131 protein-coding genes and 3 tRNA genes (1 of these 134 cut by a window edge) are annotated in these 108,142 nt (G+C 62.9%); 85 read left to right on the forward strand and 49 right to left on the reverse strand.

What is annotated here, in order from left to right; translation table 11 throughout:
* The 3 genes from C444_RS05245 to C444_RS05255 form a co-directional block, all read right to left on the reverse strand.
* Positions 1-1,394, reverse strand: a 1,394-nt coding sequence (locus C444_RS05245) for a sodium:solute symporter family protein (RefSeq protein WP_049909226.1), incomplete at its 3' end; no start/stop codon positions are given.
* A gap of 22 nt (positions 1,395-1,416) precedes the next feature.
* Positions 1,417-1,626 carry a DUF3311 domain-containing protein gene (locus C444_RS05250; protein ID WP_004591441.1) on the reverse strand — a complete coding sequence of 70 codons (210 nt, stop codon included), beginning with the start codon at positions 1,624-1,626 and terminating at the stop codon, positions 1,417-1,419.
* A gap of 75 nt (positions 1,627-1,701) precedes the next feature.
* The gene (locus C444_RS05255) at positions 1,702-2,046 is read right to left on the reverse strand and encodes a tRNA-binding protein (RefSeq protein WP_004591442.1); all 345 of its coding nucleotides are present in this window, start codon (positions 2,044-2,046) and stop codon (positions 1,702-1,704) included.
* 51 nt (positions 2,047-2,097) lie between these two features.
* Here C444_RS05255 and C444_RS05260 point away from each other — a divergent pair, with 51 nt between their 5' ends.
* On the forward strand, positions 2,098-2,808 hold the full coding sequence (locus tag C444_RS05260; protein ID WP_004591443.1) for a sugar phosphate isomerase/epimerase family protein: 711 nt from the start codon (positions 2,098-2,100) through the stop codon (positions 2,806-2,808).
* 180 nt (positions 2,809-2,988) lie between these two features.
* Positions 2,989-4,311: a DNA primase DnaG gene (dnaG, locus tag C444_RS05265; RefSeq protein WP_004591444.1), complete on the forward strand. Its 1,323-nt coding sequence runs from the start codon at positions 2,989-2,991 to the stop codon at positions 4,309-4,311.
* Here the strand turns inward: dnaG and C444_RS05270 are convergent.
* Positions 4,308-4,724 carry a GNAT family N-acetyltransferase gene (locus C444_RS05270; RefSeq protein WP_004591445.1) on the reverse strand — a complete coding sequence of 139 codons (417 nt, stop codon included), beginning with the start codon at positions 4,722-4,724 and terminating at the stop codon, positions 4,308-4,310. The two genes, dnaG and C444_RS05270, sit on opposite strands and share 4 nt — an antisense overlap.
* Complete coding sequence (locus C444_RS05275) at positions 4,721-6,079, reverse strand: DUF92 domain-containing protein (RefSeq protein ID WP_049909149.1); 1,359 nt, start codon at positions 6,077-6,079, stop codon at positions 4,721-4,723. Before C444_RS05275 ends, C444_RS05270 begins: the two co-directional genes overlap by 4 nt.
* A gap of 95 nt (positions 6,080-6,174) precedes the next feature.
* On the opposite strand from C444_RS05275, the gene C444_RS05280 reads away from it, so the two are divergent.
* Positions 6,175-6,783, forward strand: coding sequence for an undecaprenyl diphosphate synthase family protein (locus C444_RS05280; protein ID WP_049909151.1), 609 nt, complete (start codon positions 6,175-6,177; stop codon positions 6,781-6,783).
* Here the strand turns inward: C444_RS05280 and uppS are convergent, their stop codons facing one another.
* Positions 6,784-7,710, reverse strand: coding sequence for a polyprenyl diphosphate synthase (gene uppS / locus C444_RS05285; RefSeq protein ID WP_049909152.1), 927 nt, complete (start codon positions 7,708-7,710; stop codon positions 6,784-6,786).
* A gap of 115 nt (positions 7,711-7,825) precedes the next feature.
* On the opposite strand from uppS, the gene C444_RS05290 reads away from it, so the two are divergent.
* The 3 genes from C444_RS05290 to C444_RS05300 all read left to right on the forward strand — a co-directional run bounded on the left by C444_RS05290 (position 7,826) and on the right by C444_RS05300 (position 8,803).
* Positions 7,826-8,020, forward strand: a complete 195-nt coding sequence (locus tag C444_RS05290; protein WP_004517065.1) for a cold-shock protein — start codon at positions 7,826-7,828, stop codon at positions 8,018-8,020.
* A gap of 2 nt (positions 8,021-8,022) precedes the next feature.
* Positions 8,023-8,217 (forward strand): cold-shock protein, encoded by a 195-nt coding sequence (locus tag C444_RS05295; RefSeq protein WP_004591449.1) that lies wholly within the window; start codon positions 8,023-8,025, stop codon positions 8,215-8,217.
* A gap of 175 nt (positions 8,218-8,392) precedes the next feature.
* Positions 8,393-8,803 carry a DUF5778 family protein gene (locus C444_RS05300; protein ID WP_004591450.1) on the forward strand — a complete coding sequence of 137 codons (411 nt, stop codon included), beginning with the start codon at positions 8,393-8,395 and terminating at the stop codon, positions 8,801-8,803.
* 5 nt (positions 8,804-8,808) lie between these two features.
* On the opposite strand, the gene C444_RS05305 is transcribed toward C444_RS05300, so the two are convergent.
* A complete protein-coding gene (locus C444_RS05305; protein ID WP_004591451.1) occupies positions 8,809-9,099 on the reverse strand; it encodes a DUF7577 domain-containing protein in 291 nt (96 codons plus the stop codon).
* Between the two features lie 101 nt (positions 9,100-9,200).
* Here C444_RS05305 and ahbB point away from each other — a divergent pair, with 101 nt between their 5' ends.
* The 6 genes from ahbB (at position 9,201) to C444_RS05335 (ending at position 13,796) form a co-directional block, all read left to right on the forward strand.
* Complete coding sequence (ahbB, locus tag C444_RS05310; RefSeq protein WP_004591452.1) at positions 9,201-10,256, forward strand: siroheme decarboxylase subunit beta; 1,056 nt, start codon at positions 9,201-9,203, stop codon at positions 10,254-10,256.
* Positions 10,257-10,302: 46 nt separating this feature from the next.
* Positions 10,303-10,950, forward strand: a complete 648-nt coding sequence (locus C444_RS05315) for a precorrin-2 dehydrogenase/sirohydrochlorin ferrochelatase family protein (RefSeq protein ID WP_004591453.1) — start codon at positions 10,303-10,305, stop codon at positions 10,948-10,950.
* Positions 10,947-12,293 carry a glutamyl-tRNA reductase gene (hemA, locus tag C444_RS05320; protein WP_004591454.1) on the forward strand — a complete coding sequence of 449 codons (1,347 nt, stop codon included), beginning with the start codon at positions 10,947-10,949 and terminating at the stop codon, positions 12,291-12,293. Before C444_RS05315 ends, hemA begins: the two co-directional genes overlap by 4 nt.
* A gap of 41 nt (positions 12,294-12,334) precedes the next feature.
* On the forward strand, positions 12,335-12,613 hold the full coding sequence (locus C444_RS05325; RefSeq protein WP_004591455.1) for a 4a-hydroxytetrahydrobiopterin dehydratase: 279 nt from the start codon (positions 12,335-12,337) through the stop codon (positions 12,611-12,613).
* 7 nt (positions 12,614-12,620) lie between these two features.
* Entirely contained in the window at positions 12,621-13,040 is a 420-nt protein-coding gene (lwrS, locus tag C444_RS05330; protein ID WP_004591456.1) for an LWR-salt protein, read from the forward strand.
* Between the two features lie 108 nt (positions 13,041-13,148).
* Positions 13,149-13,796: an HAD family hydrolase gene (locus C444_RS05335; RefSeq protein ID WP_004591457.1), complete on the forward strand. Its 648-nt coding sequence runs from the start codon at positions 13,149-13,151 to the stop codon at positions 13,794-13,796.
* On the opposite strand, the gene C444_RS05340 is transcribed toward C444_RS05335, so the two are convergent.
* The gene (locus C444_RS05340) at positions 13,784-14,710 is read right to left on the reverse strand and encodes a molybdopterin-binding protein (RefSeq protein ID WP_004591460.1); all 927 of its coding nucleotides are present in this window, start codon (positions 14,708-14,710) and stop codon (positions 13,784-13,786) included. The two genes, C444_RS05335 and C444_RS05340, sit on opposite strands and share 13 nt — an antisense overlap.
* A 110-nt stretch (positions 14,711-14,820) precedes the next feature.
* Here C444_RS05340 and C444_RS05345 point away from each other — a divergent pair, with 110 nt between their 5' ends.
* From C444_RS05345 to C444_RS05355, 3 genes are read left to right on the forward strand one after another with little or no spacing between them, the layout of a single operon-like run.
* Complete coding sequence (locus C444_RS05345) at positions 14,821-15,597, forward strand: GIDE domain-containing protein (protein WP_004591462.1); 777 nt, start codon at positions 14,821-14,823, stop codon at positions 15,595-15,597.
* Between the two features lie 47 nt (positions 15,598-15,644).
* Positions 15,645-16,001, forward strand: a complete 357-nt coding sequence (locus C444_RS05350; RefSeq protein WP_004957670.1) for an Hsp20/alpha crystallin family protein — start codon at positions 15,645-15,647, stop codon at positions 15,999-16,001.
* Positions 16,002-16,019: 18 nt separating this feature from the next.
* Complete coding sequence (locus tag C444_RS05355; protein WP_004591465.1) at positions 16,020-17,738, forward strand: ABC1 kinase family protein; 1,719 nt, start codon at positions 16,020-16,022, stop codon at positions 17,736-17,738.
* Between the two features lie 18 nt (positions 17,739-17,756).
* Here the strand turns inward: C444_RS05355 and C444_RS05360 are convergent, their stop codons facing one another.
* Positions 17,757-18,284, reverse strand: a complete 528-nt coding sequence (locus C444_RS05360) for a GNAT family N-acetyltransferase (RefSeq protein ID WP_004591466.1) — start codon at positions 18,282-18,284, stop codon at positions 17,757-17,759.
* 220 nt (positions 18,285-18,504) lie between these two features.
* Here C444_RS05360 and C444_RS05365 point away from each other — a divergent pair, with 220 nt between their 5' ends.
* Together C444_RS05365 and C444_RS05370 are read left to right on the forward strand one after the other, a co-directional pair.
* Positions 18,505-19,923 (forward strand): sulfatase-like hydrolase/transferase, encoded by a 1,419-nt coding sequence (locus C444_RS05365; RefSeq protein WP_004591467.1) that lies wholly within the window; start codon positions 18,505-18,507, stop codon positions 19,921-19,923.
* A gap of 6 nt (positions 19,924-19,929) precedes the next feature.
* Complete coding sequence (locus tag C444_RS05370) at positions 19,930-20,340, forward strand: GtrA family protein (RefSeq protein WP_004591468.1); 411 nt, start codon at positions 19,930-19,932, stop codon at positions 20,338-20,340.
* Here the strand turns inward: C444_RS05370 and C444_RS05375 are convergent.
* Positions 20,337-21,284: an AAA family ATPase gene (locus C444_RS05375; protein ID WP_004591469.1), complete on the reverse strand. Its 948-nt coding sequence runs from the start codon at positions 21,282-21,284 to the stop codon at positions 20,337-20,339. The genes C444_RS05370 and C444_RS05375 overlap by 4 nt on opposite strands.
* Positions 21,285-21,369: 85 nt before the next feature.
* Between C444_RS05375 and C444_RS05380 the strand changes: the two genes are divergently transcribed.
* Positions 21,370-21,454, forward strand: a tRNA-Ser gene (locus C444_RS05380).
* 69 nt (positions 21,455-21,523) lie between these two features.
* Here C444_RS05380 and C444_RS05385 read toward each other — a convergent pair.
* The 4 genes from C444_RS05385 to C444_RS05400 form a co-directional block, all read right to left on the reverse strand.
* The gene (locus tag C444_RS05385) at positions 21,524-23,380 is read right to left on the reverse strand and encodes a DUF2070 family protein (RefSeq protein ID WP_004591470.1); all 1,857 of its coding nucleotides are present in this window, start codon (positions 23,378-23,380) and stop codon (positions 21,524-21,526) included.
* Positions 23,381-23,435: 55 nt separating this feature from the next.
* The gene (locus tag C444_RS05390) at positions 23,436-24,005 is read right to left on the reverse strand and encodes a GMP synthase subunit A (RefSeq protein ID WP_004591471.1); all 570 of its coding nucleotides are present in this window, start codon (positions 24,003-24,005) and stop codon (positions 23,436-23,438) included.
* Between the two features lie 70 nt (positions 24,006-24,075).
* Positions 24,076-25,173: an ATP-binding protein gene (locus C444_RS05395; protein ID WP_004591472.1), complete on the reverse strand. Its 1,098-nt coding sequence runs from the start codon at positions 25,171-25,173 to the stop codon at positions 24,076-24,078.
* A gap of 70 nt (positions 25,174-25,243) precedes the next feature.
* Positions 25,244-25,792, reverse strand: coding sequence for a DUF7097 family protein (locus C444_RS05400; RefSeq protein ID WP_004591473.1), 549 nt, complete (start codon positions 25,790-25,792; stop codon positions 25,244-25,246).
* An 81-nt stretch (positions 25,793-25,873) separates the two neighbouring features.
* Between C444_RS05400 and C444_RS05405 the strand changes: the two genes are divergently transcribed.
* Together C444_RS05405 and C444_RS05410 are read left to right on the forward strand one after the other, a co-directional pair.
* A complete protein-coding gene (locus C444_RS05405; RefSeq protein ID WP_004591474.1) occupies positions 25,874-26,221 on the forward strand; it encodes a DUF192 domain-containing protein in 348 nt (115 codons plus the stop codon).
* A 193-nt stretch (positions 26,222-26,414) separates the two neighbouring features.
* Entirely contained in the window at positions 26,415-27,923 is a 1,509-nt protein-coding gene (locus tag C444_RS05410; RefSeq protein ID WP_004591475.1) for a (R)-citramalate synthase, read from the forward strand.
* Between the two features lie 75 nt (positions 27,924-27,998).
* Here the strand turns inward: C444_RS05410 and C444_RS05415 are convergent, their stop codons facing one another.
* The 5 genes from C444_RS05415 to C444_RS05435 all read right to left on the reverse strand — a co-directional run bounded on the left by C444_RS05415 (position 27,999) and on the right by C444_RS05435 (position 33,520).
* The gene (locus C444_RS05415) at positions 27,999-28,967 is read right to left on the reverse strand and encodes a terpene synthase family protein (RefSeq protein ID WP_004591476.1); all 969 of its coding nucleotides are present in this window, start codon (positions 28,965-28,967) and stop codon (positions 27,999-28,001) included.
* Between the two features lie 430 nt (positions 28,968-29,397).
* A complete protein-coding gene (locus tag C444_RS05420; protein WP_004591477.1) occupies positions 29,398-29,697 on the reverse strand; it encodes a HalOD1 output domain-containing protein in 300 nt (99 codons plus the stop codon).
* Between the two features lie 99 nt (positions 29,698-29,796).
* A complete protein-coding gene (locus tag C444_RS05425) occupies positions 29,797-32,250 on the reverse strand; it encodes a bacterio-opsin activator domain-containing protein (protein ID WP_004591478.1) in 2,454 nt (817 codons plus the stop codon).
* A 90-nt stretch (positions 32,251-32,340) separates the two neighbouring features.
* Positions 32,341-33,015 (reverse strand): HAD family hydrolase, encoded by a 675-nt coding sequence (locus C444_RS05430; RefSeq protein ID WP_004591479.1) that lies wholly within the window; start codon positions 33,013-33,015, stop codon positions 32,341-32,343.
* A 43-nt stretch (positions 33,016-33,058) separates the two neighbouring features.
* Positions 33,059-33,520, reverse strand: coding sequence for a bifunctional nuclease family protein (locus C444_RS05435; protein WP_004591480.1), 462 nt, complete (start codon positions 33,518-33,520; stop codon positions 33,059-33,061).
* A 316-nt stretch (positions 33,521-33,836) separates the two neighbouring features.
* On the opposite strand from C444_RS05435, the gene C444_RS05440 reads away from it, so the two are divergent.
* Together C444_RS05440 and C444_RS05445 are read left to right on the forward strand one after the other, a co-directional pair.
* Entirely contained in the window at positions 33,837-34,385 is a 549-nt protein-coding gene (locus C444_RS05440; RefSeq protein ID WP_004591481.1) for a hypothetical protein, read from the forward strand.
* A gap of 77 nt (positions 34,386-34,462) precedes the next feature.
* Entirely contained in the window at positions 34,463-34,798 is a 336-nt protein-coding gene (locus tag C444_RS05445; RefSeq protein WP_004591482.1) for a hypothetical protein, read from the forward strand.
* A gap of 34 nt (positions 34,799-34,832) precedes the next feature.
* Here the strand turns inward: C444_RS05445 and C444_RS05450 are convergent, their stop codons facing one another.
* The 4 genes from C444_RS05450 to C444_RS05465 all read right to left on the reverse strand — a co-directional run bounded on the left by C444_RS05450 (position 34,833) and on the right by C444_RS05465 (position 36,406).
* On the reverse strand, positions 34,833-35,069 hold the full coding sequence (locus C444_RS05450; protein WP_004591483.1) for a hypothetical protein: 237 nt from the start codon (positions 35,067-35,069) through the stop codon (positions 34,833-34,835).
* Positions 35,070-35,073: 4 nt separating this feature from the next.
* Positions 35,074-35,463 carry a prefoldin subunit beta gene (locus C444_RS05455; RefSeq protein ID WP_004591484.1) on the reverse strand — a complete coding sequence of 130 codons (390 nt, stop codon included), beginning with the start codon at positions 35,461-35,463 and terminating at the stop codon, positions 35,074-35,076.
* Positions 35,464-35,597: 134 nt separating this feature from the next.
* Entirely contained in the window at positions 35,598-36,107 is a 510-nt protein-coding gene (locus tag C444_RS05460) for a hypothetical protein (protein ID WP_004591485.1), read from the reverse strand.
* Complete coding sequence (locus tag C444_RS05465) at positions 36,104-36,406, reverse strand: UPF0175 family protein (RefSeq protein ID WP_004517029.1); 303 nt, start codon at positions 36,404-36,406, stop codon at positions 36,104-36,106. The genes C444_RS05460 and C444_RS05465 overlap by 4 nt, the downstream gene beginning before the upstream one ends.
* A gap of 158 nt (positions 36,407-36,564) precedes the next feature.
* Between C444_RS05465 and C444_RS05470 the strand changes: the two genes are divergently transcribed.
* Both C444_RS05470 and C444_RS05475 read left to right on the forward strand, forming a co-directional pair.
* Positions 36,565-37,401, forward strand: a complete 837-nt coding sequence (locus C444_RS05470) for a pantoate kinase (protein ID WP_004591486.1) — start codon at positions 36,565-36,567, stop codon at positions 37,399-37,401.
* A gap of 61 nt (positions 37,402-37,462) precedes the next feature.
* The gene (locus C444_RS05475; protein WP_004591487.1) at positions 37,463-38,191 is read left to right on the forward strand and encodes a DUF2103 domain-containing protein; all 729 of its coding nucleotides are present in this window, start codon (positions 37,463-37,465) and stop codon (positions 38,189-38,191) included.
* 40 nt (positions 38,192-38,231) lie between these two features.
* Here the strand turns inward: C444_RS05475 and C444_RS21985 are convergent, their stop codons facing one another.
* Positions 38,232-38,405 carry a hypothetical protein gene (locus C444_RS21985; protein ID WP_161607592.1) on the reverse strand — a complete coding sequence of 58 codons (174 nt, stop codon included), beginning with the start codon at positions 38,403-38,405 and terminating at the stop codon, positions 38,232-38,234.
* A gap of 45 nt (positions 38,406-38,450) precedes the next feature.
* Positions 38,451-39,095, reverse strand: a complete 645-nt coding sequence (locus C444_RS05480) for a hypothetical protein (protein WP_004591488.1) — start codon at positions 39,093-39,095, stop codon at positions 38,451-38,453.
* A gap of 75 nt (positions 39,096-39,170) precedes the next feature.
* Between C444_RS05480 and C444_RS05485 the strand changes: the two genes are divergently transcribed.
* The 3 genes from C444_RS05485 (at position 39,171) to C444_RS05495 (ending at position 39,993) form a co-directional block, all read left to right on the forward strand.
* Positions 39,171-39,479 carry a 50S ribosomal protein L37ae gene (locus C444_RS05485; RefSeq protein ID WP_004591489.1) on the forward strand — a complete coding sequence of 103 codons (309 nt, stop codon included), beginning with the start codon at positions 39,171-39,173 and terminating at the stop codon, positions 39,477-39,479.
* 26 nt (positions 39,480-39,505) lie between these two features.
* Positions 39,506-39,640, forward strand: coding sequence for a DNA-directed RNA polymerase subunit P (locus C444_RS05490; protein ID WP_004517024.1), 135 nt, complete (start codon positions 39,506-39,508; stop codon positions 39,638-39,640).
* A gap of 101 nt (positions 39,641-39,741) precedes the next feature.
* Positions 39,742-39,993 (forward strand): KEOPS complex subunit Pcc1, encoded by a 252-nt coding sequence (locus C444_RS05495; protein ID WP_049909228.1) that lies wholly within the window; start codon positions 39,742-39,744, stop codon positions 39,991-39,993.
* A gap of 45 nt (positions 39,994-40,038) precedes the next feature.
* On the opposite strand, the gene C444_RS05500 is transcribed toward C444_RS05495, so the two are convergent.
* Entirely contained in the window at positions 40,039-40,641 is a 603-nt protein-coding gene (locus C444_RS05500; RefSeq protein ID WP_004591491.1) for a metal-dependent hydrolase, read from the reverse strand.
* Positions 40,642-40,716: 75 nt separating this feature from the next.
* On the opposite strand from C444_RS05500, the gene C444_RS05505 reads away from it, so the two are divergent.
* From C444_RS05505 to C444_RS05535, 7 genes are all read left to right on the forward strand, one after another.
* The gene (locus C444_RS05505) at positions 40,717-41,358 is read left to right on the forward strand and encodes a hypothetical protein (RefSeq protein WP_004591492.1); all 642 of its coding nucleotides are present in this window, start codon (positions 40,717-40,719) and stop codon (positions 41,356-41,358) included.
* Between the two features lie 17 nt (positions 41,359-41,375).
* Complete coding sequence (locus tag C444_RS05510; RefSeq protein ID WP_004591493.1) at positions 41,376-41,981, forward strand: hypothetical protein; 606 nt, start codon at positions 41,376-41,378, stop codon at positions 41,979-41,981.
* Positions 41,982-42,216: 235 nt separating this feature from the next.
* A complete protein-coding gene (locus C444_RS05515; RefSeq protein ID WP_004591494.1) occupies positions 42,217-44,985 on the forward strand; it encodes a PAS domain S-box protein in 2,769 nt (922 codons plus the stop codon).
* A 156-nt stretch (positions 44,986-45,141) separates the two neighbouring features.
* Positions 45,142-45,501 carry a DUF7344 domain-containing protein gene (locus C444_RS23225; RefSeq protein ID WP_004591495.1) on the forward strand — a complete coding sequence of 120 codons (360 nt, stop codon included), beginning with the start codon at positions 45,142-45,144 and terminating at the stop codon, positions 45,499-45,501.
* Between the two features lie 80 nt (positions 45,502-45,581).
* Positions 45,582-46,343, forward strand: coding sequence for an aldo/keto reductase (locus C444_RS05525; RefSeq protein WP_004591496.1), 762 nt, complete (start codon positions 45,582-45,584; stop codon positions 46,341-46,343).
* 169 nt (positions 46,344-46,512) lie between these two features.
* Positions 46,513-47,343: a halorhodopsin gene (gene hop, locus C444_RS05530; protein ID WP_004591497.1), complete on the forward strand. Its 831-nt coding sequence runs from the start codon at positions 46,513-46,515 to the stop codon at positions 47,341-47,343.
* A 133-nt stretch (positions 47,344-47,476) separates the two neighbouring features.
* Positions 47,477-47,659 (forward strand): hypothetical protein, encoded by a 183-nt coding sequence (locus C444_RS05535; RefSeq protein WP_004591498.1) that lies wholly within the window; start codon positions 47,477-47,479, stop codon positions 47,657-47,659.
* Between the two features lie 335 nt (positions 47,660-47,994).
* On the opposite strand, the gene aspS is transcribed toward C444_RS05535, so the two are convergent.
* A complete protein-coding gene (aspS, locus tag C444_RS05540) occupies positions 47,995-49,299 on the reverse strand; it encodes an aspartate--tRNA(Asn) ligase (RefSeq protein WP_004591499.1) in 1,305 nt (434 codons plus the stop codon).
* A gap of 191 nt (positions 49,300-49,490) precedes the next feature.
* On the opposite strand from aspS, the gene C444_RS05545 reads away from it, so the two are divergent.
* The 6 genes from C444_RS05545 to C444_RS05570 all read left to right on the forward strand — a co-directional run bounded on the left by C444_RS05545 (position 49,491) and on the right by C444_RS05570 (position 55,141).
* Complete coding sequence (locus C444_RS05545; protein WP_004591500.1) at positions 49,491-50,390, forward strand: ABC transporter permease; 900 nt, start codon at positions 49,491-49,493, stop codon at positions 50,388-50,390.
* The gene (locus C444_RS05550; protein WP_004591501.1) at positions 50,387-51,136 is read left to right on the forward strand and encodes an ABC transporter ATP-binding protein; all 750 of its coding nucleotides are present in this window, start codon (positions 50,387-50,389) and stop codon (positions 51,134-51,136) included. Before C444_RS05545 ends, C444_RS05550 begins: the two co-directional genes overlap by 4 nt.
* Positions 51,133-51,705, forward strand: coding sequence for a hypothetical protein (locus C444_RS05555; RefSeq protein WP_004591502.1), 573 nt, complete (start codon positions 51,133-51,135; stop codon positions 51,703-51,705). Before C444_RS05550 ends, C444_RS05555 begins: the two co-directional genes overlap by 4 nt.
* 146 nt (positions 51,706-51,851) lie before the next feature.
* Complete coding sequence (locus tag C444_RS05560; RefSeq protein ID WP_004591503.1) at positions 51,852-52,343, forward strand: Lrp/AsnC family transcriptional regulator; 492 nt, start codon at positions 51,852-51,854, stop codon at positions 52,341-52,343.
* Positions 52,344-52,469: 126 nt separating this feature from the next.
* Positions 52,470-52,934, forward strand: a complete 465-nt coding sequence (locus C444_RS05565) for an NAD-binding protein (protein ID WP_004591504.1) — start codon at positions 52,470-52,472, stop codon at positions 52,932-52,934.
* Between the two features lie 2 nt (positions 52,935-52,936).
* On the forward strand, positions 52,937-55,141 hold the full coding sequence (locus C444_RS05570) for an APC family permease (RefSeq protein WP_004591505.1): 2,205 nt from the start codon (positions 52,937-52,939) through the stop codon (positions 55,139-55,141).
* Here C444_RS05570 and C444_RS05575 read toward each other — a convergent pair whose 3' ends face one another.
* On the reverse strand, positions 55,142-55,855 hold the full coding sequence (locus C444_RS05575; RefSeq protein WP_004591506.1) for a phosphoglycerol geranylgeranyltransferase: 714 nt from the start codon (positions 55,853-55,855) through the stop codon (positions 55,142-55,144).
* Positions 55,856-56,016: 161 nt separating this feature from the next.
* Here C444_RS05575 and C444_RS05580 point away from each other — a divergent pair, with 161 nt between their 5' ends.
* The 3 genes from C444_RS05580 to C444_RS05590 are packed head-to-tail and all read left to right on the forward strand — an operon-like array spanning position 56,017 to position 57,142.
* Positions 56,017-56,493 carry a hypothetical protein gene (locus C444_RS05580; RefSeq protein WP_049909156.1) on the forward strand — a complete coding sequence of 159 codons (477 nt, stop codon included), beginning with the start codon at positions 56,017-56,019 and terminating at the stop codon, positions 56,491-56,493.
* A 59-nt stretch (positions 56,494-56,552) separates the two neighbouring features.
* On the forward strand, positions 56,553-56,954 hold the full coding sequence (locus C444_RS05585; RefSeq protein WP_004591508.1) for a Rieske (2Fe-2S) protein: 402 nt from the start codon (positions 56,553-56,555) through the stop codon (positions 56,952-56,954).
* Positions 56,951-57,142: a hypothetical protein gene (locus C444_RS05590; protein ID WP_004591509.1), complete on the forward strand. Its 192-nt coding sequence runs from the start codon at positions 56,951-56,953 to the stop codon at positions 57,140-57,142. The genes C444_RS05585 and C444_RS05590 overlap by 4 nt, the downstream gene beginning before the upstream one ends.
* Positions 57,143-57,156: 14 nt before the next feature.
* Here the strand turns inward: C444_RS05590 and C444_RS05595 are convergent, their stop codons facing one another.
* On the reverse strand, positions 57,157-57,555 hold the full coding sequence (locus tag C444_RS05595) for a PPOX class F420-dependent oxidoreductase (protein WP_004591510.1): 399 nt from the start codon (positions 57,553-57,555) through the stop codon (positions 57,157-57,159).
* Between the two features lie 43 nt (positions 57,556-57,598).
* Entirely contained in the window at positions 57,599-60,082 is a 2,484-nt protein-coding gene (locus C444_RS05600; RefSeq protein ID WP_004591511.1) for a DNA topoisomerase I, read from the reverse strand.
* Between the two features lie 223 nt (positions 60,083-60,305).
* Between C444_RS05600 and C444_RS05605 the strand changes: the two genes are divergently transcribed.
* Positions 60,306-60,851: a hypothetical protein gene (locus C444_RS05605; protein ID WP_004591512.1), complete on the forward strand. Its 546-nt coding sequence runs from the start codon at positions 60,306-60,308 to the stop codon at positions 60,849-60,851.
* Between the two features lie 169 nt (positions 60,852-61,020).
* Complete coding sequence (locus C444_RS05610) at positions 61,021-61,317, forward strand: hypothetical protein (RefSeq protein WP_004591513.1); 297 nt, start codon at positions 61,021-61,023, stop codon at positions 61,315-61,317.
* A gap of 53 nt (positions 61,318-61,370) precedes the next feature.
* Here C444_RS05610 and gatB read toward each other — a convergent pair whose 3' ends face one another.
* Entirely contained in the window at positions 61,371-62,888 is a 1,518-nt protein-coding gene (gatB, locus tag C444_RS05615; RefSeq protein ID WP_004591514.1) for an Asp-tRNA(Asn)/Glu-tRNA(Gln) amidotransferase subunit GatB, read from the reverse strand.
* A 143-nt stretch (positions 62,889-63,031) separates the two neighbouring features.
* Between gatB and C444_RS05620 the strand changes: the two genes are divergently transcribed.
* The 4 genes from C444_RS05620 to C444_RS05635 all read left to right on the forward strand — a co-directional run bounded on the left by C444_RS05620 (position 63,032) and on the right by C444_RS05635 (position 69,153).
* Positions 63,032-63,334: a DUF7518 family protein gene (locus tag C444_RS05620; protein WP_004591515.1), complete on the forward strand. Its 303-nt coding sequence runs from the start codon at positions 63,032-63,034 to the stop codon at positions 63,332-63,334.
* A 21-nt stretch (positions 63,335-63,355) separates the two neighbouring features.
* Positions 63,356-66,949, forward strand: a complete 3,594-nt coding sequence (gene smc / locus C444_RS05625; RefSeq protein WP_004591516.1) for a chromosome segregation protein SMC — start codon at positions 63,356-63,358, stop codon at positions 66,947-66,949.
* Positions 66,942-67,955 (forward strand): segregation/condensation protein A, encoded by a 1,014-nt coding sequence (locus tag C444_RS05630; protein ID WP_004591517.1) that lies wholly within the window; start codon positions 66,942-66,944, stop codon positions 67,953-67,955. The genes smc and C444_RS05630 overlap by 8 nt, the downstream gene beginning before the upstream one ends.
* Positions 67,956-68,049: 94 nt before the next feature.
* Complete coding sequence (locus C444_RS05635) at positions 68,050-69,153, forward strand: site-2 protease family protein (protein WP_004591518.1); 1,104 nt, start codon at positions 68,050-68,052, stop codon at positions 69,151-69,153.
* 21 nt (positions 69,154-69,174) lie between these two features.
* On the opposite strand, the gene C444_RS05640 is transcribed toward C444_RS05635, so the two are convergent.
* Both C444_RS05640 and C444_RS05645 read right to left on the reverse strand, forming a co-directional pair.
* A complete protein-coding gene (locus C444_RS05640; protein ID WP_004591519.1) occupies positions 69,175-69,825 on the reverse strand; it encodes a hypothetical protein in 651 nt (216 codons plus the stop codon).
* A 48-nt stretch (positions 69,826-69,873) separates the two neighbouring features.
* The gene (locus C444_RS05645) at positions 69,874-70,110 is read right to left on the reverse strand and encodes a DUF7576 family protein (protein ID WP_004591520.1); all 237 of its coding nucleotides are present in this window, start codon (positions 70,108-70,110) and stop codon (positions 69,874-69,876) included.
* Positions 70,111-70,204: 94 nt separating this feature from the next.
* Here C444_RS05645 and C444_RS05650 point away from each other — a divergent pair, with 94 nt between their 5' ends.
* A complete protein-coding gene (locus C444_RS05650; protein WP_004591521.1) occupies positions 70,205-70,456 on the forward strand; it encodes a hypothetical protein in 252 nt (83 codons plus the stop codon).
* A 25-nt stretch (positions 70,457-70,481) separates the two neighbouring features.
* Here the strand turns inward: C444_RS05650 and C444_RS05655 are convergent, their stop codons facing one another.
* The 4 genes from C444_RS05655 to C444_RS05670 form a co-directional block, all read right to left on the reverse strand.
* Positions 70,482-71,180: an SDR family NAD(P)-dependent oxidoreductase gene (locus tag C444_RS05655; protein ID WP_004591522.1), complete on the reverse strand. Its 699-nt coding sequence runs from the start codon at positions 71,178-71,180 to the stop codon at positions 70,482-70,484.
* A gap of 105 nt (positions 71,181-71,285) precedes the next feature.
* Positions 71,286-71,531 carry a hypothetical protein gene (locus tag C444_RS05660; RefSeq protein WP_004591524.1) on the reverse strand — a complete coding sequence of 82 codons (246 nt, stop codon included), beginning with the start codon at positions 71,529-71,531 and terminating at the stop codon, positions 71,286-71,288.
* A 213-nt stretch (positions 71,532-71,744) separates the two neighbouring features.
* A complete protein-coding gene (locus tag C444_RS05665; protein ID WP_049909230.1) occupies positions 71,745-72,155 on the reverse strand; it encodes a hypothetical protein in 411 nt (136 codons plus the stop codon).
* Between the two features lie 33 nt (positions 72,156-72,188).
* Positions 72,189-72,626: a pyridoxamine 5'-phosphate oxidase family protein gene (locus C444_RS05670; RefSeq protein WP_004591528.1), complete on the reverse strand. Its 438-nt coding sequence runs from the start codon at positions 72,624-72,626 to the stop codon at positions 72,189-72,191.
* A gap of 190 nt (positions 72,627-72,816) precedes the next feature.
* Here C444_RS05670 and C444_RS05675 point away from each other — a divergent pair, with 190 nt between their 5' ends.
* Positions 72,817-73,407: a HalX domain-containing protein gene (locus tag C444_RS05675; RefSeq protein ID WP_004591530.1), complete on the forward strand. Its 591-nt coding sequence runs from the start codon at positions 72,817-72,819 to the stop codon at positions 73,405-73,407.
* 195 nt (positions 73,408-73,602) lie between these two features.
* On the opposite strand, the gene C444_RS05680 is transcribed toward C444_RS05675, so the two are convergent.
* Positions 73,603-73,747: transfer RNA gene (locus C444_RS05680), tRNA-Met, on the reverse strand.
* A gap of 145 nt (positions 73,748-73,892) precedes the next feature.
* Here C444_RS05680 and C444_RS05685 point away from each other — a divergent pair.
* Positions 73,893-74,903 carry a DUF7115 domain-containing protein gene (locus C444_RS05685; protein WP_004591532.1) on the forward strand — a complete coding sequence of 337 codons (1,011 nt, stop codon included), beginning with the start codon at positions 73,893-73,895 and terminating at the stop codon, positions 74,901-74,903.
* A 166-nt stretch (positions 74,904-75,069) separates the two neighbouring features.
* Here the strand turns inward: C444_RS05685 and C444_RS05690 are convergent, their stop codons facing one another.
* Positions 75,070-75,435 carry a DUF5830 family protein gene (locus tag C444_RS05690; protein ID WP_004591534.1) on the reverse strand — a complete coding sequence of 122 codons (366 nt, stop codon included), beginning with the start codon at positions 75,433-75,435 and terminating at the stop codon, positions 75,070-75,072.
* Positions 75,436-75,510: 75 nt separating this feature from the next.
* Here C444_RS05690 and C444_RS05695 point away from each other — a divergent pair, with 75 nt between their 5' ends.
* Positions 75,511-76,170: a TVP38/TMEM64 family protein gene (locus C444_RS05695; RefSeq protein ID WP_004591536.1), complete on the forward strand. Its 660-nt coding sequence runs from the start codon at positions 75,511-75,513 to the stop codon at positions 76,168-76,170.
* Here the strand turns inward: C444_RS05695 and C444_RS05700 are convergent.
* A complete protein-coding gene (locus tag C444_RS05700; RefSeq protein WP_004591538.1) occupies positions 76,148-78,682 on the reverse strand; it encodes a PAS domain S-box protein in 2,535 nt (844 codons plus the stop codon). The genes C444_RS05695 and C444_RS05700 overlap by 23 nt on opposite strands.
* 46 nt (positions 78,683-78,728) lie before the next feature.
* Positions 78,729-78,851: an HVO_2523 family zinc finger protein gene (locus tag C444_RS22910; protein ID WP_004591539.1), complete on the reverse strand. Its 123-nt coding sequence runs from the start codon at positions 78,849-78,851 to the stop codon at positions 78,729-78,731.
* A 105-nt stretch (positions 78,852-78,956) separates the two neighbouring features.
* On the opposite strand from C444_RS22910, the gene C444_RS05705 reads away from it, so the two are divergent.
* Positions 78,957-80,477, forward strand: coding sequence for a sulfite oxidase (locus C444_RS05705; protein ID WP_004591540.1), 1,521 nt, complete (start codon positions 78,957-78,959; stop codon positions 80,475-80,477).
* Positions 80,478-80,520: 43 nt separating this feature from the next.
* Positions 80,521-80,811, forward strand: coding sequence for a DUF7526 family protein (locus tag C444_RS05710; RefSeq protein WP_004591541.1), 291 nt, complete (start codon positions 80,521-80,523; stop codon positions 80,809-80,811).
* 61 nt (positions 80,812-80,872) lie between these two features.
* Here the strand turns inward: C444_RS05710 and C444_RS21680 are convergent, their stop codons facing one another.
* Positions 80,873-81,241 (reverse strand): hypothetical protein, encoded by a 369-nt coding sequence (locus C444_RS21680; RefSeq protein WP_152420767.1) that lies wholly within the window; start codon positions 81,239-81,241, stop codon positions 80,873-80,875.
* A gap of 331 nt (positions 81,242-81,572) precedes the next feature.
* A complete protein-coding gene (locus tag C444_RS05715; protein ID WP_004591542.1) occupies positions 81,573-84,686 on the reverse strand; it encodes an adenosylcobalamin-dependent ribonucleoside-diphosphate reductase in 3,114 nt (1,037 codons plus the stop codon).
* A gap of 575 nt (positions 84,687-85,261) precedes the next feature.
* Here C444_RS05715 and C444_RS05720 point away from each other — a divergent pair.
* The 3 genes from C444_RS05720 (at position 85,262) to C444_RS05730 (ending at position 88,447) form a co-directional block, all read left to right on the forward strand.
* A complete protein-coding gene (locus C444_RS05720; protein ID WP_004591543.1) occupies positions 85,262-85,831 on the forward strand; it encodes a J domain-containing protein in 570 nt (189 codons plus the stop codon).
* A gap of 37 nt (positions 85,832-85,868) precedes the next feature.
* The gene (locus C444_RS05725; RefSeq protein WP_004591544.1) at positions 85,869-86,552 is read left to right on the forward strand and encodes a phosphoglycolate phosphatase; all 684 of its coding nucleotides are present in this window, start codon (positions 85,869-85,871) and stop codon (positions 86,550-86,552) included.
* A 263-nt stretch (positions 86,553-86,815) separates the two neighbouring features.
* A complete protein-coding gene (locus C444_RS05730) occupies positions 86,816-88,447 on the forward strand; it encodes a GTPBP1 family GTP-binding protein (RefSeq protein ID WP_004591545.1) in 1,632 nt (543 codons plus the stop codon).
* A 12-nt stretch (positions 88,448-88,459) separates the two neighbouring features.
* Here the strand turns inward: C444_RS05730 and C444_RS05735 are convergent, their stop codons facing one another.
* The 5 genes from C444_RS05735 to C444_RS05755 all read right to left on the reverse strand — a co-directional run bounded on the left by C444_RS05735 (position 88,460) and on the right by C444_RS05755 (position 91,415).
* Positions 88,460-88,957, reverse strand: a complete 498-nt coding sequence (locus C444_RS05735) for a hypothetical protein (RefSeq protein ID WP_004591546.1) — start codon at positions 88,955-88,957, stop codon at positions 88,460-88,462.
* Positions 88,958-88,962: 5 nt separating this feature from the next.
* Entirely contained in the window at positions 88,963-89,895 is a 933-nt protein-coding gene (mch, locus tag C444_RS05740; protein ID WP_004591547.1) for a methenyltetrahydromethanopterin cyclohydrolase, read from the reverse strand.
* Positions 89,896-89,919: 24 nt separating this feature from the next.
* Positions 89,920-90,252: an MTH1187 family thiamine-binding protein gene (locus tag C444_RS05745; protein ID WP_049909161.1), complete on the reverse strand. Its 333-nt coding sequence runs from the start codon at positions 90,250-90,252 to the stop codon at positions 89,920-89,922.
* Positions 90,253-90,353: 101 nt separating this feature from the next.
* Positions 90,354-91,004 carry an HVO_2922 family protein gene (locus C444_RS05750; protein WP_004591549.1) on the reverse strand — a complete coding sequence of 217 codons (651 nt, stop codon included), beginning with the start codon at positions 91,002-91,004 and terminating at the stop codon, positions 90,354-90,356.
* A gap of 339 nt (positions 91,005-91,343) precedes the next feature.
* Positions 91,344-91,415: transfer RNA gene (locus C444_RS05755), tRNA-Gly, on the reverse strand.
* Positions 91,416-91,763: 348 nt separating this feature from the next.
* Between C444_RS05755 and C444_RS05760 the strand changes: the two genes are divergently transcribed.
* The 26 genes from C444_RS05760 (at position 91,764) to C444_RS05885 (ending at position 106,565) form a co-directional block, all read left to right on the forward strand.
* Positions 91,764-92,609, forward strand: a complete 846-nt coding sequence (locus tag C444_RS05760) for a putative RNA uridine N3 methyltransferase (protein WP_004591550.1) — start codon at positions 91,764-91,766, stop codon at positions 92,607-92,609.
* A 4-nt stretch (positions 92,610-92,613) separates the two neighbouring features.
* Positions 92,614-93,630 (forward strand): 50S ribosomal protein L3, encoded by a 1,017-nt coding sequence (gene rpl3p, locus C444_RS05765; RefSeq protein ID WP_004591551.1) that lies wholly within the window; start codon positions 92,614-92,616, stop codon positions 93,628-93,630.
* Between the two features lie 3 nt (positions 93,631-93,633).
* A complete protein-coding gene (gene rpl4p / locus C444_RS05770) occupies positions 93,634-94,374 on the forward strand; it encodes a 50S ribosomal protein L4 (RefSeq protein WP_004591552.1) in 741 nt (246 codons plus the stop codon).
* The gene (locus C444_RS05775) at positions 94,371-94,628 is read left to right on the forward strand and encodes a 50S ribosomal protein L23 (RefSeq protein ID WP_004591553.1); all 258 of its coding nucleotides are present in this window, start codon (positions 94,371-94,373) and stop codon (positions 94,626-94,628) included. Before rpl4p ends, C444_RS05775 begins: the two co-directional genes overlap by 4 nt.
* A 2-nt stretch (positions 94,629-94,630) precedes the next feature.
* Positions 94,631-95,353, forward strand: a complete 723-nt coding sequence (locus tag C444_RS05780; protein WP_004591554.1) for a 50S ribosomal protein L2 — start codon at positions 94,631-94,633, stop codon at positions 95,351-95,353.
* Positions 95,350-95,772, forward strand: a complete 423-nt coding sequence (locus tag C444_RS05785) for a 30S ribosomal protein S19 (protein WP_004591555.1) — start codon at positions 95,350-95,352, stop codon at positions 95,770-95,772. The genes C444_RS05780 and C444_RS05785 overlap by 4 nt, the downstream gene beginning before the upstream one ends.
* 2 nt (positions 95,773-95,774) lie before the next feature.
* The gene (locus C444_RS05790; protein ID WP_004591556.1) at positions 95,775-96,242 is read left to right on the forward strand and encodes a 50S ribosomal protein L22; all 468 of its coding nucleotides are present in this window, start codon (positions 95,775-95,777) and stop codon (positions 96,240-96,242) included.
* The gene (locus C444_RS05795; protein ID WP_004591557.1) at positions 96,242-97,174 is read left to right on the forward strand and encodes a 30S ribosomal protein S3; all 933 of its coding nucleotides are present in this window, start codon (positions 96,242-96,244) and stop codon (positions 97,172-97,174) included. Before C444_RS05790 ends, C444_RS05795 begins: the two co-directional genes overlap by 1 nt.
* A complete protein-coding gene (rpmC, locus tag C444_RS05800) occupies positions 97,171-97,386 on the forward strand; it encodes a 50S ribosomal protein L29 (protein WP_004516964.1) in 216 nt (71 codons plus the stop codon). Before C444_RS05795 ends, rpmC begins: the two co-directional genes overlap by 4 nt.
* Positions 97,386-97,670 (forward strand): ribonuclease P protein component 1, encoded by a 285-nt coding sequence (locus tag C444_RS05805; RefSeq protein ID WP_004591558.1) that lies wholly within the window; start codon positions 97,386-97,388, stop codon positions 97,668-97,670. The genes rpmC and C444_RS05805 overlap by 1 nt, the downstream gene beginning before the upstream one ends.
* On the forward strand, positions 97,661-97,999 hold the full coding sequence (locus C444_RS05810; RefSeq protein ID WP_004591559.1) for a 30S ribosomal protein S17: 339 nt from the start codon (positions 97,661-97,663) through the stop codon (positions 97,997-97,999). Before C444_RS05805 ends, C444_RS05810 begins: the two co-directional genes overlap by 10 nt.
* Positions 97,999-98,397 (forward strand): 50S ribosomal protein L14, encoded by a 399-nt coding sequence (locus tag C444_RS05815; protein ID WP_004516961.1) that lies wholly within the window; start codon positions 97,999-98,001, stop codon positions 98,395-98,397. Before C444_RS05810 ends, C444_RS05815 begins: the two co-directional genes overlap by 1 nt.
* A gap of 4 nt (positions 98,398-98,401) precedes the next feature.
* Positions 98,402-98,764 (forward strand): 50S ribosomal protein L24, encoded by a 363-nt coding sequence (gene rplX / locus C444_RS05820; RefSeq protein WP_004591560.1) that lies wholly within the window; start codon positions 98,402-98,404, stop codon positions 98,762-98,764.
* On the forward strand, positions 98,761-99,465 hold the full coding sequence (locus C444_RS05825) for a 30S ribosomal protein S4e (RefSeq protein ID WP_004591561.1): 705 nt from the start codon (positions 98,761-98,763) through the stop codon (positions 99,463-99,465). The genes rplX and C444_RS05825 overlap by 4 nt, the downstream gene beginning before the upstream one ends.
* Positions 99,462-99,995, forward strand: a complete 534-nt coding sequence (locus C444_RS05830) for a 50S ribosomal protein L5 (RefSeq protein WP_004591562.1) — start codon at positions 99,462-99,464, stop codon at positions 99,993-99,995. Before C444_RS05825 ends, C444_RS05830 begins: the two co-directional genes overlap by 4 nt.
* Entirely contained in the window at positions 99,992-100,177 is a 186-nt protein-coding gene (locus C444_RS05835) for a 30S ribosomal protein S14 (protein WP_004591563.1), read from the forward strand. Before C444_RS05830 ends, C444_RS05835 begins: the two co-directional genes overlap by 4 nt.
* 2 nt (positions 100,178-100,179) lie before the next feature.
* Positions 100,180-100,572 (forward strand): 30S ribosomal protein S8, encoded by a 393-nt coding sequence (locus C444_RS05840; RefSeq protein ID WP_004516956.1) that lies wholly within the window; start codon positions 100,180-100,182, stop codon positions 100,570-100,572.
* Positions 100,573-100,574: 2 nt separating this feature from the next.
* On the forward strand, positions 100,575-101,111 hold the full coding sequence (locus C444_RS05845) for a 50S ribosomal protein L6 (protein ID WP_004591564.1): 537 nt from the start codon (positions 100,575-100,577) through the stop codon (positions 101,109-101,111).
* Positions 101,111-101,836 (forward strand): 50S ribosomal protein L32e, encoded by a 726-nt coding sequence (locus tag C444_RS05850; RefSeq protein ID WP_004591565.1) that lies wholly within the window; start codon positions 101,111-101,113, stop codon positions 101,834-101,836. The genes C444_RS05845 and C444_RS05850 overlap by 1 nt, the downstream gene beginning before the upstream one ends.
* A complete protein-coding gene (locus tag C444_RS05855) occupies positions 101,836-102,285 on the forward strand; it encodes a 50S ribosomal protein L19e (RefSeq protein ID WP_004516953.1) in 450 nt (149 codons plus the stop codon). Before C444_RS05850 ends, C444_RS05855 begins: the two co-directional genes overlap by 1 nt.
* Positions 102,285-102,848, forward strand: coding sequence for a 50S ribosomal protein L18 (locus C444_RS05860; protein ID WP_049909163.1), 564 nt, complete (start codon positions 102,285-102,287; stop codon positions 102,846-102,848). Before C444_RS05855 ends, C444_RS05860 begins: the two co-directional genes overlap by 1 nt.
* A complete protein-coding gene (locus tag C444_RS05865) occupies positions 102,845-103,483 on the forward strand; it encodes a 30S ribosomal protein S5 (RefSeq protein ID WP_004591567.1) in 639 nt (212 codons plus the stop codon). Before C444_RS05860 ends, C444_RS05865 begins: the two co-directional genes overlap by 4 nt.
* Positions 103,483-103,947 (forward strand): 50S ribosomal protein L30, encoded by a 465-nt coding sequence (gene rpmD / locus C444_RS05870; RefSeq protein WP_004591568.1) that lies wholly within the window; start codon positions 103,483-103,485, stop codon positions 103,945-103,947. Before C444_RS05865 ends, rpmD begins: the two co-directional genes overlap by 1 nt.
* On the forward strand, positions 103,947-104,444 hold the full coding sequence (locus C444_RS05875) for an uL15m family ribosomal protein (protein ID WP_004591569.1): 498 nt from the start codon (positions 103,947-103,949) through the stop codon (positions 104,442-104,444). The genes rpmD and C444_RS05875 overlap by 1 nt, the downstream gene beginning before the upstream one ends.
* 6 nt (positions 104,445-104,450) lie before the next feature.
* Complete coding sequence (secY, locus tag C444_RS05880; RefSeq protein ID WP_004591570.1) at positions 104,451-105,914, forward strand: preprotein translocase subunit SecY; 1,464 nt, start codon at positions 104,451-104,453, stop codon at positions 105,912-105,914.
* Between the two features lie 192 nt (positions 105,915-106,106).
* The gene (locus C444_RS05885) at positions 106,107-106,565 is read left to right on the forward strand and encodes a hypothetical protein (protein ID WP_004591571.1); all 459 of its coding nucleotides are present in this window, start codon (positions 106,107-106,109) and stop codon (positions 106,563-106,565) included.
* A 48-nt stretch (positions 106,566-106,613) separates the two neighbouring features.
* Here the strand turns inward: C444_RS05885 and C444_RS05890 are convergent, their stop codons facing one another.
* Positions 106,614-107,264, reverse strand: a complete 651-nt coding sequence (locus tag C444_RS05890) for a class I SAM-dependent methyltransferase (RefSeq protein ID WP_004591572.1) — start codon at positions 107,262-107,264, stop codon at positions 106,614-106,616.
* 583 nt (positions 107,265-107,847) lie between these two features.
* On the opposite strand from C444_RS05890, the gene C444_RS05895 reads away from it, so the two are divergent.
* Positions 107,848-108,142: the start of a flippase gene (locus tag C444_RS05895; RefSeq protein WP_049909165.1), read on the forward strand. The gene runs 1,205 nt beyond the window's last position; the window shows 295 of its 1,500 coding nt (coding positions 1-295); the start codon lies at positions 107,848-107,850; its stop codon lies off the right edge, out of view.

The following is a 108,142-nucleotide window of genomic DNA, read 5'->3' on the forward strand; positions in this document are numbered from 1 at the left end:
GAGATGTGTATAAGAGACAGGTATGCCGTCGGCAGGGCGACATCGAGACCGAGCAATCCCGCTACCGTCGCGATCACCGGGAAGACATGCAGGCCGTAGAACACTTGGCTACCAATTACGCCGGCGTACATTCCCGAGCGTGTCGTTCCCTGCCAGTACAGCGCAAGTGCGACGGGAACGGTAAGCTGTGCGAAGCCGCTGAAGGCTGTGTCGCCGATCTGGACCAGCGTCCCTGGTGTGTAGAGGCTCGCAATGAACGAGAGGGTGGCAAAGAGGACTACACCGACACGGGCGACGAGCGCCTCGCGGCGGTCGGTCGCTTCGTCGCTGGCATCGCTGCGGCCGGTCAACGGCCGGTAGAGGTCACGGGTCAGATACGACGAGCCCGACAGCAACATCGAATCGCTGGAGGACATCATCGCGGCCATCGCGCCGGCGATGACCAGCGCGGTGAACCACGTCGGCGTGTACTCGCCAAGCAGCGCCGGGATGACGTTGCCACCCTCTGGGACGGTGACACCGAGTCCCGCAGCCCACGCGCCCAGCATGAACGCCGGGACGAACAGGAGCAGGACCAGCACCGGCCAGAGTGCAAAGGTACGCTTGAGCACTTTCTTCGACCCGGCAGCGAAGAAGCGCTGATTGATCTGTGGGAACATCGTCACGCCGAAGGCGATGCTGACCGCGGTAGAGATGATGTACTGCGGCGTGTAGAGACCGCCACCGAGGCCGACGAAGGCGGGCTCTTCGGACGCCAACAGGGCCGTCGCTTCACCTGCGCCGCCGACGGCAGAGAGGACCCAGGCGACGGCGACCCAGATCAACGAGAGCATGAATAGCCCCTGCAGTGTGTCGGTCCAGGCGACGCCGCGCATCCCCGAGAGCGCGACGTAGAGAATCATGAACAGCGTGATGCCGCCGGCCCCGACCCAGAACGGGACCGCGCCGTTCGTGAGGCCGACGATGGCCTGGCCGGCCCCCTTCTGCTGGAGCATCACGTACGGGAACAGCCAGAACAGGCTCACGGCGGCGACAACGACGCGGAGCGCCGTCGACCCGAACCGGTCGCCAAGCATCTCGCCAAGCGTCACGTAGCCGTGGCGCTTGCCGACCAGCCACTGCTTGTAGCCCAGCACGTACCAGAGGACAGCAAAGATGATGCCGTCCATCAGTCCCATCACGAGAATCCATTCGGGGCCGGCGCTGAACGCGAGGTTCGGGCCGCCGAAGAACGTAAACGCCGACAACAGCGTCGCGAAGGTCGTAAACAGCAGGACGACCGTTCCGAGCGTCCGGCTCGCGAGGTAGTAGTCTTCGGCGGTCCGGTCAGTCAGGCGATAGGCGACTGCACCCACCGCGAGTGCGACGACCATGTACACGCCGACGATACCCATCTGGAGCGCGGTGTCGGCCACGTCAGTTCACCTCCTCGATGCCGAGGCCCCAGTCGGTGCGCGCGAAGATGGCGAAGACGACGCTCGCAAGCGCCATCCATCCAATATGCCACCATAACCACACAGGCAGTCCGGCCGCGATGGCGCTAGTGTCCCAAAGGAACCACGGCACTGCCAATGCCATCAGCACGAGCGCGACCACTGTCCACCCGACCGCCCTGACCGTACTCATATTACGACAGGCTAGCCACTGGCGGTACTAATGGGTAACGAACCTTCACCCACACTTGTTGAAGAACAATCGTCTTCAATACACCCGCGTCCCGGGTTCGACCTCCCTCTCGGGCGTCAGGTGGACGACGCCCTCGTCGCTATCGACGCCGGTAACCAGGCACTCGCTCTCGAAGCCGGCGATAGAAACCGTCCCGAGGTTGACGACGGCAACGACCTGCGATCCAAGCAGGTCCTCAGGATCGTACACGTCTGTCAGCCCCGCGGCGGACTGGCGTGTCTCGTCGCCGAAATCTACGTCGAGTTTGTACACGTCTTTGCGCGCTTCAGGGAACGGCTCGACGTCAACGATTTCACCGATACGCATCTCTACGTCTTCGAGGAACCGTGCGGGGTCGATCTCGGTTTCAGTGAATCCCATGCCCTCCGGTAGTAGGTCCAGTTATTTTATGACAGCGTTCGCAGCAACGGTATGCAGACAGCGATCCAGCTCTGGACGCTCCGTGAACTCCGGGAACCGCTATCGGACGTACTCGACCGTATCGCGGCTGCCGGCTACGACGGTGTGGAGTTCGCCGGCATCGGAGACCCAGGCGCGTCACGACACGCACTTGACGAAACGGGACTCGGTATCGCCGGCGTCCACGTGCAACTGGAAGACCTACAGTCCGACCCCAGAACGGTCCGCAACCAGATCCGGACGCTCGACGCGCCGTACGTCGTCCTCCCGTATCTCGACGACGACCATTTCGCAAGTGAGAACGCAATCGAATCGACGGCAACCCTGCTCGGGATGCTTGCGGCGGACTTTGACCGACCGTTGCTGTACCACAATCACGACCACGAGTTCGTCCCGCTCGGCGACGGGACCGCCTTTGACGCGCTCGTCGACCAGACGACCATCGGCTTCGAGTTTGATGTCGGGTGGGCGCACGCAGCGGGGCAGGACCCCGTCGAACTGATCCGGCGACTCGACGGGCGTGTCCCCGTTGTGCACCTCAAGGACATGACAGCGGACGGGGAGCCGACCGCCCTCGGTGACGGCGTCGTACCGCTCCAAGCAGTGGTCGATGCAGCCCACCAGGCCGGGACTGACTGGCTCGTCTTCGAGCACGACGACCCCGAGGACCCGGTCGACGCCATCCAAGCCGGTATCGACGGCATGACGCCGTTACTGGAATGAGTGGCAACCTGTCGGAGATAGAACCTTCCACAGCGGCAGCGTTGGATCGACGCGTAGCTGCGAGAGTGGTTCTGTTTGTCGGCTCGCGTGCGCAAGGTTATTCCGCTGTACTTCCCAACATCAGTATAGTGACAGCAGTCCGTCGGAACACCGGGTGACGGGCTGGAAAACAGGACAATCATGCAAGATACGGCGAAATATCTGATACATGCCGACATCACGGCGGCGGGAGTCGTCGAGCGCAGCGACGTCGTCGGCGCGGTGTTCGGCCAGACGGAGGGATTACTCGGCGACGAACTGGACCTGCGGGACCTGCAGGACTCGAAGAAGGTCGGCCGTATCGACGTAGAGATACGCTCAGAAGGTGGTCAGTCTTTCGGAGAGATTACCGTCGCGAGCGGCCTCGACAGGGTCGAAACAGCGATTCTCGCCGCGGCACTGGAGACCATCGAACAGGTGGGGCCGTGTCGCGCCGAAATCGAGGTCGCCGAAATAGAGGACGTGCGCAGCGCCAAGCGGCGCGAGGTCGTCGAGCGCGCGACGGAACTGCTGAACGACTTCGAGGAGAAGTCCATTCAGACTGAGGATATCGTCGAAACGGTCAGACAGCAGGTCCGGGTCGCCGACGTGACCGACTACGAGGGGCTCCCGGCCGGACCGCGGGTGGCCGACTCCGACGCGATTGTGGTCGTCGAGGGGCGCTCTGACGTGATGCAACTGCTGAAATACGGCATCAAGAACGCCGTAGCCGTCGAGGGAACAGATGTCCCGGACGCTATCGCAGACCTGACGGCTGGCCGGACGGTGACGTCGTTCCTCGACGGCGACCGGGGCGGGGACCTCATCCTGAAGGAACTCGCGCAGGTCGGCGACGTGGATTACGTCGCCGTCACGCCAAGCGGCAAGTCCGTCGAGGACCTCTCACGGAGTGAAGTGATGTCGGCGCTCCGTGATAAGGTGCCCTACGAGACGGTCGCAAGCGCCAAGAGCCTCGACAGCATTCGCGAGGAGATGTCCCACGCTGGGGAGTCGACGACCGCCGACGGCGGTGCTGTGACCGCCACGATATCGGACGACGCCGCTGACCGCCAGCCTGCGCCCGAGGCACAGACAGAGACAGCCGATGGAGCGACGAACGGCACGGACAGTCCGAACGCGGCTGCCGCGACGGATACCACGACTGACACGGAGGCGACCGAAAGCGACGACGGACCGACCATCCCGTCGCTCTCGGACCACATCGAAGCCGTCATTCAGAACCACAGCGGGACCGCTAGACTGGTCGACGAGGACGCAACGTTGCTTGCAGAAGGTGACGCCGATGACGTCGTCTCGTTGCTTGAATCTGCCGAGGATGTTCCCAAAACCGTTGTCATCGATGCCGACTGTACGCAGAAGCTCCTCGACGTCGCCGCCCAGCGCGGCGTCGATGTCGTCGTCGCGGCCGGCCACGGCGAGTACGTCAAACAGCCGACGGCCGTGCAGGTTCGTATCGAGGGCTAGAGGTCTCGAACGAGCAACACCCCGTCGCCGTCGTCATAGTGTCCTGGAAGCTCGTCCGCAACAGAGAAGCCGAATCCAGCATAGAACGAGCGCGCTCGCTCGTCGTCTGCGCGCGCCGTAAGTCTGATAGTCTCGAACTCATTAGTCCGGAGTCTATCGAGTAGCCCGTCCATCAGTGCCGTCCCGAGGCCCTGTTCCTGTTTGCCAGGCGCGATGGCGAACTCCGCCAGATACGCGACCGGATGGTCCGGCACGACCAGCGCGTAACCGAGTGGTTCGCCGATATCCAGCACCAGCACGAGCGGCGGGCCGTCGATGCCGACGCCGAGGAGTTCCGGCCACGGCTCGTCAAGCGTGTTCGCCTGAATGGCCCGGAGACGGCCCTCGTCTTCACGGCGGGCCTCGCGGATCATAGGAGACCGACGACCAGCACGACGCCGACCCCGGCCAGTGCGGCCGCCAGGGTCGCGAGCATATTGACGCCCTGATTACCGACGACTGAGCCCTCGACGGTCGCGCCAAGCAGGCTGTCGACGATCATCCCGACCAGTCCACAGAGGAGGATGACGCTACTGCCTACTGTGCTGATGTCCTGGGTAAGCGCGGCGATACCGGCGATGATGCCCGCGCCGACGGCCCCGGCAGCGACGCCCTGCCATGTGACACCGCCGTCAGTGCCCGGTTCGACGGGTTTGAGCGTCGTAATGAGCCGCGGGTTGTCGTAGAGCCCGCCGAACTCACTGGAGAACGTGTCGGTCATCGCGGCGGCGACAGCCCCGGCGAAGGCATAGAAGAACAGCAGCGGGTCGACAGCGGTGTGGCTCGGGCTCGCCGCTGCGGCAACGACGGCGAACAGCGCGACGATGGAGTTCGCGAGCACGTTCCCGCTCCCGCGCGCGCCTTCGTTCTCCTCTGCGATGCCGCGGTCCAGTTTCTCCTCATAGCGGAACTTCGTCGAGAGGCCACCGAGCGCGAAAAAGGAAATCAGCATGGCGAACCAGCCGAAGCCGCCGAGCACGATGGTCAAAAACGAGAGGAGAACGCCGGTGAGCATCCCCGGAAGGGATGCGGTGTCGAGCGCGTAGGAGAGATAGCCAAGCAGTACTGTCACAGCGAGCGCGATGACAACGCGCTGTGCCGTCACCGATGGGTCGAGTTCGAAAAACAGCCACAGTAGCAGTCCCACAGTGAGCATCACCAGCGGGTCGTCCCGTTCGAACAGTACCGACCGAAGCAGTGCAGCGACGAACGCGCCGCTGGCGGCGAGAAACAGCACGAGTGGAATATCGACGGCGGCCGCTCCCTCGCCGACAGCGGCCTGAATCTGCGTTCCGAGCACTTGTCCCGCGACGCCGGCGACGAAGCCGACGAGGACGAAGCCCGCGGTTGCGACCACTTCGTCTGAGCGGATGGTGTATGCGAGTCGCTGGCCGAGGTTACCGTAGGCGACGATGACAACGACGCCGACGAACACCGGCACCGGCAGACTGAAGCGGACGGCAAGCAGTGCGAGCCCGGCGGCGGCAAGCGAGAAGGCCGCTAGCCCGTACAGTTTCCCGTCCTCGTAGTCACCGGGGCGGGCGAACAGGTCGAACAACCGTGATTCCTGTCCGATGACCGTCACGCCGAGCGCGGCGACGAGGACGAAGGGTGCGATAGCGGCGACAGTCGCGAGTTCGAGCGAGCGAAAGCCCGTTGCGGCCGGAACGGCGACCGCGAGGGTCCCCACGGCGGCAAACGCACCTGCCCGACGGACTGTCCCAGTCACGTGCCACCGGTATCCCCGAGAGGCACTTACCCTTTCCGAACTGTGGAGGCGACGGTACCGTGAGATTTACTGGGGCCGTCAGCATACCGGCGGACGTGGGACTATACGACCGATATCTCGCGATGCGCGTTCGGCGCAGCGACGCCGACCTTCCCGAGACGGTCGCGCTGGTGATTACGGAGCGGGATCTGCTCGGAGACGGTGCATACCGGACCTTGGAGCGCTTTTTCGACTGGGCCGTCCAGTACGGCACCGACACCGTTGTCGTCTACGTGAGCGTTCTCGACGAGGAGGCGATCCCGACACTGCAGCGCGAACTCGAAAGTATCACCGCACCACGGGAGATAGCGGTCAGAGTACCGGACGACGAGACGACCGCTGACGCCCCGATTCAGGTTTCAATCGGCCTCGGCGGGCAGTCGGAGTTCGCAACGGCCGTCCAGAAGCTCGCGGAAGATGTCGACGAGGGGTCACTCGATCCGGATGACATCGACGAGGCCGCGGTCGAGGAGCATCTCGTCTTCCCGACCGACCCGGATCTGGTGATCAAGACCGGGGCCGAACGGCTCTCTGATTTCATGATCTGGCAGTCCGTGTATTCGGAACTGTACTTCACGGACGTGAACTGGCAGAACTTCAGACTGCGGGATTATCTGCGGGCGTTACGGGATTATCAGGAACGCCAGCGGCGGTTCGGGCGGTAATCAGTCCGCGAGATCGTACTCCTCGTCGAGTTGCTCGCGTTCGGTACTCGGGAGCGCGTCGCGGAACCGTCCGAGCATCCGTTTGGCCGTCGGGAGTTCCGACTGCTCAATAGCACGAACCAGTGCCAGCGAGCGCTCAGCACGGGTCGTCCGCCAAGACTGCTCGCGGTTCTGGTACGTCCGGATCGCCCGCAGGAAGTCGACCTTCCGGAACTCGGGCCAGTAGGGGGTACAGAAGAACGTGGCGGCCTCGTTGCCGTTGGCATGCCACGGCAGGAAGTTCGAGGTCCGCTCGTCGCCGCCGGGTCGAACGATGAGGTCGACGTCGCGGGTCGGCCCCTCGTAGAGCCGCTCTTCGATGGTTTCCTCAGAGACGTCCGTCGGATCGAGGGTCCCGTTCTCGACAGCAGTGGCAACGTCGCGGGCCGCACCAAGCAGCTCGGCCCGGCCGCCGTAGGCCAGTGCGACGTTGAGGTTGAGCTGGTCGTACTGGGCGGTTCGTCCCTCGGCGTAGTCGATGGCATCACGGACCCGCTCGGGTAGCATCTCCATCTCGCCGATAGCGCGGATACACACGCCGGCATCGTGGACCCGGTCAGCGTCGGCAAACGTCCGGAGCTTCTGTTCGACGAGGTCGAAGATGTGCTCGCGCTCCTCGGGGTCGCGGTCGAAGTTCTCCGTTGAAAAGGTGTAGAGTGTCACTTCGCGGACATCGAGCTCGTCACACCAGTTCAACAGCGCCTCCGTCGTTTCGGCACCTTCTCTGTGGCCCTCCTGCTTCTCGGCCCCTTGTTTTTCGGCGTAGCGCCGGTTCCCGTCCTGAATTACGGCGACGTGGTCGGGCGTCCCTGACAGTTCCCACTTGAGCAATCGCTCGTAGGCCGCATATCCCAGTCGCTTCCCCCTCGATAGCATCGTTGTAATCATTTCAACCACTCAATAAGGGCTTTGTGGAAAGGATCGGATACAGTTATTTCCCACCTAATCTATCGAAATATATGCGCATAGTTTTAATATACCCCGGCTTAACGTTCAAACTGCAATGGCGACCGGTACGGTAGACTTCTTCAACGACACAGGCGGTTACGGTTTCATCGATACCGAAGACTCCGACGAGGACGTCTTCTTCCACATGGAGGACATCGACGGTCCTGACCTCGAAGAGGGGCAAGAAGTGGAATTCGAGATCGAGCAGGCCGACAAAGGCCCGCGCGCGAAAAACCTCACGCGGCTGTAACCATGGCGACAGGCACTGTAGACTTCTTCAACGATACGGGTGGCTACGGTTTCATCGAAACCGACGATGCCGACGAAGACGTGTTCTTCCACATGGAAGACGTCGGCGGCCCGGACTTAGAAGAAGGGCAAGAAGTCGAATTCGACATCGAACAGGCAGACAAAGGCCCGCGAGCGAAGAACCTCACGCGACTGTAAGCGGGGACGGCTCGCTTTTCAAGGGTTCGCTGCTCGGACCGAGCGGCGCTACTCGGCACCGTGTGGGTTCCCACCGCTGTCGCCGCGCCGTCCCTCGAACCGAATATCTTCGGGTAGAGCCGACCAGCGCTCCGAATCCGAAGTGTCTTAGGGACAGCGACGCCGACCGCATGGTATGAGCGAGGCCGACGCACTCGACGATGACCTTTACCGCCGGACCAAGCAACTGCTCGAACCGGGCGAGATTCAGCTCAACGGCGCTGTCGTCCACACGGAGTACGACGGTAGCGACGAGATCGAAATGATGCAGGCCACCATCGAGGTCGGCGAACTCATCGCCGAGGGTGCGGGCTTGGACCCGAAGGACACGTACGTCTACTCCGGCAGCGACGATCCGGAATTCGCGTCGAACCAGCACCAGGGCCTCACGCTGGACGGCGAGGAGTTCGTCTGGGAATGCCAGCAGCTCCTCCGCAACGGTTCCTTCGATCTGGTGTTCTACTACGAGGCGAGCGCCGACCACGACGGGATTCTCGAAGCTATCGAGGACGCTGGCTACGCAGTCACTGGCGTCGAAGGCGAGTAAACGCGTCAGTCGCCAGCCGACAGCCGTTCCTGACAGTTGTGGCAGTAGGTGTAGTCGGGACCGTTCGCCGCGCCACAGATACGGCAGTTCGTTGCGTCAACCGCAGCCTGTTCGAAGTAGGCGTTGAGCTGGCCGGTGTCGCGACCGTTGCGCTGGCCACTGAACTGTTCGACGAGCGTGTCGTGTGCGGCGTAGTCCATGAGCCGAAACATCAGCACGAACCACAGCGGCACCCCTACCAGGACGAACAGGTAGACCAGCAGCCGGACCGCCAGTTCGGCTGTCGAGATTGCCACGCGCGGGTTTGGGGCGCAAGGGGGTAAAACGCTCCGGCGGCCCGGACACTGGTACCGGCTGTCCCGGACTGTTTTTATTCGCAGGCCTCCCAGATTTGGACATGAGCGAAGACCTCGGGACGGTAGACCGGGCGGTGTTGAACGCCTTCCAGGGCGGCTTCCCGGTCGTCGAACGGCCGTTCGAACCGGCCGCGGCGGCCCTCGCCGACCACGGCGTCGACATCGACGCGGACGAGCTGTTAGCGCGCGTACAGGACCTCGACGACGCGGGCGTGCTCACGCGGTTCGGGGCACTCATCAACGCCGAAGCGATCGGCGGCACTGCCACGCTCGTCGCAACTCACGCCCCTGAAGACAGCTACGACGAGCATGCTGAGCTGATAAACGCCCACCCGGAGGTCGCGCACAATTACGAGCGCGAACATCCGCATCTGAACATGTGGTTCGTCCTCTCGGTGGCCGAGGAAGGACGAGTCGAAGACGTGTTGGCCGAAATCGAGGCCGAAACCGGCGAGGAGACGTACAACCTCCCGAAACAGCAGGAGTTCCACGTCGGCGCGAAGTTCCCCGTCGAGGGGCCACAGACCCAGGACATCGACTGTTCGGACCTGGGACCGGACGTGACGCCGACCGACAGCCAGTCCCTGACCGCCGACGAACTGGACTTGGTGTTGGAGATACAGGACGGCCTCCCGGTCAACGCCACGCCGTACGCTGACGTGGCCGACGAAATCGACGCCGATGTCGAGTGGGTGCTGGAGACGATACAGCGGTTCAACAGGGAGGGGAAAGTCCGCCGCGTCGGGGTCATCCCGAACCACTACGCGCTCGGCTACAGCGAGAACGGGATGACCGTCTGGGACGTGCCCGACGAAGTCATCGACGAAGTCGGTCCGGCTATCGCCGAGTTTGACTTCGTGACCCACTGCTACGAGCGGCCCCGCCACGACGGCGTCTGGCCGTACAACTTCTTCGCGATGACCCACGGGCGAAGCGAAGCAGAGAGTCAGGAGCGCATCCAGCAAGTCCGCGACCGGATGGCCGACCACTGGGACGTGACCGAGGGCGACTGGGACACGCTGTTCTCGACGCGCATCCTGAAGAAGACGGGCATCAGGCTGGACGAACGAGCGCGGCAGAACACAGAGACGGCGTGAACGTACGCATTCCGGACTGGCGTACCGAATCAGGGTACTCTGACCAATGATTCCGCTCATGCACGATTTCGAGGGCGAGACGGTACTCATCGTCGGTGGCGGCCCGGTCGGTGCGCGCAAGGCCCGAGCGTTCGCCGCGGAGGCGAGCGTCGTCGTCCTCAGCCCCGAGTTCGGCGACCGGACGTTCGCTGACGCTGCAAAGGTCCGGGCCGCACCGACCCCCGAAGATGCCACCGACTGGGTTGAGCGGACCGATCCGGCGCTGGTCGTCGCCGCGACGGACGACTCTGACCTGAATGATGCTTTCAGCACGGCCGCCGAGGAGCACGGCGCACTCGTTAACCGCGCAGACGACCACGGCGACCAGTCGTTCGGCAATGTCGTCGTACCGGCCACGGTACGGGACGACCCGGTGACACTGGCTATCGCCACCGGCGGGCGCGCGCCGGCGCTGTCGAAGCACCTCCGCGAGCGGTTCGAAGACGAGTTCGGGAACGCCGGTCTGATGGCCGAGATCGTCGGCGACCTCCGTGAGGACCTGCGCGACCGGGGCGTCCCGCCGGCAGAACGTCGTGACGCGGTCAGGCTCGTTGTCAGATCACAGGAAGTTTGGAAGGCTTTAGATAGTGGCAGGTCCAAAGGGGAGCAAGTAGCTAGAGACGTGATCGGAGAGTTACCTGGTGATCAAACGTGAGAGGGGATACTGGTGCAATCGTTGGGGTCTGTATTTCCCACGAACGCGCGAGCGTCGACCAATTAGAGACCGCTGCGGCGGACAGCGAGCGCCACGCCGTCGAATCCCTGCTCGCAAACCCCGAGGTCGAAGAGGCGATTGCACTGCAGACGTGTAACCGTACCGAAGGGTACGTCGTCGTCTCTGATCACGAGGACGGGCTCGACGCGCTCGAACTGTTCACCCGTGCCGTGCCCGATGACGTCGTCGTCGAGATGGGTCACGAGGAGAGTCTCCGTCACTTGCTCCGAGTAGCCGCCGGACTCGAATCGATTGTGCTGGGCGAGGACCAGATCCTCGGCCAGCTCCGGACCGCCTACGAGACCGCCCGCGGCGTCGGCGGCATCGGACCGATGCTGGAAGACGGTGTCACGAAAGCGATTCACGTCGGCGAGCGCGCCCGCACGGAGACGAAGATCAACGAAGGAGTCGTCTCGATTGCCTCCGCCGCGGTTCGCCTTCTCAAACAGGAGAGTTCGCTGGCGGACGGGACAGCGCTCGTCGTCGGGGCTGGCGAGATGGGCCAACTCGCTGCGGAGGCGCTCAGTGAGGAAGTAAACCGGCTACTCGTGGCCAACCGGACGGTCCCACACGCGGAGCATATCGCCGAATCAGTCGACATCGACGCCAGTGCGGTTGCGCTCGACGGCATCGAAGCGGCTGTTTCCGAGGCCAGTGCCGTCATTTCGGCGACGGGAAGCGGCGATCAGGTGTTCGATATCGGGACCTTCAGCGATGCCGGTGACGTATCTATTGTCGACATTGCCCAGCCGCGTGACGTCCCGGCCGGTGCGGACCGGCTCCCCTCGGTGACGGTGTACGACCTCGATGCGCTGGAATCGGTGACCGCCGAAACGCGGAACAAGCGACAGCGAGCCGCCGAAGCGGTCGAGCGCATCGTCGACGAGGAGTTCGACCGCCTGCTCACGCAGTACAAGCGCAAACGCGCCGACAGAGTTATTTCGACGATGTACGAGAGCGCCGAACAGGTCAAGGCGGCAGAGATAAACAGCGCGCTTTCGGCGGCTGACTTCGACGATGATCAGGCGGAAGTCGTCGAAGCGATGGCCGACGCCATCGTCTCGCAGATCCTCGCCGCACCGACCAAGAGCCTGCGCGACGCCGCGGAAGAGGACGATTGGTCGACGATTCATACGGCGTTGCAACTTTTCGACCCGGACTTTGGCGGCCCCGATCAGGCCACCCCGCCCGAGTTCACCCAGGGTATGTCGGTCGAGGACATCCCCGACGGCATGCGCGACGAGATCCCGAACGCGATGCTCGACCGGCTCTCCGACGACTGACCACGCCCACCTTTTTGCCCACGCCGCCCGACGTAGCCGATATGGCAGACCTGCTCTCTGACGACGAGATTAGCGACCGGCTACCCGAGCAATGGACCCGCGAGGGCGACGAAATCATCCGCGTCTTCGAGTTCGACGGCTATCTGGATGCGTCGGGCTTTCTGAGCGCTGCGGCCGGCCTCGCTGAGGACGCGTGGCATCACCCGGAGATGACTATCCGCTGGGGCGAGGTCGAAGTCCGGCTCACAACCCACGACGCCGGCGGCATCACCGAGAACGACATCGACCTCGCCGAGCGGCTGAACGGCATCCACGACTGATGTGACTGTGGACACGACTGACGGACTCGCCTCCCTCCAGCCGACTGACCCCGATGGCGCGACCGCACAGTACGTTTTCCGGGTAGCAATTCAGCTGGAGCCGGACGCAGACGGGTTGTTGGCCGACCCCGACCGGTTCGAGACGACGCTGTATCGAGCGGCTGACGATCCGGGGACCAGCGGCTGGCTGTTCTTCCGGGATACGCTCTGGCGGGGTGAACTCGCTGACGAACCGCACTTCCGTCGGCTCGCCGAAGACGAACTCGGCTGTCCGGTCGTTTCGGCGTCGTTCAGTGAGTTCCGGACCGACGAGGCGCATTTCGACGCGCTGAAAACCGAAATCGCCGACAACCTGGCCCTATTCAACGCCGACTCGGTCAGCGAGGCGCTCAACAAGTACCTCGGCAGTTCGATACGTGTGACATAGGCGGAGCCGCTGCTGTGTAGTCAGTGACTACAGAGATGTTATACACATCAAAAATGGTAGTAGGGCCCGAAAGACTTTATCAGAAAATCCCCAATAAATCTACCCCTCATGACCACCAACTACGATTTCTGGCTGTTCGACCTCGACGGGACGCTCGTCGATATCGAGCCAGCGTACCCCCGGAAGGTGATGGGTGCCGTCGGCGACTGCCTCGGCGTCGAGTTCACCGACCGGGAGCGGGATGCACTCTGGTACGGATTCGGTGGGACACGGTCACGGACGCTTGCGGAGCGTGGCGTCGACCAGCAGGAGTTCTGGCGGCTGTTCCACGAGGAGGAAGACCCTGTCGCCCGGGCCGAGGCGACGTATCTCTACGACGACGCCGAGGCGTTTCTCGCCACCCTCGATACACCGGTCGGGCTGGTCACACACTGCCAGCAGTACCTCACCGAGCCGGTGCTCGACCACCTCGACATCGCCGACTGGTTCGAGACGGTCGTCTGCTGTGACGACGACATCGGCTGGAAGCCCGACCCGAAGCCGGTGGAGCTGGCGATGCGAGAGATGGGTGTCTGGCACAACGGCCACAGCGGTGTGCTGGCGGGGGACAATCCATCAGACATCGGTGCGGCGTGGAATGCGGGCCTTGATGGCGTCCACGTCGGTCGGCGGTCCCCGGCAGAGACGGGCCGGTGCGTGCGCGGCGACAGACGCGTCGCTACGTTACTCGACCTGGCGTCGTCTCAGGGCAGGTAGTCCCAGTTTTCCACAGTGACGGTCGTTCCGGCATCGATACCGGCCTCGTCAGCGGGCACGGATACCCAGCCGTCGGCTCGGGTCGCCGTCGCGAGGTCGATACCGGGCAGCGGCGTTGCTGTCCCGTCGCTCACGGCGACTGGCGTAAACGTCTTCACACCGTTCTGACTGTCGATGTCCGCCGCCAGCGTCGCTCGTGTCTCCGGGTGTGCGGACAGCGGTGCATCGGCAAACGCCTTCAGTAGCGGACGGAGGAGCTGTACCGCGCCGACGCGGGCTGCACTCGGCGACTTCGGCAACAGCAGGACCGGGCGGTCCTCGACGACGGCGATACCCGTCCGCTGGCCTGGGTCGATATCGACGTAATCGGTGAACACCTCACCGAGATCCGCAACGACCTCTCGAAGCGTATCCTCCGGTTCGGTCCCTGTGATGACGAGCGCATCTCGGGTGAGGTCGCGCTGGACGGCCATCCGAAGCGCCGGAGTGTCGTCGGCAACGGGGTCCCGGTAGGTCACTTTCCCGCCCCACCGGTCGACGTACTGCGCCAGCGTAAACCCCGCTGTCTCGACCTCGGGGGCTGCGCTGGCATCCGCTCGGAGTTCGTCACCAGTCGGTACGATGCCGACCTGCGGTCGCTGGCGGACGAGCAGCTCGGAGACGCCGGTCGCCCTCAGCAATCCCACGTCGCCGGGCCGTACCTGATGCCCCTGGTCGAAGACGGTGTCATCGACCGACATATCTGCCTCCTCGGCGGGTTTATTCGCCGTTGTGTCTGTCGCCAGCACTCGTCCAACAGCGACGGAGAGCGGAATTCTGTCTGTTCGGTCGACGGGGACAGCGAAGCTACCGAGCTGTCTGCGGGCAGTCTCCAGCGCTAGCGACTCAGCCTCCGACGGCGGGGAGCCAGCCATACCCCTGCTAGTGGGTACTGTGGCAAAAACACCCCGAGTGACCACGCCTCAGCCGCCGCTTGTTCACACTGACTGAGAACGTTTTTGCTCGGTCGGGTCGGCATCGACGTATGGTCCTCCCGCAACTGGTCGGCATCGTGTTCCTGACCATCGGCGGTTTCGTCCTCCTTCGCGGTGGCCGGGAACTCAGAACGGTGTTCCACATTCTTCGAAACGATCCCGTTCCGGTGCGCTCGCTCGACGGCCACACCGGACCGGTCGAAATTACCGGCACAGCCGTCGCCCACGAGGATGCCGGGACCGTCACGTCCCCTTTTACCGGTAGCAAGTGTCTGGCCTACACCTACGAGGTCGAGGAGTATCGGTCGTCGGGCAAACACTCAAGCTGGGAGACACTGGACGAGGGACAGGACGGCGTCGACTTCATCGTCGACGACGGGAACGCACGCGTTCGCGTGAACCCGGACGGCGCGGACGTGCGGTTCGAGTCCCAGTCGGTGACGGTGTCCCCCGGGACTGAACTCCCCGAGCGATTGGCCGACTACGTCGAGCGAACAGAGGGCGTCGAGGCACAGGATGGGTCAGTGAACCTGCTCGTGACGGAAATCAGCTTGGGGAACAAACAGCGCTTTACCGAGCGTCGGCTGGACGTTGGCGAGGACGTGTACGTTTACGGCCAGGCGATGCGCGGCCCCGCAACAGCGTGGGGAAGCAATCTGGTCGACGCTGTTGTCGGGGACGGCGACGGGACGCCGGTGTTCGTCATCTCCGACACCAGCGAGCGTGGCACTGCGCGGCGGATTGTTCGGGATGCTATCGCTGAGACTGTGTTCGGTCTTGTTGCCGTTATCATCGGCAGCGTTGCCCTCCTGTCCGGGCTTCTGTAGTGGCCGAGACCGTCGGGTTTACCACTGCGTACCACTTAGATGGGCGCATGTCTGCCCTGCGTGAAGCGCTTCGGGACCTTCCCGATGCCGTGTTCGCGGACGTGCTCGAATCCGAGGACGAATACCTGCTCGTGCTCGACCTGCCGGGCGTGACCGCGGAGACGATCGACGTGACCGTTGAGGGGGGCCGCCTTCGTATCGACGGGCAACGGACCAAGGACGTGCCCGGGGAGTTCACGTTCGTTCGCGAGGACCGCTCCGTGTTCCTCGACGCCGAGCTCCCGCTCCCGCCGGACACGACCGGACAGGGCGGGGAGGGGACCGTGGAAAACGGCGTCCTCGAACTCCGCCTGCCGAAGGCGACAGCCGCACCGAGCACGACAATCCCGATCGACGGGGACTGACCCAGAGGTGGCAAGCCGGTGAACCTTCGCGCGTACTGGCGGTTCCTCGTCGTCGCTCGCCACTTCCTGCCCCTGTTGGTCGCGTACGCACGAGACCGAAAGCGGTTCTTCGTAGTCGGCTCGTCGCGCCGTGTCACGCCTGAACAGCGTCGCAAACGTGCACAGCAGCTGCTCGACTCACTGTTGACGCTCGGCCCGACGTTCATCAAACTCGGGCAGATCCTCTCGACCCGGCCGGACGTCCTGCCACCGGAGTACATCGAAGAGTTCTCGAAGTTACAGGACCGCGTGCCGCCGGCGGACTGGGACGAGGCGAGGGTCGTCATCGAGGACGAGCTGGGCTCTGTCGACGACCGCTTCGACGAATTCGAGACGGAGGCGATAAGCGGCGCGTCGCTCGGGCAGGTGTATCTGGCGGAGGTCGACGGCGAGAAGGTCGCCGTCAAGATTCGCCGCCCCGGCATCGAAGCGCTCGTCGAGGCCGACCTGCGGGTCGTCCGCTGGTCGCTCCCGCTGTTGATGTATTTCATCGACGACTCCCGGTCGTTCTCGCTGGAGACGCTGGCCGACGAGTTCTCAAAGACCATCCGCGAGGAGATGGACTACCAGCGAGAGGGCCGTATGCTGACCGAAATCCGGGAGAACTTCAGGGACAATGACCGTATCTGCATCCCCAAGGTCAAGGAGTCTCACTCCACGCGGCGCGTCCTGACGATGGAGTACGTTCCTGGCACGAAAATCAACGACATCGATAGCCTCGATGCGGGCGGGATCAATCGAACGGAACTGGCCGAGACGCTCCAGCGGGCGTACCTCCAGATGATTATCGACGACGGCGTGTTCCACGCCGACCCGCATCCCGGAAACCTCGCCGTGCAGGACGACGGGACGCTCGTCTTCTACGACTTCGGGATGTCCGGCCGGGTCGATCCGTTCGTGCAGGACAAGATCATCGACTTCTACGCCGCCGTCGCCGATCAAGACATCGACGCGATTCTCGATGCCCTCATCGAGATGGGGACCCTTTCGCCGGAAGCCGACCGACAAGTGATGGGCGACGTGATGGAACTGGCCATCGCCGACGCTCGTGGCGAGGACATCGAGCAGTACCGCGTCCAGCAGATCATCCAGCAGGTCGAGGACACCATCTACGAGTTCCCGCTTCGCCTGCCGGCGAACTTGGCGCTCGTGTTGCGCGTCGCCACGGTCGTCGAAGGTGTCTGTGTCACGCTCGACGAGGACTTCGACTTCATCGGCGTTGCCACCGACTACCTCCGCGAGGAAGGATATCTCGCAGAGGGCGTGCGGAACTTCGTCGAGGACCGGGCCACCGAAGTGTCCGACGCCGCCCGGTCGGCCGTCCGAATCCCGCCGAAACTGGAGTCTGCCCTCGACAGGGTCGAGCGAGAGGACTTCCGCGTGCAGGCCGACATCGAGGACTCCGATGGCTTGCTCGCAACGATGACTAAGCGGCTTATCCTCGGGATGTTGCTCGCGAGCACGCTGTTCTCGACAGCGTTCCTGTACACGCAGGCGTCACTGCCGGCTACCGGTGTCGGTATCGCCGGAACCGTCGGCCTGTCCCTGGCGCTGTGGTGGTCGTTCCGTTCGAAGAAGGCCGTTCGCGCCAAGCCGCAGTTCACGCGACAGAGTATGCGCGAGCAGGACCGGGAGAGCCCAGGTGGGCTCAACACCTCCTTCGGTGAAGACACCGACGACGCCTACAGCGGCGACTGAACGCCGACCGGGCTGTGGTCAGAGCTGTTTTTCGAAGTGGACGAGTTCGTACTCGCCCTGTGTTGACCGGCCGACCTCCTGATACCCCTCGTCGCGGTAGAACGCGACCGCGGCGGGCTGGCTCTGTGACGTCGTCGCAAGCAGAACCTCGTACCCCCGCTCGGCCACTTGCTGTTCGAGGTTTTGGAGGAGGTGACGACCGTAGCCGTGCCGCTGCCGGGATGGGGCGACCCGCATTCGGTGAAGTTCGGCTGCGCCGGGCACGGTGCGCTCGTCCGCATGGCCGACTTCGTTCGGGAGGAATCCACCCATCGCGGCCAGGCTGCCGTCGAATGTCTGCGGGAGTTCGCCGTTATCGTTGGGAACGATGCCGACGAGAAACGCGCCACCGGTGTCGAAATACCGCGTCTCGATGTTTTTTAGGTCCGACGTTCCGGGGATGTCACTGGGGTCGTTTCCAGTCGCTCGCATCGCCCACTCGTGGAGACGCCAGACAGCGTCGGCGTCTCGGTCGTCGTAGGACCGAAATTGAATCTGGTCGGTCATCGGAGACGCTCTGCACGGCCAATTGTCTGTGAGGGGCTTTAATACCACCCTATAAGGGTATGGTTCTAGTCGGTCCGCCTGAATTTATCCGGAACGTTCAGTATTCAGTGTCCGATATAAGGGGTATGAGAGAATCAGGTGGCACGTTCTTGGGGCAAACCCCCGTTTACGGACGCGATACGTCGGTACCATTAGGGTCAAGGGGGCGTGTGGGTCGATAATGACAGCCCCAGCGACGAACAACGTAGTGCTGGTCACGGTCGACTCGTTGCGGGCGGACGCGCTGGGTGGCGCTGACAGCGCCTCGCCGGTCATGGACTCGCTCGCAGAGTCGGGCGTCGTCTTCGAAAACGCCATGGCACAGGGGAACTGGACGCCGTTCTCGTTCCCCAGCATCCATGGATCACGGCCGGTGTTCGCGGAGAGCGACGACATCGGTCTGGCGTCGACGCCGACGCTGGCCGAGCAGGTATCCGGTGCCGGTATCGAGACGGCGGGGTTCAACGCCGCAAACGGCTTCCTCACTGACCACTGGGGGTACGACCGCGGGTTCGACGAATTCGAGCCGTTCGTCGACAGCGGCGGCTACAGCAAGTACCTGGCGGCCCACCCGACCATTCAGGCATGGGTCCAGTTGGGTACCTCGCCGTTCCGACGCGCCGCGACCGTCCTCAGCGGCGGCTCCGACGAGCGGCCCTTCGCCGACGTCTCGCGGATGGGCGACCTCGAAGACCGCGCCACTGAGTTCTTGGAGACGACCGACGGCCCGTTTTTCCTGTGGGTCCATTACATGGACACGCACACGCCGTACGTCCCGGCCCCGCGGCATATCCGCGAGGTGTCGGACAACCACTTCGGCGTCCTCCGGATGCTCAACTCCCACCTCCGAACCGGACTGGGCTGGGAGGTCGACGACCGGACGCTGGAGACGCTCCGGACGCTGTACGAGGCGACGGTTCGGCAGGTCGACGCCAGCGTTGGTCGGCTTCTCGACACCCTCGAAACCGAGGGCCACCGCGACGATACGGCCATCATCGTCGCCGGCGACCACGGCGAGGAGTTCCTCGAACACGGTCACCTCGCTCACTACCCCAAGCTCTATCGGGAACTCATCGACGTTCCCTACATCGTCTCGACACCGGACGGGGAGGGCCAGTCGGTCGAGACGCCGGTCGGCCTCGACACTATTGCGCCGACGGTGTGCGATCTGCTGTCGCTCACCCCAGCGGCCGAGTGGGACGGGGCGTCCGTCGCTCCGGCGCTCCACGACGAGACCATTGAGGACCGCGGCCCCATCGTCTCCGCGGCGGTCCGGGGCGAGAGCGTGACCAGCCAGCCGATTCCGCGGAGTCGTGCGGACGGCGAACTCCTCCTCAGCGCACGCGACGAGCGCTACACGTACATCGAGTTCACGGAATCGGGGCGTCAGGAACTGTATGACCGGACGAACGACCCAGAAGAACAGGTCGATCTGTGTTCGGACTCGACGGACGCCGATCCGCCTGCGACCGTTCTCGACCGCCTATCGGATGCTGTCACCGAACACCTCGCCGAACTCGATAGCGACGGGACGGGTGCGGAAAACACCGAGGCATCCGACGAGATAACAGCACGGTTAAAGGCACTCGGTTATCAGTAAGGCTGTATGGCGTCCGCTGTCGTCACACCGGCCCGGCGACAGCAACTCATCCGGTTTTTTCTCGTCGGTGTGTTTGCCGCGTCCGTTCAGCAAGCGCTATTATGGCTGTTCAACGATGTCGGTGGCCTGAATTACATTCTCGCGGCCGCCGTCGCTATCGAGTGTACGATACTGCTCCAGTACGTCCTCAACAACGCCTGGACGTTCCACCGGTCACAGCATTCGGATTTCCGGGAGTACGTAGTCGGGTTAGGGAAGACAAATCTCGTTCGTGGGACGGCGATCCCGCTCCAGTTAGGCCTCCTCTACGCCTTTGTCACCTGGGGTGGCGTCGTGCCGCTGGTCGGCAATGGTGGGGCTATCGTCATCACCGGCGTGTACCGATACGCGCTGGATGCCCACTGGACGTGGGGTTAGACGGTCGGGACGGGGACCTCGTCGAGCACGCTCTGGATGACTGTTCCCTTGTCGACTTGCTCGACGCGGGCATCAGGAGTCAATACCAGCCTATGGGCCAGCACCGGCTGTGCGACCCGCTTGATGTCGTCCGGCGCAACGTACTCCCGACCGGCAATCGTCGCCATCGCTCGCGTCGCCTCAAACAGTCGCTGGGTCCCGCGCGGTGAGACCCCGACGTCCACGCGGTAGTCGTCCCTAGTCGCCCGGACGAGGTCAGCCATGTACTGCAGCAGGTCGTCGTCGACGGTGACGGTCTCCGGAACGCTCCGGAGTTCTTTGACTGATTCCGCGTCGAGTATCGGTTTCACGGTCGGACTCTGTGTCGTCCGACCGGCACGCCGCCGGAGGAGTTCGACCTCGCCTTCGTCGTCAGGATAGCCAAGTGAGGTTTTTGCCAGAAACCGGTCGACTTGCGCTTCGGGGAGTTCGAAGGTCCCCTCCATGTCGACGGGGTTCTGGGTAGCGATGACGAAGAACGGTTCGGGCAGGTCGTACGTATCCCCATCGACGGTGACCTGTCCTTCTTCCATCGCTTCGAGCAGCGCGGACTGGGTCTTTGGCGGTGCGCGGTTGATTTCGTCAGCCAACAGGACGTTGGCGAACACCGGCCCTTCGGTGAATTCGAAGCTCCGGGACTCCTCGTTGAAGATGTGCGTTCCCGTGATATCGGCCGGCAGGAGATCCGGCGTGAACTGGATTCGGGAGAAGGACAGTCCCAGCGCGGTCGCGACGCTGCGGGCGGTCAGCGTCTTTCCCGTGCCGGGAACGTCCTCAAGCAGGACGTGGCCCTTCGCGACGACCCCCAGCAGCACCGTCTCGAAGAAGCCGCGGTCAGCAATGACGGCACTCCCGATCTCGTCGAGGATCTGACTCGACACCTCGCTTGCCTCGGTAGCGTCCATATCCTGTCATGTTACGGACCCAATAAAGGGGTGTCGAGTCCGAAATCGAAACCCCTAAAGAGCAAACGGCGGTACTGATGGGTGAGCCGAGGTAGCCTAGCCTGGCCAAGGCGGTTGCTTCGAGAGCAACTGTCCTCACGGACTCAGGAGTTCAAATCTCCTCCTCGGCGCTTTCTGACGGCACAACTCGCCGAGCGACAGTGCTGGGCCTCAGACGAAGCGTATCCGGTCGACCGTCGTCAGGTCAGCAGGAAAATCAATACGCTGATGGTCATTACGACGAGAATAAACGCGCCAGCCAGCGCGCCACCCATCGAGACCATCGCGTTGGCAGTCGAGGCCAGCGTTTCGGTCCGGTCGTTGCCGAACACCGTCACGGTCGCCTGTTCGCTCGCCATCCCGGCCTCAACCGGTTCGAGGTCGGCGACAGCTCTGTCGACGAGGTCGCCGATGAGTGCAACGATCTCCTTCTCGGGGATCGCCTGTCCGACCTGGTTCTCGGCCTCGACAGTGTTGACGATGTGGGTGTCACTGGTCATTACCTCCATCATATCCACGCCTTCGGCGGCGTCGATGATGCGCTGACGGAGGCCCGGCTCCATGTTGTTGCCGTCGATGAGCACGTACGCCGTTCGCTGGTCGTTGACCTCGAAGACACAGACGCGGATCCCGAGCGGGCCGATGCCCTCCTTGGGTTCCCATGGGGTTTCATCCCAGGCGACGCCACAGCGGAGGTGGCCAGTGTCGGCGTCCGTGAGCAGGCTTCCAAGCTGTCCGGCTCCGTGGAGCATATCGAAGGACCGCTGACTGCCGGGAACGACGTGGCCGAGGTCATCACCTTCGAGCCCGTCGTTGCAGTTGTGCGCGTCGACCAGAAGCACGTCGTCGAGCCCGTCGGCCCGCGCTTCCGACATCGCTGAGAGTCCGACGGCGTATTCCACGTCGTCGGCACAGCCCGGCGCGTACGTGTTCACGATGAGCGCGTCGTCGCCGAAGGCCTGGCCGGTCAGTGTGGCCTCGCCTTCGGTGACCTGATGACCCGCCGTCGCTTGGCCGTCGTACTCGATGCGCTGATACGCTGTCTCAGCCGTCGACAGGATCTTGCCGACTTCCCGCTCCGTGACGAGGTTGAAGTCGTGGCCGGCGGTCGCGTGTGGCGGGAAGGCCAGCCCCTCAGCCGACTCGGCGACGCGTCTGGGGAGGTTCCCACCGCCGATTTCGCCCATCGGACCGGGGTGAATCATCGGCAGGACAAATCGGGCTTTCTCCTCGCCGCCCGGCCGGCGGACCGACAATACGGTGACCGGGACGACGGCTTCTTCGCCGATGTCCTCGAAGAACTCCTCGAGTTCGCGCGTGCCTTCGGCGATATGTCCGATGAAGCCCCGGAGGAAATCTAGTGCGGAAACGTCGAGCGAGGAGCGCCACGGTTGGTCGATGACGACCAGGAACAGCCAGACCGCCAGCGCGTAGATGACACAGATAACTGCGAGAATGATGAAGTCCTGTGGGATAAATCCCTGTACCTGCGGCGGGACTTCTTCCGGGCGCGAGAGGTACTCCCGGAGCATCGGATCTTCGAGGATGAACGCGGTCGCCCCGCTGTATATCGCCAGCAACACGGCGGCAGTGACTGTCTGGACGCTCGCTGGAATCGCCGCTTTCAGCAGTGAGTGCCGCGAGACGGCCATCAGTATCAGCAGCCGGAAGGCGAATATCGACGCCAGCGCGACTAACAGCACGTCGAAGACGAAGTTCTGCCCGAGACGGACGGTAAAGATGGCGATAACGCCGGCGACAGTCAGCATCGCGATAGTGATCAGCTCACAGATGACCGCAAGCAGGGTGGCCCGGTTCGGGGTGAGTTGCCCACCCAACTGACGGTCGACCCACGGCGTCACGGCACTGGCGATTGAAGTCGGCAGGCCGATGAGAAACACGCCCTGCCAGGCGTCATCGAGGATGAACCGCGAGTCGAACGCAACAATGCCGGTCATCGCCGCGATGACCAGCGCAAAGGCCAGGCTCGTGTACCAGGTCGGAGCCCTGAAAATAAATCGCGAAAGGCTAGCAAGATTACCCTGTGTCGCCGTCATTTTTGTATCACACCCTACGAGCGAATATAAAACCAGTTACATCACACTTCAGCGACTACTGGCGAGCGACAGACTGCTGGTCACAGACCGACAGGAAGTTCTCGAACACTTCCTCGCCCTCTTCGGTGTGGGCGACCTCCGGATGCCACTGGACGCCGTATATCGCCTCATCCGTGTTGCTCATCGCCTCAACGCCACAGACGTCGGAGGTCGCGGTCCGCTCGAATCCGGGTGGGACTTCCTTCACTTCGTCAGCGTGGCTCGCCCACACACGCGTTTCGGGATGCAGCGAGCCGAGAAGCGGGTCGGCCTCATCGAGAATGTCGACCGTTACATCCGCGTAGCCGCCGTATTCGCCGCCGCCGACCCGGCCACCGAGTTCGTCGGCGATGAGTTGCATTCCCAGACAGATACCGAGTACGGGCACGTCGAGGTCGAGGTACTCGGGGCAGTTCCCGATATCGTCCATATCCGGGCCACCCGACAGGACGATGCCGTCGGCGTCGATTTCCTCCGGGGGTGTCGTGTTGTCCCTGAGCGAGACGTCGACGCCCATGTCCCGGAGCGCGCGCTGCTCCAGGTGGGTGAACTGTCCGTGATTGTCGATGACGTCGATTCGGGTCATTACTGACGCGAAGGCTACGAAGGCGTATATATCTCCTGATGCGGTCGGACGGTTCCGCTCGCGTCCGGCTTCAGGGCCACTCTCGCAGGGTTTGGCGGATATCGTCGAGCACTGTCGGACCGCGAAACTCCAGGGTTACGGTGTTGCCGTCGTCCGTCGCCGTGAGATGTACCGCCCCGCCGTAGCTCTCAACGATCCATGTCGTCAACCACAGTCCGATGCCTTTGGAGTGGCTGAGCTGTGTCTCCGTGCCGCTGTCGAGGACGTCCTGTTCGTGCTGTGGAATCGACGGACAGTTATCGCTGACGTGGACGAACACCGTTCGGTCCTGCTCCTCGACGGTGATGAACAGCGTCGGGGTCTCCTCGCAGTGAATGACCGCGTTCTCGATGACGTTCTGTAACACGGTGTCGAGCATCCAGTCGGCGTACACCCGCGACTCCGCCGGGAGATCGAGTTCCACGGTCACCTCCGGATACGACTGTCTGATCGTCTTCGCCTGTTCCCGGACACACGGTACGAGGTCAATCGGCTCCTGTGCACGGCGGTCCGCGTCGAACGCGAACTCTATCTGTCTCGCCTTCTCCGTAGTGTCGATGATATCGTCGATGGTGTCGTTCAACTGTTCGACGTGTGCACGCGACTTGGGATCACCACGCTCTGCCGTTTCCCGCTGCAGTTCACCGAGGTGGCCGAGCGCGACGTTGAGATCGTTCCGGAGGTCGTGTCGAAGCACCCGAAACAACACCTCGTTGCTCTGGGCGAGGCGGCGTCGGGACCGCCGGAGTTCGAGCAGCCACCCGAACAAAATGCCGCCGAACCCGCCGACCGCAACCCCGCTTGCGAGTATCGACGGGACCATCGAGGACTGCGGTACCGGGGCGAGCAACACGACGATTTTGATGAGCGTAAACAGTGCGATACCGAGCCCACACCACTCCGCGGCGGTCCATATCTGGTCGCCGGACAGCCCACTCACCGGGAGCCAGTAGTTCGCCGCTACCAGGGCTAGCGCCGGTGTCAACCCCACGCTGAGGATGACCACGTCTATCGGGGACGGCCGGACGAGAGACATGCCGTGGGCGAGTAATGCGCCGGAAATCACGACGCCCGTCGCGACGACATATCCCGTCCCCAGCGACTGTTTCGTGAGCGCCGGAGAGGTCACCTTAGTAACTGGTTACGATGTGCCTACTTATCTGTGCGGCAGTAATTATCAAATAAGATATTCGGCGTACCTACAAGTCGTCGTAGCGGTCGGCCGCCGATTCGAAGCCCAGTTCGGATTGCTCCTTAGAGCGGCGCTGTTCCCGCTGTGCGATGGCTTCCGGGTCCGGATTCACGTCGTCGTCGAGCCGTGCCCACGACTGGTGAATCTTGGCGTGACACCACCGGCAGAGAAAGACTGTTATTTCGTGTGATAGCCCGTCACCGCCTTCGCGGTACGAGAGGTGGTGTTCCTCTAGTAGCGGCTGCTCGTCGGAGTGGGCCATCCGCCGCTCTTCGAGTCCGCAGCGCACACACTCCCGGTCGTGGTTCCGGGAACGGAAATGCGGGCAGTCGGCCCAGTCCCACTCCGACTCCGCGTCTGCGTCCGCGTCGTCGGGCGTAATTGCTGCCGGACAACGAAAGTCGTCGGCACTCCGGGCATTAGCGAATTCGGGGTCGTGATGGCCGTGTTCGCGTGCCCAGCGACACTTCCCTTCGCTGGTGACGAAGTCACACCGCTGGACGTGGTCGTATGGGTTGTCGACGCCGACAGACGTTCCCCCGGGAGCCTTCTCCATGCGACATAGTCAGTGGCCGTCACTCTCAAACCCTCCGTTCCGACAGAAGACTTTTTGCCTGCCTACGACTTCCGCGGTGGTATGCGGCTCGTTCACGACCCCGACGGCGCGGCCCACTCCCTCGCGACGGATGTGGAGTATGCTGAGTCGATGCTCGAACAGGGCCGGGGGCTGATGTTCCGGTCATCGATTCCCGACGACTACGCGCTCGTCTTCCCCTTCGACCGCGCGAGCCGACAGTTCATCCATATGCTGTTCGTCCGGTTCCCGCTCGACGTACTCTGGCTCGTCGACGAGGAGGTCCAAGCCGTCGAAACCCTGCAACCCTGGCGCTCGGTCGGCTACGCGAACGCGGACACTGTCATCGAACTGCCCGGGGGCACGGCGTCGGCCGTTTCTGAAGGCGATACGGTCCGTCTGGAATCCTGAACGCGACAGGTATGAGGTGTGGTAGTCAGTTCCGTCACCTTTTAGACCGTGAAGAGTAGAGTAGACACCACTATGTCGGAACACCCGACGGAGGATAGAGGAAGTCGCCGCGAGGCGGCTGGCCGCGAAATTCGTGGCGCGTGATGGAGCATCTTCTGTGAGTCAGAACACACTGTTCGAGGGCCACCCAGCGATGCGTGCGCTCTCAGATGTCGGTGAGGTACAGTTTCTCGACACGACACTGCGCGACGGCGAGCAGGCCCCCGGCGTCTCGCTGACGCCGGACGACAAAGCCGACATCGCCCGCTCGCTTGACGCGGCGCGTATCGACGTCATCGAAGCCGGGAGCGCCTGCACTGGCCCCGGCGAGCGCGAGACGATTTCCCGCGTCGCGGGGCTTGACCTCGACGGCACTGTCACCAGCTTCTGTCGTGGTATCCAGAACGATATCGACCTCGCGCTCGACTGTGGTGTCGACGGCATCAATCTCGTGGTTCCGGCCAGTGACAAGCACGTGGAGCAGAAGGTCGGCACCTCCAAGAGCGAAAACGTCGACAACACCGTCGAGTTGGTGGAGTACGCCACCGACCACGGGCTCTGGGTCGAGGTCATCGGCGAGGACGGGTCGCGGGCTGACCTGGATTACCTCGAAGAGCTGCTCGGAGCCGCCGTCGAGGCTGGCGCAGACCGCATCTGCTGGGCCGACACCGTCGGCCACGCCACACCGGACCGCGCGCTCGAATGCGTCTCCCGGCTCTCGGACCTGGGTCCGGTGAGTACGCACACCCACGATGACCTGGGGCTGGCAGTGACCAACACCTTAGTCTCCATCGCAGCGGGTGCGGACCTCGTCCACGGGACAATAAACGGCATTGGCGAGCGCGCCGGCAACGTTGCCCTCGAAGAGGTCGCCATCGCGCTCGACCACGGCTACGGCGTCGAATCGATGGACCTCACCGAGGTGTACGATCTCGCCCAGCTCATCGCCAACCGGACCGGCATCCCGCTGGCTCCCAACAAGGCGGTTGTCGGCGAGAACGCCTTCACCCACGAGTCCGGCATCCACACCGACGGCACGCTCAAGGACGACTCGATGTACGAGCCGTACCCGCCGGAGAAGGTAGGCCGCGAACGCCGCCTTGCGCTCGGCAAGCACGCGGGCCGGGCCGGTGTTGAGGCCGCACTCGACGAGCACGACGTCGAGGTCACCGATGAGCAGCTCTCGGAGATCGTCAGCCGCGTCAAGGAGATCGGCGACCGCGGCAAGCGGGTCACCGACGCCGACCTGCTGACCATCGCCGACGAGGTGACCGGCGACGCGCGCGATCGCCGGGTCGAACTGCTCGGTCTGACCGCCGTTTCCGGTTCCGATACGCCGACGGCGAGCGTCCGGCTCGCGGTCGACGGCGAGGAGCGCAAGGAAGCGGCAGTCGGGTCCGGGCCGGTCGACGCCGCGATGAACGCCGCCGAGGTGGCGCTGTCTCACACCGACGACGCGACGCTCGAAGACTACCACGTCGACGCGATCACGGGCGGGACGGACGCGCTCGTCACGGTCGAAATCGAGATGTCACGCGGTGATGACCACGTCGTCGTCTCCGCTAGCGACTCGGACATCACACGGGCATCCGTGCGCGCGATGGTCGATGCGATGGACCGCCTCGTCGCCGACGACGAAGAACCGCTCGTCGCCGACGACTGACGGTACGGCCGTTCTCCGCTTCAACTGATATTCCGTAGAATTAGACGTCAGTGTGCCCGTGGACCACGGGGTACGTTACTTGTGTCCGCGGCTGGCTTCGTGGTACTGGAACACGGTTTCCATGCCCTGCACCAGCGCATCCAGGTCGACACTGTCCGTGTCGAACTCGCGGTCACGCACGGATTGGTAGATATCGGCCCATCGGTCTCGGAATCTGCCCTCGAACTGCTCGGCTTTGATTTTGTCGATGAGTTCGGCTTTTCCGTCGGGGTTTTCCAGTTCTTCGGGAGTGACGAACCCTTCTTGGAGGGCCAGCACGACGATTCCCGCGGTGTAGTCCCCTTCCTTGACCTCTCGTTCCCAGGTCGTGAGCCAGTTGCCGATCCGGGCCATCTCTTGCAGGTCCCAGATCAGATCCCGAACCGTGCCGTAATCGGCGAGTTCGAATTCCGGCGAATACATGAGGTCAACGGCCGCGTAGGGGAACATTACCATGTTATGTGCCCCATAGGTTTCGGCCCCGCTGAGGTTCGCAATCCGGGGGTTCTCGTTGACGACCGCGCTGTAATCCATGGCGTTCAGCGTCTGTCGCATATCGTAAGTAAACACGTCGTAGAACTCGTCGACACGCGGCGCGTCAGTCAGTCCCCCCTCGAACTCCCGCCACACGCGCTGGATAAAGGAGAAGTATTCCTCACTTACCGCCGCACGGCTCGGGTCCACGGACGACGGGTCCTGCACGAGTCGGCGGGCCTCTTCGAAGGTGTCTCGGTCCCCATCGTTCTCGACGATGTCGTCCAGAATCGTGACGTACATTGTGAGTATCGTCTTCTGCGTCCGGACGTGGTCTGCGTGGTCCGAGTGGACAGAGGAGAGCGTGAACTCGGGGAACAGCGAGTAGATCCACTGCCAGAGGAACCGGTCACGCTCGCCACAGATCCGCTCGTACTCGTCTGCCAGTTCTGCAACCCGGTCGGGGAGGCTGGTCGTCCGAACCTCTTCGAGAAGGTCCTGTGCATCAACCGAAGGCGACTCAACACTCATTGTGACTGCCCCTCATTGCTTGCACCCTGTATCTCGGCACAGCCAGTGGGATAATGTTCGATTAACTGACGTTTGGGCGTTTCTACTCCTTCAGGTTGAACGGTCACTGCCTCGACGCTCTTGCCCGACTGCGCGCCGGTTTCGATCAGTTGGTGTCCACGGTCCATACATTCGAGAGGCAAAGTTGCACTTATAGTGGTACTGACGTATGAGATGCTAGTAGTGTACTATTAACAGGGAATTTGCTCGACTTTACTCCAAGTTACGTACCAGTTTTTCAATTGCTACCGCGAAAGAAATATCTACTTACTGAAAAATACCGACGGTGTATGAGATAAAAGAGAAAAATAAGGTGACAATAATCGGTCTGTCAGCGGCAGTACTACTCACAACATAGCGCGCCAGCAGAACAGCCGCACGCGGAGCGCAGTTACGCTTCGAGTCCAGTTGCCGCCGAGACGTCACGGGACGGTGTCACCAGCACCGAACGGTTCCCTTCGACTTCGATGCGACAGTCGGCCATGCTGAACACGACCAGCCCATCAGGACTCGGAGTGCCATCCGTATCGGGACGGAACAGTCGGTCCAGCGCATCAGGGTCGATACAGTCACTGATTCGGTCATCGAGATGGACTGGGTCGACACCCAGTGTGTCAGCTACAGCGTGGACGATGGTTTCGCTCAGCGGTTCGTTGGGTGTCGGTCTATAGACCAGTTTTGCCTGGGACATGGTTCGTCGCTGTTTATCCCTTAATGAGTGATTGAAAAGGTGATTGTGGCTATACAGATACAGGCCACCGGACTGGACACTAATAGTATAGCGCAGGTATCAGATGTCGCCGAACACGAGTTCGAGGAGCTTTCGCTCGCTGACGCGAAGGTGGCGGTTGACCGTCGGCTGTGACACGTCCAGGCTGGACGCGATTTCCTGGCCGGTCGTCTCCCGGGGCCAGTCGAAGAAGCCACTCAGATACGCCGTCTGGAGTACTTCGAGCTGTCTATCGGTGAGTTGCTCCTCCAGTGCCGACCGGACTGTACTGTCCCGCTGGCCATTGGACTGTGTGCCGTCACGGCGCGCGATCAGCGTGACATCCGCATAGCGCTCGCCGAGTTGTTCGACGAACTGGCGGACATCGGTTTCGCCCGAGACGACAACTGTCACCGTGAGTCCGCCCGTCGATGTTCGGATCGTTTTCAACCGCCCGCCCTGTTCCAGCAGCGTCCCCGCGACGGTCTGGCCCGTCACACCGACCTCGTAAAGCCCGTCCAACTGGTCGGTCGAGATCGCTCGCGCGGTGTCGACACGGGCCATTGACAGCATCTGTTCCTCGACGACAGCCGGGTCACAGTCCGAGATAGCGAGGAAGAGACGGATAGCACCGTCGCTCCGCTGTACGGCTCCCTCACAGATGACCGGGACGCCGACCCGGTCTGAGAGGTGTGTCAGGAACGACTGCGGGGCCGACAGCGACAGTTCGAGTTCGACAGTCCCGTCGCCGGCCCGCCGCTGTCGGGACTCGACCTCCCGTATCGCGTTCGCAATGGTTTCACCGAGTTCGGTGAACACCTCCTGGAGCATCTCGTCGAACCCGTCTTCCTGTTGGGCGTACACCGTCAGAACGCCGTAGACGAAGTCGTCGTATTCGAGCGGGATGCTGAGCGCCGACTGGAACTCGCGGGAGAGCGCCTCCGTCCGCCAGTGATCTCCACGAAGGTTGTCAGCCACCGATGGGACGATAGTCATCGCTTCGGACTGTGCAGTCTGGACGGCCGGCGGCCCGCCCTCGCGCTCAAGCGACAGTGAGATAGCGTCTAGATAGCTGGCGGTGTCGCCCGCCCACGCTCTGGGGATGAGTTCCGTCGCGTCCTGTCGGCCGATCCAGGCGAAGGAGAACCACTGGGATTCGGCCAACTGGTCACACACCGCCTGCTCGATCTCCTCCGTGGTCTCCGCTTCGACGAGTACCTGATCGATCCGACGAATGATCGCATTGACCTGCTTGAGCCGTCGCAGTTCTCGGTTCTGTTCGCGCCGCTCGGCCTCGCGTTCGCGGAGCGTCGTCTCGCGGTCGACGCGGGCGAGCGCGGCTTCCGCGCTGGCGGCGAGCAGGTCCACCATCTCTCGGGTCCTGGCGTCGCTGTGTTGCTCGCCCAGTTCGATGTAGAACACGCCATGGTCTTCGAGTGGGAGGCAGAGCCGTTTCGCGTCGGCCGTAACCGGTCCCGCACCGAGGTCAATTCGCTCGCCGGGAGCGACCTCGACGGCGCTGTCCTGCACGAACACGTCCCACACCGTGCTCTCGCCCGGTCCGATAGACGCGCTTCGATCCGACTCGGCATCGCCGACGCTACGAAGGGTGTTGTCGCTTCGGTCGAACAGGTAGATCTCCACGTCGGGGAGTTCCAGTACGTCGACGGCCGTCTCGAGTATCTGTTCGGCCACAGCTGTCTTTGTTTCCGTGTGCAGCAGCTTTCTGGTCGACTCGTGCAGCGCCGCGAGCGTCTCCTCGAACCGCTTCCGGTCCGAGATGTCCCGAACGACGCCGACCTGCCGATAGCTTCCGTCTTCGCGGTCGTATGTCGTGAACTTGGTCTCTATCGGGAGCGTGTCTCCGTCAGCCGTTCTGAGGTCCGTCGTCAACGTCCCAACGTCGCGCTCGCCCTGGATGAACTGCCGCGACATCTCCGCTGCCTCCTCGATAACGGATTCGTCCGCCAGCAGCGTCGCGTTTGACCCGACCAGCGTGTCCTTGTCGTAGCCGGTCATCGACTCGACAGCGCTGTTGACCGTCTGCATCGTGAACCCTTCATCAAGCGTGTAAATGCCGTCCTCGATGGTCTCGACGATCCGCTCGTACTGCTTGAGCATCTCCGTCCGCTCGTGGCGTTCGGTGATGTCGTGGACGATACCCAGGTACAGTTCCTCGCCGTCCCACTGCTGGGGCTCGAACGCGATTTCGACCCACCGTTCCGTGTCGCCGACGGAACACGCCGACGTTAGCGGTGTTTCCGGTGACTGACTGCAGTGGGTTCCGAGGTCAACGTCACGTAGATCCGGGAAAAACGCAGCTATCTGGCTGCCAAACACGTCCGACGGGTCCGAGTCGAGGAGGTCACAGAGGTGGTCGTTCCCGGTCCGTATCTCCCCGTCCGTGGCGGTAACGACCACTGGTTCGGGCATTCGCGCGGCGAGAGTCTCCAACAGCACAGGGGGGGACTGCTGTGCCGGTGTGTCACGTGCCGCTTGTTCGTTCTCGTCCGTTCCACCGACCGGCTTCTCCATACCGTTTCACGGCACTTGCCATGGGAAAGGTTGCTTTCAGTATACGTACCAGAACGTGAAGACTGTGTATCCGTTAGGTCCGGATACGGCTCAGTCGCTCCCGCCGCGTCGGCCAACGATCCGAACTACGTCTTCGAGGCCAGACACGTCGTGGTCCGGTGTCACGTCGAGTCGGGTGTCGGTCCGATGCGGACGACGGATGAACGCCGAGTCGATTCCAGCCCGGTGTGCCGCCTCGATGTCGGATTCGTTGTCGCCGACGAACAGGGCGTCACTGACACCGAGGTCCTCCATCGCCCGCTCGAGGTAGTACGGCCGCGGTTTCTTCCGACGGAGGCTCTCGACTGTCGGCTCGCGTGCCCAGACGGTGTCGAAGTAGTGGCCGATATCGAAGTGTTCGAACGCAAACGCCACGGTGTCCCGTTGGTTCGACGAGACCACGCCCAGCGGACAGTCCAGTCGGTCGAGCATGGACACGTCGCCGTAGGGCTGTTTCTCGCCTGCTCGGATAAGCGAACGCTGCACCGCGGTCAGGGCCTCGTCACGAGCTCGGAAGAACTGCTCGGGATCGATATCGTATCTGGTACAGATGGCGGTGAGTTCGGGCACCGTCACGCCGATGCTCATGGCCTCGACGTGGGCCGTCAACGGCGATGGCACACCGAGTTCCTCGAAGGCCTGGCGTGCGCCGACGTAGTGTGCGTCCATGTCAGTCAGCGTCAGCAACACGCCGTCGTTGTCGAAAATGACCGATTCGTACCCCATCAACGGTATCAAGGGCGGACAGACGCAGAAATGTTTCGCGTCCTCACAGCCCGAGATCCTCACTGCCGCCCCCGCCCTGATCGAACTGCTCCGGCGAACGCCCGGCCTCGTCGATAACGTCATCCGTTACCACGACCGGACAATCTACCCGGAGAGCAATCGCGATAGCGTCCGAGGGGCGGGCGTCGAACACCATGTCTTTGCGCCGGTCGTCGGTGTACTGCTCCGCGTCGATCTTCCCGTAGAAGGTCCCGTCGGCCAGGTCGTCGATACGGACCCGGTCGATGGCACCCCCGAACTCCGTCACCATCTCGACCAGCAGATCGTGGGTGAGCGGGCGCTCGAAGGGCTCGCCGGCCATCGCCAGTTGCATCGACTGAGCCTGGTCCTTGCTGACGAAGATGGGGACGATCTCCTCACGCGCACGGAGCAGGACGACCGGCGTGCCGTCCCCCTCCTCGCTGACGCCGACGCCGACCCCTTCGACCGTGGCATCGTGTTCCATGGACCAGTGTTGGGTTCGCGGGTATGAAAAGCTACCCCGACGGCGGTTTCAGTGGCCTATCCCGTAGGCTATCGTGTGACCGATGCCGGTTGTGACCGTGTCGTGTCTCCGCCGCCTCACGCGCACGCCAGCCGTCCCGCCCAGCAGAGACCAGTCCGACACAATACAGTGGTGAGTCCACGCTGAATCGGGATTAAACCGAATTAAAACGGGCGATAGAACGTTCAATTCGAACAAATTCGACTTAATTCGCCTTTTCGGCTTGCCCCCTTCATATGCCATCGGGCCAGAGAGCCAAGCGGAGGCAACGATCACAATGAAACTCACTACGATTGCCGGCGGCCTGCTTGCCGTGCTCGTCATCACGGGCTCGGCGGCGGCACTCCCCGGCGCGGCAGGCGCACAGGCTGATGATCACGCGGACAACGCACAGGCAGGCAACGCTGCCGAGCAGGCGGCGAACGAAACAGCGGACGCAGACAAGAACACGTCGGCCGGCGCTGCCGAGGCGGCTGACCGCCGCGGCCCGCCCGCTGACGCCGGCGAGGCAGGCGACCAGCGCGGCCCGCCGTCGGACCTCCCCGAACAGGTCCCTGACTTCGTCAGTGAAATCCACACGCTCATCGGGCAGAAGCAGGCCGGCGAACTCACGGGCGATCTGGGCGACCAGATCAGCGATCTGACCCCCGGTGACGACAGTGATGCGGCCGAAAACGAGACCGAATCGGCCTCAGAGAGCGTCGACGCGGACGACGCTGATGAGGAGTCGACTGACGAGACGGATGCGGACGAGGAAGCCACTGACGAGACCGACTCGGACGACGAACAGTCCACTGACGACGGAAGCGACGACAGCGACGCGTAATCCCCCTGACCTGCCGGCACTCCACCGACGACCGACCAAGCGCGGTTTTTTTGCTTGCTGACCTCCGAGTGGTGAGTATGGATGACACCGCCGAGTCCAGCGGCCACGACGACGACGGAACTGGTGACCGCACGACGGCAGACCTCCTTGCGGGTGACGAGGACTCGTCGGCGTCGGACTCGTCGGACAAGATGAACCGGAAGCGGGCCCTCCTGTTTGTCTCGCCGTTTCTCGCTATCGGGCTGTTCGACCTCGCGTTGCTCCTTGGCTGGGGACTGGACCCCCTATGGGGGTTCATGATTCTCCCGCCGATACTGTTCGTCTCAGTGCTCGGCTGGATCGCGTTCCGAACCGGGTTCGCGAGCGACCGGACCGGGGACCCAGCCACGACTGACGGTTCGCGGCGTCGGTAGAACACCGAGTGACTGCCCGCTCCGTTGCGGGTCCCTATTCTTCGAACAGGTCATCGACGGCGGCCCGAGCGGCGAGGGCGGCGTCGTCCGCGACCTGTGCCTCGTCCTGCCGACTGTCGGGCGCGTTGACGTACACGTCGACGTCTAGAACGCCGTCTTCGAAGGTGACAGTCACGTCGAGATCCTCAACCGTGCCGACATCGTATCGCGAGAAGACGACGTCTTCGGCTGCGGTCGAGGCTGTCTCGACGACCTCATCGTCTGTCGGCATCGCCTTATGCGCCGCCAGCGCCGGGGCCGCCGGCCGGACCCGCGCCGCCTGCGCCGCCGAGCATCTGCTGGAGCTCGCTCTGGAGCTCTTCGAACTGCTCCTGTACGCGCTCTTCCTGCTTTTCGAGCGTCTCGACGCGGACTTCGAGGCTGTTGACCTTCTCTTCGAGGTCGTCCTGGGCCTCGTCGAACTCGGTCTTCACGAGGAGCTCGCCGACCTCGCGGTACATGGTCGAGTCCTCGTCGATGTCGTCGAGCTCGTCCAGAGCCGTCTGGGACTCCTGGAGCTCCGTCTCGGCCTGCTGTTTCTGTGCGGCGACCTGCTGTGCTGTCTGCTGAAGGTCCTGCAGTTCCTCGAGCTTCTCCTGTGCTTCAGGCGGAAGATTACCCTGCATACCTCCAGAGTTGGGGGCCGCACTGTTAAACCCACGCTTTCAAGTCCAGCAGCGTGACAGCCGGGCGATCCTCCATGGGCCATCATGTACAAAATACGGCGCTGAAAGCCATTACCGTGCCAATTAGCCAAGGCCTACGCGACTTCGCCAACCGCTCGCTCCCGCAGTTCCCCGGTCAGATGCATCCCGTGTTGATCGATCCGCCTGACGATCCGCTTTGCCTGGGTCGGTTTGAGATACTTGTCCTCGATAGCGGCCCGGACCACGACGCCGAAACTGCTCGTCACCTCTGCCCCCAGTCCCTGGCCCATCCGACGGACGGTGCGGTCCTCGGAGACGACGGCCACAGCGGAGCGGTCGTCGCTGTCGCGATGGGCCAGCACGCCCGCAAGCACCGTCACAGCGGCTCCAAGGTCGGCATCGCCAAGCAGAGACTCAGCCTGGTCGACGTGGGCCTCGTCGACACCAGTGTCGACGTCGCCCTCGCGGTACTCAGCCAAGTTTGTCGCGGTCGGTTCGACCTGGACCTCGTCGATGACGGGCTCCGGAATGACGATGTCGCCGTCGAACGCGTCCAACAGCGACAGCTCCCCCACCTGGCCCAGCGAGTACAGCGCCGTCGGCCCGACGTAGATGCGAGTCATAGCTCCGCGGCCGTGTCGGCATCGAGCTCCAGGTCGGACAGTTCGAGCTGCGTCGTCAGGTTGCGCTCGCGGGCCACATCGAGCCACTCGGCGATGGAAAGGTCCGCGAGCTGTGCTGCTTCGGCTGCCGACACATCGCCGGACTGGTACTGCTCGACGGCGACGCGGAGCCGGAGCGTCTCCAGCCCTTCCCGGAGGGCCTTCCGAATCGTGGTCGACCGGTCCTCGGAGAGCAATTCGGCGACATCGTCCAGTTCGTCTTTCTCCTCGCTCGGGAGCCGTGCACTGATTGTTGGCATGTTTTCACAGTCATCTCGTGTAAACACACATCAAACTACGGATCGGAGAATCGCCTGTCGGTCTTCTGAAACTCTGAGCGGAGCGAACGTCCGCCAGCCAACGTGGCCGGAGCGGGCGACCACCAATTCTTAACGCCACCGGGTCCCACGGAGAGGCAATGAGCGACGAAGCACACGCGTTCGTTCCCGGGCACATCACGGGTTTTTTCACCGTTGACCGGGGTGATGACCCCATCGAGACCGGCTCTCGCGGGGGTGGGCTGGCGCTGTCTGACGGTGTTTCTGTCACCGTCAGCCGCGGCGCGGAGACGGAGATAACGCTGAACGATGAGGAAATCGAGGTCGAGGCCGTCGATCGAGTGCTCGACGCGCTGCGAACCACGGCGACTGTCACCGCCGAAACGCCGCTCCCGCTCGGGTCGGGGTTCGGCGTCTCCGGCGGACTGGCGCTGGGCACTGCGTTGGCGGCTAACGCCGTCTTCGGCCATGGACTCTCGTACAACGAACTGGTGACCATCGCCCACGGCGCGGAAGTTCAGGCTGGTTCGGGCCTCGGGGATGTCGTCGCGCAGGCCCGCGGTGGTGTTCCGCTTCGACTCGAACCCGGCGGGCCGCAGTTCAACTACCTCGACGCCATCCCGGCCCGCAGCCGCATCGAGTACGTCACGCTCGGTGAACTATCGACGGCGGACGTGGTCGGCGGCGAGACAGAGGCGCTGACGGCCGCCGGCGAACGCGCGCTCTCTACCGTCGTCAAGGTGCCGAAACTCTCCACGTTCATGCAGGCCGCCCGGCAGTTCTCCCGCGAGGCGGACCTGCTGACGCCGGAAGTCAAGGCGGTCATCGACGACGTGGCCGAAGCCGGCGGGGACGCTGCGATGGCGATGCTCGGTGAGACGGTATTCGCGCTCGGAACCGGGCTCTCCGACGCCGGCTACGACGCTGCTGTCTGTGCCATCTATCCCCCCGGTGCGACCATCGAGGACGACGCCTGAGCGTGTCGCTGCGTGAGGCGGGAACCGTCTTGCTTATCAGCGCGGGCCCGTAGCCTCAGCTATGGACTGTCGGCAGTGTGCCACGCCGCTTGACCGACCGGGCGACTACTGCCTGGTCTGTCACACTGCCAATACGGACGCCGTCGTCCTCGAACTCGACCGTGGGCGGGCGACGGTGACCTCGCTGCTGGACGGATCGGTCGTCGGCCAGCGGACGGTGACGACAACACCGGAGGGCGATGGGAGTGACGAAAGGGTCGTTGTCGAACTCCGGAACTTCGCCGGCCTCGTCGCAGACGAGGTCCGACGCAAACGGCCCGAAGAGGTGTACGTCACTGGCGACCGCGATGTCATCGCCGCCGTCCGCCCGCAACTGCACTACGAGTTCTTCCGCGTCGAGGGCGACGACCCCGTCCAGCGGGTCATCGACCGTCAGGGCGAGCCCGCCTTAGAGGTGGTCGACGCCGCGCCGGCGGAGAAACTCGGCGGGAGCCACTCGACGCTCATCGGCGGCCGGTCGGGCCAGCGCGTCATCCAGACCGTCGCCGGCCACCCCCACGTCAAGAAGGTCATCCCCGGCCCCATCGACGCTGGCGGCGAAAGTTCGCCGACGGGCGTCCGGGCGAAGGCGACCCGCGCCGACGCCAACGGCAACGTCCGGGTGCTCATCCGCGACGGCTCCAGCGTGCAGGAGAACCGCGTCGTCACGACGGCCGGCGACCGCGAACTCGGCGAACACGTCCGGGCTGACCTGAACGAGGCACTCAAGGAAGCCGAACTGCAGGAGTAGCCGGCCAGTGGCTCGGCCGCTATGTCTCGGTCCTGGCGGCTCAGACTTGTACTGGCTGGCCCCGCGTATACCACCAGGCGACGACCGCGATGAAACCGTTCAACACCATCGAAGCGGCGAGCAGCAACCGATTAGAGAAGAAGAACCAGCCGCCACTGAATAACAGAAACAGCGCTGCAAGCCCCCAGAACACGTCTTGGTGCGAAATATCCATACAATGACCTGATGGCGTTAAACTAAGAATTGGTCGGTCCCAGCGTCAGGCAGTTATAACGCCGGCAACGAGCACGGCGGCCACCACGACACCGACGACACCAGTCCGGTGAACAGCCGGTAACGCTGTTCGAACGTCAAGGACCATCGGGAGCGCATGGAGCGCGGCGAGCGCCAGATAGCCAGCCGGGGCGATCAGTGGAAACTCGACGGCCCCGGCGGTCAGTAGACAGAGGCCGACAACGCCCGCACCAAGATAGCCGCGCCCGCGAGCGGGCTGGCCAGCCCCTTCGAGAACGCCACCGGTCCAGCAGTAGCCGACGGTTGTCGATGCCACCCACGCGTGCCAGAACGCCAGTTGCTCGGGGATGACACCGAGGAGGCCAACGACAGTTAACGCCATCGCAGTGGTGTTGACCGCCCCCCAGGCGAGCATCGCATCGGAGAAGCGAACCGAGTCGGGTGCGTGCAGAACCGTCAGGCCGATGAAGCCGCCCATCAGGACGACCCACAGAGCCGTGGCGAGCAGCGCACCGTCAGCACGGCTCGACCACGCAACCACCTGTGTGCCGCCCCAGCCGACCAGTCCGGCCGCCGCGCCCGAGAGGAGGAACTCCGAGGCGGTAAGCCGCCCGCTCGTGGCCGGTGCGACCCGCTGGAGGCGATTGCGAAGGCCATCGAACGCTCCCATCGAGCGATGGTTTGCCCGCCTCCCTCTTGAGTTGTGTCGCTGTGGGGTCTCCGGGAACCGAATCTCGAAGGCCTTATGTGGCCGCTCGGCGGACAACAGACCACTATGGCTAGCAAGAGCGGAAAGACCGGCAGCTCGGGCCGTTTCGGCGCTCGCTACGGTCGCGTGTCCCGACGCCGCGTTGCGGAGATCGAATCGGAGATGAACGAGGACCACGCCTGTCCGAACTGCGGCGAAGACCGCGTCGACCGTCAGGGGACGGGCATCTGGCAGTGCAGCTACTGTGACTACAAGTTCACCGGCGGCAGCTACAAGCCGGAGACGCCCGGCGGCAAGACTGTTCGACGCTCCATTCGGGCCGCACTGTCCGAAGACGAGGAGTAAAGGACCTCCATCCCTATCTCTCAGCTATGAGCTACAAGTGTTCACGCTGTAAGCGCGACGTGACGCTGGACGAGTACGGCGGCGTTCGCTGTCCGTACTGCGGACACCGCGTTCTGCTGAAGGAGCGGTCGCCCGACGTCAAAGAGATCAACGTCAACTGAGGCAGTCGGGACGCGGCTGACAGTCGATGGCCGACTGCGCCACGTTGCGAGCGGTTTTTTCGGGCAGTCCCGCGGCCGACGCGATACCCATCCCGAACAGTATGACCGCGCCACATCAGACCTACCTCACCGCCGAGTATGCCAGCACCGACCTGGCTCGCGCCATCGAGCGGAGCATCCGTCCCGAAATCGATGATATCGAGGGCGACCGAACGACAGCGCGGCTCAGCCGGGACGGACGGCAAGTCGAACTCACGGTCGAGGCGACTGACCTCGTTGCACTGCGGGCGGGTATCAACACGTGGATGACGCTGCGTGGCGTTGCCGAGGACGCTCTGGCGGGACAGAAGTAACGAAAGCGGCACAGAAATGACCGAAAGCGATGCGACAGCGGAGTGTTACTGCCGGTAGCGGTCCGGGACGTGGGCCGCAATCGAGTCAGGGACATTGCCGAACACGACCGGTGCTAGGGCTGCCAGTCGACGACGCAGGAGTCCGTAGGTCGCGCCGGTGAGGAGAGCCGCGGCGACGACCCACCGGAACGGCCCATCTAGAACGACGAACAGCGGCGCGCCGACGAATACCATCAGCCCCACGTCCGCGGGCGAACCGTCGTACAGTATCCATCGCTTCGGCGACCGCCATCGGCCGCGGACGTGGTCGTACACGCCACGCTCGGACGTGGCCTCCCACGGGCGGAGTTCGAGGCCGCCGCCGTACCGGTCCATCCGGCAGTGGAGGGCAGCGCCAATCAGAACGAAGGTGAGCGCAATGAGCAGCGGTGTCTGGAAGATAGCGGCGAAACCGGCACTCGGGAGCGCCGCGAGCGTGTATCCGCTGGGGTAATGCAGGGTGCGCCGATGGCCCGAGTACAGGTCGAGGTCGGGCAGGACACCACCGACGAGGCCGCCCGCGAGCGCGACCGAAGCGTGGTCTGGCGCAAGGACGAGCAGCGGTGTCGCAATAGCGAGCCCCGCTATCGCGTGCGTCGGCAGCATCATATACCTGTATAAGGGCTCGTCGGCGGTATAAACACGTCGCTGGGTTTATTCGCTGTCGTACCACAGTTCGGTGCAATGAGCGATGGTTCCGGCTGTTCCGGGGGTAATCTCGGGAACATCGACCTCGACGACACGTTCGAGAGGCTCTTCCGCGACGGGCGAACAAACGCACTCATCGCGTGGATGCTCGTCGCGATTCTCACGGCCGTGTTCGTCGAAAGCGTCCTCGGAGCCGACTACCAGTGGATTCTGTTCGTTGGTATCGTCGGGTTTGTCGTCCTCGTGCCGCCGGTGGCCTTCCGCGAGTGGCGCGTGATGCTCCCCTGGGAGCTGCTTGTTCTCGCACTGCTCCCGGTCTTGGCCCGTGGGCTTGTCGGCGGCACCGTCGGAACGTTCGCCAGTTACCTCTCACTCGCCGCGCTGGCCTTGCTGGTAATCGTTGAGCTTCACATGTTCACCGAGCTTACGCTCACGCACTGGTTCGCTATTGGCCTCGTCGTTTTGACGACGCTCGCCGCTGTGGCGGCTTGGACCGTGTTCCGGTGGAACGCTGACCGGTTTCTCGGGACGACGTACCTCACGACCAACGAGGCGCTGATGACCGAGTGGCTGTACGTCACACTCGCTGGACTCGCCGCGGGTGTATTGTTCGATGGCTACTTCAGACGGCGTGACCGCCGTCTCTGGCGCGCCATCCGACGGACGGTGAGACGATGAGGCTGCCACGGCCGTCGATGCGGAACCAGCGGCGGATCACCCGCGCGATGCAACTCGTCTTGCTCGGGCTGGTCGGCTACGGCATCATCGCCGGCCAGCCCAAACCGATTACGAACGGTGGTATCGGCCTGCTCGTCACGTTCCTCCCCGCGGTGATGCGGCGAAACTACAATCTGGCCCTGGACCCGTGGCTCGCCCTCTGGATCACTACCGCGGTGTTTCTGCATACGCTCGGTTCAGCCGGGCTCTACGGACAGATCGGCTGGTGGGACCACCTCACCCACGCGATGTCAGCCTCACTCATCGCTGCGTTCGGGTACACGACAGCCCGGACTATCGACCTCCACAACGATTCGATTCACATCCCCCGGCGCGTCTTTTTCGTGTACATCTTCGTCGTCGTGCTCTCCTTCGGGGTAATCTGGGAACTGTTCGAGTTCGCGCTCGATATCGTCGCCACCGAAACGGGTGTCACGATGCCGCTGGCACAACACGGCCTCGACGACACGGTCCGGGATACGATGTTCAATTCGCTCGGGGCCCTTCTGGTTGCGGCGTTCGGACAGGCCCATCTCACCGATGTCGCCGAAACCCTCCGGGAGCGGTTGTTCGTTGTCGACTGACGCCGGGCGTTTCACCGGATATTGGACGAGATGATAGCTAGCGAGGATGTGGCTGAACACAGTGCGTCATCGATCCGAGTGTTTTCTACCCGATAGATTACGACAGGTGTCGTGTACTATCCTCAACATGGAGCCACTGTGGCCGTTGAGTGCGTGATTGCGTTGTCCAGTTATCGCCGTCGCCGCCGAACAGTTATTATGCCTCAGTAAAGTGATTGAACAGCATACCAGGGTGATGATTGGAAACGACCTCGATAACATCGCGTTTGCGGGAGCGAGACAGACCGGCGCTGCCAGCCGAGAAATCGAAGTCGTGTATCTCGATTCCGACCCGATGGCACGAGAGCAGATACACGAGGGGCTGGCGGACCACCATGCTGACATAACAGTGACGAGCGTGGCAACGACAGATGCCGCCTTGGAAGCCGCCGCGTCGACGGATGTCTCCTGTCTCGTCCTCGACCCGACTGGGCTGGGTGATATCCCGGACTCGCTGGTGTCGAACGACCGCTATCCTGTCGTCCTCTACACTGACGCCACTGCGGCGGACAGCGTTGCGACCGTCTTCGACGACGCGGAGACAGTCGTCAAGAAACAGGGGGACGGACAGCTAACGTTTCTGGCGGAGAAGGTCGTTAGCGTCGTGTCGGCGTCGGCAGACCGGACTGAATCCGCGCTCCGAGATGCGCTGTCCGGAATCGAATCGCGCGCTGAAGCGAACGAAATCGCTGTCCTGCTGGCAGATGACGGAACGGTACACTGGTCGAACGACTCGGTGTCGGCGTTCGTTGACCGCCTCGACGATACCCGCCAGGTCGAGGACTTCTACGACGCCATGATGGCGGCACTTCCCGACACGCCCAGCGGCCATCGGCAGTTACAGCGGCTCCGGAACTCGCCGACTGAACCGGTTGCCATCCGGGTTTCGGGTAGCGACCATGACCAGTACCTCCTTCGACGCGGGCACGAGCTACCGGATGCCGCGGGGGGACTCACGCTCGTCCTACTGCGAGACATCACCGAAACTGTCCGACGTGATGCCCACATGGCGCTGTTGGAACTTCTCGTCGAGCAGGCACAGGACGGCCTTTACACACTCGACGAACGTGGCGTCATCGACTTCTGTAACGAGTCGTTTGCGGCGAATCTCGGGTACGAGCCGGACGAGCTGTGCGGCGAACACGCCTCGACAGTGCTTGCTCCCGGTGAACTCTCGAAGGGGCAGGCGACTGTGGAAACGCTGCTCGAAACGCCTGAGAAGGAGAGTATGTCTGCCGATCTGACGTTCTGTCGGAAAGACGGTACCGAACGGGAGGTGTCGATCAACTATACGTTGGTTCACGACGAAGACGGCAACTACAGTGGGTTGACCGGTGTCGCTCGAGACATCACGGAGCGCTGTAACCGCGAGCGGGAGTATCAGGAGATGACTGAGCGGTTGAATTTAGCGCTCGAAGGTGCGGAACTCGGCGTCTGGGACTGGAACCCCAAAACCAACGACGTCACCTTCGACGAGCGCTGGACTGGCATGCTCGGTTACACTACGGACGAACTGGAGCCAGACTACGAGACGTGGGCCGACCTCGTCCATCCCGACGACCTCGACCGAGCGGAACAGGCGCTGGAAGAACTGCAATCCGGGGAGATCGAGACGTACCACAGCGAATTCCGGATGCGGACGAAAGACGGGGACTGGCGGTGGATCCGGGACATCGGCAAGGTGTTCGAGTGGAACGACGATGGCGAAGCGATCAGGGCTGTCGGGATCCATCAGGACATCACCGAAGAGCGGAAACGCCAGAATGCAATCGAACGGCAGCGCGACGAACTGGCGACACTCAACGGGGTCAATATGGTCATACAGGACCTCATTCACGCTCTGGGCGGTGCCGCGACTCGCCACGAGACTGCAGAGACAGTGTGTAAACGCATTGTCGAATCAAACCTCTGTGAGCTAGCGTGGATCGGTGAGCGAGCCGGCGCGGACAATAGACTCGTGCCGAAAACGGTAGCCGGCGACAATGATGCCGTTCTCGACGAACTCATCGTTAGTGACGGGAACGGCCAAGTGCTGTGTGAAACAGCCCTCGCGACAGGTGCGGTCCAGACGATACAGGACTGCGGCAACCCGGCCGAATTCAAGCAGTGTGGGGCCGCTGCTCGCAAACAGGGGTTCAAGTCCGCCGCAGCGATTCCACTGGTTCAAGGGAACACTGTCCACGGCGTTCTCTGCGTGTACGCCGACCAGCCAGCGGCGTTCGGCGGTCGAATAGCTGATAGTTTCGCTGTCCTCGGTAAGATGGTCGGGTACACGCTCGCCGCGGTCCAGAACAGGCAACTCCTGTCTGACGATACCGCACTCGAACTGACATTCGAATCAGATTGCTCCGACATACCCCTTGTCTCGGCAGCGAATGCGTACGGATGCCGGATCGAGGTCATCGAATTTGTCGATACCGAGCCGACGCATCTCCTCTATGTCTCCGTCGACGAAGGGCCGCCCGATGCAGTCTCTGCACATCTCTGTTCGCAGACGGATATTCTCGGTTCGCGGGTCGTCCGTGCAGACGATTCCAGCGGCGTTATCGAGCTACAGGTTACAGAAACCGTCCAATCGCTGCTTCTCGATGTCGGTGCTCGCTGTCGGACCGTGGTTGCCGACGACGGGACGCTCTCTATTACTGTTGAGGCCCCGCCGGATGCCGACTCCCGGGCGATACGGGACGCTGTCTCTGATCGGATGCCTAACAGCACGCTGACGGCAAAACGGGAGTGCGATCAGACAGACAACATACTTGACGCCCAAACGGACCCATGCAACCACCTGACTGATCGCCAGGAAGAAGTCCTCCGTACGGCCTTCTTGGCGGGCTACTACGCTTGGCCCCGGGATACGAACGCCGAGCAACTGGCAGAGAGGCTCGATATCGCGTCACCGACGCTCCATCAGCATCTCCGGCGAGCACAGCGGAATCTCATCGATGCTGTGTTGGATCTGCAGTGATAAGCTATGCTGAGGGTGTTGACACTTATTGTCGGCGCATTCACTAGGTGCCTAGTTATCTAGGTACAGAGCTAATAACATTGAAGGCTATTAATTTAACCCGCGTAAATGAGTAACCAAAGGAATGGAGGATCTCAGAGTGACCAATGGTGTGGGATGACGCCGTCGGAAAGAACGCTGTCTACGGCGGATGTAGACGACGTATTCGAGGTTTTGTCTGATTGGCGGCGCCGTGCCGTCTGTCGTTACTTCGCGAGCAGTGACCAGACGGCCGCTGACGTCGCGGCGCTCGCCTCGGCAATATCGGAGCACGGAGAGACGAGTATGGTCGATACAACAGATACGTCACCCTCGACTATCCGAACACAGCTCGAAGAGGAGCATCTGCCGGTGCTCCATCGGATCGGGCTCATCGACTACGACGAGCGAAGCGGCGCAGTGAAGTACTGGGGGTCACCCACCGTCGAAAAGTGGGCTGACCACGCGGCGGCTGTCACGCAGCAGACCGACTTCTAACTGCTCGGCGGGCCGCATCTGGGGGGATGCGGGCCGGCGGAGGCGCTACTCCTTTTTAACGGGGGTCCAAACGCTGGAGCATGGACCTCCCACCAGTCGGGCTCGGCACGATGGGTATCGAAGACGAAGCTGTCGTTCGGACGGCCATCGACTGTGGCTACCGCCATCTCGACACCGCTCAGATCTACGAAAACGAGCGCACTGTCGGTGCGGGTATCGCCACCGCCGAAACCGACCGGGCCGACCTGACTGTCGCGACGAAGCTCTGGATCGACGCACTCGGGGCGACCGCCGTCCGCCCGGCGACAGAAGCGAGCCTCGACCGACTCGGCCTCGATGCCGTCGACCTACTGTACGTCCACCGTCCGCGTGGCGACTACGACCCAGAAACGACGCTGCCCGCCGTCGAGGCCGTGTGCGAGGCGGGACTGACCGAGCACGTTGGGCTCTCGAACTTCGACCCGGACCAGTTGGCTGTCGCGCGCGACTACCTCGACGGGATCGCTGCACATCAGGTCGAATTCCATCCGCTGTTCTGGCGCGAATCGCTGCTCGCCGACGCCCGAAAACACGGCTACCCGCTGGTCGCCTATGCACCGCTGGCCGGCGGTCGCGTGTTCGAGGAAGCGACCATTGTCGACATCGCTGACCAGCACAACACGTCACCGGCCGCTGTCAGCATCGCTTGGGTGACCAGCTACGAAAACGTCGTCACGATTCCGAAGGCATCCTCCCGATCCCATCTCGAAGCAAACCTCACCGCTATCGACTTGGAACTGACCGACGACGAAATTGCACGCATCGAGGGCATCGAGCGCGAAGAAGAATTGTTCCCGGAGTGAGCCGTCCGTCGCTGGACACGAGCAGGCAGGCCTGTCTGAGACTGTTTAGCGCGGTGGTTCCACCCACGTGACCGGGACTGACCCTGCCCTTCCGAAACCCGAATCTAACAGCGGATACCGATACCGTTTGGCTACGCGTCTTTAAGTGCTCTCTTCGTAGTTAGTGTACATGACAGCTGCCAGTACCACTGCAACGACAGTGCTTCAGGCGACACAGTCAGACGTACTTCAGGAGATACAGTCGAATTTCCTCCTGAACTCATCACTCTGGGTGAACATCGCGCTGGCGGGCGTCGTCATCCTCCTGTTCATCGCGATGGGTCGTGACATCGAGTCGCCGCGTGCGAAACTCATCTGGGTTGCGACGATGCTGGTTCCGCTGGTCTCGATTTCCAGCTACGCCGGCCTGGCCTCCGGGCTGACGGTCGGGTTTCTGCAGATGCCGCCGGGTCACGCTCTCGCCGGGCAGGAAGTCCTGTCGCCGTGGGGCCGCTACCTGACGTGGACGTTCTCGACACCGATGATTCTCCTGGCACTGGGCTTGCTGGCTGACACCGACATCGCGTCGCTGTTCACCGCCATCACGATGGACATCGGAATGTGTGTGACCGGCCTCGCCGCCGCGCTGATCACCTCCTCGCACCTGCTGCGCTGGGTGTTTTACGGCATCAGCTGTGCGTTCTTCCTCGCAGTGCTGTACGTCCTGCTCGTCCAGTGGCCGGCCGACGCAGAGGCTGCCGGGACGAGCGAGATATTCGGGACGCTCAAGATCCTCACCGTGGTGCTGTGGCTCGGCTACCCGATTCTGTGGGCGCTGGGTTCCGAGGGCGTTGCTCTTCTGAGCGTCGGCGTCACCTCGTGGGGCTACTCCGGGCTGGACATCCTCGCGAAGTACGTCTTCGCGTTCCTGCTCCTGCGCTGGGTTGCCGCCAACGAAGGCGCTGTCTCGGGGTCCGGGATGGGCATCGGCTCCAGCGGCGCTGCGCCCGCGGACGACTGAGTCGCGTATTGAGACGAGAGCAGTATTCGCCCTGCTTGCGTATCCCTGACCGTATTCTGGCCGTTCTCTATCCCTGGCCACACAGTAGCAGATGCAGAAAAAATAAGCTATGTCGCCAAAATGACTAGTCTGTATGCCCTCCCCATTCGAAAACCCAGCCCTTCGCTACGGTATCCCACTGGTCAGCGCCACAGTCGTCGCAGCTGTCGCGTTCCTCTTCCTTGAGGGAACAGTACGGTATGTTGCACTCGGTATCGCTGTCCTCGAAGTTGTGGTCGCCCCACAAATTCTGAAACAGGCGGCGTCGAACGCCTAGTTGGGGACAGGTCGGAGTTCTGTCTTCGTATCGGTTTGGTGTGTAGTCCTGCCTGTCTACCTCTGACATTCCAAGCTCGGAGAAGCTGAACCGCTGCGAGACAGCACGCTCGCGGGTCGTTCCTCCCCGCTCGCGTTACCGAGGTTTTTCCCTGCGGTCAAAACCTCGCTTTCTACGGAGAGAGGCGCTGTCGGTCTCGCGGGAACACTGTCACTTCGCTTCGCTCGTGACAAGCTCCCGCTTGGCAGTCGCGTCGTCGCCTACGGCGACAGACNGGGAACACTGTCACTTCGCTTCGCTCGTGACAAGCTCCCGCTTGGCAGTCGCGTCGTCGCCTACGGCGACAGACGCTGTCGGTCTCGCGGGAACAGCACCGCTTCCCGGATGTTCTCCAGCCCGAGCATCGTCATGATGAGGCGCTCGCCGCCGAGGCCCCAGCCGGCGTGTGGCGGCATACCGTACTTGAACATCTTGGTGTAGTACTCGAAGGCTTCCGGGTCCAGCCCTTGCTGTTCGAATCCTTCGACGAGGTGGTCGAAGCGGTGCTCACGCTGGCCGCCAGAGACTAGTTCCATCGACGGGTGCATCATGTCGAAGCCGGTCGAGACCTCTTCGTCGTCGTCGTGGTCCTTGATGTAGAACGGCTTGATCTCGCTGGGCCAGTCCGTGATGAAGTAGTGTTCGCCGACCTCCTGACCGAGAACGTGCTCGGCTTCCGTCGAGAGGTCGTCGCCCCAGACCAGCGGCTCGTCGAGTTCGCCGGTGGCGTTGATCTTGTCGAGCGCTTCCTCGTAGGTGAGCCGCGGGAAGTCGCCCTCAGGAGCCGCGAACTCGTCTTCGAGACCGAGCGCTTCGAGCTGGTCCCCGCAGTTCTCGGCGACGCCCTCGTAGGCGGACTGGACGACGTGCTCGCAGGCGTCCATCGCCTCGGTGTGGTCGTAGAACGCCGACTCGAAGTCGATGGAGGTCGCCTCGTTGAGGTGCCGCGGCGTGTTGTGCTCCTCGGCGCGGAAGATCGGACCGATTTCGAAGACGCGTTCGAGGCCGGAGCCGACCATCAGCTGTTTGAACAGCTGCGGGCTCTGGTTCATGAACGCTTCCTGTCCGAAGTACGTGATCGGGAACAGTTCGGTACCGCCCTCGGTCCCCGTGGCGACGATTTTCGGCGTGTTGATCTCCGTACAGTTGATATCGCGGAACGCCTCGCGGACCGACCGGAGGACCTCAGCGCGGATCTCGAAGATGGCCTTCACCTCGTCTTTACGGAGGTCGAGCGTTCGGTTGTCGAGGCGGGTCGGGAGTTCGGCGTCGACCTTGCCCGACGGGTCGAGCGGCAGTTCGGGGTCGGCCTCCGAAATCACGTCGACGGACTCCGGCGTGACTTCGACACCGGTCGGCGCGCGTGGCTCCTCTTCGACGTCACCGGTCACCGAGATGACCGACTCGCGCTGGACGTTCAGCCCCGTTTCCACGAGGTCGTCGTCCATCTCGTCCTTCTCGAACTTCACCTGTATCTTTCCGGTGGTGTCCCGAAGAATAAGGAAGGCAATACCACCGAGGTCTCGGATCTCGTGGACCCAGCCGGCGACGGTGACCGTGTCACCGGGCGTTGCGTCCGTCGTGTAGGTTCGGTTTTCCATGGCTGTTCGTTCTTGTGGCCGTAACTTAAGAACAGTCTTTCGAGGCGAGGGCAGGGCACTCGCAGAACACGGTTGGTCTTAAAAAGGACACCAGTACCGTTCAGGTCCAACCGAAGCGATAGCTCGTTTTCGTCTAAACATACAAAAAGTTGATAGTGTGTTTTATATGATATACTTTCAAACCCGACCACATGGCCCTCCCCCGATGGTTTCCCGTTGCACGGAAAGAGGCAACCACGTTACTCAGATCGAAAGGCACCTGGATACTTGCACCCCTGCTCGTCGTCTGGGGGTATGGTCCTACTTACATCAGTTGGGATATCCTCGGCCCGGACGTCACGGTCGGGTTCATTCAGGTAGCCGGGTCGACCCTCCTCCCGCTCTGTGTGCTGTTACTGACGTATCGGTCGATTATCCAGGAACGGACATCGGGCAGTCTGAAATTCCTGCTTGGCCTGCCCCTCACGCGGACTGATATCCTCATCGGCAAAGTCCTCGGTCGGAGCGTCGGCGCTGTGCTTCCGTTTGCCCTCGCAACAGTTGTTCTCGGCGTGATTGGCGGTGTCAAGTTCGGGCTGTTCTCACCGGTACGTTTCATCGGCGTGTTTCTGGTGACGGTGCTGTACATCGCTGTGCTCGTGTCGGTCGCAACAGCGGCATCGGCGGTGACGACCAGCACGGTCCGCGTAACTGCCGTGCTCTTCGGCGGTTTCTTTCTGCTGCTGACACTGGGGTGGAAAATCGTTGGTGTCCGTCTCTACTCGGCTGTGACCGGCAACCCAGTCAATCCGTTCGAACCGCCGGCCGACGGCCTGTTGTTCGCTATCCTTCGGATTTCACCGGGCCGAGCGTACCGAACTATTACGAACTGGATACTCGGCGTCGGGAACTCCGGTGGCCAGTACACGTCCGTGATTGAGGTCCTATATCCTGGCATCTCTACCAACGAGTACGTCGTTGACGCGGCCTTCAGTGGACAGCCAGTCCCAGCCTATCTCCACGAATCGATCGCTCTCGTCGTATTGCTTCTCTGGGGAGTCATCCCGCTGGCACTGGCCAGCTATCGATTCAACCGGGGTGACCTCGCATGACGTCACCGGCAATCGAGACTGATGGCCTTTCGAAACAGTACGGCGAGGTTGTCGCGCTTGATGCGCTGAACATGACTGTTGCACAGGGCGAGGTGTACGGCTTCCTCGGCCCGAACGGTGCCGGCAAGTCGACCACAATCAATCTGCTGATGGACTACATCAAACCAACCTCGGGGACAGCGCGCGTTCTCGGCTACGACCCGTGGAACGATGTCGTCGCCTGTCATCAGCGCGTTGGTATTTGTCCCGACCGCTTCGAGACCTACGAGTCGCTGTCCGCGCGGCGGCATCTCGAACTGGTGATTGATACGAAGCGTGCGGACGACGATCCACGGGCACTGCTTGAGCACGTCGGACTGGCCGACGCTATCGAAAGACCCGCTGGTGAGTTCTCACAGGGGATGGAACAGCGGCTGGCACTCGCGATGAGCCTCGTCGGGGAGCCGGATCTCCTGATTCTCGACGAGCCGTTCACCGGGCTTGACCCCCACGGCGTCGCGCTGGTGCGAGATGTTGTCGAAGCTGAGTCCGAACGCGGTGCGACGGTGTTCTTCTCCAGTCACGTCCTCGGGCAGGTCGATCTGGTCTGTGACCGCGTCGGGATTCTCTATGAGGGGGATCTCATTGTGGAAGGAACCCTGCCGGCGCTCCGTGACACCTGTGACCTTTCGTCTGACGCGACAGTCGAGGATATCTTCATGAGACTGACTGACGGCTCCGCACACGCCGGAGAGATGGACACATGAATCGCCGCCAGTATCTGGCCGTGTCGACGGCTGCGCTGTCCGGACTTGCCGGCTGTCTGGGCGATCCCGAGTACACTATTTCCAGCGTGGAAACCGACGATGATTCGCACCCGCTCGCGCTTGACGTGGCGACAGTTGACCGAAATGTAGTGATCGAAAGTCCCGGACGGCTGAATATAACGCTCCGAAACACTGGAACACAGGACGTTATCATCAAGAACACCGGCGTCTGGCCGCTCGGGGTGTTAGGACTGGTTCCAGCAGACGAGTCAGAGACCGCCGGCACCCTACTGGTGACTGACGAGTATGAGCAGTCAAATACTGTCGAGGTACGGCCAAACGGGGCGAGTAAAGATAATGCCCCACTCACCGGAACGCTGGCAGCTGGTGAATCTATTCAGCGGCAGTACGAACTTATCGGGCGGCGGATTCCAAGGGCCGGCACGTACACGCTGCAGGGCTACTTTGACGAAGTTCCGCTCTCCTACCGCACAGGCGAGAACGCAGACTGGGTCGCATATCACCCGTCAGTAACCGTGACACTCACCGAACAGTCGGTGCTTCCCTGAGACACAGCGGCGTCTGTGCCTCGAACCCGCGTAGTCCCCTGTGCTACTGGCGAGGCACAGATGAGTGTCGAGAACAGTCAGACGGTACCACAGCGTCCGGTCCAATATCCTGAACCTTTGTACTGGTAGCCGTCAAAACAGCCGATATGGCCGACGCGGAGTACCCTATCGACGACCTGGACCGGAACATCATCTACGCGCTCCAGCAGGACGCGAGACACACGTCAGCGAGTGAGATAGCCGAATCGCTTGACGTCTCCGCACGAACCGTTCGGAACCGCATCACGAAGCTCGAAGATGCCGGCGTCATCGCCGGCTACGATGTCGATGTCGATTACGAGGCCGCGGGGTATCAACTCCACACGCTCATCGTCTGTACGGCACCGATCCACGAGCGCGAGGAGGTCGCACAGCGGGCACTCGATGTGTCCGGCGTCGTCGCCATCCGAGAGGTCATGACTGGGGCCGACAACGTCCACGTCGAGGTGGTCGGAACCGACGGAAACGACCTGAGCCGCATCGGCAGAGATCTCAACGACATCGGGTTGGAGGTCGTCGACGAGGACCTTATCCGGAACGAGTACACCCGGCCGTTCCACCAGTTCGGGCACGACGACCCCGATCCGGACACTAAGTGATGTGTTTTCCGGTAATTGATTATATACATAAATATATCCGGAATCGGAATACGAACCTAGATATTTATCGGGTGTCGGAAACTATGTGTGCGTATTGGTCGGGTAGCTCCGGCCTCTACGAAACCAATGATCTCGCTTACAGGACTCCGCGAACGAGTGGACGACGACATCGACCCCCCGTCGGTGCTGGTCATCAGCGACCGCCACGTCGGGTCTGAGGTAGTAACGGCGTTAGATCGAGGCACCGATGCCTGTCTCGTCACCGACCACGACGGTGTTGCCGGGCAAACGCCCGACGACACCCGCGTGGTAGTCGGTGACGAGCGGGAGTGTGCTGTTCTCCGGGACGCTGGGGCCCAAACGACCGATATCGCACTGGTCTCGATGCAGACAGACCGCGGGGCGTTCCTCGTGACACAACTGCTTCGGACGCAGTTCGATGTCGAAACCGTGGTCGTCGTGCTCAACGACCCGCAGCATCGACCGGCGTTCGAGTCGGTCGGCTCTGAGGTGGTCTGTGGCTCGCAGATCCTAGCAACCGAACTGGAACGCACTGTGGAAACAACGCTCCAGACGCACGAAACCGCGTAATCATGGCCAAGGATCTGGAACGCGACCTCGGACTGCTGTCAGTGGTAGCGATATCAATCGGTGCAATGGTCGGCAGTGGCATCTTCATTTTGCCGGCACTGGCGGTGAAAGACGCCGGGGCCGGCATCATTGCCGCCTACCTGCTCGCAGGCGTGCTCGTGCTTCCCGCCGCACTCAGCAAGGCCGAGATGGCGACGGCCATGCCCGAGGCCGGCGGCACCTACGTCTACATCGAGCGGTCGATGGGGCCGCTGCTGGGCACAGTTTCGGGACTCGGAACGTGGTTCTCCCTCTCGTTCAAGGGCGCGCTCGCGCTCGTCGGCGGCGTGCCGTACCTCGTCCTTCTGTTCGACCTGCCGATCCGTCCGGTCGCGATCACGCTCGCCGTCGTTCTCGTCCTTGTCAACATCCTCGGGGCGGAACAGACCGGCCGACTCCAGATCGGTATCGTCGCGGTGATGCTCGTGGCGATCGGCTGGTTCGTCGCCGGCGGCGGCCCGGCAGTCAACACCGCGACGTACGGCGGGATGTGGGACTACGGCGTCGAAGGGATCTTCGCCGCGACCGGCCTCGTGTTCGTCTCCTTCGCTGGCGTGACAAAGATCGCCTCCATCGCCGAGGAGGTCGAAGACCCGGACCGCGTTATCCCGCTGGGGATGCTCGGCTCCCTCGGCTTCACCACGCTGCTGTACGTGCTCGTCGTTGCCGTCGTCGTCGGCGTCATCCCACTTGACCAGCTCGCCGGGAGCACGACGCCCATCGCGGACGCGGCCGAAGCAACGTTGGGTACCGCCGGCGTCGCGGCCGTCGTCCTCGCGGCGATTCTGGCGCTGGTCAGTACGGCCAACGCCGGCATCCTCTCCTCATCGCGCTACCCGTTCGCCATGAGCCGCGACGGCCTCGCGCCCGGTCTGTTCAGCACAGTCAGCGACCGCTTTGGCACGCCGGTGACCGCGATCACGCTGACTGGCGGCGTGATGTTGCTCCTCATCCTCTTCGTTCCGATTCTGGAGATCGCGAAGCTCGCGAGCGCGTTCAAGATCCTCGTATTCGCGCTCATCAACGTCGCGCTCATCGGCTTCCGTGAAAGCGACGCACCCGACTACGACCCCTCCTTCGAGGTCCCGCTGTATCCGTGGACGCCGATATTCGGCACCCTGACCGGGTTCGCCCTGCTGACGCAGATGGGTCTCATCGCGATTGTCGGGGCCGTCGGCATTGTCGTCGGCAGTGTCGTCTGGTATCTGGGCTACGTCCGACCGCGAGTCACCAGAGAGGGCGCGATCAAGGAGTCCGTCCGCCGGAGCATCGGCGACCGCGCGCTCGACCGGACGGAAGAGACGCTCGACGAGGCGGCGGAGACCTCCGTGCTTGTCGCACTCCCCGAGGGCGCTTCGCGGCAGAGCGAAGCGACACTGCTTGAAGTCGGGGCCGCGCTCTCGCCCGACGGCAGCGGTCTCTCCGTCGTCCAGTTCGACGAAGTGCCCGACCAGCAGCCACTCGATTACGCCTCCGACGTGCAGTCCCCGGGCGACCTCAAATTCGAGTGTCGGACCGATACGCTGGCGGCTACCCTCGATGTTCCTGTCGAGTACGGCGAACTCGTCAGCCACCACCCCGAGCGGGCTGTCGCCAATGCCGTCAACGAGCGGGATGTCGACGTGCTTCTGGTGGAACGTGGCGCGTCGTTCGAGGATTCGCTGCTGGGCGACAGTATCGACCGCATCCGCAAGCAGACCGACTGTGACACCATCGCCGTGGACGCACAGCCCCTCGAAGCGCTGGAGACTGTCACGCTCGTCACGACCCGCGGCCCGTACGATCCGTTGAAAGTCCGGGTCGGCAACGCCGTTGCGACGGAGACCGGGGCCGACCTCCGGTTCCTCTACCCGCTCGACGAGCGCCAGTCGGCGGAGGAGCGCCAGCAACTCGAAGCGTACCACGACGACCTGCTGGACCTCTGTGATGTGCCGACGGAGCGAAGCTTCGTCGACCGAGGCGACCTTTCAGCGGCGATAGACGCGGCTGACAGTGACAGAACGCTGCTCGTACACGCGAACAACGGTGGGCTTTCAGCCCGCGCGTCAAACGACGGCGGAACCGCGCAGTCAGCAATTCAGGACAGCGATCACGCGTCGATGGAAGTGGATACGAAACGCCACCCCGGCGGCGTCGTCGGTCGACTGCTCGAACGGCTGGCGTTCTAGCTACCGGACTGTCGCCGTCGCGTCCTTCGCGCCTTTCACCGTTTCCTGCACCGCATCGACGCCTTCATCGTGAACGAGGTCGCCGACGACGATGGTATCGGCGTGCTGTGCCATGGTGCGGGCGGACTCGTAGTCGTGGATGCCACCGCCGTAAAACAGCGTGGCGTCGTCGAGGATGTCCGCGGCGGCGGCGACGATATCGGTGTCGCCAAGCATCCCCGAGTACTCCACGTAGATGATCTCTTGCCCGAGGAGGTGCTCTGCGGCTTCGGCGTACGCGGCCACGTCGGCCGCGTCGAGGTCGCAGTTCGCCTGCGTGTATGACGCAACCGACGCCTCCGGGTTCATGACGATGTAGGCCTCAGTGAAGGTCCGCGACCAGTCGATATCGTCGTCAATGCGTATCCACTCCTTGTGCGCACCGGTGATCCAGGCCACGTCGCCGGCGTTCATCACGACCGGGATGAGGTAGCCGTCGTGCCGGTCGCTGTGGACGACAGACGCGGGATTGGATGGCTCGATATACACGGGGATGTCGTGTTTCCCGCAGGCGTCGACGACCCGCTTCATCTTCTCCTCTGTCATTCCGGTGGTCCCGCCGACTTCGATGGCGTCGGTCCCCGTCGCCGCGACGTCTTCGAACGTCTCTCCGTCGACCAGCGTCTTGTCGGGGTCTATCTTCACGATGTGGTCCCAGTCCGCCCAGTCGCTCATACCTGCCAGACTTGCGCGTGGCCGTATAACCGCTTCGGATACACCCATCACAGTGAGGCACGCTGACAGCCCACCCGAACAGCCAGATAGCGACCGAGTGGCGTCGGTGCCATACGTATATCTCCGAAGATTTATGATGGCTATGTTACAATCGTCAGACAATGACCGCGGACAAGCGCCGGTACGTCGTCGCTGCTATCCGAGCTGCGCTCGTTCTCACGGGCGCTGTCGTGACGGTGGCAGTGCTGTACTCGTTTTCGACGATGCCGACAGCGTCACCGTCCGGCAACGGCTTCGTCCGCGGGCTCTCATATCTGTTCGGCAGCGTCCTGTTCGTCCTCGCGCTGGGCGGTGCCGGACTGGGTCTCGCCTTGCCATCGCTGTTGGGGGCTGAGGATGCGCTGGCGTTTGACCGCTGGCAACGCCGCTGTCTCCAGGGCGCTGGCGGCCTTTTCGTCGGTGGGTTCGTCGTCGGACTGGCGGCAGGACTGCTCACCGAGTTGCAGTTCGGTCTCTTTCTCTGGCTCGTTGCTATCGTCCTTGCCGTTCTCGTGGTCAGTTGTGTCCTGGTTTGGCGACTGTTCGAGGTGTTCGTTACCGCATTGGTGCGTCTCATCGCCGCGGAGACCGGCGAGTGACGCGTACAGTTCCCGCACTACGGTAACGCTGATACCGGCGGCAGCCTAACGCGCCAGTCGTGCAGCGACTTACGACAGTCGAGACGGTACACGAGGACGGGTCGTGGCTGTTCACCGCCGAAGACGCCTACGGCGACCTGGAGGAGGTCGTTCTCGTGCCGTGTGACGACGGCGTCGAGGCCTGGGTGAACCGATGTACCCACGAAGCACAGCGGTTCGACACCGGACGGGGCGTCCCGATGCGGGACGACCAGCTCATCTGCCCCCGGCACGGTTCGCTGTTCGATGCTTGCGACGGCGGCTGCGACAACGGCGACGCCGCGGGGACGACGCTCCCCGGCGTCGAAATTTCGGAGACCCACGGCGACGTGTTCCTCACGGACGACGACTATACGTTCGCCCACGAGGGCGGCATCGACGACGACGACGGTCCGAGTTCGACATCCCACCTCCAGCTGTGACCGACGGCAACAGCATCGACCGGGACCGACTGCGAGCGGGCGTCGTCGAATGTCCGCTCTGTGAGCGCCAGATACCCGAGCCACTAACGCACGCCATCGTCTACGGCCCCGTCAACAGGGTGACGGCCGACAACGCCGAGGCCGTCGAGTGTCCGGTCTGTGACGGCGTGACGTTCGTCTCCGACTGACAGCGGAAGACTGCTCAGCCGCCGGTCAGGACCTCATCGGCCCTGATTCGGAGGATGACGCGCTCGGTCTGAATCGGGTTCGGATACTCGTCTTCGCCCATGTATCGCTGTGCCAGCGTGTCGATGTGTTCACGCGCTCCCTCCGTGGTCACTTCCTCGACCTCGCCCGTCACGGAGAGGAACCGATACGGGTTCTCCGGATCAGTCATGCTCACCGCGACAGTCGGGTCGGACTCGACGTTGCGCGCCTTCCGGCGGCCGCGCTCGGTGTTTATCAGCAGCCGGTCGTCGTCGCTGTCGTAATCGACCCAGACCGGCGTGGCGTGTGGCTCCCCGTCCGGCGTCATCGTCGTCACGTGCGCGAACGTCGCCTTCTCGAACAGGTCGTGGAACTCCGTGGGTATAGATGGCACACCTGCCACCAGTCCCGCGAGCGGATTAATGGTACCGCCGGCGTCAGGCTTCGAGTTCGTCCTGCCAGTCCCGGACCTGCGTGGCGCTGACGCCCTGGACTTCTGTGGCGACGCTGTCGGGGTCGGCCTCACGGAGCGCCGCCAGCGAGTCGACGCCGGCGTCGCCGAGCTTCTCCGCGGTCGCCGAGCCGATGCCGCTCAGGTCCTCCAAGTCCTCGACGGCGGTGCGGGCTTGGTACTCCTCGTAGTTGCAGATGGGACAACCCAGCTCCCAGGGGTCGTCGCTGTCGGCGTCGATGACCAGCTCCGGCAGGTCGTGCTCCTCACAGAACGCCTCGGTCACCGAGATGTCGCCGTTGCGGGGCAATGGCAGCGAGTAGTCACAGTCGGGGTAGCGCGTACAGCCGACGAGCCGGGAGCCCGAGCGGAGGTGTTTGATGGCCAATTCACCGTCGTGTTCGGAGCCGCATTCAGGACACGGCCCGATGACCTCGTCCTCGCTTTCATCGGCCTTCTCGGCCTCACAGCGGGGGCAGCCGTGGACGAACGTGTCCCGGCCGGCGAGCATTTTGACGTGGTGCATATCGTGTTCCTCGCAGTGCTCTTCGAGCACTTGCGGCTCGCCCGTCGAGGTCAGCGGGAGCGTGTTGCGACACTCGGGGAAGCCGTCGCAGCCGACGAAGTACGACCCCTGGCGCGAGCGCCGGACCAACATGTCCTCGCCGCACTTCGGACAGGGGCCGAGCGTCTTGTCGGCTTTCAGTGACTCCTGGAGGTGCTCGCCGATTTCCTCGCGGGAATCGCGCAGTTCATCGAACACCCGCTTGAGCATCTCGCGGGACTCGTCGGCCACGTCGTCGAGCGTCGCCTCGCCGTTGGCGATGGCGGTCATGTCAGCCTCTAACTGGGCGGTCATCTCGTCGCTGACGACGTGGTCAGCGAACTCCTCGGCGGCCTCGACGACGGCCATCGCCAGCGTCGTCGGCCGGGGCGGGTCGCCCTCGATGTAGCCGCGGTCGTACAGCTTCTCGATGGAGTTGTGTCGGGTCGACTTCGTCCCCAGGCCTTTGTCCTCCATCGTCTGGATGAGCCGGGACTGGCCGTAGCGACGTGGTGGCTGGGTCTGTTTGTCCTCCATCCGCACCTCGGAGATGGCCAGTTCCTCGCCTTCCTCCACGTCGGGGACGTGGTTCTCGCTGGCGCTGGAGTAGGGGTACACCTCGTGGTAGCCCGGTTCGACCAGGCGCTTGCCGTTGGCCTTCAGCGAGCGGCCGCCGGCGTCGGCGACGACGCGGAGGTGTTCCCACGTCGCGGCCTCGGCGACCGTCGCGAAGAAGCGCCGGACGACCAGTTCGTAGATCTCCCACTCGTCGTCCGAGAGGTCTGCCTTCGGCGGAATCTCGCCAGTCGGGTGAATGGGCGGGTGGTCAGTCGTCTCCTCGTCGCCTTCGGTGGCGGTGATGTCGTCTTGCTCCAGTAGCTTTTCGGCGTCCTCGCCGAAATGTCCGGCTCCCACGAACTCATCGAGCAAGGCGTCTTCTTCGAGGTCGTCCGGGTAGACGGTGTTGTCCGTCCGCGGGTAGGTGATGTAACCGGTGGTGTACAGTTCCTCGGCGATTGACATCGCCTGCTGGGCGGAGTAGCCCAGCGAACTCGCAGCGGAGATAAAGGCGGTGGTGTTGAACGGCGTCGGCGGGCTGTCGGTGCGGGTCCGGCGGCGGACGCTCGTCACCGTCGCTGCATCGACGCTCGTCAGGTCGGCGTAGGCCTCGTCGGCGTCGTCTTCGACCCAGACCCGCTCGGCCTCCTTGCCGTCGTCGTCGTAGAAATACTGGGCCTCGAAGCCCGAGCCGTTCTTCTGGAGGTCAGCGAAAATCTCCCAGTAGTCCTCGGGGTCGAAGGCCTGTATCTCCCGTTCGCGGTCGACGATGAGCTTCAGCGTCGGCGACTGGACCCGGCCCACGGAAATGAAGTCGTCACCCAACTGTCGGGCCGACAGCGAGAGGAAGCGGGTAAGTGCGGCCCCCCATACGAGATCGATGATCTGCCGGGCCTCGCCGGCGGCCGCCAGGTCGAAGTCGATATCGTCGGGGTTGGCGAAGGCGTCCCGGACCTCCCGCTCGGTGATCGAGGAGAAGCGGACGCGGTCGACGGGCGCGTCGGTCTCCTCGCGGATGAGCTCGTAGGCCTCCTTGCCGATGAGCTCTCCTTCGCGGTCGTAGTCTGTCGCAATGGTGGCCTCGTCAGCTTCCCGTGCCAGTTGCTTCAGCGTCGTGACGATGTTCTCCTGAGTCGGTTCCTTTGTCACGTCGGCGTCGATGAGCTCGACCGGCTCCACGTCACGCCAGTCGTTGTACTCCTCGGGGAAGTCGACGCCGACGACGTGGCCGGAGAGGCCGACGACGCGCGTGTTCCCCCACCGATAGACGTTGACGCCGTTTTGCCGGCTCGCGGAGGCGCTCCCCTCGGAGAGGATCTCCGCGATGCGGCGGGCGGCGTTGTCCTTCTCGGTGATAATCAACCGCATCAGACACCACCTGTCTCTGTCATTACTCGTCGCTACGGAGTCAACTGTTCTAAAGGCTTTCGGGAAATCGGGCGACAGCGCGGGTGTGCGGGCGCTTGCGGGGCCGCTCGCGCCCGCGTGGAGGTAGCCCTTTACCAGTCCGGTACTTCCCTTGCGCCACCGTCGGCCCTACCGTCACTCGCCACTTCGACGCACTCTTGGCGCTGACACTCCGACTCTCAGTATGGACCGCCGGACGACCAAATTCCTCCGTGGAACTGCCGCTGCACTCGTCTTCGCGACGGCGGCGTTTCACCTCTGGTGGGGACTCCCGCGCAGCATCATCTACGCGCAAGCCATGAGCGGACTCCTGGGACGGGGGCTCCCACCGGACCCCCGCCCGTTCCTGTTCGTCGCCTTCGCCGCGGTGTTGCTCGCCGGCCCGTATCTCATCACCCGGGGTATCATCGGCCTGCGGAACGCCTATATTGCCGGGACGCTCCTCATGATCGCGTCCATCGCCGGCTGGGTGTTCTGGCACGCTACCGGCCACGGTGCCTTCCTCGTCGAGGGGTTCTCTGCACCGTCGTCCAGTGGCGGCGGACACCACGGCGGGAGTACCGCCTTGCTGATACTAGACCATTTCAACACTGAACCGACCGAATCAGCTATCAAGACTCTCGAAGCGCTCGCCGCTGCGATCTTCGTCACGCTGCTGTGGAAGGACCCCGCAATCATCCCGGGCGAGCGGCGCGAGAGCGTCGAGTCGAACGCGGCGAGCGAACCGTAGCACGAAGCTCAGCATAGCGGCTATCGCACCGCTCTCTCAAATCAGATATACCTGTAAGATTCAGGATCAATTCGGCAAGGAACGGTGGTATCGTGACATTTATCATCAATAGTATGTCTCTTGTTACAGGATGGAAACCTCTATCCCGGACGTGATATGGGACCCAGGGATGGACCGGGTGTTCGAGGCGTTGTTTACCCGCCGTCGTCGAATGATTCTGTTCATGCTGAAACAGCGTAGCCCACGGCAGATCGTCGACTTTCTGCCCAGAAGTGTCGGGGCGCAGAGTACTGAAACTGAACTCCGCCACGATGACTTACCCCGTCTGGCCAGTTTAGCATACATCAACTGGGACCGGGCAGCCGACGAAGTATCACGGGGCCAGCGATTCGACGAAATAGAACCGATGCTCGAACTACTTGAGAACCACGCTGACGAACTGCCAGACGACTGGCCACAGCGATGACTACAGCAATTCAGGCTCGCCACTGCACCACTCAGGCCGAGTAGGACGCTGTCTTAGCTCTCCAACTCCTCGCGAAGCAGCCCGTTCACGTCGCCGGGGTCGGCGCTCCCGCCGGTCTTCTGCATGACTTGTCCCACGAGGAAGTTGATCGCACCGTCCTCGCCGTTGTGGTAGTCCTCGACGGCGTCAGGGTTCTCGTCGATGGCGTCGACGACGGCCTGCTGGACCTCGTCGCCGGAGGTTTTGCCCAGTCCCTCGCGGTCGACGACTGAGTCAGGATCGTCACCCGTGTCGAGCATCTCCCGAAGCACGGTTTCCCGTGCGTTCTTCGCCGTGATCTCGTCCTCGGCGACGAATTCCACGAGCCGGGTCACCTCGTCGAAGCGGTCGTCGATGTCGGTGATAGCCATGTCCCGGTAGTTCAGTTCGCCGAGCAGGTTGTCGGCGACCCACGTCGCGGCCAGGTCGGCGTCGAAGCGCTCGGCCACGTCCTCGAAGAAGTCCGCAACCTGCTTGGTGCTCGTGAGCTTGGAGGCGGCCTCCTCGCTGAGGCCGTACTCGGCGACGAACCGTTCGCGGCGGGCGTCGGGGAGTTCCGGAATCGGGACCTCGTCCTTCCAGTGGCTGACTCGAAGCGGCGGCAGGTCGGCCTCCCGGAAGTAGCGGTAGTCCTTCTCCTCTTCCTTCGAGCGCATTGACACCGTGTTGCCGTGGGTCTCGTTGAAGTGGCGGGTCTCCTGCTCGACGGCGCGGCCGGACTGGATGAGCTTCCGCTGGCGGGAGGCCTCGAAGGACAGCGCCTGCTCCGCGCCCTTGTGGCTGGAGATGTTCTTGACCTCGGTACGGTTGGCGTCTTCGAGGACGGACTCGTCGATGTCACCGTCCTCGCCCACTGCGTCGGCGTCGACCATCGAGAGGTTCGCGTCGATACGGAGGCTGCCGTCCCGCGTCGCATCGAACACCCCCAGATACTCAAGCACTTCTTCGAGCTTTTCGAGGAACGACCGGACCTCGCCCGGCGCGCGGAAGTCCGGTTCCGTGACGATCTCCATTAGCGGCGTCCCGGCACGGTTGTAGTCGATGAGCGTGTAGTCCGCGCGCTCGATGGAACAGGTCCGGGACTCGAGCGGCCCAGTGCCCTCACGGACGTGCTTGATGGAGCCGGGGTCTTCTTCGAGGTGCGCCCGGCGGATGTCGACGCTACGGCGCTCGCTCTCGACGGAGAATTCGAGTTCCCCGTCCTGACAGATCGGCGAGTCGTACTGGGTTATCTGGAAGTTCTTCGGGAGGTCGGGGTAGTAGTAGTTCTTCCGGTGGAAGGTCGTCTCCTCTGGGATGTCGGCGTCGATGGCCTTGCCGACCTTCACGGCGGCCTCGACCGCACCCTCGTTGACCACCGGAAGCGCGCCGGGGAGGCCAAGACACACCGGGCAGGTGTGGGTGTTGGGTTCGGCATCGGCCACGTCGGTCGAACAGCCACAGAAGATCTTCGTCTCCGTCTCAAGCTGGACGTGGACCTCCAGCCCGATGACGGCCGCGAGTTCGCGGGACTCGGACGCTTGCGCAGTCATTGTCCGGGGTTCGGTGGCGCGTGGCTAAAGGCTAACGACCCTGTACAGCGTCGGGACGGACTCGGCCCTCCGGAGCGGACGTATCACTCGAACTTCCAATGTCTGACGTAGGTATAAGTGTCCACAATGGATGGGTTACGGATATGTGCGGCAACCGAGTCGAGGAACTCGAAACGCGCGTCAGAGAACTGGAAGCGTCGGTCGAAGGACTGACCGACGAACTCGTCGAATGCAAGGTCCGTATCCGGGAACTCGAAGCCAGCGTCGACGAAGACAACGGATTCAGCGCCGACGAGTCCGACTCGGAGGAATCGGCCGCCACGCCGGCGGAGGCCGACACACCTAACACTGAGGATACCGACGAGGTTGATAACAGGGAGGAAGCCGAGGCCGCGTCGGAGGCCGAGACCGAGGAGGACTCGGAGTCCGACATCATCGTCGCGTAGGGCTGTCGGCCACTCAACCGCATGCATATCAAAGAGCTCGTCCTCGACAACTTCAAGAGCTTCGGGCGTAAGACCCGAATCCCGTTCTACGAAGATTTCACTACTATCAGCGGCCCGAACGGCTCGGGCAAGTCCAACATTATCGACGCAATTTTGTTCGCGCTCGGACTCGCTCGCACCTCGGGTATCCGTGCCGAGAAACTGACCGACCTCATTTACAACCCCGGTCACGCCGACGAAGACGCCGAGTACGACGGCGAGCGACAGGCCAGCGTCGAGGTGATTCTGGCCAATAACGACCGGACGCTGTCACGCTCGCAGGTCGTCAACGCCGCCGGCACGGAGGACGTGGGCGACGTGGACGAAATCGCCATCAAACGCCGGGTCAAGGAGACCGAGGACAACTACTACTCGTACTACTACATCAACGGCCGCTCGGTCAACCTCTCGGACATTCAGGACCTGCTCGCACAGGCCGGCGTGACCCCGGAAGGGTACAACGTCGTCATGCAGGGCGACGTGACCGAGATCATCAACATGACCGCCGGCTCCCGTCGGGAGATCATCGACGAGATCGCCGGCGTCGCCCAGTTCGACGCGAAGAAGGCCGACGCCTTCGACGAACTGGAGGTCGTGCAGGAGCGCATCGACGAGGCCGAGCTCCGCATCGAGGAGAAACAGGAGCGCCTCGACCAACTGGAAGACGAGCGGGAAACGGCGCTCAAGTACCAGGACCTCCGCGAGGAGAAAGAGGAGTACGAGGGCTACCGCAAAGCCGCCGAGCTCGAAGACAAGCGAGAGGAACTGGCGGCCGTCGAGGAGGCTGTTGACGAGCTCGAAAGCGAACTCACCGAACTCCAGACGGAACTCGACGAGCGTCAGGGTGCAGTCATCCGGCTGGAAGACGAACTGCACGAACTCAACCAGGAAATCGAGCGCAAGGGCGAGGACGAACAGCTCGCCATCAAACGCGAAATCGAGGAGATCAAAGGCGATATCTCCCGGCTGGAGGACAAGATCGAGTCAGCCGAGGAAACGGTCGAAGAAGCCGAAAACGAGCGCCGCCAGGCGTTCGTCCAGATCGACCGCAAGCAGGAGACCATCGACGACTTGGAAAGCGACATCCGCGAGACGAAGGTCGCCAAGTCAAACGTCAAGGCCGACATCGCTGAGAAGGAGTCCGAACTCGCGGAGGTCCAGCAGCGCATCGACGAGGTCGGCGAGGAGTTCCAGGAGGTCAAGGACGAACTGGAGGAGAAACGCTCGCGGCTGGAGACGCTCAAAAGCGAGAAGAACGACCTCCAGCGCGAGCAGGACCGGCTGCTCGACGAAGCCCGGCGGCGCTCGAACGCCGAAGACGAGAAGCGCGAGGCCATCGAGGAAGCCGAATCCGAGATCCCAGACCTCGAAGCGGACATCGAAGACTTAGAGACGGAACTGGAGAAGGCAAAGCAGAACAAGGCGACCATCGGCGAGGTCGTCGACGACCTGCGGTCCGAGAAGCGCGAGCTACAGTCGGACCTGGACGAACTGGAAGACGAGATCAGCGCGAAACAGCAGGAGTACGCCCAGCTAGAGGCGAAAGCCGGCGAGGACGGCGACTCCTCGTACGGCCGCGCGGTGACGGCGATTTTGAATGCCGGCCAGGACGGCGTCCACGGTACCGTCGGTCAACTGGGTGGGGTCGACCCCGAGTACGCCACGGCCTGTGAGACGGCGGCAGGTGGGCGACTTGCCCACGTCGTCGTCGACGACGACAGCGTGGGCCAGCGCTGTATCGAGTACCTCAAATCCCGCAGCGCCGGCCGGGCGACGTTCCTGCCGATCACACAGATGCAGAACCGCTCGCTGGGCTCGCTGCCCAGCGCTGACGGCGTCATCGACTTCGCGTACAACCTCGTGGACTTCGACCGCGAGTACGCGGGCATCTTCTCGTACGTGCTCGGCGACACCGTCGTCGTCGACAGCATGGACACCGCCCGCGACTTGATGGGCGACTATCGGATGGTCACCCTCGACGGCGACCTCGTCGAGAAGTCCGGTGCGATGACTGGGGGCTCCTCCTCGGGCACGCGCTACTCGTTCTCGGGCGGGGCGGGCAAGCTCGAACGGGTTGCCACACGAATCAACGAACTCGAAGACGAGCGCGCTGACGTGCGCGACGACCTCCGTGATGTTGAGGAGCGCCTCGACGATGCCCGCGAACGCGAGTCCGACGCGACCGAGCAGGTCCGGGACATCGAGACGAGCATCGAGCGCAAGCAGAGTGCCCTCGAAGACACCCGCGACCGCATCGAGCAACTGGAAGCCGACCTCGAGGAGATCGCCACCGAGCGCGAGGACGTGGCCGACCAGATGGACGAACTGGAGGCTGACATCGAGGCAAAGACCGAGGAGATCGACGCGCTCCAGGCCGACATCGACGAGCTCGAAGCCGAGGTCGAGGACTCGGAACTGCCGGACCTGACCGACCAGCGGGAGTCCATCAAGGACGACATCGACGCGCTGGAGGACCGGCAGAGCGACCTCGACGCGGAACTCAACGAGTACGAACTGGAAAAGCAGTACGCCGAGGACGCTATCGAGGACCTCCACGACGATATCGAGGCGGCCCAGAACCGCAAGGCAGAACACGAGGAACGCATCGAGGACCTCGAAGCGAAGGTCGCCGAGAAGGAGGAGCTGAAGGCCGAGAAGGAGCAGGCCGTCGCCGATCTCGAAGAGGAACTGGCCGAACTCAAGTCCGAGCGAGAGGCCCTGAAAACCGACCTGCAGGAGGCCAAGGAAGCCCGCGACGAACAACAGGCCGCTGTTTCCGAAATAGAGCGGGACCTCGAATCCGAGCAGGAAACCCAGGAGCGTTTAGAGTGGGAAATAGACGAGCTCGAAGCGCAGGTCGGCGACTACGATCCCGAAGACGTGCCTGACCACGACACGGTCGAACAAGAAATCGACCGGCTCGAGACGGAGATGGAGAAACTGGAGCCGGTCAACATGCGCGCCATCGAGGAGTACGACCGGGTCAACGACGACCTGCAGGAACTCGAAGAGAAGAAGGCGACGCTGGTCGAGGAGGCCGACGGCATCCGCGACCGCATCGACACCTACGAGGCGCGCAAGAAGGAGACGTTCATGGAGTCGTACACGGAGATCAACGACCAGTTCCAGAACATCTTCGAGCGGCTCTCGAACGGTACCGGCCACCTCCACCTCGAAGACGAGGACGACCCCTTCGAGGGCGGACTGACGATGAAGGCCCAGCCGGGCGACAAGCCGATTCAGCGGCTGAACGCGATGTCGGGCGGCGAGAAGTCCCTGACGGCGCTGGCGTTTATCTTCGCTATCCAGCGGCACAACCCCGCGCCGTTCTACGCACTCGATGAAGTCGATGCCTTCCTCGACGCCGCCAACGCCGACCTCGTCGGCGAACTGGTCGACGAACTCGCCGGTGACGCCCAGTTCGTCGTCGTCTCGCACCGCTCGGCCATGCTGGAGCGGTCCGAGCGGGCCATCGGCGTGATGATGCAGGGCGACAACGTGAGCGCGGTTACCGGGATTGACCTCTCAGGTGAGGGGTCGGACGACGGTGATGAGGAGGTGCCAGCGGATGACTAGCGAGCCGCCACGCGGTTCGGAATCGCGAACGGGGAGCGACGCGACCCGTGAGCCAGAAGACGATGCCGAGGATATTCCGCTCGACATCACCGGCCACGAGGACCGCGAGCCACCCGGCGAATCAGGTGATGCGGCGGCGCTGCTGGGGAACGACTCGGACGGGGATGATGACGCGCTGGAGCAGGACCAGCCGACAGACGAGCAGACTGCCAACGACAGCGAGGACGAAGACGTCGAACCGGTCGAGGTGCTGGTCCAGCTCGCGGACGACGGCGAAATCGACCCGTGGGACATCGACGTGGTGCGGGTCACCGACAAGTTCCTCCAGCGAATCGATGACGCGGACCTGCGCACGTCGGGCCGGGCGCTGTTCTACGCGAGCGTCTTGATTCGGATGAAAAGCGACGCCATGCTCGGTGAGGGCGAGGACGAGGAAGAACCGGCCGAGCCGTGGGAGCAAGCGATGCACGAGGATGCCCCCATCGAGGACCCGGACCCCTTCGCCGCGCTGGAGTCCGAGATGGACCGCCGGCTCGAACGCCGCCGGGCCCGCGGGATGCCACAGACGCTCGACGAACTCGTCCGGGACCTCCGCGACGCTGAGCGGGAGTCGTGGTGGAAAGAGTCCCGCGAGTACGACACCAGCGATTCCCCGAGCGGGTACGACCGCGGGACACAGGAGCTTGACTACCGCGGGGCAGACGACATGCGACTGGACGAGGAGCCGTCGGCGGCGGACGTGACCGGGACAGCCCACGCCGAGAACATCGACGACATCATCGCCGACGTACACGACGCCGTCCGCGAGCAGTACGACCAGGGCCGCGAAGAGGTGCTGTACCGCGAGGTCGACACCGCCGGCGGGACCCGCGTCGAGACGTTCCTCGGACTGCTCTTTTTAGCCCATCGTGGCCAGGTCCGCCTTCAGCAGGATGACCTCTTCGGCGACCTCTGGATTCAGGACCCCAGCGCCGCGACCGGGTCGGACGAGGCCGTCGCGGACTGACCGCTTCGCCCGCACGCCTGCTGCGGGGCGACACCGACCGCCCAGCGGTGACACAGCAAACAGGTTCAAACGGGTCGAACCCCAAACGCGAGTAATGGCGACACAGTCCTCGCCGCCGGAGTTGCCGGACCCGGAATCGCTTGCCGACACGTTCTACGTGTACGAGATCGACAGGACCGCCGAGGACGGTGTCCGGTACTACGGCGAGCCGGTGACCGAGTCAGAACAGGTCATCCATCGCATCGCACCGGCCTTCCGGCAGCGCGGGTACCGCGTGGCGCTCAAGCGGGAAATGGGCGAGTGGGTACTGATCGCACGGGAGCGGTCGCTCGGCGTCGACGGGGTTCCGTGGCTGAACGTCGGGCTCGCCGTCCTGACGCTGCTGTCGACGCTGTACGCCGGGACGCGCTGGTACGGGCTGTCTGTGCTCGAAGACCCGACAGCGATGCTCACGGCGTGGCCCTTTGCCGCGGCGGCGCTGGGTATCCTCGCCGTCCACGAGTTCGGCCACTACGTCATGAGTCGCTACCACGAGGTGGAGGCGAGCCTGCCGTACTTCCTGCCGTTCCCGAACGTGCTCGGGACGCTGGGTGCGGTCATCAGCATGAACGACCACATCCCCGACCGCAAGGCGCTGTTCGACATCGGCGTCGCCGGCCCGCTGGCGGGCCTCGTCGCGACTGTCGTCGTGACCGCAATCGGCGTGACGCTCCCGCCAGTAGAGGTGACCCGCGGCATCGTCACGAACATCGAACTCGGCTATCCGCTCCTCCTGCAGGGGATCGCCGCAGTCATGGGTGAGCCGCTGGAGTACGCGAACCCGCAACTCCTTCCGAACCCGGTCGTCATCGGCGGCTGGGTGGGGGCGTTCGTGACCTTCCTGAACCTCCTCCCGGTCGGCCAACTCGACGGCGCACACGTCGCCCGGTCGCTGTTCGGCGACCGTCTATCGCTGGTCCAACTCGCCGTCCCCGTGGCTCTGTTTGGGCTCGCAGGCTACCTCGTGGTCTTCGAGGGGGGCCGCGCGGCCGGACTGTGGGCGTTCTGGGGGATTCTGGCGCTTGTGTTCGGACGGCTCGGCTCCGCGACACCGCTGGACGAGACGCCGCTGGGGCCGGGCCGCTGGGCTGTCGGCCTGCTTACGTTCGTCCTGGGGATGCTCTGTTTCGTCCCGGTGCCGCTCGTCATCACGATGTAGCGGCATTGCTCTCCTGACCCTTCACAGCCCGTACGGGTCGTACTCGGGCCTGCTGTCCGCGTCGGCAGAGAGGTCGTATCGCTCCCGGAATTCCGTGAGTAGTTCGCCAGCGTCAGCGGTGAACAGCACGGCGACACCGTACGGTCGGGCGTACGAGTCAGCATCGGGCGGATCAGGGTCGATAAAAATAGCGTCAGTCGGTGGCTCGCCGATACCGGGGAGTTCGGTCAGCAGTGATTCCATCGGCACGAGGCCAGTGAGTACGCTCGGGACAAAGGTACCGCCGGGCAGCGGTGCGCGCGGCTGAACGAAACACTCCGCGACCGGCTCGCCGTCCTCTTCGAGCATGGTGCTTGCCGGGCGTTCGAGCCCAGGCTCCCAGAGTTCCGCCGCCACTTCCGGGACATCGGCGTCAACGGCGAAGTCCATCGCGACGCCGTCCAGTCGCTCGAACGACAGTAGCGACCAGGCCTCATCCGAATCGTCGGGGTCGCCGCCCAGCGTCGCCTCGACGAGGTCACCTGTCCGGAGGCCGTCGACTGCCGGCTGTCGCTCGCCATAGCCGGACTGGTACACGGTGTAGAGCCGCGTTGCATCGGTGTCGAATAGATTGATGTGCGGGACCGCATCGACGACGCGGTAGACCCTGAACACGCCCGTACGCTCGTCCATATTCCCCCGATGCGCTCCATCGTCAAGACTCCGCGGACTCACCGGCGCTCAGGCAGCCGTCATGAGCTTGAGCCACTCGGTCAGGCAGTCGTCGCTACAGTGGTGGTGACGCTGTCGGTCGCCGTTCGTGTCCAGAACACCGACGACGAGATGCCAGTCGTCGGCGTAGACGTGGCCGCCACAGACCACGCAATCGCGCACCGTCTCGTCGTCCGCCCGTTTCCCGACGGACACCGTTTCGACGTAGTAGGTCCCTCCGAGGGCATACGGCGTTTCCAGTTCCATCAGCGCAGTCTGAGGACTACACACCACTAAATGGCGGGGGCAAACCGACCGGTTCGACACAACACGGAGGTAGCCTCGGCTCCAAGCAACAGGTATGAGCCGATCCACAGACCTCAAGGAGCCGGACCCGGAACAGCTTCGCTTGGCCGTCGAACGACTGCTCGACGAGACGGTCGACCGCGACGAGTCGCTCCACATCGCTGCCGACGACGTGGCGGTCTCCGTGCCGATGAGGTTCGGCTCGGACGCCCCGCAGGCGACGTGGCGGTTCGACGGCGACGTGACGATATCAGTCGACGGTGTTCGGGGGCCGCTCAGGGAGTGGGTCGCCCTCCACGAAGAGTAGTCGCGGACAGCGGAGTCGAACTGAATCAGAACTCCTCGACGTGGGGGCGGAGGTCGAGTTCCAGCGTCCACGCCGAGCGGTCCTGTTCGACGAGGTGCCAGTACGACTGTGCGATCTCGTCGGGATCAAGATACGACTGGGCGTCGCGGTCGGCTGTGTCCGCGGTGTCTGGTGGAAGAATCTGGCCGTCGATGATGACGTGAGCGACGTGGATGCCTTCGGGACCGAGTTCCCGCGCCATCGACTCGGCCATCCCGCGAACGGCGAACTTGGCGGCGCTAAACCCGACTGCGCCGTCGCGGCCCCGAACAGCGGATGTCGCACCGGTGAAGATGATCGTCCCGCCGTCGCCGGCCAGCATGTCGTCGACGGCCTCCTGCGAACAGGCCAGCCCGCCTGCTGGACCGACGGCGAGCGCGCGCTGGAACTCGTCGTGTGTAATCTCTTGCGTGCCTTTCCACGCGCCGCCGCTGGCGTGGTTCACGAGGACGTCGACGGGACCGAATTCGTCTCGGACCTGCTCGAAGCCTGCCGCGACCTGGTCTGGGCTGGTGATATCAGTCTGTACTGCAAGCGCGTCGTCGCCGAGGGTTGCCGACAGTGACTCCAGATACGACGCCGACCGGGCGAACAGGCCGACCTGACAACCTTCGTCGATGAACGTTCTGGCCAGTGACTCCCCGAGGCCCGGACCGACGCCTGCGATGACCGCTGTCCGTGACATATGCACACGAACGACGACCGGATGGATGAAAGTATGGTCACAGCGGCGGTTCGGAGTGGAGGGCCGCAATATCCACGGGTATGCCTGGAGTCACAGGGTTCCGTGTCAGTCATCTCCGCTGTATGCGTGGCCGATACGCAGCGTCACGGCGTTGAAGACGACGAGCGCGGCAAACGCGATCCGCGTCGCCCCGGAGTTCAGGCCGGTAATCAGTAGCGGGAGATATAAAAACGGGAGCGCAATCGCTGTCCAGAACGCGATACCTCGAACGGCGGAGACGAGCGACTCGTCGAACTCCGGTACGGACTCATCAAACTGGGCGAGTAATTCGTATGTGGACGAACTTGACATAGGGGGGACCTATCCACGGCTTCTACTGGAGATAGCTTATAACCGCTAGAGGTTTCCGCCCGTTTCGCTTCGTTTCACGCATAGCGGCCCCTAGTCGTTCATTTTATTACCGGATGAGCGAGTCTTAGACGTTTTATCGGCGGTGTAGTTTTGGTATGATACGGTATAGCACTCCCAGTCGCGATGACACCTCCGGTGGACGTGTACAACCGATTATGCGCCTAGTAGTGACACAGTTACGTCGTGTCCTGTGTCGCTTAGTGTCGTGCTATCGACGACGTGGTCCGGAAGCGACTCCCGCCACTCGGCAAGTCGCTGCTCGTGATAGGTCCGATGGCGCTCCAGCGAGTATGTCGCATCGTCGTCAGCCCGAAGTTCGTCAGCGGTGTCATCGGGCGTCGGATACGGCGGTACATCCGTGGTCAGCAGCGAGCCAGGCTCGATGTGAATCGTGTCATCGTCGTCGTCGGGCTGAACAACGTGGAGACGCGCCCGCATCCGGCCGCTGAACGGTGGTGTGACGCGTAACACGGTCTCTGATCCGTCTGCAGTCGCTTCAATGGCCGCAACGAGGTCAGTGGCGCTTATCGCGATTGATTTGATGTCTGTCGGGTCAGTGTCCATAGCTGAGTCTGTGTGTTCCATTGGTTCAGGCAGTTACATCCGGTTGCTGTAGTCCCAGGTGTGGAGTCGGTCCGGCGTAATCGTGATCTGTATCTCACGGCGGTCAGGTGCAAGCAGTCGTTCGGCCAGCGGTGAGTCAGTGCCGCCGAGATACCGGTGCAACAAGTCGGTGAGTACCGTCTTGTCCTCGTCCGTTGTCATCGTCGCTGTGCCATTGCCTCTGACGCCGCGGTACGGCGGCTCGTTCGTCGAGACTTCGAACGAGACGTGGGCGTCGTAGTCGAGGTAGTCGATAACGGCCGCGTCTGCCCCGGTCGCACACTCGAAGGCACCGTCAACGAATCGGTACCAGAGCGAGAGCATCCAGGGTTTGTCTGCCGGAGTTCGGCACCCGAGACGGAGTGGCACAGTTTCGGTGCTGAGAAACTGTTCCATCTCCTCGTTCGTCCACGGTCCGGAGACGGTCACCATACACGCAACGTACGGTCGCCGCTCTGTTAACATCTCTGGCATGAGTCACTGCTTTGTGACAGTACCCCTCGAAAAAGTCAACAGACCAACTGCAGTGTTCTCAGAATCGATAATATGCTGGGTACCTTTATTTTGCTGTTCGGGAAAGTCACCCTGAGAGCAGTACGTGGGTCGACAGGAGGAACAACAAGTGCAAAAGCGTGTTGAGACGGAGGAGGCAACGGTTCTCGTCGTCGACGATGAGCAAGATATCGCGGATCTGTATTCGACGTGGCTGCTGACCGCACACAACGTTCGGACCGCACACAGCGGGACGGAAGCGCTCCAGGTAGTCGATGCGTCGGTCGACGTCGTCTTTCTGGACCGGCAGATGCCCGATATGAGCGGTGACGAGGTTCTCGATACCATCGCAGAACGGGGTATCGACCCGGCAGTGGTGATGGTGACGGCCGTCGATCCGGACTTCGACATCGTCGAGATGCCCTTCGACGAGTACCTGACTAAGCCGGTCAACCGCGAGGACCTCCTGGACATTGTCTCGGAGATGCTCGTCCGGACCACGTACGACGATCAGGTACAGGAGTACTTCGCCGTGGCCTCGAAGAAAGCGACGCTGGAAACGCAGAAGAACACCGCACAACTGGAAGCCAACGACGAGTACCGGACTGTCAGCGAGCGACTCGAAGAACTCCGCGAGACAGCTGATTCCACGGCCGCAGAGATCGACGACTTCGAAGCCGTGTTTCAGGAGTTCCCTGGCGGCGGCCTCTCGTCTGACTGATCGCTGGCGATGCTTCTCCTGTGAAACTATCGTCTAAGTCTCCAAACAGTCGCGACAAACGCGACGGCGTTCGGGGACGACTCAGCAAGGATGCCGTCTGCTCGCTCGAGGCAACACTGCTCGGGCTAGTCGCGTGCTGTTTGTCCAGTACAGGCCAGTGATACTGCTGGCTGCTGGTCGATGTGATCTGGAAAATGCCCGGGGAGGGCTCCGAACCCTCGATCTCCGCATGGCCCAGGTCTGGGGCGTGACGAGCGCCCCGGGGTCATGACGGGTGCACTGCCGCATGAGTCGAGAGACCCTATGAGTGCGGCGCTATGTCCAGCTAAGCCACCCGGGCGCGGGTGCATTCAGCCGTTGGCCGTTAGCCGTCTTGAAGGTTCTCATCTCTGCCGGGACTGTGGCACAGTCCCACGCTGTGTCTGCCTGATAGGCGCTGATAATCGACCCGCGGATTTAAGCCACCACGCAGGTATGCAGGCAGTATGGAGATACCAGACCTCGTCCAGCAGGAACTCGGGGACGAGGAGATCCGGGGCGGTGTCAACCTCGGCGACGAAGACGCGGCCTGTTTCACACCGACCCGGACGCTCGTCTACCGCGGTGAGGGCCTTCTCAGCGACGAGAAGGTCGCCAGCTATCCGCACGACTTCGAACGGCTCACGGTTTCGGAAGGCCGCCGCAAGACCAAGTTCTCGCTCATCTACACCAGCGAGAAGCTCGAACTGTCTGTTCCCGGGAGCCGTAGCGACGCCGTCCTCGAACGGCTGCTCGAAGGGAAGCTCACTGTCTCGGGCGGTATCGCCCCAGACGAGAGTCTCGCCGGCGTGTTCCGGTTCAGCGAACTCACACTGGTCGTTACCGACCGCCAGTTGCTCAAGCACATCGGTAACGTCACCTGGGACGCCGACTACGAGGCGTTCTCCTTCGACGACGTGACCGGCTTGGAGTTCGAGGAGGGGAGCGTCGCTACAGCTGTCGTCCTCTCGTTTAACGAGCGGCCAGAGCGCATCAAAGCGCCGTCTGAGCAGGCACCGATGGTCCGGAAAACACTCGAAGAGGCCCTCTTCCCGTACCACGAGGTCGGTTCGCTCGCTGAGCTCAATGCCAAGGTTGGGGCCAGTGCCGAGAAGAATGCCGACGAAGCCGGCAACGGTCTCGGCCTCGAATCCGGTATCGACCCGCTTGTGAGCAACGACGAGCAGGGCGGTGACGGTTCCGAAGGTGACTCCGCAAGCGCCGGTACGCAGGCCACGCCCGCAACGACCACTGAGCAGGGAACCACCGCCGAAGCGACAGCGGATTCCCAACCCAGCGATACATCCGGCATTGACACCGACCCGGTCGAGCCGGACACCTCGGCAGACCCCGACATCGCTGAACTCGAAGCACAGGTCGCTGAACTGGCCGCTGCTGTCGAGGCCCAGAACGAACAGCTCCAGAAGCAGGAGCGGACCATCAAACAGCTCATCAAGGAACTCCGCCAGGGCCGCTGAGCCGTCTGGTTTTGACTTCACTCGTGTGTTTGGGGGCGTTTGTCTAACGTCGTGACCGCGGCTACGACCTCGCTGCCACCAGGGCCGCTCTGCTATTGCGCTGCTCACGGCTCCTTCCGTCGCTGTTCGCATCAACGAGGGCCGCTCACTCCGTTCGCTCCCGTCGCTACTCTCGCCCTAACACTTTCCGAATGCACGTCGACCCGAACGGGCCCAGTTCACCGCCGTCGAACTGGACGAAGTGGCCCGTACTGATAGCCGCGCCACAGCGCTGACACGAGAACTCGCCCTCGCGGACGACCACGTCGCTGTCGAAGTTCACGTACGACCCCTGTGACCGCGGACGGACGACGCCGTTCTCGCGTTCGATGAGCCCGCGCATCACTGCGGTGTCGAGTATCTCGCGCTGGACCTGTGGGTTGGTCGTCACCGTCTCGATGCGGTCGAGCGCGTCGGCGACGGACAGCTCCCCGTGTTCCAGATGGGCAAGCAGTTCGACGCCGAGTTCGACCGGGTCTCGCGTCTCGGACACAATCGCCGTTTCAACCCCGAGTACCCTAAAAGATACCACAAAGCGTTTGTCGATTGCTACCGCTCAATTGGGTAGATGGACCGCCTCGCGAAGCGACAGCTGGTCGGGACTGCCGGGCTGGTGGTAGTCGTCGCTATCGCGACAACACTGCTCACCCCCGAACGAGTGGTGGCCCAAACGACGCATCTCGCCGACCACCCTGTCTACCTCGCGGGCGTCATCGTCGGGCTGTATCTCATCCGACCCTTCTTCGCATGGCCGACGATGCCGCTATCCGCGTTCGTCGGGTTCGTCCTCGGCATCAAATACGGCTTCCCGGTCGCGTTGATGGGGGCACTTGTCACCTGCCTCATCCCCTACCGGTTCGCGCTCCGGGCCGGCGAACAGGGCGGGATGTTCGGCTGGCTGGGGGACTCCGGCCGGCGGATTATCGAGGTAACAGGTGAGACGCGGGGTGTCCTCGCGGCGCGGCTCTCACCGGTGCCCGCGGACCCTGTCTCCTATGGGGCCGGGTTCGCCCGCGTCTCGCCACGTTCGTTCGCTGTCGGGACGTTCCTCGGTGAGATTCCGTGGGTCGCGGTCGAGGTCACCGCGGGTGCGTCGCTCCGGTCGTTGACGCTCACTGGCCTCACTATCGATGCGCTCCCGCACGTCCTGCTGTTCTCCGCGGCGCTGGCCGTACTGGTGCTTGCGGGGCCGGCTTACCGTCACGTCAACACTCCGAACTCGTCGTGAACTCGAACCGCGTGCCGCCGCCTTCGCTCTCTGTCACTGACACAGACCAGCCGTGGGCCTGTGCGATCTCAGCGACGATTGCCAGCCCGAACCCGGTTCCGGTGGTACTTGTGGTGTAGCCGCGCTCGAACACGTCGTCTCGCTCTTCCGGCGGGATACCGACGCCGTTGTCGGCGACGTAAAACCCGCTGTCCGTTGTACCGACGGAGACAGTGACCGGGGCTGCGCTGTCCGCACAACGTCCGTGTTCCACACTGTTCCGGAACAGGTTCTCGAACACCGTACGGAGCCGTGCCGCGTCGGCTTCGACCGTCGCAGTCCCGTCCTTTTCGAGCGTGGCCTCGCCGGTTTCGACATCGATCCAGGCCTGGCTTGCGAGGGAAACGAGGTCGATCATCGTCGTCTCGCCGACCGTATCGCCCTGTCTGGCAAGCGTCAACAGATCGTTGATGAGTTCGTCCATCCGGTCGGCTGCGGACTCCGCCGCCTCGAGGTGTGATACGTCACCCGACGTCCGGGCGACCGATATCCGCCCTTTGACCACGTTCAGCGGGTTTCGAAGGTCGTGGCTGACGACAGATGCGAACTCCGCGAGCTGTTGCTCTCTCTCTTTCCGGTCGCTGATATCGCGGATGACGCCCGCTGTACCGTTGAACTCCTCATCGGCGGCCGGAAGCAACGCAATGTGGATCTCGATAGGGGTGTGCTCCCCGTTCTGGTCGACGATATCCGTTTCGAAGGTCACGTTCTGCCGGGTCGGGTCAGACAGCATGGTCCGGATGAGGTCACTGCCGCGGTTGATGTCCTCGCCGGCCATGATTGTGGAGATGTGCTCGCCGACGAGTTCGTCGGGTTCGAACCCCGTCAGTCGCTCTATTGCCTCGTTCACGTAGGTGAACACGCCCTCGTCATCGAGGGTGTACACCGGGTCGCCGACGGCCTCGATGATCGTCTCGTAGCGTTCGAGCTCCCGTTCGCGCTGCTTGCGCTCCGTCGTCTCCCGCATCACGCCGACTGTGCCGTCGAAGTTCCCGTCCTCGTCGAACAGCGGTGCGACCCTGTCCTCGTTGATACGGACTGTCCCGTCAGCGGCTATCGTCCGCATCTCGTAGGCCGCCCACGTCCGATTATCGTCGTCAATCAGGTCACGAATGAGTGCTGTCCCTCTCTCGACGTCTCCCTCGGGCATGAACCGGGACGGCTCCGAGTCAATGATTTCCGAGCGGTCGTACCCCAGATGGACGGCCATCGCCTCGTTCACCATCTCTATCGTCCCGGTCCTATCGAGGACGTACATCGGGTCCCCAACGTTTTCGACCAGCGTCCGATACTCCTTGAGCTCCCGTTCCCGGCGCTTCCGCTCAGTGATGTCTCGGCCGATACCGGCAATCCCGAACATGTCACCGCGCTCGTCCTCGATGAGCGATCCCTTGAATTCATACTGAAGCCGCTCACCGTCAGCCGTCTCAACACCTGCCTCGATAGTACCATACCCGGTTTCTAGCGTCTCCTCGAATATCCGCCATAATTTATCGTGGTCGGAATCCGCGATGAGTGCTTCAATGCCCATCGACGCTAACTCCTCGTTTGTGTAGCCGGTCACCGACTGGACGGTGTCATTCCATCGGACTAAACTGCCGTCGGGGCCGACGACGTAGAACATATCGTCGACGGAGTCGATGAGCTTCTCGGTGAACGCCCGCTGGTTCGCGAGTTCCCGCTCGCGCTCCTCGCGCGCGGTTACGTCCGTGATGAACCCCTCAAGGATTTCGACGCCGTCGTCATCAGTGCCGACGACACGCCCGCGCTCCCACATCCAGCGGGTCTCACCGTCGGCCGTCTCAATCTGGTAGGAGACTTCGAACGGTTCGTCGGCGGCGATACAGGTCTGGACCGTCTCCCAGAGACGCTCCGTCTCGGATTCCTTGATCAGCGTGCCCCAGGAGACCTCGCCGCTCTCGATTGCCGCCGAACTGTAGCCGATTAGCTCCGCTGCACCGTCGCTGACGAACTGCATCGGCCACTCGGGTTCGTTCCGCGCGCGGTACACCATTCCCGGGAGGTTCGAAATGAGCGTCGACAGCATCCGCTCGGACTCTTCGAGCGCTGATTTAGCCCGCCGCTCCCCCACGGCCCGTTCGATACGATTGGCGAGCACCGCGTACTGGTCCGTTCCGACCCCCTTCTGAAGGTATTCCGTGACGCCGGCAGAGATCGCATCGCTTGCGATTTCCTCGTTTCCTTTGCCAGTAAAGAGAATAAACGGGAGTTCCTCGTACTCTTCGCGGACGACCTTCAGAAATTCGAGCCCGTCCATACCCGGCATGTCGTGATCGCTGACGACACAGTCAAACGCCTGTTCGGACAATCGCTCTAACCCGTCGGCCGCACTTCGCTCGGTACAGACAGAGATATCGCCATGCGTTTGCTCCAGATGGACCGCAACGAGGTCGCCGAGGTCGGGGTCGTCGTCGACATGCAACACCGAAATCTCTTCCCCGTGACCACTCATACCACCCAATTCGTGGTTCCACGGTAATAAACCCGTGGGCGTCTCGTCAGTAGAACGTGTCAGCGCAGTCGTACACGACGCCGTGTTCCGGACAGACGTACTTGCAGTGTCGGTGGTACATCGCCCGCTCACAGAGCGGACAGGGCCGACCGCCAGGCTGCTCGTCCATGATTCCGTAGAACAGCCCCGCTCGCTTGTGTCTTCCGGAGTTTCGGAACGGAATCTGGGTGAAATTGGAACAATCCCTTTTGCCGGGTAGACCCTCAGCTTATCCATGACTGACGACCTTCTCGATTCGCCCGGCGGCCGGCTGCTGGTCAGCGCCGTCGCAGCCATCGCCGGCCTGGCCGGCTCCTACGCGGTCACTGGCTACGCACCCACGTTCATCGCCTCACCTATCGAACGGACGCTCGCGCGGTCGATGCCCGGCATCGTCGTCTCGACCGCTATTTCGACGGTCGGCAGCCTCGGTCAGCAACTCAATCTCCTGCTCGCGATTGGCCTCGCGGGGCTGTTCATCGCGCTGGCTGCCAGAGCGGCCATCCTCACCGGCCAACTGGCGAACAACCGTGCCCTCCCGGTCGTCGGAACGGCTGTCGTAACCTGGGCTGTCAGTGTCGTTCTCACCGGCGAGGTCGTCCTCGCCGCCGGACCGGCGGTGTCCGCTGCCGCCGTCGTCGGAGTTGCACAGACCCTTGACGGGCTCAGCGGCTCGGTGTCACCGATATCCTCGAAACGACGGCGGGCGCTCTCGACGGTCGGTGTGGCTGTTGGGGCGGCAACGGTCGGCTACACGGTTGGCAACCGACGATCAGTCGCCGCGACTGGGGACGGTGCGCCGGCACTCGCTGCCCCGGGAGCTGACCTCGCCGACGTCGAGGAAAAACTCGCCGTCGCGACCGACTACTCCCTGCAGCTCGACGACATCGATCCGCTGGTCAGCGAGCGCTTCTACGAGGTCGACATCAACTCCATCGACCCGGAGCTGTCGGCCGACGACTGGTCGCTCTCTATCACCGGTGCTGTCGAGGAAGAGATCACGCTGGACTACGAGGACCTCCAGCAGATGGACGCCGAAAACCGGTTCGTTACGCTCCGCTGCGTCGGCGAGAGTCTGAACGGACACAAGACGGACACCGCGCTGTGGACCGGCGTTCCCGTCGACAGTCTGCTCGAAGAAGCCGGCGTACAGAGCGGCTGTGAGTGCGTGATGCTCCGGGCCGACGACGACTACTACGAGGAGTTCCCCATCGACGCGTTGCGGGGCGGGATGCTCGCCTACGGTATGAACGGGAAGATCCTTCCGCGCGGCCACGGCTACCCCGTCCGGGCGCTGGTCCCCGGCCACTGGGGCGAGGTCAACGTCAAGTGGCTCTCGGAGATCGAAGTCCTCGACGAGGAAGCCGACGGCTACTGGGAGAAACGCGGCTGGCAGGGGACCGGGCCGGTGAATCCGGTCGCCAAGCTCCACCACGAATCGATGCTTTCCGACGGCCGCCGCCGAATCGGTGGCCACGCCTACGCCGGCCTGCACGGCGTCCAGCGCGTCGAAGTCTCTACCGACGACGGCGAGACGTGGGCGGACGCAACGCTCTCGGACCAGCTGCCGGCAGCCGACGGCGACGGCCCCGCCGAGGACGCGTGGCGACAGTGGGAGTACACCTACGACCCGCCCTCGGACGGTCATACGGTCGTCGTCCGGATGGTCGACCAGCGCGGCGAGACGCAGCCCGCGGACGAGACCGACTCGTATCCCAGCGGGGCCTCTGGCTGGGTGTCCAAACAGTACTCATAGTGCAAAGCGAGCGGCACATACCGCTGTAGTCGCTACCGTGCGTATGGACGAGACGATTGCGGGCGAGGTAATCCACGTCGTCCCGCCGGCCGACCACGAGGACTACGACTTCGAGCCCAAGATGGCGTCGCTCGCTGAGTCACGCTACGTCATCGTCTGCCGTAAGGGCGGGAAGCCGTCGTGGCTCGAACGGATAGTGGCATTTCTCCGCCGCCAGCCCATCGAGCCGGTCACGCTCGTCGCAGATTCGGCGGCCGAGGAAGGAACAGAAGTCACCGCGGCCGTCGAGGAAACGACGATTACCGGCGTGTACGACGTGACGGAATTCCGGTAGCGGACGCTGCGGATAGCGATACTAAAGCCCCTATAGAATTATAAAACTGAGTGTCATTTATTCAGCAAGGGGTGATTTCGTCTCCTTTAAGTCTCATTATATTCGGACCATCAATTAGATAGAGAGCCTTTGATTCGTAATCTGCTTCTAATTCTTTAGTTGAGTAGTGATACGGGACGTTTGCCTCAACATATTTTCCACGATTTGTCTCATTTATTATTTTAGCATATTTGGTTCCAGTTTGCCCGCCAGGTGCACCACTTGCACAAGAAGCATTTTGTAGCTGATTAAAAACATAATCCTCTTCAGCGGATAGTGCTCGCTTTTTTGCACTGTCATTTAGCACTACTTGAGGAGTTTGCTCATCGGTTGTTGCATCCTCATGTGAAGGCTCAGTTGATGTTATGATCTCAGAACTATTCGGAGACACACAACCCGCACCAACCAGACATAGGATAAGTGCTGCCAGAAAGACTGATCGTGAGAAGTTCATTACAGTTTAGTTAGTATTATCAAGTGAATACTTTGTGTTCCAACTCATATAGGCCCATATACCGAGTGGACACTCTTGCCGGAACCATTGAGAAAGAGCGGATAATGTTGATCAATAGCCCTTTGATGATTTAATCAGTATATCATCTGTATTGACCATCTATCAATAACCGACACGGGGTTTGCGAATAATTCTATGACACGCTGTTACTAGAAAAGAAACGGCGTCAATCGCGGTGAAAGTCGACTCCGTGTGTCACACGACTACGTCAGCACTCGGACCAGCCACAGGACTCGCAGGTCTTGCAACCCTCTGAGTAGTACAGCGACAGCGAGCCACAGTCAGGACACTCCGGGCTTTCGCCGGCGTCGATGATGTCCTGCTGGTCGCCGCTCGCGTCGGCGGCGGCCGCACCGCCGTCGGTCTGCGTCTGTGTGGCAGCCTCGCTCTCTCTCTCGGCGGTTTCTCCGGCTTTCTCGGCCGTCTCCTCCAGCGTGGTCTGGTCGGGGTAGGCCTTGTCGACGTCGCCGTCGAGGTAGCGACGGAGAGCCGTGCCGATGGCGTCCGGGATGGACTGGATCTGCTCGCCCTTGTCCCAAGCGACCTTCGGCGACCGGATGCCCTGCAGTTCGTCGGCGATTTCCTCTGGGTCGACGCCCGAGCGGAGTGCCGTCGAGATAGTCTTGGCCAGCGCCTCAGTGAAGGAGGCGGTGAAGCCGCCGGAGTTGCCGATGTTGGCGAACAGCTCGAACGGCCGGTCGGCCTCGGGGTCCTCGTTGATATTGACGTAGAGCTTCCCGTAGCCGGTGTCGATGCGCTGTGTGACGCCGTGGAGCACGTCCGGTCGGGTCTGCTTCTCGGCGTAGTCGGCATCCCCGTCGGCGACACCCAGCACCTGCTGGATGGAGTCGTCGATGGCGGCCTGAACGGCCTCGTCTTCGAGGAAGCCCTCGATGCCGCCGAAGACCTCCTCGATCTGGGCGACGATCTCGTCGGCGTCCATGTCCGAGAACTCCGTGTTCTGGGCGCGCGTGGTCAGCACCTGCTTGCTGCGGGTGCCGTCGCGGTAGTAGGTGACGCCCTTGCCGCCGTGGTCGTAGATGTACTCGAACACTTCGGCGGCGTCCTCGGTCGTGGAGTCGTTCGGGGCGTTGACCGTCTTCGAGATGGCGGAGTCGACGCCCTCCTGACAGGCGACCTGGATGCCCGCGTGCTGCTTCGCGGAGAGGTCGCCCGTCGTGACGAACAGTTCGCCGATGGCGTCGGGCACGGTCGTCAGCCCGTCGACGCCGTCGAACTCGTTGTTGGCCATCTGCTCCTGGGCCTCCTGTTTGACGGCCTCGACGTCGATGTCGTTGTCCTCCAGCGCGCGGAGGAAGTAGTCGTCGAACTCCACGAGCATCTCGTCGCCCTGCACGTCGTCGGAGACGTTCTTGTAGTAAGCGACGTTGTAGATCGGTTCGCACCCGCCGGTCGTGTTGCCGATCATCGAGGTTGTCCCGGTCGGGGCGATGGTCGTGGTGTTGTGGTTCCGGATCGGGTAGCCGTCCGCCCAGTCCTCGGCGTCCTCGCCGGTCTGCTTCTCGAACCAGTCGGAGTAATCCGTCGGGTTCGCGTACTTGGAGTTCTCCCACTCGGAGAAGACACCGCGTTCCTCGGCGAGTTCGTGGCTCGTGGCCTTGGACCCGTGGTTGATGTGGCGCATCGTCTGGCGGGCGATTTCGTTGGCTTCCTCGGTCCCATAGGCGACGCCCAGTTGGATGTACAGCTGGGCCAGGCCCATGATACCGAGCCCGATCTTGCGCATCTCCCGGACTTTCTGCTCGATCTTCTCGACCGGGAAGTCGGACATCGTAACGACATTTTCGAGGAAGCGGGTGCCGAGTTCGATGCGTCGGTCGAACTCGTCCCAGTCGATGGCGTCCTCGAGGAACGCGTCGATAGCGGCTTCCGTCGAGTCATACTCGTCGGCGTGGGCCTCCGACCAGACGCGCCAGTCTGGGGCGTTCGTGGCGGCCAGCGTCGAGAGGTTGATGTGTCCGAGGTTGCAGGCCTCGTACTCCTCGAGTGGCTGTTCGCCACACGGGTTCGTCGCGAGAATCTCGTGGTCGGGATGCTCCTCGACGTCGAAGGAGTGCTGCTTGTTCACCCGTTCGAGGTAGATGACGCCGGGCTCGCCGTTTTCGTGAGCGCCCTCGACGATGTCATCCCAGAGTTCCTCGGCCGGAATCGAGAGTTCCTCTCCGACCTCAACGTGTTCGCCGAGGCCGAACATGTCGTACAGTTCCTTCGTCTCCTCGGTGACGATGTGGGCCTCACCCGTTCGCGGGTTCGTGAAGGTGAATTCCTCACCGGCCTTCAGCGCCTCCATGAAGTCGTCGGTGACGCCGACGGAGATGTTAAAGTTCGACAGGTGACCCTCGACGGCGTTCCGGAGGTGCTTTGGCACCTTTCCGTCGTCGTCGATGAGTTCTCGTGCTTCCTCCAGCGCTTCGGCGAAGGAGTTGTGTGTGAAGTCGTCGGGATCGTTCAGGCGCAGCGTCTCGGCCAGCGAGACGTCCTTGTTCTTGGCGTGGATGAATTGGATGACGTCCGGATGGGAGACGCGCATGACGCCCATCTGGGCCCCGCGGCGGGCCCCACCCTGTGCGATGGTCTCGCACATCTGGTCGTAGGTCCGCATGAACGTGATCGGCCCGGAGGCGATGCCGCCGGTCGAGCCGACGGGGTCGCCGTACGGGCGGAGCTTCCAGAACGCGTAGCCCATGCCACCGCCGGACTGGAAGACCTGGGCGGCCTCCTTTGCAGTCTGGTGGATGTCGTCGATGTCGTCGCCCGGCGAGTCGACGAAACAGGCCGAAAGCTGCTGGAGTTCGTCGCCGGCGTTCATCAGCGTCGGCGAGTTCGGCATAAAGGAGAGCTGCTCCATCTGCTCTTGGAAGGCGTCGGCGGTCGATTCGACGTGCTCGCGGACGCCGTCGGGCAGTTCCGGTACGACCGTCTCGTAGGCGAACTTGTTGACGTTGTAGACAGAGAGTTCGGTCTCGACGTCGTCGTCGACAGACGTCCCCTTGCCGAACACCTCGTCGGCGAGCTCGTCACGGCGCGGGTGATCGGGCTTCAGCTGGTCGGGCGAGACGGAGACGTCGACACCCTGCTTGTCGGCCTCGAAGACGGCCTCGGCGAGCGCGATGTTCTTCGCGACACGGTCGAAGAGGTCTTCGGGTTCCTCGATGAGGTCACCGTTGGCGTCCTTCCGGAGGTAGCGAGCCGGGAGGATATTGTGGTAGGCGTTGCCTGTGAGTCGCTCTTCGATAGTGTCACCGTCGGTACGTTTTATCGGCAGCGTGATCTCGTCAGCGGAAAGGTCGCTGTTACTCATCGCCCGCTCCTCCTCCCGACAGCGGCCGTCTGTCGGTCGATACCCCTCGTCGTAGCTACCCGTGATCCTGTCATTTCTGGCGGCGAATACGTATTCATCGATAGCGTTTAATCCTTCTTGTCTGCGATTCCGCGGCGACCGTAGCAATCTCCGGAGTCACAGCTACGGTGCTCGACGAACTGTGCTGGTGACGCGTGAAACGATAGCCGCGTACAACGGGATAGATGCCGTCGATTCTCCTTAATACTGTCCAGACCGGGGTGAAAGTGAAACCCGGACCCTGTGAACCGCCGGACGCGGGTGAGATATCCAGTGGAAACCGGCGGGGGTTTTCGAGTGGAAATATACACTCACTAACAGTGTGTAGGGAGTTAGTACCGCTTCGTCAGACGTATCGCCGTAGTGCGGTTTTGACGGAACTTGACTGTCAGCCCGTGCGGTGTCGGTACAGCGTGCTGTCGTGTCGTTCTGGCCCCGGTGTGACCGGAGCAGTCTCCCCGCAATTGAGTCCGGTCTACAGACCGATTGGTGCGAGAGGCGGGACCCTTACGGGCCTGTAGACCGAAGGGAACCGCGTGCAGTACGATGGGCTCACCAAAGGAATCGCAGTGGTTTTTGGAGGCCTGACAGTCGTCCTGACGGCGGTGGGCCTCGTAATCAATCCTGCGGTGCTCTTTCTGGCGCTCATGTTCGGGGTGTCGACGTATTTCATGTACTACCACGTCAGCGGGAAGATGGCCGCGAACCTCTACGAGCGGGTCGAGCGACAGGCGGCACAGAACACGGGGAACGCCCGTCGCGGTGGGTTTGGCGCTGGCCCACGTGAGGAGTGGGAACCGCCGCGGGACGGCCGCCGAGCGCGTCGTTCACAGGCAACTCAGGGCAGCCAACGCCGCCGGCAGGGACGACAGCGACAGCGACGCCAGACAGCGGCCGGTCGGCAACGTCAACAACCCGTTCAGTCGTCGGGGCCGAGTCCGGCAGAGGCCTACCGGCGGCTGGGTCTGGACCCGGATGCCGACCAGAGTACGATCAAGCGGGCCTATCGGGAGAAAGTCAAGGAAGTCCACCCCGATACCGACAGCGGAAGCGAAGCGGAGTTCAAGCAGGTACAAGCGGCCTACGAGACGCTGACCGACGACTGACCGCAATCCCCATATGTGGTGCTCCGAACCCGGACGTATGGACAACGACACGCCGCCGCTTATCGTCGATATCGACGGGACGCTGACTGACGAGAACCGCGCAATTGACCACCGAGTCATGCCAGTCCTCCGCGAGTGGCCCGCACACGTCGTCATCGCGACTGGGAAGGCGATGCCGTTCCCGATTGCGCTCTGTGAGTTCCTCGGCATCGAGCGGACGGTCGTCGCCGAGAACGGCGGCGTGGTGTTCGTCGAAGCCACTGATGAACTCAGACTGGAAGGTGATCACGAGGCGACGTTGGCGGTCGGCGAGGCCTACCGCGATTTGGGCCACGACCTCGGCTTCGGACAGATCGACCTGGCGAACCGGTGGCGAGAGACAGAGCTCGTCGTGTCGCTCGACCAGCCGCTCGAACCGCTGGAAGAACTGGCCGCCGAGCACGGACTCGTCGTCCTCGACACCGGCTTCGCCTACCACGTGACGGACCCGGTCGTCGACAAAGGCACCGGCCTCGAATCGGTGTGTGCAGAGTTGGACTTGGAGCCGGAAGCCTTCCTGGCAGTCGGCGACTCGGTGAACGACGCGCAGATGTTCGACCTGGCCGGGGAGGCCGTGGCCGTCGCTAATGCCGACGAGACGGCGCTCGAACGGGCCGACCGGGTGACCGATGCGACCTACGGCGACGGCTTTCTCGAAGCGGTCGCGCCGTACCGGGACTGACGGGCGCGTGACCGAGGGGAGACCAGTCGCTACAGGATAGGCGAACAGGTGACGCCATCGAACCGGCCGTCACACGGAGCGGCGTCACGCGACCGCGACCCCCGCGTGGCCGTTCAGTCCACGAATCGTGCTGGTCCCGTCATCGCGTATAAATATCCGTCCGAGCGCTACTGTGAGAGATACACTCAGCCACCGGATTCAGGAGGGCTCTGGAGGGAGAAATCCGGAGAAGGCTTATGTTTGCCCCACGGTAACGGGGGAATATGAGCCCCGACCGGGCTGTCCTCCGGCGCGCGCTTGACCGCGGCGAGCGGGAGGGCGGCAGCGTCGAGTTCAAAGAACGGCTCACCGAGAACCTCCACCTATCCGAGGGGCGGCTCGAATCCCTCGCAGCGCAACTGCGCCACCGCGTTCTCTCCGGGGATGGTGAGGCGACCTACGTCGTCGGCGTCACCGACGACGGCGGTCTCGCCGGCATCTCGCCGGCGGAGTTCTCAGAGTCGATGGACGTACTCAGCCTGCTGGCAGAGGAGGCCGGCGCACACATCGAGGAGGTGAAAACGTGGGGCGTCGACGGCGTCTCGGAGAACGGGTCGGCGGCCACCGACGGCATCGTGGGTGTCGCGACGGTCTCGGAGGGGTCGGTCCTCGCGGACGACGACCACATCGTCGTAGGGACCGCCGGCCACGTCGACCACGGCAAATCCACGCTCGTGGGATCACTGGTCACCGGCGACGCTGACGACGGCGAAGGCGGGACCCGCGGCTTTCTCGACGTGCAGCCTCACGAAGTCGAGCGGGGACTGTCCGCGGACCTCTCCTACGGCGTCTACGGCTTCGACGACGAGGGCGAGCCGATCCGCATGGACAATCCGCATCGGAAGGACGACCGCGCCCGCGTCGTCGAGGAGTCCGACCGGCTGGTCTCTTTCGTCGATACCGTGGGTCACGAGCCGTGGCTCCGGACGACGATCCGCGGCCTCGTCGGCCAGAAGCTCGACTACGGCCTCCTGACCGTCGCTGCCGACGACGGCGTGACCGAGACGACGCGGGAGCACCTCGGCATCCTGCTGGCGACGGACCTCCCGACTATCGTCGCTATCACGAAATGCGACCTCGTCGACGAGGAACGGGTCGCCGAGGTCGAACGCGACGTCGAACAGGCACTGCGGGAGGTCGACAAGACGCCGCTCCGGGTCGAGCGCCACGGCGTCGATACGGCCATCGACGAGATCTCCGAGACCGTCGTTCCCGTCGTCACCACCAGCGCCGTCACGAAGGCGGGCCTGGACGACCTCGACGAGATGTTCGAGGCGCTGCCCAAGACCGCCGGCGAGGTGGGCGACTTCCGCATGTACGTCGACCGGACGTACAACGTCCAGGGCGTCGGCGCGGTCGCCTCGGGCACCATCAAGTCAGGCGAGGTCGAAGCCGGCGACGAACTCCTGCTCGGGCCGATGCAGGACGGGAGCTTCCGCGACGTCGAGGTCCGGTCCATCGAGATGCACTACCACCGGGTCGACGAGGCCAAGGCCGGCCGCATCGTCGGTATCGCGCTGAAGGGCGTCCGCGAAGCGGACATCGAGCGCGGGATGGTCCTGCTGCCGAGCGACGCGGACCCGTCGCCAGTCCGCGAGTTCGAGGCCGAGGTGATGGTGCTGAACCACCCGACCCGCATCGGCGACGGCTACGAACCCGTGGTCCACCTCGAAACAGTCAGCGAGGCCGCGGCCTTCTACCCGGAAGGCGGGCAGTTACTCCCGGGCGACGCCGGCAAGACCCGAGTCCGGTTCAAGTTCCGCTCCTACCTCGTCGAGGAAGGACAGAAGTTCGTCTTCCGCGAGGGGAGTTCGAAGGGCGTGGGCACTGTCACCGACATCGACCCAGTGGAGTAGCGACCCGCCGTCTCACCGGTCCGTTCCGTGTTTAATCGGGTGCCTGTAGCCGCCATCCGTTTTCTCGGCCAGTCCGAATATTTCGGCCCATTCCAGCAGATTCGTGACACGCTCCCGCCAGACGGGCCCCCAGTCGGCGTGCCGCTCGCGCTCCCAGCGGGGGATCTCGTCTCGGACTGCATCGAACGCAGCATCGGTATCTATCGGTTCAGAACCGAGCGCAGCGAGGAGCATGTCGACGCCGAAGACCGACTCCTCGAACGCCGTTGCCAGGTCCGCTCGGTCGACGTCCTCCCTCGTCCTGTAGTACCCCCGGTCGCTCTCGGCGACCAGTCCCAGGGCCTGCAAGAAGACCAGATACTCCTGTACCGTTTCACGGTCGGACACGTCGGTCGCCGTCTGTATCGCCCGGCAACAGTCAGCCTCGCTGTCGGGGACCAGCGGAATCGCCGTTCTGGCAGTCTCTAGAAACGAGCACGAGCGAGCCGGCGGTGCGACCTTGTAGCGCACGGTTCCTACAGGCCGAAGCTCTCGGCTAACACGCCTTCGCTCGTCTCGCCGACTACGTGCGTGTCGCCGCCGACCACGTCGATGGTGACCGCGGCGGGACCGAACAGTTCGACGGGGAGCTCCGCGAAGTCCCAGTCCACGTCCTCGAAGACGCCCTCCAGCGGTTCGCCGTATTCACGGGCTGCGATGGAGGGAACCTCGTCGAAGCGGTCGAAGGACTCGTCGACGGTGAGGTGGACTTCGCTGCCATAGGCCAGCGCGTCAGTGGTCCGGGCCATCGCGGTCGCTTCGTCGCCGGCAACCGGCGCAACCGGCGCGCGGCCGCTGGCCGACAGCACCGACACCGGGTCGAAGCCAAGTTCGGCCAACCGGAAGACGGCCAGTTCGGCGGCACGGGCCGCGGCGACGACGCTCCCGGTGACGCTCGCGGTTGCGAACGACGGCAGGAACACGCCCGTCTCCGGGACGCCAGTGCGCTCGGCGACCTGGCTTGCGACGGCTTCATCCGGCAGTTCGTCAGTCTCCAATGCCAGCACGGCGAAGTCGGCGTCCTCTCGGTAACCGATGCGCTGGAAGGCTTCCTCCTCAGCGACGAGTGCGCGTGCGGGACCGCTTCCCAGCGCCTCGAAGCCGTCGGCGGCCAGCTCCCAGCCGCCCTTCTGTGAGCACAGCAGGGCCAGCGCCGGGTGGTCCGTCGACAGTTCGACGTGGTTCAGCGGCGCGCCGCTGATGGTGTCCATCGTTGACTGGACCGTCGCCAGCCCGGCCGTCTGGATTTCCGCGAGTAGCATGCCGGCTTCCACAGCGCCGGGGACCTCGACGCCGAAGTCCAGCACCGCGGCGTCGCCGTCAAGCGCGTGTACGTCTATTGTGAGTTCGTCGGCGAAGTCGATGGCCTCGTCAACGAGTTCCGTGGCCATCCGATTGAGACTATCCATACGCCGTCTTTGGCACCCTTCCCTTTAATCTCCGCCTTCGGCCGCGTCGCTTCTGGCCGCCCGGCCCAGATGCTCCTCGACGGCGTCGACCTTGTCCCGTGCCTGCTGGTCGACGGTTCGCTTGTCGTCGATCTTCAGGAATGTGCTCACGCGGTCGGTCTGCTCGCCGACGGCCTCGTGGGCGGCGTGGGTGGCCGCGAACAGCTCCTCACTATCCTCCGCCTCGATGATGGTCCCCATCGGCGTCGTCTCGTACTCGACATCGAACGCCTCCAGCGCCGCGACGGCGTCGGCGACGTACGACGACATGCTGCCTTCGATGACCGGTGCGACCGAGAGGAACCCTATACAGGTCATGTCGGCCCGCACGCGTGGCCGCGACTAAACGCTTCCCCAGCGCGCTTGTCGCTCCCGGCACGCGATGTCCGCGAAAAATACTGTCTCGGCTCGAAATGCCGCTACTCGGCCTCTTCGACGGCGGCCCCTCGGGCGTTCGACTTGACGCTTTCCAGCCCTTGCTTGGCCTTCTGCTTGGAGGAGTACCCCTGGCCGCAGTCCGCGATGATCTCCCCGTTGTCGTGGCGGAGCCGCCAGCGGGCCTTGTCCTCGCTGTCTTTGAACAGCTCGAAGGTCGCCTTGCTGCCGCCTTCGTCGGCGGGCGCGTCCTCGTCCTTGGACTCGTCGACGACGTACGCGCCGGGCGCGTTGTTCTTGACGCTTTCCAGCCCCTGTTCGGCCTTCTGCTTGGAGGCGTACCCCTCGCCACTGTCGGCGATGATGTTCCCGTTGTCGTGACGGAGCCGCCAGCGGTACTGCTCGGCGCTGTCCTCGTACACCTCGAAGGTGGCCTTGCTCGCGACGACATCGGTCTCGACCTCGCCCTCCGCTTCGTCCCATTCCATCTCGATTTCGAGGCTGACAGTGCCGTCCTCGCGCTCGACCTCGACCTCGAACTCGGATTCGGCCGGCGGTGTGACCGTCACAGTCTGTTCCTCATCAGCCGGCGCGGGCTCACCGCGGCTGAGCCTGTTTGCCAATCGCCGGAAGTACGACGCGATTCCTCTTCGACTCCGTGTTTCCTGTGACTCGTGGACCGTCTCGTCCGTCATACACTCTCACTGTCGATGGGGTAACAAATAATGGTACTCCCCAAGGTGCCGAGCGACGTTCCGACGACTCAGATGAGTGCATGACAGCGATACCATGCGATTGGGCGGCACGATGAAACGCGTCGCTTGCGAACTTGGAAGCAGAGAAGTGCGCTGGCTGGGAGTGAACAATCGCGACGCGATTGCGAGCCACGACGGACGTAGTCCGTCGGTGTTTGAACCCGATGCAAATCCTCACTGACGCTCGGATTTCCGTGATTCAAATCCAGTACGATTACACGACTCACGGATACCGAGCACACGTGACGCAGTGCTCGGTGAAATAGTTCGTCGTAGAAATGCGCTGGCTGGGATTTGAACCCAGGTTGTGACCATGGCAAGGTCACGTGATACCAACTACACTACCAGCGCTCACTTTGTACGCCCTGACCTTCGCGACCGTGGGTCGCTCAGTACCAGCGCGCAACGCCTCGTTGCAATCAAATCTGGCGGGGGTGAGAGTAAAAAGCCTTCCGTTTTCCGGGGAAAACCATGGGAAGTGAGGGCAATCACCGCCCCGCCTGAGCGCGGGATCATGTGATGTCGTCACGAGACATGGCCTTTCGGAAGCGGCAATCCAGCGAATGGCTGCATCGGTCCCGAACCGGCATGACGGACCATGTGAACGCGACGCATCGCGAACGCGAAACGGGGGCTTTTTAAGCCCTGGAAAGGGAGATATCGGCACAGTCTAGTGGCGCGACGTGGAAGCGTCACGGCATGACGACCAGCGTACTCGTGCCGTCTTCCCTCGCACGGGAAGCCGAAGACAGACGCGAGGCAACTCGCAAGCTCGGTTACGTGGCCCGCGCGGCCGCGGTCTACCGGGTTGATCGGCTGACAGTGTACCCCGACCCTGACGGGGCGGGCAAATGGGAAGACGGGTTCGTCGAAACCGTGCTGCGGTACGCCGCGACGCCCCCACACCTCCGAAAGGAGATGTGGGGTAAGCGGGACGAACTGGAGTACGTCGGCGTCCTGCCGCCGCTCCGCGTGCGTTCACAGACCGGCTCCGGATCTGAGGGTTCGGGGTCGTTAAGACAGGGAATCGTGACCGAGGTCGGAGCTGATGGGCGCGTCCGGGTCAATTGCGGCATGCAACACCCGATCTCCCTTCCCGTCCCAGCGGCTATGGACGTGGAACAGGGGGAGCGCGTGACCGTCAGGGTCTCTTCGCGACGGCCGGTCCGGGCGAAACTCGTCGACGCCCCCACAACGGGATTCGACGTTGTCGCCGCGGACCTCGATGCGGCACTCTCGCGCGACGATGCCGGGCTCACTATCGCGTCCTCGCGATACGGCGAGCCGGTAACGTCGACCCGTCTCGGCCAGCTGGCCGAGCGGCGCGACGCCGAGGGCGGCATGACTGTCGCCTTCGGGGCACCCGAGCGCGGGTTACCGTCGATACTCGACGTTGCCCCGGACGCCGTCGGGGGAGACCAGACGAGCGACGAACCAGAAGGGTTCGACCTCTGGCTGAATACGGTTCCGAACCAGGGCAGTGAGGTTGTGCGAACGGAAGAAGCTCTGTTCGCCTCCCTCACCTGTCTAACCCTCACGGAGTAAACGAATGCCACAACCAAGCAGACCACGCAAAGGCTCGCTGGGCTTCGGCCCGCGCAAGCGCTCGACGAGCGAGACGCCTCGCTTCAATAGCTGGCCGTCTGACGACGGGCAGCCGGGCGTCCAAGGGTTCGCCGGCTACAAGGCAGGCATGACACACGTCGTGCTTGTCAACGACGAACCTAACTCCCCCCGCGAGGGGATGGAGGAGACTGTCCCGGTGACAGTCATCGAGACGCCGCCGATGCGCGCCGTCGCCCTGCGAGCGTACGAAGACACGCCGTACGGTCAGCGTCCGCTGACGGAAGTCTGGACCGACGAGTTCCACTCGGAACTCGACCGGACCCTGGACGTTCCGGAGGACCACGACCCGGACGCTGCTGAGGAACAGATACGCGACGCACACGAGGCCGGTGACCTCGGGGACCTGCGACTCATTACGCACACCGTCCCCGACGCCGTCCCGAGCGTCCCGAAGAAAAAGCCCGACGTGATGGAGACTCGCGTCGGCGGTGGATCCGTTTCGGACCGCCTCGACCACGCCCTCGACCTCGTCGAGGACGGTGGCGAACACGCCATGAACGACATCTTCCGCGCCGGCGAGTACGCCGACGTGGCCGGTGTCACGAAAGGCAAGGGGACACAGGGTCCCGTCAAGCGATGGGGCGTCCAGAAGCGGAAAGGCAAGCACGCCCGTCAGGGCTGGCGCCGACGGATCGGCAACCTCGGTCCGTGGAACCCGTCCCGCGTGCGCTCGACGGTCCCCCAGCAGGGGCAGACCGGTTACCACCAGCGTACCGAGCTCAACAAGCGCCTCATCGACATCGGCGAGGGCGACGAGCCTACCGTCGATGGCGGCTTCGTCAACTACGGCGAGGTCGATGGGCCGTACACGCTCGTGAAGGGCTCCGTGCCCGGTCCGGACAAGCGCCTGGTGCGCTTCCGGCCCGCGGTGCGTCCGAACGACCAGCCGCGCCTCGACCCCGAGGTGCGCTACGTCTCCAACGAATCGAACCAGGGATAACCTATGCAGGCAACAATCTACGACCTGGACGGCAACACAGACGGCGAGGTCGACCTGCCGGACGTCTTCGAGACGCCGGTTCGGACCGACCTCATCGGCAAAGCTGTACGTGCCGCACAGGCCAACCGAAAGCAGGACTACGGGTCCGACGAGTACGCCGGCCTCCGAACGCCGGCAGAGTCCTTCGGTAGCGGCCGCGGGCAGGCACACATCCCGAAGCAGGACGGCCGTGCCCGCCGCGTCCCGCAGGCGGTCAAAGGGCGAAGCGCCCACCCGCCGAAAACCGAGAAGGACCGCTCGCTCGACCTCAACGACAAGGAACGGCAACTGGCCGTTCGCTCGGCGCTGGCCGCGACGGCCGACGCCGACCTCGTCGCCGACCGCGGCCACGAGTTCGACCGTGACGAAGTGCCCGTCGTCGTCTCCGACGACTTCGAGGACCTCGTCAAGACGCAGGAAGTCGTCTCGCTGCTGGAGGCGCTCGACGTCCACGCGGACATCGACCGCGCCGACGAGACGAAGATCAAGGCTGGACAGGGTTCGGCCCGTGGACGGAAGTACCGTCGTCCCGCCTCGATCCTCTTCGTGACCAGCAACGAGCCATCGAAGGCCGCCCGCAACCTCGCGGGAGCCGACGTGGCGACCGCCAGCGAGGTCAACACTGAAGACCTCGCGCCCGGCGGCGCACCCGGTCGACTCACCGTCTTCACGGAATCCGCACTCGCGGAGGTGGCCGAGCGATGAGCTGGGATGTCATCAAACACCCACACGTCACTGAGAAGGCCATGAACGACATGGACTTCCAGAACAAGCTCCAGTTCGCCGTTGACGACCGCGCCTCCAAGGGTGAGGTCGCCGACGCCGTCGAGGAGCAGTACGACGTGACAGTCGAACAGGTCAACACGCAGAACACGATGGACGGCGAGAAGAAGGCCGTCGTTCGCCTCTCCGAGGACGACGACGCCCAGGAAGTCGCCTCCAGAATTGGGGTGTTCTAACGATGGGACGACGAATCCAAGGACAACGGCGCGGCCGCGGGACCTCCACGTTCCGTGCTCCGTCGCACCGTTACAAGGCTGATCTGGAGCACCGCAAGGTCGAGGACGGCGACGTTGTCGCCGGCACGGTCGTCGACATCGAGCACGACCCGGCCCGCTCGGCCCCGGTCGCCGCCATCGAGTTCGAAGACGGCGACCGTCGACTCATCCTCGCGCCGGAAGGCGTCGGGGTGGGCGACGAGCTACAGGTCGGCGTCAGCGCCGAGATCGCACCCGGGAACACGCTCCCGCTGGCTGAAATCCCAGAGGGGGTCCCGGTGTGCAACGTCGAATCCAGCCCCGGTGACGGTGGGAAGTTCGCCCGCGCGTCGGGTGTCAACGCCCAGCTGCTCACCCACGACCGCAACGTCGCGGTCGTCAAGCTCCCCTCCGGGGAGATGAAGCGGCTTGATCCGCAGTGTCGCGCCACCATCGGCGTCGTCGCCGGTGGCGGCCGAACTGACAAGCCGTTCGTGAAGGCTGGCAACAAGCACCACAAGATGAAAGCGCGAGGGACGAAGTGGCCCAACGTCCGCGGTGTGGCGATGAACGCCGTCGACCACCCGTTCGGTGGTGGCGGACGCCAGCACCCCGGTAAGCCCAAGTCCATCTCGCGGAACGCCCCGCCTGGCCGTAAGGTCGGGGACATCGCCTCGAAGCGAACAGGTCGAGGTGGCAACGAATGAGCTCAGAATATCAAATCGGCCACGAAGGAGAGTTCTCCTTCCGCGGCCACACGCTCGACGAGCTGCAGGAGATGGAGCTCGAGGACGTCGCGGAACTGCTCCCCGCTCGACAGCGGCGAAGTATCGTACGCGGCCTGACCGAGGAGAAACACAAGCTCCTCGAAAAGGCCCGCGAGGCCGGCGAAGAGGAGACAGCCAACGACCCGATCCGGACACACCTGCGCGACATGCCGGTGGTCCCGGAGATGGTCGGGCTGACCTTCGCCGTCCACGACGGCCAGAACTTCGAGCGTGTCAAAGTCGAGCCCGAGATGCTCGGCCACTACCTCGGTGAGTTCCAGCTCACCCGGAGTAGTGTCGAACACGGTCAGGCCGGTATCGGAGCGACACGCTCCTCGAAGTTCGTACCGCTCAAATAATCATGGGAATCAGTTACTCAGTCGAAGCCGACCCGGACACGACGGCCAAAGCGATGCTCCGGGAGCGGCAGATGAGCTTCAAGCACAGCAAGGCCATCGCCCGCGAGATCAAGGGCAAAACGGCCGGCGAGGCTGTCGACTACCTCGAAGCGGTTATCGAGGGCGACCAGCCCGTTCCGTTCAAACAGCACAACTCGGGCGTCGGCCACAAGAGCAAGGTCGACGGCTGGGACGCCGGACGCTACCCGGAGAAGGCCAGCAAGGCCTTCATCGACCTGCTCGAGAACGCAGTCGGCAACGCCGACCACCAGGGCTTCGACGGTGAAGCCATGACGATCAAGCACGTCGCCGCCCACAAGGTCGGCGAGCAGCAGGGTCGCAAGCCCCGCGCGATGGGGCGTGCCTCAGCGTGGAACAGCCCGCAGGTCGACGTCGAACTCATCCTCGAAGAGCCGGAGGTCGAAGACTAATGGCCGACGAACAACAGTTCATCGAGGACGGACTCCAGCGGACCCAGATCGACGAGTTCTTCGCAGAAGAACTCGGTCGAGCCGGCTACGGCGGCATGGACGTCGCCAAGACGCCGATGGGGACCCAGATCGTGCTCAAAGCCGAGAAGCCAGGGATGGTCATCGGCAAGGGCGGGAAGAACATCCGGAAGATCACGACGGAACTCGAGGACCGATTCAACCTCGACGACCCGCAAGTCGACGTGCAGGAAGTCGACGAACCGGACCTCAACGCCCGCATCGTCGCGGACCGACTGGCCAACGCACTCGAGCGTGGCTGGTACTTCCGCAAAGCGGGCCACACCACCATCGACCGCATCATGGAGTCGGGCGCACTCGGCGCAGAGATCGTCCTCTCCGGGAAGGTCACTGGTGCGCGCTCACGCGTTGAGAAGTTCAACCGTGGCTACGTCAAGCACAACGGCGAACCCGCGGAGGAGATCGTCGACAGCGGCGTCGGCGTCGCGGTGATGAAGCTCGGGACCATCGGGGTCCGAGTCAAGATCATCCCGCCGGACGCGGAGCTCCCCGACGACTTCGAGATCTACGAGGATGTCGACGTCGAGGACTACGTGGCCGACACCGACGGGGAATCCGTCGAGGAACTCCTCGAAGGCGAGCCCGAAGACAGCGAGACGGCCGAAGAACTCGACGAAGACGTGGCCGCCGGGGCCGCCGACGACTCCGAGGCTGACGAGGAGTTCGTCGACGAGGAAATCGTCGAGGAAGACGTCGAAGTCCCGACTGACGACGATGTCGAGGACGTCGATGTCGACGAACTCGAAGACGCTGTCGACGAGGAACTCGACGAGGACGTTGAGGCGGAAGCCGAAGAACTCATGGACGAGATGGACGACGAGTCCGCGGACGATGAGGAGGGTGACGACGAATGACCGTCCTCCACGTCCAGGAGATTCGGGACATGACGCCCGCCGAGCGCGAGGCGGAACTCGACGACCTGAAGACCGAACTACTGAACGCCCGGGCCGTCCAGGCCGCGGGTGGTGCGCCGGAGAACCCCGGTCGCATCAAGGAGCTGCGGAAGGCCATCGCCCGCATCAAGACGATTCAGGGCGAAGAAGGCGACCTGCAGGAGAACGAATAATGCCACTGACACCCGAGACGCTCCCGCGACACGAACTAGTCGGCCTCGACTGCGAGGTCGTCGCGGCGTCCAATCCGGACGTCGTCGGTATCAGCGGAACTGTCGTCATGGAGACGACACAGATGCTGACACTCGAGGGTGCCGACCGGGTGTGGCACGTGCCGAAGGACAGCGCGACGTTCGCGTTTGACCTGTCGACCGAGACGGTTCTCGTCGATGGCGACCGACTCGTCGCACGTCCCGCTCGTCGCACAGAGAACACAGGAGATTCACTATGGCGCTAGGACTGAACGTACAGGAACCGGAGGAAACCTGTGCCGATCAGAACTGCCCGTTCCACGGAGAGCTCTCCGTGCGCGGACAGACACTGAACGGCGAGGTAGCCTCCACTGACATGGAGAAGACCGTTGTCGTCGAGCGCGAGTACGACGTGAAGGTGCCGAAATACGACCGCTTCATGAAGCGGCGGAGCCGCGTTCCGGCTCACGCACCCGACTGTCTCGACCTCGCGGTCGGTGACACGGTCACGATAGCAGAGTGTCGACCGCTCTCGAAAACGAAAAGCCACGTCGTCGTTGGCGTGGTCGCCGATGAACAGGACGGTGATGCCTGATGGAAGCACTCGGTGCTGACGTCACGCAAGGCCTGGAGAAGGGCTCGCTCATCACGTGTGCGGACAACACGGGAGCGCGCGAACTCAAGGTCATTTCCGTCCACGGCTACTCGGGAACGAAGAACCGCCACCCCAAGGCTGGGCTGGGCGACAAGATCACGGTCTCGGTCACCAAGGGGACGCCCGAAATGCGTCGCCAGGTGCTCGAAGCCGTCGTCGTCCGCCAGCGAAAGCCGATCCGTCGGCCTGACGGCACCCGCGTCAAGTTCGAAGACAACGCGGCCGTCATCGTCGACGAGAACGAGGACCCGCGTGGGACCGAGCTGAAAGGCCCCATCGCACGGGAAGTCGCACAGCGATTCGGCAGTGTGGCATCAGCAGCGACGATGATCGTATAGAACCATGAGCAAGCAACCAGACAAACAACGCAAGAGTCAACGACGTGCCCCGCTTCACGAGCGGCACAAGCAGGTCCGGGCGACGCTGTCTGCCGACCTCCGCGAGGAGTACGGTCAGCGAAACGTCCGCGTCAACGCCGGTGACACCGTCGAGGTGCTCCGCGGCGACTTCGCTGGCGAAGACGGCGAAGTCATCAAGGTCGACCTCGACAAGGCTGTCATCCACGTCGAAGACGTCACGCTCGAGAAGACGGACGGCGAGGAAGTCCCGCGACCGCTGGATACCTCGAACGTCCGCGTGACGGACTTAGACCTCGAAGACGAGAAGCGCGAGGCGCGTCTCGAATCGGAGGATGATTCCGCATGAGTAACCACCAGAAGCGACTCTCGGTGCCGAACAGTTGGCCCGTAGAGCGCAAGACCGCGACGTTTACGGTGAAAGCCGGCGCCGGCCCGCACGGTGAGGATGGGGTTCCCCTACTCATCGTCCTTCGGGACGTACTCGGCTACGCCGACAACCGCAAAGAAGCCCGCTACGCCCTCAACGAGGACAACGTCCTCATCAACGGGAAGGCCATCTCCGACGAGGAACGTCCCGTCGGGATGTTCGACATCCTGGCCTTTACCGAGCGCGAGGAGTACTACCGCGTGTTCCCCGGCGAGGGTGGTCGGCTGGCGCTGACCGCAATCGACCCGGACGCGGCCGAATCCAAGCTCGGCAAAATCGTCACCAAAACCCACGTCTCCGGTGGCGACGTCCAGCTGGGCCTCCACGACGGTGAGACGCTCATCGTCGAGGACGACCAGACCTACGACGCTGGCGACTCTATCGTCGTCGGCAACGAGGACGGCGAAATCGTCGCCCACTTCGAGTACGAAGAGGGCGCGCTCGTCACCGCCGTCGACGGTGCCCACGCGGGCGAAGTCGGCGAAGTCGAGGAGATTCAGGTGACGCCGGGTTCGGCCCAGAACAACGTGATCGTCTCCCAGGACGAGGGCGAAGGCTTCGAGACAGTCGAAGAGTACGTCGTCGTCATCGACGAGAACTTCACGGGTGATGATGAATGAGCTCCGAGAGTGAGTCCGGCGGCGACTTCCACGAGATGCGCGAACCGCGCATCGAGAAGGTCGTCGTTCACATGGGTATCGGCCACGGTGGGCGCGACCTCGCTAACGCAGAGGACATCCTCGGGGAGATCACCGGGCAGACGCCGGTGCGAACGAAGGCCAAGCGGACTGTCGGCGAGTTCGACATCCGCGAGGGCGACCCCATCGGTGCGAAGGTCACCCTCCGCGACGAGATGGCCGAGGAGTTCCTCCAGACGGCGCTGCCGCTCGCTGAACTGGCGACGAGTCAGTTCGACGACACCGGCAACTTCAGCTTCGGCGTCGAGGAACACACCGAGTTCCCGAGCCAGGAGTACGACCCGAGCATCGGAATCTACGGGCTGGACGTAACGGTTAACCTCGTCCGCCCCGGCTACCGCGTCGCCAAGCGCGACAAGGCGTCGCGCTCGATTCCGACGAAGCATCGACTCAATCCGGCGGACGCCGTCGCCTTCATCGAGTCGACCTACGACGTGGAGGTGAGCGAATGAGCGAAAGTGAAACCACAGACGAGCCCGATTCCGAGACGGCATCCAGTGAGCGAACTGGCCAGCTCGAGTCCTGTCAGCGCTGCGGTCGCGAACAGGGACTCGTCGGCAAGTACGACATCTGGCTGTGCCGCCAGTGCTTCCGCGAGATTTCGCGGGGCATGGGCTTCAGGAAGTACAGCTAACAATGACAGGGAACGACCCATTTGCCAACGCACTGTCGGCGCTTAACAACGCCGAAAGCGTCGGGCACCTAGAGCAGACAGTATCGCCCGCTTCGAACGAGATCGGCAGCGTCCTCGAGGTCTTCTACGACCGCGGGTACATCGACGGATTCAGTTTCGTCGACGACGGCAAAGCCGGCGAGTTCGAAGTCGAACTGAAAGGAGCCATCAACGAGTGTGGCCCGGTCAAGCCCCGCTACTCTGCGGGCGCAGACGAGTTCGAGAAGTGGGAGAAGCGGTTCCTCCCCGCCCGTGACTACGGGACTCTCGTCGTTACGACCAGCCACGGCATCATGAGCCACTACGAGGCTCGTGAGCAGGGCGTTGGTGGCCAAGTCATCGCGTACGTATACTAACAATGCCACGAGTAGAACTGGAGATTCCGGAGGACGTGGACGCCGAGCAGGACCATCTCGACATCACTGTCGAGGGGGACAACGGCAGCGTCACGCGTCGGCTCTGGTACCCTGACATCGACGTGTCCGTCGACGGCGACACAGTCGTCATCGAATCCGATGAGGACAACGCCAAGACGATGTCGACGATCGGTACCTTCCAGAGCCACATCGAGAACATGTTCCACGGCGTGACCGAGGGCTGGGAGTACGGCATGGAGGTCTTTTACTCTCACTTCCCGATGCAGGTCGACGTCGAGGGTGACGAAGTCGTCATCGAGAACTTCCTGGGCGAGAAGGCCCCCCGCCGAACGACGATCCACGGCGACACGGACGTCGAGATCGACGGCGAGGAGCTGACCATCAGCGGTCCCGACATCGAAGCCGTCGGCCAGACCGCTGCGGACATCGAACAGCTCACGCGCATCAACGACAAGGACGTGCGTGTGTTCCAGGACGGGGTGTACATCACCCGAAAACCGAACCGAGGTGACGCCTGATGGCGGACGACGAAGAAGACGTCGAGACAGAGGAAGAGTACACCGAGCTGACCGACATCAGCGGCGTCGGTCCGTCCAAGGCGGAGTCGCTCCGTGAGGCCGGCTTCGAGTCGGTCGAGGACGTTCGCGGTGCCGACCAGTCCGCGCTCGCCGATGTCAGCGGTATCGGCAACGCGCTGGCGGCCCGAATCAAGGCCGACGTCGGCGGACTCGAAGTCGAGTCCGAGACCGAAGCCGAAGTCGAAGAGGAAGGCGGCGAGGAAGCGCCCGACGAGGACGTGGAGACGGAACTCCAGGCCCGCGGGCTCACCGAGAAGACGCCGGACCTCTCCGACGAGGACGCGCGGCTACTGACCCAGCGACACCGGGTCGGCAAGCCGCAGTTCAACCGCCAGGATCACCACAAGAAAAAGCGCGTCTCGACCTCGTGGCGCCGCCCCCGCGGCCAGCTCTCGAAGCAGCGCCGCGGTGTCAAGGGCAAGGGCGACACTGTCGAGGCGGGCTTCCGCTCGCCGACCGCGGTTCGCGGCAAGCACCCGTCTGGCTTCGAGGAGGTTCGCGTGCACAACGTGGACGACCTCGAAGGCGTCGACGGCGACACCGAGGCCGTTCGAATCGCCTCGAAGGTCGGCGCTCGCAAGCGCGAGCGAATCGAAGAGGAAGCCGAGGACGCGGGCATCCGCGTGCTCAATCCCACCTACGTCGAAGTCGAGGTGAGTGAGTGATGACTGATCTCTCCGCACAGAAGCGACTCGCGGCTGACGTCCTCGACGTCGGGAAGAACCGCGTCTGGTTCAACCCCGAGCGACAGGGCGACATCGCCGACGCGATCACCCGCGAGGACGTTCGCGAACTGGTTGATGAGGGCGCCATTCAGGCGAAAGACAAGAAAGGCAACTCCCGTGGACGCGCCCGGGAGCGCCAGAAGAAGCGTGCGTACGGCCACCAGAAGGGAGCCGGTTCCCGGAAGGGCAAGGCAGGCGCACGGCAGAACTCCAAGGAGGACTGGGAGTCACGCATCCGCGCACAGCGGACGAAGCTGCGCGAACTGCGTGACGAGGGAACGCTTTCGAGTTCGCAGTACCGCGACCTGTACGACAAGGCCGGCGGTGGCGAGTTCGACAGCGTTGCCGATCTCGAACGTTACATCGACGCAAACCACGGTGACGCATAATGGCGACAGGACCACGATACAAAGTACCGATGCGGCGACGCCGCGAGGCCAGAACCGATTACCATCAGCGGTTGCGCCTGTTGAAATCCGGTAAGCCACGTCTCGTTGCTCGAAAGAGCAATAAACACGTCAGGGCGCAGCTGGTGACGCTTGGCCCCAATGGCGACGACACTCTCGCATCCGCTCACTCGAGCGACCTCGCCGAGTACGGCTGGGAGGCCCCGACGGGCAACATGCCCTCGGCCTACCTCACCGGTCTGCTCGCCGGGCTTCGCGCGAAGGAAGCGGGTATCGAGGAGGCAGTGCTCGACATCGGACTCAACAGCCCGACCCCCGGAAGCAAAGTATTCGCAATACAGGAAGGCGCAATCGACGCCGGCCTGGACATTCCGCACAACGACGACGTACTCGCCGACTGGCAGCGCACGCGCGGTGCCCACATCGCCGAGTACGACGAGCAGCTTGAGGAGCCGCTGTACAGCGGCGACTTCGACGCTGCAGACCTCCCGGAGCATTTCGACGAGCTCCGAGAGACCCTACTGGACGGTGACATCGAACTATGAGTGCTAACAACGGATGGGAGCCACGGACACGCCTCGGCAAGCAGGTCGTCGAGGGCGAGATCGACTCCATGCAGGAGGCGCTGAACTCCGGGCTCCCGCTGAAAGAATCGGAAGTCGTCGACCAGCTCGTTCCCGACCTGGAAGACGAAGTGCTGGACATCAACATGGTCCAGCGGATGACAGACTCCGGCCGCCGCGTGAAGTTCCGCTGCGTGGTCGCCGTTGGCAACCGAGACGGTCTCATCGGCTACGCTGAGGGGCGTGACGATCAGGTCGGCGGTGCCATCCAGAAAGCCATCGACATCGCGAAGCTGAACATCATCGACATCTCCCGCGGCTGCGGGTCCTGGGAGTGTGGCTGTGGCCGTCCGCACACGGTCGCGCTGCGCACCGAGGGCAAGGCCGGGAGCGTCGAGGTCGAGCTCCAGCCGGCCCCACGAGGGCTGGGTCTGGCGGGCGGAGAGACCGTCCGCAAGGTGCTCGAGCTCGCCGGTATCGAAGACATCTGGACACGCAGTAGCGGGAACACGCGCACCACGGTCAACTTCGCAAAGGCGACGTTCAACGCCTTGCAGAACACGGCCGAGGCGCGCGTCCCCGAACGAACCTTCGAGAAACGAGAGGTGATCGAGTGATGCACGCGCTCGTCCAGCTCCGTGGCGAAGTCAACATGCATACCGACATTCAGGACACGCTGGAGATGCTCAACATCCACCACGTGAACCACTGCACGCTCGTCCCTGAGACGGACGCCTACCGCGGCATGGTGGCGAAGGTCAACGACTTCGTCGCCTTCGGCGAGCCGAGCCAGGAGACGCTGGAGACGGTTCTGGCAACGCGCGCTGAGCCGCTTGAGGGCGACGCTGACGTGGACGACGAGTGGGTCGCCGAGAACACGGACTACGACGACATCTCCGGTCTCGCGTTCGCGCTCCTCTCTGAGGAGACGACGCTACGCGAGCAAGGTCTGTCCCCGACGCTCCGTCTGCACCCGCCTCGCGGCGGCCACGACGGCGTCAAACACCCCGTCAAGGAGGGCGGGCAGCTCGGGAAACACGACACCGAGGGAATCGACGACCTCCTGGAGGCGATGCGATAATGACGAGTAAAAAGAAACGACAGCGCGGCTCGCGCACGCACGGCGGCGGCTCACACAAGAACCGACGTGGTGCCGGCCACCGCGGTGGTCGCGGTGCCGCAGGCCGTGACAAACACGAGTTCCATAACCACGAGCCGCTCGGCAAGAGCGGCTTCAAGCGCCCGCAGAAGGTGCAGGAAGAGGCCGCAACCATCGACGTTCGCGAGATTGACGAGAACGTCACACTGCTGGCCGCCGATGACGTCGCCGAAGTCGAAGACGGTGGCTTCCGCGTCGATGTCCGTGATGTGGTCGAAGAGGCCGACGACGCCGACTACGTGAAGGTACTCGGTGCCGGCCAGGTTCGCCACGAACTCACGCTCGTCGCCGACGACTTCTCCGAGGGCGCTCGCGAGAAGGTCGAAGCCGCAGGCGGGAGCGTCGAACTGACCGACCTCGGCGAGGAGCGCCAGGCCGAGGCCGAAGAAACCGACGACGCGGACGCGGACGAGGAATAACGAACGATGAGCTGGAAGGACACCGCCGAACCACTGCTTGTCCGGATGCCCGCAGTCCAGCGGCCGGAAGGACACGTCCCGTTCAAGCGCAAGCTCACTTGGACAGGTGGCGTGCTCTTGCTGTATTTCTTCCTGACGAACGTGAAGCTGTTCGGGCTGGACATCGACGCCAGCCAACAGGTGTTCGGGCGCTTCTCCTCGATTCTGGCCTCCGGCCAGGGGAGCATCTTGCAGCTGGGTATCGGTCCGATCGTTACGGCGTCCATCGTGTTGCAGCTCCTCGGTGGGGCGGACCTGCTCGGGCTGAACACCCAAGACGATCCACGTGACCAGATCCTCTATCAGGGGCTTCAGAAGCTGCTGGTACTCGTGATGATCTGCCTCACCGGGCTCCCGATGGTGTTTGCCGGCGGCTTCCTCCCGGCTGACACGGCGGTCGCAAGTTCCCTGGGTATCGGCACGACCGGTGTCCAGTGGCTCATCTTCGGCCAGATGTTCGTCGGCGGTGTCCTCATCCTGTTCATGGACGAGGTCATCTCCAAGTGGGGCGTCGGCTCCGGTATCGGCCTGTTCATCGTCGCTGGCGTGAGCCAACGGCTCATCGGCGGCGTCCTGACGACGCCGTTTATCGGCAACAGCGAAGGGATCATCTACACCTGGTACCTGTTCATCACCGGCGAGCGCGGCACCGGGCCAGTGCTGGCCGCTGATGGGCTCCAGACCGTGCTGCTCCAGGGCGAACTGCTGGGGCTGTTCACGACACTCCTCATCTTCGCAGTGGTCGTCTACGCCGAATCTGTCCGTGTCGAGATCCCGCTGTCGAACGCCCGCGTGAAAGGAGCCCGTGGCCGGTTCCCGGTCAAGCTCATCTACGCAAGCGTCTTGCCGATGATCCTCGTCCGGGCGCTCCAGGCGAACATCCAGTTCTTGGGCCGGATCCTCGACGCCCAGCTGGGTTCGATGCCGGCGTTCCTCGGCACGTACGCCAACGGCCAGCCGACCGGCGGCCTGTTTTACTTCCTCGCCCCCATCCAGAGCCGTGGTGACTGGATGTGGTGGCTCGAAGGAACCACCCAACCGGTCTGGCAGATCCTGACCCGCGTCGGCATCGACCTGTTCGTCATGCTGGTCGGCGGCGCAGTCTTCGCCGTATTCTGGGTCGAAACCACCGACATGGGTCCGGAAGCGACTGCCAAGCAGATCCACAACTCCGGGATGCAGATTCCCGGCTTCCGACAGAACGTCGGTGTCATCGAGAAAGTCCTTGAGCGGTATATCCCGCAAGTGACCGTTATTGGTGGGGCCTTGGTTGGGCTGCTAGCTGTCATGGCCAACATGCTGGGTACCATCGGCGGCGTCTCCGGTACCGGGCTGCTGCTGACGGTCTCCATTACGTACAAGCTGTACGAGGAGATCGCCGAAGAGCAGCTCATGGAGATGCATCCGATGATGCGCCAGATGTTTGGCTGAGTTCTACATTTATTCTATATCAGTTTTTAGCGTCTAGATCCGCATCAATTGTGATTTGTTGGATGTACAGGTAATGTTTGATGCGTGCGTCTTTGGTCGTGAACTGCCAGTCGATATCAGAGTCATCGTCGTTGTGAGTTCGCTCTGCGAAATTCAACCGGAAGGAACACCGTGCCTGTATCACCGACAGGTATGGTGATCACGGAACTTGGATCATCTGATGAGACACCGTACGACGGGAGTCACCTCCGCGTGATTCTGGAGCATCGCACCGTTGCGGATGGCGTGCTCGACGGAGACGCCATTCTGGAGGTTGCTGCTCTTGCTGCGAAGGGGGACTCACGCAAGACCGTGGACACTCTCTATGAGGCCGGTCAGCTCGCGGAGAAAGAGTATAGGGTGTCCGTCGACCACTTCGACGATACCGTCCAGCAAGCCGAAACCAATTGCTTCCAGAGGGTCGGGAGCGGGACGACGCCGCACGTCAAACATATCCTGCACCGTGGCGCTGGACCGCGAACCATCCCGATCGAGAGGCGTTTCTTACCCCTCATATCTATGAATTGTACAGCGGATCGTGGATCGAGTGGACTCCGGCCCACTCTCGGAGGATCGCGCGTATCGACTGCTCAAAGAACAGGCGACTATTGAAGTTGTTTCAGTATGGATTGTGATGAAACAGGCATTCAATCTGTCTGACTATTTTGTACCCAGAACGTAGATTTTTCTCCACTGTAGGACTAAACAGGCAATCGATTTCTTTAAACTAAGTTCTTTATATGAATAGTCAAAAATACTCTTATCATCTATCCGCGTCACATTAGTGTCAAAACCAACACTCTCTAAAAGACCAAGTACATCTTCTGTATCAAAATGATGAGGATGAGGCTTATCTATCATATTCAAATGAGATAAGATAATATCTGGCAATTCATATACATTTAGACGAAAAATGAGGATTCCATCATCGTCAAGAATCCTGAAAATCTCTTCTGCTACTTTCTCTGGATTTATAGTGTGGTCCAACACATTATAGCAGATAACGGCATCGAAATATGTATCGGGGAACGGAAGCGACTCCCCCACACCAGTTATTAATTCCGCTGAACTTTGCTCAATATCTTGGATTGAGCTATTTGTAATTGGGTCGATAGAGACGCTTTCTTCGCTGTCTATCGCATGAATCATCCCCGTTCCCCCACCAACAGCCAAAATTTTCTTGTCTTCTAATTCCTGAATTTCAATAGGAAAATTATTTAGTTTATTCTTAGCCTCTGTCTCCGAGTCGAGAGATATGTGATGTTGATGTGATTGCTCTACCTCTTGGGCACGATCCCATCGTGTGTCCATAACGATGAGTAGATAGGATTGTTAAAAATATTATCGAAGACTACCATCAAAAGGCACCTACGTACTGAACCCCTCTGGGAGGTCCCAATCAGATTCATCATAGTAGTTGTGCAATCCGCCGTCGGTATTCGTCCCTGAAGTCGCATCCATATTGCCCGTTAGGAGGTTTCCATCGCCAAATCTTAATCGACTTCGATAACCGGACCAGAGACTGACCTTTCACCGGAATTGTTAATGTAAGCGGTATTAGAGAGGTCGGCGATTTGGCGACCGCCGTTAGCAATCTGAACGAAAACGGGTCAGTCAATTGTAACGGTACCAAGATCGGAAATGTCGTGAACGCCCGCCTCAGAGAATCCGTGCAGCTGTTCGGTGTTTCGTCGTACCGTGTTTGGAGGTTGCCGCCCGGAGACACAAAGGTAGTTGTACTGTTTAATCCGCCTGCATTGGCACCCCAGGATAGAGAGAAATGGAGATGATCTGCTACTGATGTAACGGAACGAATCGGTTTGATTTAGTGTCTTCACTGGCCACTGGATAATGATGGACGAGGTACTGAAATCATATACTGGGTTTGATATATATGTCTGATGATGAGACAGAGATGGATATTCTGGCGACCCTCTCTAGGGGGGCGTCGTTGCACGTTGTCGGGAAGATCTTTTTTAATGTTTTCGGATTTTTATTGCACCTCGTTCTTTCAAGGGGACTTGGCGCAGGATTGTATGGTATTTACGCGTATGGGAAAACGCTCTCTCGCATAGCGATTGTTTTCACCAACCTCGGCTCCGATCAGTCTGTACTGAAGTATCTGCCAGAGTACTCGGATGACGCTGCTCAGCAACGGCTCTTTTTCGGGCTGTCTGTGCTCACGTCTC

The sequence above is a fragment of the Haloarcula japonica DSM 6131 genome, from assembly GCF_000336635.1.
Taxonomy (GTDB): Archaea; Halobacteriota; Halobacteria; order Halobacteriales; family Haloarculaceae; genus Haloarcula; species Haloarcula japonica.

Coding starts and splice junctions, on each gene's coding strand:
- C444_RS05250 (WP_004591441.1), bottom strand. CDS start 1,626: ATGAGTACGGTCAGGGCGGTCGGGTGGACAGTGGTCGCGCTCGTGCTG.
- C444_RS05255 (WP_004591442.1), bottom strand. CDS start 2,046: ATGGGATTCACTGAAACCGAGATCGACCCCGCACGGTTCCTCGAAGAC.
- C444_RS05260 (WP_004591443.1), top strand. CDS start 2,098: ATGCAGACAGCGATCCAGCTCTGGACGCTCCGTGAACTCCGGGAACCG.
- dnaG (WP_004591444.1), top strand. CDS start 2,989: ATGCAAGATACGGCGAAATATCTGATACATGCCGACATCACGGCGGCG.
- C444_RS05270 (WP_004591445.1), bottom strand. CDS start 4,724: ATGATCCGCGAGGCCCGCCGTGAAGACGAGGGCCGTCTCCGGGCCATT.
- uppS (WP_049909152.1), bottom strand. CDS start 7,710: ATGATTACAACGATGCTATCGAGGGGGAAGCGACTGGGATATGCGGCC.
- C444_RS05290 (WP_004517065.1), top strand. CDS start 7,826: ATGGCGACCGGTACGGTAGACTTCTTCAACGACACAGGCGGTTACGGT.
- C444_RS05295 (WP_004591449.1), top strand. CDS start 8,023: ATGGCGACAGGCACTGTAGACTTCTTCAACGATACGGGTGGCTACGGT.
- C444_RS05300 (WP_004591450.1), top strand. CDS start 8,393: ATGAGCGAGGCCGACGCACTCGACGATGACCTTTACCGCCGGACCAAG.
- ahbB (WP_004591452.1), top strand. CDS start 9,201: ATGAGCGAAGACCTCGGGACGGTAGACCGGGCGGTGTTGAACGCCTTC.
- C444_RS05315 (WP_004591453.1), top strand. CDS start 10,303: ATGATTCCGCTCATGCACGATTTCGAGGGCGAGACGGTACTCATCGTC.
- C444_RS05325 (WP_004591455.1), top strand. CDS start 12,335: ATGGCAGACCTGCTCTCTGACGACGAGATTAGCGACCGGCTACCCGAG.
- C444_RS05335 (WP_004591457.1), top strand. CDS start 13,149: ATGACCACCAACTACGATTTCTGGCTGTTCGACCTCGACGGGACGCTC.
- C444_RS05340 (WP_004591460.1), bottom strand. CDS start 14,710: ATGGCTGGCTCCCCGCCGTCGGAGGCTGAGTCGCTAGCGCTGGAGACT.
- C444_RS05345 (WP_004591462.1), top strand. CDS start 14,821: ATGGTCCTCCCGCAACTGGTCGGCATCGTGTTCCTGACCATCGGCGGT.
- C444_RS05350 (WP_004957670.1), top strand. CDS start 15,645: ATGTCTGCCCTGCGTGAAGCGCTTCGGGACCTTCCCGATGCCGTGTTC.
- C444_RS05360 (WP_004591466.1), bottom strand. CDS start 18,284: ATGACCGACCAGATTCAATTTCGGTCCTACGACGACCGAGACGCCGAC.
- C444_RS05365 (WP_004591467.1), top strand. CDS start 18,505: ATGACAGCCCCAGCGACGAACAACGTAGTGCTGGTCACGGTCGACTCG.
- C444_RS05370 (WP_004591468.1), top strand. CDS start 19,930: ATGGCGTCCGCTGTCGTCACACCGGCCCGGCGACAGCAACTCATCCGG.
- C444_RS05375 (WP_004591469.1), bottom strand. CDS start 21,284: ATGGACGCTACCGAGGCAAGCGAGGTGTCGAGTCAGATCCTCGACGAG.
- C444_RS05385 (WP_004591470.1), bottom strand. CDS start 23,380: ATGACGGCGACACAGGGTAATCTTGCTAGCCTTTCGCGATTTATTTTC.
- C444_RS05390 (WP_004591471.1), bottom strand. CDS start 24,005: ATGACCCGAATCGACGTCATCGACAATCACGGACAGTTCACCCACCTG.
- C444_RS05400 (WP_004591473.1), bottom strand. CDS start 25,792: ATGGAGAAGGCTCCCGGGGGAACGTCTGTCGGCGTCGACAACCCATAC.
- C444_RS05405 (WP_004591474.1), top strand. CDS start 25,874: ATGCGGCTCGTTCACGACCCCGACGGCGCGGCCCACTCCCTCGCGACG.
- C444_RS05410 (WP_004591475.1), top strand. CDS start 26,415: ATGCGTGCGCTCTCAGATGTCGGTGAGGTACAGTTTCTCGACACGACA.
- C444_RS05415 (WP_004591476.1), bottom strand. CDS start 28,967: ATGAGTGTTGAGTCGCCTTCGGTTGATGCACAGGACCTTCTCGAAGAG.
- C444_RS05420 (WP_004591477.1), bottom strand. CDS start 29,697: ATGTCCCAGGCAAAACTGGTCTATAGACCGACACCCAACGAACCGCTG.
- C444_RS05425 (WP_004591478.1), bottom strand. CDS start 32,250: ATGGAGAAGCCGGTCGGTGGAACGGACGAGAACGAACAAGCGGCACGT.
- C444_RS05430 (WP_004591479.1), bottom strand. CDS start 33,015: ATGGGGTACGAATCGGTCATTTTCGACAACGACGGCGTGTTGCTGACG.
- C444_RS05435 (WP_004591480.1), bottom strand. CDS start 33,520: ATGGAACACGATGCCACGGTCGAAGGGGTCGGCGTCGGCGTCAGCGAG.
- C444_RS05440 (WP_004591481.1), top strand. CDS start 33,837: ATGAAACTCACTACGATTGCCGGCGGCCTGCTTGCCGTGCTCGTCATC.
- C444_RS05445 (WP_004591482.1), top strand. CDS start 34,463: ATGGATGACACCGCCGAGTCCAGCGGCCACGACGACGACGGAACTGGT.
- C444_RS05450 (WP_004591483.1), bottom strand. CDS start 35,069: ATGCCGACAGACGATGAGGTCGTCGAGACAGCCTCGACCGCAGCCGAA.
- C444_RS05455 (WP_004591484.1), bottom strand. CDS start 35,463: ATGCAGGGTAATCTTCCGCCTGAAGCACAGGAGAAGCTCGAGGAACTG.
- C444_RS05460 (WP_004591485.1), bottom strand. CDS start 36,107: ATGACTCGCATCTACGTCGGGCCGACGGCGCTGTACTCGCTGGGCCAG.
- C444_RS05465 (WP_004517029.1), bottom strand. CDS start 36,406: ATGCCAACAATCAGTGCACGGCTCCCGAGCGAGGAGAAAGACGAACTG.
- C444_RS05470 (WP_004591486.1), top strand. CDS start 36,565: ATGAGCGACGAAGCACACGCGTTCGTTCCCGGGCACATCACGGGTTTT.
- C444_RS05475 (WP_004591487.1), top strand. CDS start 37,463: ATGGACTGTCGGCAGTGTGCCACGCCGCTTGACCGACCGGGCGACTAC.
- C444_RS21985 (WP_161607592.1), bottom strand. CDS start 38,405: ATGGATATTTCGCACCAAGACGTGTTCTGGGGGCTTGCAGCGCTGTTT.
- C444_RS05480 (WP_004591488.1), bottom strand. CDS start 39,095: ATGGGAGCGTTCGATGGCCTTCGCAATCGCCTCCAGCGGGTCGCACCG.
- C444_RS05485 (WP_004591489.1), top strand. CDS start 39,171: ATGTGGCCGCTCGGCGGACAACAGACCACTATGGCTAGCAAGAGCGGA.
- C444_RS05490 (WP_004517024.1), top strand. CDS start 39,506: ATGAGCTACAAGTGTTCACGCTGTAAGCGCGACGTGACGCTGGACGAG.
- C444_RS05495 (WP_049909228.1), top strand. CDS start 39,742: ATGACCGCGCCACATCAGACCTACCTCACCGCCGAGTATGCCAGCACC.
- C444_RS05500 (WP_004591491.1), bottom strand. CDS start 40,641: ATGATGCTGCCGACGCACGCGATAGCGGGGCTCGCTATTGCGACACCG.
- C444_RS05505 (WP_004591492.1), top strand. CDS start 40,717: ATGAGCGATGGTTCCGGCTGTTCCGGGGGTAATCTCGGGAACATCGAC.
- C444_RS05510 (WP_004591493.1), top strand. CDS start 41,376: ATGCGGAACCAGCGGCGGATCACCCGCGCGATGCAACTCGTCTTGCTC.
- C444_RS05515 (WP_004591494.1), top strand. CDS start 42,217: ATGATTGGAAACGACCTCGATAACATCGCGTTTGCGGGAGCGAGACAG.
- C444_RS23225 (WP_004591495.1), top strand. CDS start 45,142: ATGACGCCGTCGGAAAGAACGCTGTCTACGGCGGATGTAGACGACGTA.
- C444_RS05525 (WP_004591496.1), top strand. CDS start 45,582: ATGGACCTCCCACCAGTCGGGCTCGGCACGATGGGTATCGAAGACGAA.
- hop (WP_004591497.1), top strand. CDS start 46,513: ATGACAGCTGCCAGTACCACTGCAACGACAGTGCTTCAGGCGACACAG.
- C444_RS05535 (WP_004591498.1), top strand. CDS start 47,477: ATGCCCTCCCCATTCGAAAACCCAGCCCTTCGCTACGGTATCCCACTG.
- aspS (WP_004591499.1), bottom strand. CDS start 49,299: ATGGAAAACCGAACCTACACGACGGACGCAACGCCCGGTGACACGGTC.
- C444_RS05545 (WP_004591500.1), top strand. CDS start 49,491: ATGGCCCTCCCCCGATGGTTTCCCGTTGCACGGAAAGAGGCAACCACG.
- C444_RS05550 (WP_004591501.1), top strand. CDS start 50,387: ATGACGTCACCGGCAATCGAGACTGATGGCCTTTCGAAACAGTACGGC.
- C444_RS05555 (WP_004591502.1), top strand. CDS start 51,133: ATGAATCGCCGCCAGTATCTGGCCGTGTCGACGGCTGCGCTGTCCGGA.
- C444_RS05560 (WP_004591503.1), top strand. CDS start 51,852: ATGGCCGACGCGGAGTACCCTATCGACGACCTGGACCGGAACATCATC.
- C444_RS05565 (WP_004591504.1), top strand. CDS start 52,470: ATGATCTCGCTTACAGGACTCCGCGAACGAGTGGACGACGACATCGAC.
- C444_RS05570 (WP_004591505.1), top strand. CDS start 52,937: ATGGCCAAGGATCTGGAACGCGACCTCGGACTGCTGTCAGTGGTAGCG.
- C444_RS05575 (WP_004591506.1), bottom strand. CDS start 55,855: ATGAGCGACTGGGCGGACTGGGACCACATCGTGAAGATAGACCCCGAC.
- C444_RS05580 (WP_049909156.1), top strand. CDS start 56,017: ATGACCGCGGACAAGCGCCGGTACGTCGTCGCTGCTATCCGAGCTGCG.
- C444_RS05600 (WP_004591511.1), bottom strand. CDS start 60,082: ATGCGGTTGATTATCACCGAGAAGGACAACGCCGCCCGCCGCATCGCG.
- C444_RS05605 (WP_004591512.1), top strand. CDS start 60,306: ATGGACCGCCGGACGACCAAATTCCTCCGTGGAACTGCCGCTGCACTC.
- C444_RS05610 (WP_004591513.1), top strand. CDS start 61,021: ATGGACCGGGTGTTCGAGGCGTTGTTTACCCGCCGTCGTCGAATGATT.
- gatB (WP_004591514.1), bottom strand. CDS start 62,888: ATGACTGCGCAAGCGTCCGAGTCCCGCGAACTCGCGGCCGTCATCGGG.
- C444_RS05620 (WP_004591515.1), top strand. CDS start 63,032: ATGTGCGGCAACCGAGTCGAGGAACTCGAAACGCGCGTCAGAGAACTG.
- smc (WP_004591516.1), top strand. CDS start 63,356: ATGCATATCAAAGAGCTCGTCCTCGACAACTTCAAGAGCTTCGGGCGT.
- C444_RS05630 (WP_004591517.1), top strand. CDS start 66,942: ATGACTAGCGAGCCGCCACGCGGTTCGGAATCGCGAACGGGGAGCGAC.
- C444_RS05635 (WP_004591518.1), top strand. CDS start 68,050: ATGGCGACACAGTCCTCGCCGCCGGAGTTGCCGGACCCGGAATCGCTT.
- C444_RS05640 (WP_004591519.1), bottom strand. CDS start 69,825: ATGGACGAGCGTACGGGCGTGTTCAGGGTCTACCGCGTCGTCGATGCG.
- C444_RS05645 (WP_004591520.1), bottom strand. CDS start 70,110: ATGGAACTGGAAACGCCGTATGCCCTCGGAGGGACCTACTACGTCGAA.
- C444_RS05650 (WP_004591521.1), top strand. CDS start 70,205: ATGAGCCGATCCACAGACCTCAAGGAGCCGGACCCGGAACAGCTTCGC.
- C444_RS05655 (WP_004591522.1), bottom strand. CDS start 71,180: ATGTCACGGACAGCGGTCATCGCAGGCGTCGGTCCGGGCCTCGGGGAG.
- C444_RS05660 (WP_004591524.1), bottom strand. CDS start 71,531: ATGTCAAGTTCGTCCACATACGAATTACTCGCCCAGTTTGATGAGTCC.
- C444_RS05665 (WP_049909230.1), bottom strand. CDS start 72,155: ATGGACACTGACCCGACAGACATCAAATCAATCGCGATAAGCGCCACT.
- C444_RS05670 (WP_004591528.1), bottom strand. CDS start 72,626: ATGGTGACCGTCTCCGGACCGTGGACGAACGAGGAGATGGAACAGTTT.
- C444_RS05685 (WP_004591532.1), top strand. CDS start 73,893: ATGGAGATACCAGACCTCGTCCAGCAGGAACTCGGGGACGAGGAGATC.
- C444_RS05695 (WP_004591536.1), top strand. CDS start 75,511: ATGGACCGCCTCGCGAAGCGACAGCTGGTCGGGACTGCCGGGCTGGTG.
- C444_RS05700 (WP_004591538.1), bottom strand. CDS start 78,682: ATGAGTGGTCACGGGGAAGAGATTTCGGTGTTGCATGTCGACGACGAC.
- C444_RS22910 (WP_004591539.1), bottom strand. CDS start 78,851: ATGGACGAGCAGCCTGGCGGTCGGCCCTGTCCGCTCTGTGAGCGGGCG.
- C444_RS05705 (WP_004591540.1), top strand. CDS start 78,957: ATGACTGACGACCTTCTCGATTCGCCCGGCGGCCGGCTGCTGGTCAGC.
- C444_RS05710 (WP_004591541.1), top strand. CDS start 80,521: ATGGACGAGACGATTGCGGGCGAGGTAATCCACGTCGTCCCGCCGGCC.
- C444_RS05715 (WP_004591542.1), bottom strand. CDS start 84,686: ATGAGTAACAGCGACCTTTCCGCTGACGAGATCACGCTGCCGATAAAA.
- C444_RS05725 (WP_004591544.1), top strand. CDS start 85,869: ATGGACAACGACACGCCGCCGCTTATCGTCGATATCGACGGGACGCTG.
- C444_RS05730 (WP_004591545.1), top strand. CDS start 86,816: ATGAGCCCCGACCGGGCTGTCCTCCGGCGCGCGCTTGACCGCGGCGAG.
- mch (WP_004591547.1), bottom strand. CDS start 89,895: ATGGATAGTCTCAATCGGATGGCCACGGAACTCGTTGACGAGGCCATC.
- C444_RS05745 (WP_049909161.1), bottom strand. CDS start 90,252: ATGACCTGTATAGGGTTCCTCTCGGTCGCACCGGTCATCGAAGGCAGC.
- C444_RS05750 (WP_004591549.1), bottom strand. CDS start 91,004: ATGACGGACGAGACGGTCCACGAGTCACAGGAAACACGGAGTCGAAGA.
- C444_RS05760 (WP_004591550.1), top strand. CDS start 91,764: ATGACGACCAGCGTACTCGTGCCGTCTTCCCTCGCACGGGAAGCCGAA.
- rpl3p (WP_004591551.1), top strand. CDS start 92,614: ATGCCACAACCAAGCAGACCACGCAAAGGCTCGCTGGGCTTCGGCCCG.
- rpl4p (WP_004591552.1), top strand. CDS start 93,634: ATGCAGGCAACAATCTACGACCTGGACGGCAACACAGACGGCGAGGTC.
- C444_RS05775 (WP_004591553.1), top strand. CDS start 94,371: ATGAGCTGGGATGTCATCAAACACCCACACGTCACTGAGAAGGCCATG.
- C444_RS05780 (WP_004591554.1), top strand. CDS start 94,631: ATGGGACGACGAATCCAAGGACAACGGCGCGGCCGCGGGACCTCCACG.
- C444_RS05785 (WP_004591555.1), top strand. CDS start 95,350: ATGAGCTCAGAATATCAAATCGGCCACGAAGGAGAGTTCTCCTTCCGC.
- C444_RS05790 (WP_004591556.1), top strand. CDS start 95,775: ATGGGAATCAGTTACTCAGTCGAAGCCGACCCGGACACGACGGCCAAA.
- C444_RS05795 (WP_004591557.1), top strand. CDS start 96,242: ATGGCCGACGAACAACAGTTCATCGAGGACGGACTCCAGCGGACCCAG.
- rpmC (WP_004516964.1), top strand. CDS start 97,171: ATGACCGTCCTCCACGTCCAGGAGATTCGGGACATGACGCCCGCCGAG.
- C444_RS05805 (WP_004591558.1), top strand. CDS start 97,386: ATGCCACTGACACCCGAGACGCTCCCGCGACACGAACTAGTCGGCCTC.
- C444_RS05810 (WP_004591559.1), top strand. CDS start 97,661: ATGGCGCTAGGACTGAACGTACAGGAACCGGAGGAAACCTGTGCCGAT.
- C444_RS05815 (WP_004516961.1), top strand. CDS start 97,999: ATGGAAGCACTCGGTGCTGACGTCACGCAAGGCCTGGAGAAGGGCTCG.
- rplX (WP_004591560.1), top strand. CDS start 98,402: ATGAGCAAGCAACCAGACAAACAACGCAAGAGTCAACGACGTGCCCCG.
- C444_RS05825 (WP_004591561.1), top strand. CDS start 98,761: ATGAGTAACCACCAGAAGCGACTCTCGGTGCCGAACAGTTGGCCCGTA.
- C444_RS05830 (WP_004591562.1), top strand. CDS start 99,462: ATGAGCTCCGAGAGTGAGTCCGGCGGCGACTTCCACGAGATGCGCGAA.
- C444_RS05835 (WP_004591563.1), top strand. CDS start 99,992: ATGAGCGAAAGTGAAACCACAGACGAGCCCGATTCCGAGACGGCATCC.
- C444_RS05840 (WP_004516956.1), top strand. CDS start 100,180: ATGACAGGGAACGACCCATTTGCCAACGCACTGTCGGCGCTTAACAAC.
- C444_RS05845 (WP_004591564.1), top strand. CDS start 100,575: ATGCCACGAGTAGAACTGGAGATTCCGGAGGACGTGGACGCCGAGCAG.
- C444_RS05850 (WP_004591565.1), top strand. CDS start 101,111: ATGGCGGACGACGAAGAAGACGTCGAGACAGAGGAAGAGTACACCGAG.
- C444_RS05855 (WP_004516953.1), top strand. CDS start 101,836: ATGACTGATCTCTCCGCACAGAAGCGACTCGCGGCTGACGTCCTCGAC.
- C444_RS05860 (WP_049909163.1), top strand. CDS start 102,285: ATGGCGACAGGACCACGATACAAAGTACCGATGCGGCGACGCCGCGAG.
- C444_RS05865 (WP_004591567.1), top strand. CDS start 102,845: ATGAGTGCTAACAACGGATGGGAGCCACGGACACGCCTCGGCAAGCAG.
- rpmD (WP_004591568.1), top strand. CDS start 103,483: ATGCACGCGCTCGTCCAGCTCCGTGGCGAAGTCAACATGCATACCGAC.
- C444_RS05875 (WP_004591569.1), top strand. CDS start 103,947: ATGACGAGTAAAAAGAAACGACAGCGCGGCTCGCGCACGCACGGCGGC.
- secY (WP_004591570.1), top strand. CDS start 104,451: ATGAGCTGGAAGGACACCGCCGAACCACTGCTTGTCCGGATGCCCGCA.
- C444_RS05885 (WP_004591571.1), top strand. CDS start 106,107: ATGGTGATCACGGAACTTGGATCATCTGATGAGACACCGTACGACGGG.
- C444_RS05890 (WP_004591572.1), bottom strand. CDS start 107,264: ATGGACACACGATGGGATCGTGCCCAAGAGGTAGAGCAATCACATCAA.